Here is a 115,343-nt window from a genome sequence, read left to right as displayed (position 1 = left end):
AAAATAATCTCCTTACTTCCGTCTGCTACCGAAATAATATGTGCCCTGGGGCTCGAAGATAACCTGGTGGGCCGCTCACATGAGTGTGACTATCCCGAATCGGTAAAACAATTGCCGGTTTGCACCGAAGCGAATTTTCCTGATGGTTTAAGCAGCGCCGATATTGATGTGAAGGTAAAGGAGATTCTTGCCGATGCCCTATCGGTTTACACGGTAAAACGCGAACAGATCAAACAACTGGCACCCGATGTGGTGATTACGCAGGATCAGTGCGAGGTTTGCGCGGTATCATTAACGGATGTGGAGCTGGCTCTGGATAACTATCTTGATAAAAAAGCCCGTATCATTTCATTGCGACCAAATAGCGTAGAAGATATCTTTAATGATATAATCACCATAGCCAACGCGTTGAATGTACCCCAGGCAGGTGCCGACCTGGTGGAATTACTTAATGAACGGGTTGATATCATTAAGCACAAGTTGAAATTTGCAGATAGCAAACCAACCGTAGCCTGTATAGAATGGCTGGAGCCAATGATGATATCAGGCAACTGGGTGCCCGGATTGGTAAGCATAGCCGGCGGTACAGCTGTCCTGGCCCAGGACGGCAAACATTCACCCTATGTAAGCTGGGATGAGATTCGTGCGCAAAATCCTGAAATCATCATAGTAATGCCCTGTGGCTTTTCTATAGAGCGCAGCTTAAAGGAAATAGATATTTTAATGCAGCTTCCGGGCTTTGCTGATATGAAGGCCGTGAAAAATAATCAGCTATATATTGCTGATGGCAACCAATACTTTAACCGCCCCGGTCCGCGTATTGTTGATTCTATCGAGATCCTGGCCGAGATCATCCGCCCTAAGCAGTTTGCCTTTGGGTACGAGGGTGAGGGCTGGATAAAGTTCGGGGTGTAAGGTCTGTATTTCTCCCCATGTCATTGCGGGAATCCATCAGGGATAAACCTGAAAAAAATGTGATGACGTATTGCAAGCGCGGCTTTTCGTAGAGACGCATATTTGCGTCTCCAGCTATACAGAGCGGATTTGCATTTCCGATTTGCACGCGGGAGACGCAAATATGCGTCTCTACAAAAAATAATATTGGTAATCAATAACTTGCGTGGATATTTGCGATTGCCACGCTACGCTCGCAATGACATTTAAAATCAGTAATTAAATAAAATTTCCACTTATTAAAATTATTTAAAAAGTTGTATATATTTACGTGTCCAATAAAATTAAACACTAAGATTATATGCGTAAAATTTTTACTACGATGCTTATCGCGGCATTTTTTATGAGTTCTGCTTTTAAAACTAAGGATGCTATAAAATTTAATGCTGCCGATTTGCGCATTAGCTGGGAGGTAATGGATAATAACTACCAGGGTAAAAATGAAGCGTTGACCGCGCTGGTAATTACCAATAGCGGTAAAGAAGTATTGCCGGCAGGTGGATGGAAGTTCTACTTCAACTCGGGACGTGGCTTTACCGAGAATGCGGTAAGTGGCAACGCCAAAATAAACCAGGTAAACGGCGACCTGTACAGTATTACGCCAACTGCAGGTTTTAAAGAACTGAAACCGGGTGAATCTGCCCGCATCGAATATGTAAATGACGATCCGGTAGTAAACGTTACCGATGCCCCCGAAGGTATTTACCTGGTTTGGGATGCCCAGGCCGAAAAGGGCTACAGCATTGGTTCGTTTGATATCAAGCCCTATAAGCCTACCTACGCGGGTTTAATTACTCCCGAAATTGTTTACGACAGGAATAAAACGGTAACAGATATTCCGGCAGATCAATTGCCGAAAATTTTGCCTACGCCGGTAAGTTATAAGGAAACCGGGAGCGCTTTTACATTAACAGCCAACATACATGTTTCATCGGCTGATAAAAGGTTCGATAAGGAATTAGCGATATTAAACAATGACATGAAAGCCTTATTCGGCAAAAGGGCGACCAATAAGTATGCTGATAATGTTATTTCGCTTGAATATAAAGAGGGTTTAAATGCAGAAGGGTATGAGCTAAGCGTTAAGCCATCTGCAATAACTATCCGTGCAACAACTGCGGCGGGTATGTTTTATGGTATACAATCGTTTAAAACGCTTATCCCGGTAACAGCATTAGCTAAGCCAGCGTCATCTATACAAATTTCTTGTGTTGAAGTTGCCGATGCTCCCCGTTTCCCGCACCGCGCAGTCATGCTGGATGTAGCCCGTAACTTTCAACCCCAAAAGCAGGTAATCAAATTGCTGGAGGCTATGAGTCTTTATAAACTGAACGTTTTGCACCTGCACTTAACCGATGATGAAGGCTGGAGAATAGAGATCCCATCTTTGCCTGAACTTACTTCCGTTGGCTCAAAACGTGGGCATACTTTGGATAGTAAAAACCATTTGCCGGCATCCCATGGTTCGGGCCCGGATGTGAACAATCCTTATGGTACGGGCTTTTATACCAAAGCTGAATACATCGAAATTTTGAAATATGCTACTGATCGCCATATCACGGTAATCCCCGAAATAGAAACTCCCGGCCATGCCCGTGCTTCTATCAAAGCAATGGATGCCCGGTATGATCGCCTGATGGCCGAAGGTAAAAAGGATGAAGCCACTAAATATCTACTCCGCGATCTTGATGACAAATCCGAGTATCGTTCCGTACAGTACTGGAATGATAACGTGATCAATGTATCGGTGCCATCAACCTATACTTTTGTGGAAAGGGTTGTTGATGACCTGATCGGCATTTATAAAGAAGCTGGCGCACCATTACCAAACATCCATTTTGGTGGCGATGAAGTGCCACCGCATGTATGGGAAAAATCTCCCGCTTATATCGCTTTAAAGACCACCCACCCGGAGATTCAAAACACCGGCGACCTGTGGTATTATTTTTACGGCCGCGTTAACCAGATATTGAAAGCTAAAGGCATTCACTTATCTGGCTGGGAGGAAATGGCCCTGCGCAAAACCAGGCTTGATGGCAACGATACTTATGTGCCTAATCCTGATTTTACAGGCGAGCACCTGCAGGCAGATGTATGGAACAATGTTTTGGGCGGCGGACAGGAGGATCTGGCTTACAAGCTGGCCAATGGCGGTTATAAGGTAGTGCTTACCTGCGTTACCAATTTATACTTTGATATGGCCAACTACAAGTCATTTGATGAGCCAGGTTACTATTGGGGAGCGTTTTTAGGGATAGATAAATTTTATTCCTTTATTCCTTACGACTATTTTAAAAATGCCGATGTAGATAAAAATGGTGCACCAATAAATAGGAGCATATTTTTAGGTAAGCAACGCCTTACTGATTATGGCAAAAACAATATAATAGGCTTACAGGGAGCGCTATGGGCCGAAACGGTAAAAGGTCCCGAGCGTATGGATTATATGATTTTCCCGCGCCTGTTTGGCCTGGCCGAACGTGCATGGGCGCAAGACCCAGCCTGGGCTACAGAAAAAGATCCTATAAAAGCACAGCAGGAATACCAGCAATCATGGTCGGTATTTTTGAATGTGCTGGGGAAAAGAGAAATGCCACGTTTGAGCTATTACAATGGCGGTTATAACTACCGTGTGCCAAAACCGGGTATCAGTCTGCAGGATGGCAAATATTCAAGCAACATAGAGTTCCCCGGTTTAACTATACGCTATACCACCAACGGGAAAGATCCGGATGCAGGCAGCAAAGTTTATACCGGCCCCGTTGATTATAAAAGCGGTGTGATTAAGTTCCGTGCTTTTGATCCAAAGGGCAGGGGAGGTAATGTAGCTACCGGTGGTGAGGCTGCAGAAGGAAAGAAACAGGGATCGACTTTGTAAGTAGATAAGAACGTTAAAAATATCCGTTATTGCTGTAAGTGATGAAGCAATCCCCAGCTATGCAGAGCCGCTCTGTACTTGGGGGATTGCTTCGTTCCTACCTACGAGGTTTTGTAAAAACGGTTGGCATCCTGAACGCAGTGAAGGATCTTCTTCACTATAAAAGTCGGTGATGTGCAGGGCGAAAAAGATCCTTCGTTCCTCAGGATGACAAACTTTTCAAATGTCATTTTCCTTTCAGTGTTCCCCGGATAGTAAAACTTGCAATGACGTTTTAAGGGTGTTAGTTGACTAATAATTTAAGCCGTAGGATATCTTCTCCTTAAAAGAGCGTAGAACTTTTCGGCAGTTGCGGCTTTGCTGTCCCAATTGTTTTTGGCAACATAATTTGTTTTCAAAAAGCGTTCGGCTTCTTCAAAAGTGTTAAAACGGTTCACTATTTCAATGGCTTCGCTGTAGGCCAGGCTGTAGCCGTTAAACAGATCTTTAATATAAAGCAGTTTATCATTCAGGTTAATGGCCGATTTAAGATCATTAACAGGCAATGCGTTTACCTGTGCCGACAAGCCATTTTCCCTTTCGGCTTTTTGGGCCGACATTTTTTGATTGAAGGTAAGTACCTGGTCGCCTTCTGTTTTTGCTGGCTCCGGCTTAGTCACCATTGGTTTAAATAGTTCTGGCTGGGCTATAGGTATTGGTTTCTCAGCTACAGGCGGTTGTACGGCTACAGGTAGTTCAATTATTGCTACTGGTTCGGCTATCTTTTCTTTCTCTTCGGTTACTATTGGTTCATCCAATACCAACTCGTGGTTGAGAATTATGGGTTCACTATTTTCAAAAGTATATGAATCTGCAGTGCTTTCTAATCCGGAATCAATTACCACTGGTGCGGGTTCCTCTTTAATCGGGGCAGGCTCAGCTATTTCGGGTTTAACAGGATTATAAGCTGCTGGAGCCGGAATAACTGCCTCATTGCTCAGTTCGAGTTTAGCTTCAACAACTGGTTTTTGTTGTACTACCGGCTCAAAAAAGCGGCGTTCATATATCGGCTCTTGTTTTTGTAACGGAGTGGTTGCCGGTTTTGGAGTTTCTATAACTGACTCTGGTTTTGCAACAACTTCGGGCGCATCGGCAGGTTGCACTTTGCGCTCGTGAATTTTACGTAATATTTCGGCGTGGTCTTTTAAAAAATGTGCGTTGGCTACAAAAAGCTCCAGTTCAAGTTCATTCAGATCGCTGCTGTCAGCTTTAAGGTAATCATATTGGTCATTAAGCTCTTGTAAAATGCCGCCGATCTTTTTAAATACATCCATTTGCTTCATGGCTTCAATGTTAGGAAAATGCTTACCAAAAATAGGATAAAATTCTGATATTTGGGCCCCACAATAGTTAAGTATGGTATATCACGAGGATGTTTTTAGGCGTAAGAGTGAATTTGGCGGCAGTATTGAACTGGTCTGCGGATCTATGTTTTCGGGCAAGACCGAGGAACTGATCAGGAGGCTTAATCGTGCGCGCATTGCCAAATTAAAGATAGAGATCTTCAGCCCTAAATCTGATACCCGTTATGGCGAGGACGCCATCATTTCACATAACGCCAATAAGTTTTCTTCAACTCCTGTTGATAGTGCTTCGGCTATATTGCTGCTGGCTAATGATGCTCATGTAATTGGTATTGATGAGGCGCAGTTTTTTGATGATCAACTACCCGAGGTTTGCACCATACTGGCCAACAGGGGTGTGCGGGTTATTGTGGCTGGGCTTGATATGGACTTTAAGGGCCGCCCGTTTGGCCCGATGCCGGCAATTATGGCAATTGCCGAATCTGTTACCAAGCTGCACGCCGTATGTGTTCAATGCGGTAATCCGGCTTTATACTCTTATCGCCTGGTGCCTGATGAATCTAGAATATTATTGGGCGAAAAGGAAAGTTACGAACCACGCTGCCGTATTTGCTATAACAGCTAACAATTTAATTTTTCTGTAATATTTCCTTCATAAAGCGTACCTGCTAAAACAAAAGGTGAGCCTTTATTTGTTATGCTTGTGATTGGGTATGATAATCAGTTGTGAATTATAGGTAAATTTTATAATTTTCAATTAATATTTATTATATTCGATCCTAACTATGAGGACTTTATGGCGAAGAAAATTTTAGTGATCGAAGATGATAAAGACATTCGCGACACCATTGTTTATGTTCTGGAAGAAGAAAAATACGAAGTTATAGCTTCTGATAATGCCCGTATACTAAAAAGGCTGGTGGAGATAGATCCCGACCTGATTTTGCTGGATAACTGGCTTACCGATTGGAAGAGTGATGCCAATGGGCAGCAATTGAGTAAAGGCTTAAAAAGCGATCCGGCTACAAGCGGTATCCCGGTGATCATCGTTTCGGCGGTTAATAATATTGAAGAAGTTTCAAAGGCTGGCGAGGCCGATGGCTTTTTAAAGAAACCTTTTGATCTTACCGAACTGTTACATATTGTAAAAAAGCACGTTAAATAACAGGCTTAGCCTGAAATGAAAATGGCCTCCTGGTATTATCTGGAGGCCATTTTTCGTTAAATCTTAATTCCGAAACCAATGTTAAAAGTCCGGCCGTCCGCAGGCAAAATACCGGGACCCGGGTACATATTAATACGGCGGGTAAAATATTGAGCGTTAAACAGGTTATTCACGTTGGCACTGACGTGGTAGTTTTTAAGGAAGCTGTAATTAAAAGCCCAGTCAACCACATGGTAGGCAGGTACAACGCCGGTTGCCCCTGTTGGGTTAAATACGGTGTTATTGGCATCGCTAAAGCTTTTGCTGGTATAGCTCAATTGCAGGGTGCTGCTAAAGTCACCGCTTAAAAATGTTAAACCAGTACGGTTTATCCATTCGGGTACATTCTCCAGGTGATTGTTCGCCAGGCTTATATTTTTACCCGATGCGTTAATGGATCCGCTGGTGTAGCGGCCATGGGTGTATGCCAATGAGTTAAACAAACGGATATCACTACCGGCATGCTTATTAAATGAACGTAATAATGATACCTCGGTATAGGCCTCAATGCCTTTGGCCACGCCGTTACCAACATTAGTTAAAAATAAATGGTTTACATTTTGCGCGTCGGTTTGGGTTAATGTACCTGCACGGTTGCCGTAGTAAACGTAAAAACCGTTAACATCATAATTAAATATGGTGCCGATATGCCCGCGATAGCCCAGATCGATATCATAACCACGGCTATCCTTAATATTAGGATCAATAATTGTCAGCTGATCGGCAGGGGTAACAGCGGCGTACAGGTAAGGGCGGTAAGCCTGCGAAATGTTGCCATATAGCTGGCTGCCATTGCTAAACTGGTATTGTAGCCCTGTACCAAACAACGGAAAATTCCGGTTGCCTTTATACCCAATAGGGAAGGTGGCATTATTAATAACACCCGATGTGGTGCTTTTGATCACCTCGTATCTCATACCTGGAGTTATCGTAAACTCGGGTGTTACCTGGAAAATATTTTCGGCAAAGGCAGCATAATTGAGTGAGTGCAATCTCAGGTCGATACCATAAGGTTTAACCAAAGTCAGATCGAAATCGGATGCGATGGTACCTGTCCCTTTTTGCTTGCGCTTTGTAGTTTCCTCAAAAAACCTTACCCCGGTGGTAAATGTACTGTTCAGGTTGCCAAGTTTGTAGGTATGCAGTAAGCGGGTCTCGGTAGTAAAGCCGGCATAGTAATCCCTGTCAACCTGGCGCGGATTAAAGGTTTTTAAGCTGGCATTAACCGTATCCTTAATGTTGGGTGTGTTGATGAACTGTACGCTGTTACGTTGCCCAAACAATACATGCGATGTAACCTCCAGTTTTGTATTACTGCTAAACGCGTAGTTAAATAACAGGGCGGGAATATTAATCTCCGGGTTAAAGAAATTCCTGGCCCGGAACGACTGCCGGTTGTCAGCTTCAAACTGCGCGTCTGTTAAGCCTCCCGCAATCTGCTGCACATAATCCGACCGGGAAAACTGCAGGGCTATACTGCCTTTGCTGCTAAACTGGTATTTGAGATTGGCATAATAGGCGTGATAATTAAAGGCAGCGTTTGGTCGCCAGCCATCGCCTCTGCGGGTGGAGTAAAAGGCGTAATAGCTCACCTTGCCTACCTTGCCCCCAATAGCATTATACGAATTGAAGAAGTTGTTTGAGCCCGCGGTTTGTTCGCTTTCGATACCGAAAACCTTAGTGCTGTCGCCTTCTTTTATTTTGTAGTTGACCATGCCGCCAAACTGCGGCCCAAATTGCAAAGCAGCCGAGCCACGCACAAACTGGATTTCGCTGATGGCCTGGAACGGTACATTGTAATGATTTTCGGGATAGCCAAGCGCGTCCGAATTGGTATTATACCCATTTTGGCGCATATTCATTTCAATTGACCGGTGTGGATCGGTACCGCGTGTGCCAATATTTAGCTGCAGACCGGCTCCATCCATTTCCCAGGAGTTAACACCCGGAACTTTGGCAAAGACCATCCGTGCAGTATTGTTGGCCAGATTTACCTTCCCCGCATCAGGGTATATTAAATGTGTGTTTTTACCGGCGAAAATATAGGTACCAACGATGTTGGGCAGATATTTAGAGCGACTTTCTTTAATAATTACACTATCGAGGTGTAAGGTATCTTTGACGCTCTTTTGTGCCAGCGCAGAACCAGACGCTGTAATGAACAGAACCGAAAAAAGTATTTTATAAAAATTAGTCATGAATCGTTTTATTTTGATAGATATGGCCGATAATTAGCTGTAAGGCAATAAATAGCCATGCATTGCTACGGCCATCTGTTGCTGTAGGGAGTAAAAAATGATAAGAGCTGCTTAGGCAATGTTTTCTGGCGGGCGGCCATCTATCAGAATCAGAGGTTGATTGATATCAATAAAAATAAAAGTGTTTAGTTTTTTGATTGCCGATACCCTTGATGTAAATGTGTATGCTGTTATAGGATAGTTGTATTTATTATCCACTCCCGTTTTTTTTCCGGATGACTCATGCGCCTTTTTGCTTATCGGGATATCGTTGAGTTGTTTGGCATATATCACATTGTCGGTTAGCAATTTGGTGGTTTCGTAATTTGGAATGCACTGTACAAATACTGTATCGCGGGTTACCTTAAGTTTTACATAGTTATAGGCAATGCCGGCAAACTGTACCTGGCCAGATACACATACAAATGATTTCCAATCGTGTATTTGGGGCATGTGTTGAGGAATCTTTATTTCGATAAGGTTGGTAGTATCGTATTTTCCCTTGCTAATTTGTTCGGCTGCAAATTTATCAGATTGATAGACCAGGTATTGGCTCAACACCATATATCCGCCTATATTGAAAAGGTGGGCTATAAGCAATATGGTGGCGAAGAACTTTTTCAAGAATGATTCTAAATAAGCACAATGCTAAGTATAATTTTTCTTGGTTTACTATTTTATTTAAAAATAGTGGGAGGGTGACGAGGGGTGACTGTACCGGCTGTAATTAATTAGGCAAGTTTGTGGGGCGATTTGCGAAGTTTTACGCCACGTACTTCCTTTGTCTTTACTTTTCTTTACGCACATCTTAAAGCTTGCTTCTTAAAATTGGATTCTATACATTTGTAAATGTCTGATTTTCAAACTATAACTTCCTGAACAAATACCAGGGAGATTTTATTTTGAGTATTCGGGTACTTAAATAAAAAATTCAGACTACTTTTATAGAACCAATTTTATAAACAGGTAATATATGATAATCAAAAACTTTTACTTTTTGCTGGTCGGCTTGCTGCTGATCAGTTTTACTGCATGCAAAAAAACATCTCCTTCTAAGGGCGGTTCCGGGAACGTTCCCGGAGATACGGTAGTGACTGGTGGAAAGGAATTACCGGCCGGCGCGGTAGATGGAGTTACCTATATAAACTCAGGTAAATCAGTCATTTTAAACTTATATGCTCCGTCAAAAACATCAGTAAGTGTTATAGGCGATTTTAATAGCTGGATAGCTGATGCTAAATACGCGATGAACCACACCCCAGATGGCAAGCGCTGGTGGATACAGATAGATAACCTGGATGCGAATACAGAATATGCTTACCAGTATTTAATTGATGGCAGCCTTAAAGTGGCCGACCCATATACCGAAAAGGTGCTTGATCCGGACAATGATAAAAATATAACGGCCGATACATATCCGGGTTTAAAGGCTTACCCAACCGGCAAAACAACCGGTAATGTAAGTGTTTTGCAGGCCAATCAACCTGCCTACAGTTGGAAAAACGCCACCTTCGCTCGGCCCGAGAAAAAGAAACTGGTTATTTATGAACTCCTTGTGCGCGATTTTACCGATAATCACAATTATCAAACCCTGAAAGATACGCTTAACTATTTGGCTAATCTTGGTGTAAATGCCATTGAGCTAATGCCCATTAATGAGTTTGAGGGTAACCAGTCATGGGGATATAACCCTTCATTTTACTTTGCGCCCGATAAATATTACGGTACTAAAAATGCTTTAAAAGCATTTATTGATGAGTGCCATTCGCGCGGTATTGCGGTTATCCAGGATATGGTTCTTAACCATTCGTTCGGGCAATCGCCAATGGTGCAAATGTATTTTAACACAGCCGCGGGCAAACCTGCTGCCAATAATCCTTGGTATAATGTTGATCCTACACACCCTTATAATGTAGGGTACCAGTTTAACCATGAGAGTGCAGCTACCAAATATTTTGTAAAAAATGTATTGAAATTCTGGATGCAGGAATATAAAATTGATGGTTTTAGGTTTGATCTTTCCAAGGGCTTTACACAAGTTAACTATGGTACCGGCGACGCAGCCGTTGGGCCGTGGGGGCAATATGATGCCAGTCGGGTTGCTATCTGGAAAGAGTATAACAACTATATTAAAAGCATCGATAATAATAACTTCTATGTAATACTGGAGCACTTTGCCGCCAACCAGGAAGAGAAAGAACTGGCCGGAGAAGGTATGATGTTGTGGAATAATTTAAATTATAATGCCAATGAGGCTACCATGGGCTGGCTAACTAATTCAAATTTCCAGGGACTGTTTTATGATCAGCATACATTTACCCTGCCATACCAGTTGGTAGGCTATTTTGAAAGTCATGACGAGGAACGCCTGATGTTTAAGAACGAGACTTATGGAAACGTATCCGGCAGTTACAGTACAAAAGATATACCCACAGGCTTAAAACGCGAGGAGATGGCTGCCGCGTTCCTGCTATCGGTACCGGGTCCTAAAATGATATGGCAGTTTGGCGAGCTGGGTTATGATAAATCCATTGATCTTTTTGGGCGCACCAATAATAAACCTATACTGTGGAATTACAATGCTGATCCGCAGCGCAGGCATTTATACAGCATATATTCGCAATTGATAAACCTGCATAAAAAGAACGCGGTGTTTGCTACTACAAATTATGTTTACAACCTTTCAGGAGGAATTAAAACAATCCAGTTGAAGGATGCCAGCGCCAATGTTGAAGTGGTAGGTAATTTTGATGTGGCATCGCAAACGGCCAATATCACCTTCCCAACTACTGGTACTTATACCGATGTCTTAACCGGCGCCAGCATAAATGTGGTTTCATTAACCTATTCCATAACACTTGCACCGGGCGAATACCATGTTTACGGCAGTACTGCTTTGACTCGTTAGCAGCGGGGCTAACATGCTAATAATAAAGGCTCCGGGCGTATTGCGGAGCCTTTATTATTATTTAAATTTCAATTAAAAACTTAATTGCCTTATTTATAATAGATTGTTGATTAATTAACTGTACATTTGCTTAATTAAATAAAAATATAATGCAAGGAACAGTAAAATTTTTCAATGAAAGCAAAGGTTTCGGATTTATTACACCTACAAATGGTGGTGCCGAAGTTTTTGTACATGCCTCAGGCCTTATCGATACTATCCGTGAAAACGACAGTGTTACCTACGATGTAGAACAAGGTAAAAAAGGCTTAAACGCGGTAAATGTAAAAGTAGGTTAAGACTTAACTATTATATAAAGAATCGTACAAGCATCTGCTCCACAATGGGCAGATGCTTTTTTTTGTGGGTAAATTTTATTTAACCCGTTATTATTTCCACGCGTTGTTTGTTCGCTTCTACTATGACTTTTTTTGAAAAGCTTTTGTCATCCTGAACGATAGTGAAGGATCTATTCGCAGACTTTACAGGGCGAAGAAGCATAGCGCATAATAGATCCTTCACTATCGTTCAGGATGACAAACACTTCAAAACATTATTTCCCTCTTTATCTCCTCTGGGATTTTATTCCTTGCAATGAAATCCCAGAGCACAAAAAAAACGCGGATGATTTTCACCATTCGCGTTTCAAATATGTGTTCGGATGCATCTGCATCCCGCTAATCTCTTAGTTCAAGTATGATTGTAAAAGATTTGATTTTGAGTTGTGGCGTAAACGCATCAACGCTTTATCTTTTAACTGACGTACACGCTCGCGGGTAAGGTTAAATTTCTCACCAATTTCTTCTAAAGAATGGGCAGCATAACCACCTAAGCCAAAAAACAGGATGATAACCTCGCGGTCACGTTCGGCAAGGATACCTAATGAACGTTTGATCTCTTGTGATAATGAATCCATCATCAGTTCGGTATCAGTTGCGGCATCGGTGCTTTGCAAAACATCAAGCAAAGTATTTTCTTCACCTTGTATAAATGGAGCATCCATTGATACTTGTCTGCCAGCGTTGCTTAATGAATCGGCAATTTTATCAACAGATATTTCCAAATCATCCGCCAGTTCTTCTGGTGTTGGTTGTCTTTCAAATTCTTGCTCTAATTTAGATGCCGCTTTGTGAATTTTACTTAATGAACCAATCTGGTTCAAAGGTAAACGTACAATACGTGATTGCTCGGCAACGGCAGATAGGATAGATTGACGGATCCACCATACAGCGTACGAAATAAATTTAAAGCCTTTGGTTTCATCAAAACGTTTTGCAGCCTTAATCAAACCTAAGTTTCCTTCGTTTATAAGGTCACCTAAGGTAAGGCCCTGGTTTTGGTATTGCTTTGCAACCGAAACCACGAAACGCAGGTTGGTTTTTGTTAACCGTTCTAATGCAGCTTGATCACCCTCACGAATCTTCTGCGCCAGGATCACTTCTTCCTGTGCGGTTATTAAATCTACTTTACCTATCTCGTGAAGATATTTTTCAAGTGATTGAGATTCACGATTGGTAATGGATTGGGATATTTTGAGTTGTCTCATTTTTTTGAATAGATTTTTTTCAGCTAATTATTAGTCCGATAAGATTTTACACGGTTGGTTTAACCTGCAGTATAAATATATGATGAATTAAACGGTGCTCCTATGAATTTTTCTAAACCCGGAATATTTATAAAACGTGGGTTGGCTTTTGACATTATAGCATTAGGATGCGCGGTATTTACAATATTGAAATATAGTGCAGTGACCGGTAAAAGTTTAATCAAATGTGATATCTCTTAAATGGATGCACAAAGATACGCATTAAATTGCTATTATTGTGTCAAAAATACAAGTATTTGAATGCTAAAAATGAGGCATATATAAGGATTTATTGTAACTATTTTGTGCCATTTTCTTCCGGACCTTTTTCATCCTTGTCTTTTTTGTCTTTATCGTCTTTTTTATCCCTGTTTTTGTTCCACTTTATTTTTATTTTCCCGTCTTCGCCATCAGCGGCCAGTATATGAAGCACAATACCTTTCATACGTTTTTTATTGCGTTGGGTTACATCAATAATAGCGGTATCGCCTTTAGGATTACGTAAAGGAATATCCATAGCAATGTTGGTGCCCTTTGATAAGGAATAAACGCCGGCAACATCCATATTTATAGCGCTTGAATTGATTTGCATAGGGTCAATATTGATCTTATCTCCATCAATATTAAACTTCATATCCAAATTAGCAAACCTGATATTTTTAAGATCCCTAAAAGGGAAAGCAAATTTACCTACACTTGTAATAGGTGTAAAGTTAAGCAGCGCCCCTTTTTTTAGGTTAACGGTAACCAATCCTTTCAATGATCGTGGAACTAAATTACCCTGGCTATTTATACCACCGGTTAAATGAGCCTGCGCGGATAATAAACCGCTAAGGTTTTTTGATGTGAAATTTTGCATACCAAAATTATTAAACGAGTAAAAGAAGTTGCTGGTATTCACATCATCAATTTTAGTGTTGATAGTGAAGTTATTAGTGGCTCCGTTTTGCACAAAGCTGCCATTTAGTTTTAATGAACCACCTGCGTTTTTAACACTTACATTATTTATTTTGATGACATTATCAGCCATTAAAAAATTTGCAGTGGCATCTGTAGCTAAAAAGTTTTTATAATATACTTTATCAACCCTGAGGTGTATTTCGGCCTTGCCTTTTTCAAAAGCAGTGCTCAGTGCACTATTGATATTGGTTTTTTTACCAGACGATTTAATCTCCCCGATAGACTGGCGACTGTTTAAAAATCCCAAAAACTCTGCCAGGTGCAATTGCGGACTGCGCACCTGCCAGTTAAGCACTATTTTTTCCGGAGCTGTATAATACAAGTTAAGAAAATTGTTTACCCGGCCTTCCATAAACACAATGCTGTTGCCCGATTGCATGCGAATATTGTTCAGCAATAAATTATTGCCCGAAAATTTGATGGTGATAGCCGTGTTTTTAAAATTCAGGTTACGCGGCACATAACTTACATTGGCGTTTTTAATGTTGATAGTGCCGGCAAGTTTAGGCTTGGTGATTCTATAATTAACCAGGTCGGCTTTATAGGCCAGCTTCAAATCGGCATAACCTTTGGTGAATTTAAGATCATCATCGCCAACGGCCCGGTTAAGCTTCGCGATATCAAAATGCGATTTAAAGATGCCGCTCGCAATGGGCGTATTTAAATTGTTGATGAAGGCTGTATCAATAGTAAAGGGAATCTTTTGGTAGGTGCCATTAAAGTGATAAAGTTTTATCACCGAGTTTTCATCACTCAAGCCCTTTCCGTTGATGTAATTATTGGAGAATACACCGTTGAAACTACAGTTTTCAATCTTAACGCCGGGTATGGTCACCACATTATCTTTTACTTTGGCAGTAACAAAAATGGACGGATCGCCGCCTCCGCCAAAAGCGCCTGCAATATCACAGGCAACGGCGATAGGATTGTTAATATTAAACATGCTGAGGCTTTTTGTAATGTTGGGAGCCAATAGCTGGGCTGCGCGTGTCCATAAAATTTCGTCATTCTTAATATTAAGTACAAATTCCACATTGGGTTTGGCCACATTAAATTTACCTCCAATGGTAAAATCATCGTCGCCAATGTTCAATACATTAGGTGCTACAGTTATCAGCTTTGCTGGTTCATTGTAAGTTATGTCAAATATGCCATCCAGCAGTTTGTTTTTCATAAAGCTGCCCCTTTTGGTATTGAAAGAAAAGTTTTTAACCAATGTTTGCAGTTTGATATAGGCATGCCAGCCGGTTGCAGGGTATTGCATCTGCCCGTTTACATCATTTACCTGAAACTTAAATAGCTTAAAGGCTTTACGGTCATCAACCACAAAATTAACGTTGCTAAGGTTAAAGCGTTTTGTCTGGGTTGAAGATCCGTTTTTATCTGTCGGAGCGTTTTTTTCTTTAGGTTTACCCTTAAAAACGGCTGTATTGCTGTAACCAGTGCTATCGGTAAACAAATCGATATTCGCCTCACTAATGGATACCTTGTTTATCTCCACGCTGCCTTTTAACAGCGCCGCTGCATTTACAGAAACATCAAAGTTTTTGGCATCCAATAAAGTATGATGATGTGCGGGCCATCGCTGATCTTTAATAACCACATCTTTTAAACTAACAGAAATTCCCGGAAATCCTTTAAAAAATGTAGGATCAAGCTGGCCGATAGTGAGTGTACCATCCAGGTTTTTATTTAATTCGGTGGTGATCATTTTGAGCACCTTTTCCTTGTTGAAAATAATATACATAGAAATGCCGGCAAAGGCAATTATTATAATCCCTATTACAGCCCCCAATATTTTCAACAATGTTTTTATCCACTTCGGCATTACAACTATTTTATTATAAAAGATTTAATAAGTTTAATTGTTTGATTTATACAGATATAAACACATTGGTTATAAAATGCTAAGCCGAGGCGTATTTATTTGCAGTCGTTATTATGTTGTTAGGAGAGCTATAATTATAATATTACAATTATTAAAAAATAGGTTGCTGTATAGCTGAATCTGCATCCGGGAGACGCAAATATGCGTCTCTACAGAGAATTAGGAATAACCTGTTGTTATAATAAATCATTTTTAAACGGCTTTGCTTTTTACCATTTGTTAAGTGGGTTTGCTTTTATCATGTTGAATTTTGTGCCAACAAAAATTAAAGAATATGAAAAGTGAAACACTTGCCGGTAAAAGGGTAGTATTATTAGGGGCCAGCACAGGCCTGGGATTGGCCACCGCCAAAGCGGCTGCCGCCGAAGGGGCTAAAGTGGTTATTGTATCCAGCAATCAGCAACGTATTGATAAAGCGCTTGAGGAACTTCCAGAAGGGAGCGAAGGGTATGCCGTTGATCTGGGTAAAGAAGAAAACATTAAGGCTTTTTTTGAAAAAATAGGCAGTTTTGATCACCTCGTGTATACTGCCGGGGAAAATTTAAGTCTGAAAAACATTAGTGATACAGTTGTTGAAGAAGCAATAGGCTTTTTTAACCTGCGCTTTTGGAGTGCCTTTACCGCGGTAAAATACGGCGCACCTCATATTAACCCAGGTGGTTCTATATCGCTTACCAGTGGTACGGCCAGTGAAAGGCCTGGCGCGGGCTGGTCTGTTGCCTCTGCCATTTGCGGGGCTATGGACGGTTTTGTAAGGGCTATGGCCGTTGAGCTGGCGCCAATTCGTGTTAACTGTGTTGTGCCGGGTGTTATTAAAACAAACCTGTGGGATGCTATGACCGAAGAGCAACGCAACGGCATGTACAATTATCTGGAAGGTAGTTTGCTGCTTAAGCGGGTAGGCGAGGCAGAGGATGTTGCTTTAGGCTTTTTATACCTTATGAAACAGCAATATGGTACAGGCCGCAGCTTAATTATTGATGGTGGTACGGTGTTGGTATAACCGTGTTAAATAATGAAAAGGACGGGAGATAAAGGTTAGCTTCTTTTATCTCCTGTCCTTTTTTTAATTCCGGGAAAATATTTCTTAAAAATTCCGGGTGTTTTATTTACTGGTTTCCTTACGAATAATTGGAGCCACCTTGGTGCTGCCAATAATTCCTGTACCCGTTTGTGGGCGTTTACAGCTTTGCCGGCAGTTCCATCAGGGTGTACTTCGCCAAATGTGCTTATTCCTAATTCCATAAGTAAAATTAAGAAGTTTAAACATGTAATTTAGATAAGGGAAGGGAAATTGACAGGAAGGTGATAAGAACTGATTAAATACAATTGTTATCTTGCAGGTAGAATTATACAAATGAAAAATATATTTGACGCATTTATTAAGGAAAAAGGATTTGTTGTTCTTGATGGTGCAATGGCTACCGAGTTAGAGGCAAGAGGGGCTAATCTTAATCATACATTATGGTCGGCCAAATTATTAAAGGAAAATCCTGAATTAATTAAGCAGGTACATTACGATTATTTGCTTGCCGGCGCTGATGTTATTACAACAGCGAGTTACCAGGCCAGTTTTGAAGGATTTGCAAAAAATGGATACACCCAACAGGAAGCTGTTGAACTGATGCAGTTAAGTGTGCAATTGGCTTTCCAGGCACGCGAAGATGCGATGAAAGTTATATCCCGAAAAGAAAAGCCGTTGATAGCAGCGTCTGTTGGGCCTTATGGGGCATCTTTAGCCGATGGTTCAGAGTATCGTGGTAATTATGGCGTAAGTATTGAAGACCTTAAGTTATTTCATCGCAGCAGAATTAAATTGCTGATTGAAACCGGTACAGATTTGCTGGCTTGCGAAACAATACCTTGTTTGGATGAAGCTATCGCGTTAAAAGAGTTGTTATTGGAGTTTCCGGATGTGCAGGCCTGGATTACTTTTAGCTGTAAAAACGATACTCAAATTAGCAGTGGTGAAGAATTTTCTGATGCTGTAAAATTAATCAGTCAATCAAATCAGTTCATAGCTGTTGGGGTTAATTGTACCGCACCGCAGCACATAACATCGCTTGTAAAAATAGCGGCAATAAATACCGGTAAGCTTATACTGGTTTACCCTAATAAAGGGGAAATTTGGGATGCGGTTAATAAATGCTGGTTGTCTTCGCCTGCAAGCCACTCACATTTTCTTGATGATGCAAAAGACTGGTTTACAGCAGGTGCAAAAATTATAGGGGGCTGTTGCAGAACAACTCCGGAGGATATAAAGCAATTACAACTGTTGGTGGATTAAAACTTATTTCTTCTCCACGCTCTTTTTTACCCTAAATTTCACAATCCGGGTGATCAACGCTAAGGGCATGGGCTTATCAATCGGAAATTGAACCGAACCCTTTGCTCCCTTGTATGCCGAGAGTTCTTCTTTAAATTCCTCGATGCCGTTGGGGGTTGGGTATAGCCCTATATGATTTTTGAAAGCTGCAAAGTGAATTAAGTTACCCTTAAGCGTGAAAGTAGGCATTCCGTAACTTATTTTTTCTCCTGCCCCGGGGGCCGCTTCTTTAATAGTTGCACGAATTTGCTGCAGGATTTGCTGAACATCAGCTGGGAAATCTGCTATATACTCGTCAATAGTGGTGGCTTTGGCTGTTATCATCTTTTTACATAGAGTTTGGGCTATCTGCCTGGTTTATAATATATAAATATACAAAACCTGCCAAATGCAAAAAAAATATTTGCCAATTAATTCCTGATCCGCAAAAGGGGACTCATTAAAATACCCTTCGCGGATCTATAAAACAAGGTTTGGGTTTATGGCCATGCAAAAATAAATAATAGCTGTCTTTTAGTTCCCTGGGTTGCGTACAAGCACTTTGGCAGGTATTTTATTGCTAAAGAAATTTCTGATGATGGTTATTTTCCCGCTGCGGATAAGATAGCTGATGAATAAGGCGATTAACATAATTTATTATTTAACGATACCTGCAAAACGTTGATAAAAGGCAGTAGGGCTGTCGGCATTTTTGGGCTCATACTTGCCTGCAATAATGGGGATATAAATTACCCTTCTGCGGCTTTCTTCGCCAATTACAGATGACTGGGCTACACGGTGCCATAAGCGGCCGTCATGTATGGTGAGGTCGCCGGCAGTAGGAGTAATGGCAACTTCATTTTCATCCGTGTCATGATCCAAGAAATATTTTTTACGGAAAAGCATCTGGTATAAATTCTGTTGATGAGTTCCGGGTAAAATCCGTAATCCTCCGTTCTCCGGTTTCAGCGTGCTCAGGTGGATACCCACATTAAGCATTGGGTTTAATTTTTGGCCATGGAAAATATCACGCAAGCCATCTGTGTGCCAACCCATTTTGGTAAAGCTGCTTTCGGGGCCGTTTACGTAGTGATTAAAAACCATTCCGTCCTTTTCATCGGTACCCAGGCGGGCGCCTTCGCCAATAAGGTTCAGCAATACCTGGAACCGGGGATCTTTGGAAAATTCATCTAACGCCGCATGGTGTTTGTTAATAAAAGCGAAGCGTTGTACAATAGGCGAGCCATCAACATCTTTACCATATTTAATGGGTACACCGTTTACCTTTTCTACTTTATTAGTAATCCAGTTTTGCTGAACCTGTTCTGATGCCTGAATGATATTAGCTACTGTTTCGGGTTTAATAAAATTTGTAAAGTGTATAAAACCGTGCTGGTTAAAAAAAGCTTGTTGTTCGGGCGTAATTGCTGAGCCTAAAGTGAATTTTTGATATGAGCCTGCCATGAAAAAGAAGAATTAAAATGCTTGGAAATGAGTGCGAAAAACCAGGAACTGCTTTAAACAGTTTTTAAAATAAGGAGATGATCCTTGGGGAAATTAACAACAACAGCTGCACATGACCCTTTGGGAGAAGGGCATTCGCATGGAGCATGCAAACGGTATGTGTTGTTGATTAATCAATGTATATAATGTCTATGTATTTAATAGACTATACAAAAGTATGTAATTTGTTGAACCAAACAAATTTTTATGAAAATATTTTTTTAACGTTTGTACAGGCCGGCGGTAACACGCTCAATAATCCCTTTTGGGCTGTGCCTTGCAGCCGCAGCCGATAGCATATTTAAAAAGCCCGGAACAATCTCGGCCTTTTTACTGAACATGCCACTGATGCCTATGGCGGCAACATCATCGGGTGTCATATTGAATTTGGCTGCCAGATCGGCCAGCGCGTCCATACCTGCACGATGGGCAAAGCCTGTATCGGTAGGGCCAGGGCACAGGCAGCTTACCGATACAGCAGTATCTTTTAACTCATAGCGTAAAGCCCGGCTAAATGATAGTACAAACGATTTTGACGCCGCATAAACCGCCAGCGTAGGCACCCCCTGGTAGGCCGCAGTGCTGGCAACATTTAATATATAAGCTTGCTTTTGCGCTTTTAAAACCGGGAGTAAATGATAACATAACTCAACCACTGCATCTATATTAACCTTTATCATGCTCATCTGCCCGGCCAGGGCCAATTCATCAAAGTTACCCCAAAGACCATAGCCGGCATTATTTATAAGTATGGATATAGGTACCGATAAGCTCCTGCTCCACTCCGTTATCCGGGTAGCAGCACCGGCGGCTGATAGATCGGCTAAAAAATAAGATACTTCCACATGATACTGCGCTTTGATATGAATCGATAAATCTTCCAATTCGTTTGCTGATCGGGCCACCAGCAATAAGTTATAGCCCTTTTTGGCCAGTAATAAAGCTATTGATTTGCCTATGCCTTTACTTGCACCTGTTATTAAAGCGTATTCTTTCATCTAAACAATGTCATATCAAACTAAAAAATCAGATCGATGTTGCAAGTTTAATAAATACTCTACTAAATTTGTAGACTATTTAAAATGTTATTACGTTTGTGCCATATATGAAAAAGGCTTTTCATGATTTTTACCTGGCTGGCTATAATAATTGCCCAAATTATTGTTGTTGTGGATAAACAAATTCCATGTACTGTTTGCTATTCATTTACGTTATAACATTAACCAGATAAAAACCATTTTTCATGATAACTCGTCGTATAACCCCATATTTTAAGGCGTTTATAATCATAAGTTACCTATTATATTGTTTACCCGCTCATGCCCAATTATCAGCAGCGGTGCGTTATAAATTAAAACCGGGCGATACCACAGCCAAAGACTTTTTTGAAAACGATTTTAATATTCCTGTTTTATCGGATGTAAGCAAAGCACCGGCTGCCGCCAATAAAGCGCGAATTAATAACGAAGCTGATGTAAACCTCATTGAAGGTATGGAAACCCATTTAAGTAACCGCCAGGAAAGAAAAAAACTGATGGGCTACTTAAAAGAGCTTTCGGCGAATAACAATGAGGTAAATTATAATCAATCAAAAGTTAAAGTATATTACAGGCTGGCCAATGTATTTGCAAGGTTGCGTTTGTATCCTTTGGCTATGAAATGTTTTTTTAAAACAATGCAATATGCAAAGGGCAAACAGGCAAATAATAACCCGGCGCCATTGCAGTATTCAGCTGATTCGCTGGCAGCCGATAGTGTGAGTAAAGATTCTACCTTAAATACCAATTATTTATCCATCAACACAAAGGATGATTCTGTATTTATCAATGCACCCGGCCCCGTTGGTTTAAAAGATAAAACCGAAGAAAAGAGCAAAGCGATAACTTATGACCGCATCATCAATACATTTAACGATGGCAAAAAGGCTGCCGCATATGCATTGCTTTTCCATGTAAAGCAACCGATACCGGGCAAGCCCAAAGTATTTGCTTTTACCAATACGGGGCATACTTTTATTACGCTTATTAAGTACAATACCGATTCAACGTCGGTTTCCATCTCTTTTGGATTTTATCCACAAAAAGACAACCTGTTTTCGGCGACTCCATTGGATCCTTCCTGCTCTGGAACGTTTAAAAATGATTGCGGGCACAGGTGGGATGAAGTGATGGGTAAATTTATTTCCAAAAAGAGATTTGAAAAGATCCTGCTGCTCACCAAACGTTATGATGGCCTGGAGTATCATCTATCCAAAAACAACTGTACCGATTTTGCTATTAAAGCAGCCTCCTACGCCGGGTTTGGCGTATCAAACAGCAAAGGCAGCTGGCCTTTGGGGCATGGCAATAACCCCGCTGTTACAGGCCAGAGCATTATAGCAGGAGGTGTTTATGACGACGACAGCAAGGCCGATTTATTCATTAATTTTGACGAGGTACTAAATAAAAGCAAATAAGTTGCAGCAATGATATTTACCTTGTCAATTTGGGGGGCACCTACGGAGCAAGCTTGTTTTTGTTAAAAATTGCTACAAACAGGTAGCTCCTGACGGAACATATTTACTTGCAATACATTGTGTGCTTTTGGGAGTGAGTTAAGACGAATTGAAAATACGGTAATTTAAGGGATGAGTATTATTTTACCGTTACTCTTCCTGCTTTCTAAAAAGGTATGTGCCTGTTTGCCATCAGCGAGTTTAAAAACTGTTGGTGGCGAGATAGTAATTTCATTATTGCTAATCCAGTTAAATAGCTGGCTGGCCCTCTTTATTCTTTCCTTTTTTGACGTTAGGTAGCTCCAAAGGTCGCCGCCAGTGAGTGTTTTTGAGGTATCCATCAGCATCCTTGGATCTACAAATGCCGGGTCGCCGCCGGCCATGCCAAAAAATACTACCTGCCCGCAGTTTCTTACTACCTCAAAGCTATCCTGTAAAGTGCTGCCAATGCTATCGTAAACCACGTCAACGCCATTGCTGCAAAATGATAAAACTTCTGTTTTCCAATCATCCTGGTACAAAAACACTTTGTCAACGCCGTTTTGTAAGGCTATTGCTGCCTTTTCTGCAGATGAGGTTAGCCCTATTGTTTTTGCGCCCAAAAGTTTACTTATCTGGGTTAGCAATTGCCCCACACCGCCGGCACAGGCATGGATAAGCACAATATCCCCCGTTTTGGTTTGGTGGCTATCTGTAGCCAGGTACTGCGCGGTAAGGCCCTGCAATAAAACCGATGCAGCAGTTTCAAAACTTATGTTTGCCGGTAAAGGAATGGCATGATCAACAGGAACGGCTACCATTTTGGCATTTGCAAAAGGCACATCGGCAAAGCCAATTCTATCGCCAATTTTAAAATCGGGGTTGTTGTTGGCGTTGATTACCACACCAGCACCCTCATACCCCGCTATAAAAGGAGGGGTACCCTTTAGATGATAATTGCCTTTTCGGCGATAAACATCTGCAAAATTTAAGCCGATGGCTTTCATTTCAACCAGTAACTCTCCGGGTTGTAATACGGGTGTTGGAATGTCAATGTATTCAAGTACTTCCGGGCCGCCAAAAGTTGAAAATGTTAAAGCTTTCATTTATTGCAGATAATTTTAAGATTTGGTAAAAGTAGGAAATCAACCGGGAACCTGTGTTTCCCTGGAATCAGGGTGATGTAAAAATCATGATCCTATAAAAGCTGGGCCCTTTAAATAAACAAAGCGGCAGGTAATTTACCCGCCGCTTTGTTATCATATAAATTAAACCTGCTTAAGTTGATTATTTATAATCAGGATTTTGAACCAATACGCCACCACTTTTATCAATTTCTGTTTGTGGCAGTGGCCATTTGTAAAATTTATTTTCAAAATGGTAAGGGATCAGGCTATCCTTTACTTTATTTAACACATCATCCGCAATGTGCCACCTCATTAAATCATAATGACGTAAGCCTTCAAAAGCGAGCTCAACGCGGCGCTCATGTCTTATCCTTTCGCGCATTTGCTCTTTGGTATATCCGGCCGGGTAAGCGGGCATAGTTACACGGGCACGCAAATCTGTCATCGCTTTATAAACGGTTGCATCCGGACCGGCAATTTCGTTTTGCGCTTCGGCATACATCAGCATCACTTCTCCTAAACGTAATACAATGGCATCCTGGCCGCTAAGTGTCGAAAACCCGAATGGAAGATTGGCTGGGTCAAGAAATTTTAGCACGCCATAGCCTGTAGGACGAGGGTTTGACGGGTTATGTACTTTACCTCCGCCAAAATCAGGATGATCAACATATACTGTTTTGGCTAATCTTGGGTCGCGGTTGTTAAAGGGCTTTTTTGTATCGGTAAGAGGCGAAGTACCATAAGGTAAACCATCGGTACACTCAAACGTATTAACAAAGTTAGGCAGCGGGCTTGCTGAGCACCAGTCGCCATAATCCCTGTCCCAGTAGGCTAAATTGTTAGGCGCCAAAAAATTAATAGAGAAAATGGTTTCTGTATTGTTTTTCTGTGTGGCATCCCTGAAATTGTCCTCAAAGTTTTTAGTTAAGGTGTATTGCGACATAATATCCTTACAAAGATCCCTTACCTGCGTTAGCGTTGCCACATCAGGCGTACCTGTAGTGCCATAAGCCGCAAATAAAAGTACGCGGGCTTTTAATGCCTTGGCCGATGATGAAGCCGCATGCCCTCCGTTTGAAAAATATGGAGCGGTATTAAGGTTTGCAATACTGTAATCAAGATCTGTTGTTATTTGAGTCAGTATCTTAGCTGCAGCTACTTTAGGCTGTTTTTGGGTAGCCAGGGTAAGCGGCTCTAAAACCAGGGGAACATCACCATAAATGGTGTATAACTGGTAGTAAAAAAATGCTCTTATAAACCTTACTTCGCCCTCATAGGCCTTTCTGTCGGCATCTGCAATATCAGATCCTTTGTAGTTAGCCAGGTTTTGTATAAATAAATTTACCCTTCCAATACCAACATAGCTGTCTTTGTAAATACCGGTTTCATAGCCGCCGGTGGTAGGATTTAAGTTACCCTGATCAACATCATTAACGCTGCCCGAGTTAAACTGCGCATAACCATTATCGGTAAGGCAATCACGAATGGGAAGTTCCTCGGCAAATTCATTGTTTTGCAGAGACGCGTAAACTGCGGCAAGGGCTTTGTCAAAGTCGCTTTTTGATTTATAAAAGGTAGATGTGGATATCTGGTCCAGCGGATTCAGATCCAGTGTTTTTTTACATGCACCTAAAAACAGTGATGTAATTAATATAGTTGCTATAATTCGATTTTTCATGTGGACTGATTAAAAGGAAACGTTTACACCAAAAGAGTATATTTTATTTTGCGGGTACTGCACTAAATCACCGCTTCCATAACGTTCAGGATCAAGACCCTTAAATTTGGTTATGGTAAATAAGTTATCGCCGGCAAAGTAAACCCTTAACCTGTCAATACCTATGCTCTTGGTCAGCTTAGATGGCAGTGTATAGCCAAATACTAAATTTTTAAGCCTTAAGTATGATGCATCCTGTAAAAAGAAAGTTGATGGGCGGGTGAGTTTTTGCGGAGCGCTCCATCCCCAGTAAATACGAGGCATAGTGGTTGATGGGTGTTCAGGAGTCCATCTGTTCAACCAGTCGGTTGTTGGTGGCGTGCCTTGTACAAACGGAATTACGCCCCAGTTAGATACGTATGATTTACTACCGTAAACACCTTGCATCATAGCCGAAAAGTCAAATCCTTTAAAGCTTGCCGATAGGTTAAACGAGTAATTTAATTTAGGGTATACGCCGCTTATAATGGTTCTGTCATCACTGTTGATCTTGCCATCGCCATTAACATCTTTATATTTCAAGTCGCCCGGTAAGGTGCTATCGTTAAATTGTTTAGGCGAACTGTTTACCTCGGCAGTTGACTGAAAAATTCCTGCAACCTGCAGCATATAAAAAGAGCTTATAGGCTGTCCGTTTTTATTAGTGGTATAATCAAAAATGTCTTGCTGACCGTATTTTACCAGTTTGTTATTAAAGTGATCTAAATTAACTCCTAAGCCATAGGTGAAGCCGCTTAATGATCCTTCATGAATCATGTTGCTGTAGTTTAAGCCAAGCTCAACTCCGGTATTATCAACAACACCATCGTTAATAGTTGGTGCGCTTAAGCCCACAATGGCGGTAACCTGTGATTGCCTTAAGATATCAATTGTTCTTTTCTTGTACCAATCAAAAGTTACATTGAAGTTTTTGAAAAGTGCCAGATCCAGGCCAATATCTGTCATGGTAGTAGTTTCCCACTTAATATCGGGATTGTTTAATGATTGTTGGGCTACGCCGGTTGTTAAGGCGGAGTTATCAAAAGAGTAATTCCCAGTCAGGTTTAATAATGCCTGGTATGGGTAATTTACTGTATACCCACCTATTACAATGTTTTGGTTACCCAGCTTTCCCCATGAACCTCTTAACTTAAAGTTATCCAACCAGGTTAAATTCATGGCCTTTACAAAAGGCTCTTCTGATGCGCGCCAGCCTCCGGAAAATGATGGGAATACACCCCATTTGTTATTACCGGCAAATTTTGAGCTGCCATCATAACGGATATTGCCTTCTAACAAATAACGCTCTTTGTAGTTATAATTTACACGACCAAAGTATGACATTAGCGCCCATTGGTTTGCTGTACCGCTGGCTCTTTGAATGTCCTGTCCGCCGGCGTTCAGTTCCCTTAAATCCTCATCAGGGAAATTCTGACGGTAACCCTGCAGGTATGAATATTTACTTTGCTCAACACTGTAACCAGCCTGCGCTTTAATGCTGTGCCCGTTAAAGTTATGGTTGTAATTCAAGTAACTGTACAAGTTTGAGTAAACAGTTTGTTCGTCTTGGTCGGTTAACCCCTTACCTAAGTCTAAAGATGTAGAGAGCGTGTTGGTTTTGAAATTATATAGATCAAGGGTTGATTTATAATCCTTGTACTTATCCATATTAACATTTACAGCTCCCTTAGTATACCATGAAAAATCCTTGGTGAACTGTACTTCAAACCAGCCTTGAGCATTAACGGCGTAATCGTTTGTATTGTGGGTGAAGCTATTGTCAAGTACAGCTATAGGGTTTTTGTTGTTGTATTCATAATCATAAGCCTTATAGGTAAAGTGCCCGCTTCCATCGGTAAGGTATGGTCCGTAGGTAGGCGCTTGTGACATGGCTGAAAGGAATAAATCTTTTGAGCCACCTGCAGCAGATTCTGTGGTGCCGGATTTTAATAAAATATTAGTTCCGAATTTGATATGATCGTTAATTTTTGAGGTTAGATTGATACGACCAGTATATTTTTTATAATTGAAACCCCTGATAATACCATTCTGATCAACATAACCTAATGATATGTTATAGGTGGTTTTTTCATTTCCACCACTAAAGGTTAGGTTATGATTTTGTGTTGGAGCCGTTTTAAAAATAAGACTTAACCAATCGGTATTAGGATAATGAACACGATCTGAACTGTTACGGTAAAGATCTATCTGATCCTGCGGATAAAGACCATATAGTTTGGTTGGATCGTTAGGGTCATTTAAACCAGTATTGATACGGGCCTCATTATACAATTCCATGTATTGAGCAGAGTTGGTTATCAGTTTAAAAAGCTTGGTTGGCTTGTATATGCCAACATTGCCATCGTACTGAACTTTCATTTGGCCTGCTTTGCCTTGTTTGGTGGTAATTAATACTACCCCGTTTGCAGCCCTTGAACCATATATTGATGCGGAAGCCGCATCTTTAAGAACGGATACATTATCAATATCCGTAGGATTAATATCACTAAAACTACCCGGAACACCATCTACTAAAACCAACGGTGCTGATCCGGCGCCACTAAAGGTTCCGTTTCCCCTGATCTGTATGGATACACTTTCGTTACCCGGTTCGCCCGAGCCCTGGCTCACCTGTACGCCGGGTATAGTTCCCTGCAACATCGAAGCCGGATTTATAACCGGACGTTTATTAAGATCTTCGCCGCTTACTGTAGAAACAGCACCGGTTAAGTTCACCTTTTTTTGCGTACCGTAACCCACAACAACCACCTCATTAAGTGCAGATGTTTGTTCCTTTAATACCACATCAATTTTAGCCCGGTTGCCAACGGTTATTTCCTGGTTAACAAAACCAATAAAACTAAATACCAAAACGGCTTTACTATCAGGTACACTAAGAGAATATTTACCATCAAGGCCTGTTTGAGTGCCAATCTCAGAGCCTTTTATTTTAATGGTAACACCAGGCAGGGGTAACCCCTTGTTGTCTTTAACCTGGCCTGTAACCGTGATAGCCTGAACAGGGGTTGTTTCCTGTATCTTAGGTGTAACTACGATGGTTGTATTATTGATTACATAAGTAAACGGTTGGTCCTGGAAACATTGTTTTAATGCTTCCTCCAATTCAACGTTTTGTAAATGCACGTTTACAGGCACTGCCAACTTTAGCATTTTGGCATTGTAAAGCACACTAAATCCACTCTGCTTGTGGATCTCTTTTAGTGCTGCAGCCAGGGATGCATTATTTTTGTTCATGCTGATTTTTTGTGCATAGGTAGTGGAGGCACTAACCTGCAGTATGGAAATCAAGCATAAAAAGAACGTCAATTTCATAATCAGAAATAATTTAGATTGGATACGGGGAAGCTCCCTGCATCTAATTGCAGTAGAAATTTTATACATTTGAATGTTAGGTTAAATAATTGGTTATGAGAAAAATGATCATTGGTTTTTACCTGGCAGCTTCACAGCTTAATACCAGGGGCGGTGCGAACGCTCCTGGTTATTATAACAGGTTAACATTATTGGGCAGATATAACTACTTCATAATGATTACCCTCCTTCCTTCAATTTTATAGTGAATAGTACGGGTTAATTGCATATTGTTTAATAACTCATTAATGTTTTTGTACCTGGATATGGTACCACCAAACTCGTTCTGTTGCACATTGTCGCGATACTCAATATCAACATCATACCACCTGCTTACCTGTTTCATCACATTTACAATGCTTTCGTCATGAAATACAAAGAAGCCATTGATCCAAGCCATGTTTTCTTCGGTATCGGCCTTGCTAACTTTAATGGCCGAGCCGTTTTCGCCCGCAGATCCCTGTTGGCCGGGAACCAGCATTACTGCCGAGCTTGCATTTGACATTCTTACAGATCCTTCTAAAAGAGTGGTGGTTATGTTGTTATTATCGCTGTAGGCATTTACGTTAAAATGAGTACCCAATACCTGCACCTGAGTACCGTTAGCTTTTACAATAAATGGTTTTTCTTTATTTTTTGCCACTTCAAAATAAGCTTCGCCGGTTAGTTCAACCTGTCTGTCGGTACCGGTAAATGCCTGCGGAAACCTTAATGATGATGCGGCATTTAACCAAACTTTAGTGCCATCTACCAGCTCAACCTTGTATTGCCCGCCGCGTGGCGTAGTTATGGTATTAAACTCTGGCGCGGCGCTTGCGACAGCTTCGGGGCTGGTTTTTGTAAAATGATATACAAGTACGCCATTAGCTGTTTTACTTACCTTGATCCCGGTTTTAGCGGCAATTTCACCGTTTTTAGCATCATCCAAAATAATATTTGCGCCATTGGCCAGGGTGAGGTAGGCTTTGTTACTGCCCGGTACAATTTGTTGTTGCTTGTTTTTTGCTAAGCCGGTAACTGCCTGTTGTTTTGGTTTTTCACCTTTTATAAAAAACAAGCCCGCAAATAAAGCTATCAGTAAAACAGCTGCTGCCGCCATCCAACGGTAATTGGCTTTTTTACGTGGGGTAATTTCAACAACTTTGCGACTGTCATTTAGTTTTTGCCAAATTCTGTTGCGTACATCCTGTTCATCAACTAAATCATCAGTCCAGTCATCACCCTGCAATTTCATTTCATCGCTGTAACTATCAAGCAATTCCTTTTCTATAGGGGAGCATTGCCCGTTAATGTACTTTTGGTACAAAGCCAGAAACTCGTTTTTGGTTATCATCAGGAATATATATTACAGGTTTATACATTATATGTGTAGGTAACATTTAATCACACACATACTTTTTGTAAATTTTTATTTGCAAAAAGTAAAACATTGAAATATTTCAGGTCTTTTCATACTTTTACCCTACCAATTATGTCTAATTCCCCGCTTAGTGACGCTGAACTTTGGGCTGCTATCCGCCGCAATGACGAAGCAGCTTTTACCGCTCTTTTTGACCGGTACTGGGTAAGGCTTTACAAAACCGCGCTGGTGTACGTTAAAGATCGGGAGGAGAGTGAAGAAATTGTGCACGATGTTTTCCTGAATATCTGGAACCGCAGAAACCTGCTGGAAATTGAGTCATTCCCCAATTTTTTACTTACGGCTATCAGGTACCAGGTATATAACAGGATGAGATCGGCAAAGTCACCCGTTATTTTGGCTCCCGAGGGACTCGAATTAGCGGAGCAGGTAGATAGTAACGCTGGCGAGCGGCATATTATGGTTCAGGAGTTTGAGCAGGAGCTGGATAAATACCTGGTGCAGTTACCCAAACGTTGCCAGGAAATATTTTATATGAGCAGGGTGAGGCAACTCTCCAACCAGGAAATTGCCGGTCAGCTGGGTATCTCAAAACGTACAGTTGAAAACCAGATAACAGTTGCACTTAAGCACCTCAGGATTTGCTTTAAACACATTTCGTCGTTTATTTTAATGATCTACCTGCTTAAATAAATTCAGCCGCTTATCGGCTTTAGCACAGGGCCGCTCTCCGATACATTATTTGCTTTTTTACTATATTCGTTTTTTTTACAATCATCCCTGTATGTAAACAAAGGTATATTAAGGTTTTTTCCCGTAGCGGCTTTAATCATGCCTTGCCTTATGTAATTTAAGGGTAATAAAAGCAATATTTTTTAATGGAGGTTAAATTCAGATTAGGTGAATATAAGGTTCTTATATTCAGGATTTTATTAGGTTATTTTTTTTATTTCATAGGCAGGGTGCTGTTTTTTGCATTTAATGCAAATCTTTTCGCTGTTGATCACCTTTCCTCTATATTAAAACTGTGTTATTACGGAATGGCTTTTGATACAGCCGCGCTATTATATATTAACAGTTTGTTTATTGTATTAAGTATTTTGCCCTTAGCCATTAATACACGGCCCGGTTTCCAAAAAGGGTTAACAATTTTATATTTCATTACAAACCTGCTGGCTTACGCTACCAATTTTGTTGATATTATTTACTACCGTTTTAGCCAGGTTAGATCAACAAAGGCTACGCTTGATGTGCTTGCCGATGAAAATAACAAGAAAGCATTATTTAAACACTTTTCCGGAGCATACTGGTATGTAATTATCATTTTTATATTATGCAGCCTTTGCTGGATATGGTTATATAGTCGCGTAAAAATTAAACCCAACCCGGGGAGAAAACCGGCATCCTATTTTTATTCATCAGTAGCTGCATTCTTAATTGTTCTGGCTTTAGTTATTGGTGGCATACGGGGCGATTTTAGTCACAGCACCAGGCCTATAAACATGATTGATGCCTACAAACACGTAATCATCCCCAACCAGGGCGATATTGTATTAAACACACCTTTTGCCATTTTCAGAACGCTTAGCGCCAACAATTTTAAACTTGAACACTGGACAGACCAAAACTATATTAACGCGAATATTAAGCCTGTAAAACAATACAACAACACCCCCGCTGTAAAGCCTAATGTTGTAGTTATTATATTGGAAAGCATGGCAAGGGAGTATTGGGGAAGTATGAACAGGGGCGCCAATATACCCGATTTTAAATCCTACACTCCTTTTTTAGATTCATTGTCTGATAACAGCTTGATATTCACCAATGCTTACGCCAACGGGCGGCAATCTATTCACGCTATGTCGTCTATTTTGGCTGGTATTCCATCGTTTCAAACCGCCTTTACTTCATCGCCTTATGCAAAGCAACAAATCCAGTCTTTGGTATCTGTTTGCGATACAATGGGCTATCAAACATCGTTTTTTCATGGGGCGGCAAATGGTTCGATGGGTTTCCAGGGTTTCGGCAATATTTTAGGATTTAAAAACTATTACGGCAGAACGGAATATAACAACGATAGAGATTTTGATGGCATTTGGGGTATTTGGGATGAGCCATTTTTCCAGTTCATGGGTAAAACGCTTAGCACCCAGAAACAGCCATTTATGGCTACACTGTTTACCCTATCATCGCATGATCCCGATCAGATTCCGGAAAAATACAAAGCGAGGTTTAAAGGTGGTCCGCTTACTATTGATAAATGTGTACAATATACAGATAACTCGCTGCGGCTGTTTTTTAACTATGCAAAAACGCAGCCCTGGTTCAATAACACCATTTTTGTAATAACTGCCGATCATACCAGTCAAACTTATTATCCTGAATATAGTAAGGCTATTAACCGGTTTGCTGTTCCCATATTGTTTTACAGCGCTAATAAGGCTTATGCTTTAAAAGGTGTGAGGACAGACCTGGCTTCGCAAATGGATATATATCCTTCCATAGTTGATATGATAGGTTATAATAAGCCTTTCAGATCATGGGGCAGAAGCCTGATCACCAATTCCCCGGCCGAAACACCAAGGGTAATCAATTCGCCGGGTAATATATACCAGTTTATGCAGGGTAATTATATTTACTTGTTTGATGGAAAAGTATTTACGGGGATTTTCGCGGCTGCCGATAAAGGGCTCGAAAAGAATTTAATGGGCGGGAAAATTGATTCAGAAATGGATAAGGCAATGCTTGATTGTAAGGCCCTGATCCAGGATTATACAGATCGCATTGTAAATGGAAAGTTGAAGCGGTAAACTACTTCTTCGCCCTGTTTTGCGGGGAGCCATCTAAACGTTATTGATATTATGCTGGTGCTTTCGTTAAAAGTAACAGTAACAAGGGATTAACAAAACCGCGGTTTTGGTGTTGTAGCTTATTATAAAGCTGCCTGTAGGTTGCTTAAAACTAAAATAAGAGCAATTATTATGGCGGTTTCGTTTTTAAAGCACAGGTGGCAAAAAATTGTATTGATCAGTTTGGCGGCGGTGGGTTTATTGGTGCTTGTTGTAGCATTATTCCTGAATAGTTTTTTAACCAGCAAGCTTACCGCAAAATTAAAGGATGCGGTTTTAAAAGGCTCCGATAGTTTATACCATGTAGATTTTAGTAAAGCCGAGCTGCATATTTTTGCGGGGAAGGCCACTTTGTATGATATTACCTTCGGTCCGGATACTGCTGTTTACCATAAGATGCAGGAAAGTGGCGATGCCCCCAATCATCTTTATGAACTGCGCGTAAAGCGACTGGAAATTTCAGGAGCGCACCCGCTGCAAACCTGGTTTAAAAAGAAAATGGATATTGGCCGGATTACGCTGGATAGGCCGGAAATATATATCAGTAAAAACACAGATAAGCCGCACAAAAAGGAGCGGAAGGATAAACGAACCCTCTACCAGAAAATTTCCAACAGTTTTAAAATGATTTATGTAGGTCAAATTAGCCTGGATGCAATCACCTTTACCTATAGAGATAAGAGTGTCCCCAAGCCTTCGGTTTCTGTACTGAAGGAGATGAACCTGCAAGCTACCGACCTGCTGATAGATTCGACAACGCAAACAGATACCTCGAGAACATTATATTGCAGGGACATCGTTACAGAGCTGAAGCATTATACCCAAACTTCTGCCGGGGGCCTGTATAAATATAGAGTGGGATCGATAAAACTATCCACCCGCGAAGCCCGGTTGGATATTGCAGGGATAGACATACAGCCACTAAGCGTAAAGGCATTTTTTGCCAAAAGTAAAAGCGACCGCTTTACCCTGCACCTTGATAAGGTTACCTTTCATCATTTTGATTACCGCAGCTATCGTAGAGCGCAGGACCTCCTGGTATCAAAAATTACTGTTGATAGGGGGGATTTCGAGGTTTTTGCCAACCCCAATGGCCGGCTTCAAACTACCGATAGGCTGGTTACGTTCCCCAACTGGGCTATCCGCCAGGTAAAAGCGGGGCTCAACGTGGATACGCTCGACATTAAAAAGATAGATGTTAGCTACCGCGAGTATAAAGAAAGCTCCGGGAAAGCCGGGGCGGTAAAGTTTGATAATACTACAGGCAGGTTTCTCAACCTCACTAATAAAAAAACTATCCTCAGTCAGCATCCTGTTTGTACGGTTAACCTCAGTACTTATTTTATGGGCAAAGGCAAGCTCGATCTGGCCTTTGGTTTTAATTTAAGCGATGCTGCTTATAGCTACAGTTATAAAGGGCACCTGGGCTCTATGGATATGTTGGCAGCCAACCCGGCGGTTATGCCGCTGGGCCTGGTAAAAATAACATCGGGAAGGGTAAATAGTCTCGACTTTAATATTCACGGCAACAAAAAAAATGCTGCCGGTAAGGTCACATTCCTCTACAACAGCCTAAAGGTGGATTTACTAAAACGCGATGAGGAAAAAGGTTACGCGAAAAAATCGTTGATGTCTCTGCTGGCCAATGCCGTAATACTTAAACAGGATAACCCCGATGAGGGAAAGCCTGTACCGAGGTCGGCCAACTTGGTTTTTATCCGACCGGCAAATTTTCCCTTCTTTAAAACAATATGGCTTACGTTGCTCGATGGACTCAAGTCATGCGTAGGGGTAGGCAAATCGCAGGAAAAAGAAGCCGGTAAGCCAGTTACTGAAAAGGATAAAAAGGAGCGGGAGAAGGCTTTAAAAAAAGCAAGGGAGAAGAAAGAAAAAGAGGAAAAAAAATTCAGGGAGCAGCTTGAAAAAAAGAAGAATTAGAAAATTATACCCAGCGGATATAGCAGTTGGATCTGCATCTGGGAGATGCAAAATATGCGTTTTTACACCTACACGTATTGAAACTTGATCCTGTCATTAGGGAACTCATTACTGTGCTGTATTTTCAATTGCTTTAGTTTATCATCAAAATATTTATAGATCTTTTTCGAGTTTTTTTCGGCTTTCTGTTGATTCTCAAATTCTTTTTCCAGGTACCTGGAAAGGGCAAACAGGGTTCTTGGAAATTCATAAATGGTTATGGTGCCATCGTCTTCCTTTTTTGCCCGTACCCAGTAAGGGTCATTTTTTGTTGATTCACGAATATACACTACATCACTTTGTGCTTCTACCATATTGCAGTATTTAACCAAAGCGTTTAGGGTGCCCGGTATGCCTACCTTAACGTTAACCTTGCCTGGAGGGTAAGCTACAAGATTAGCATCCGGGAAAGAAAAACTAATATCGGCCTTGCCTTTTAAAAGTTTAGCCAGCCTGCCGGTAAAATTCATAAAATAACCCATCGCCAGTATTTCGGCCAGCGACCTTCTGTAATTACGCTTGTTTTCGGCATGGAAAATTATTGCTAGTATTACAGATACTACAAATCCAGACCCAAAAGCCATCCATTTATTGGGGAACGTAATAATGCCATCAAGGAAGCCGCCATAGGTACCAATAGTTGGTATAATGGAAAATATAAAATCCTTAAACGGGAAAAATCTGAAAGTAAAGGTCATGACTATCAGGTTATTAGTTAATAGTAATAATAATGATTAATTAAGTGGTATGCAAAAAATGTTGGAATTTGTTTGAATTACCACAGGCATTTTGTTGAGGAACACCTCATTCACGGCAGTGATGCGGAGCGTAAGGATAATAGCGTACAGGATGCCTGGTTATTAACCTTTTAAAAAAGAAAAGCCCTTCTTTTTTAGGGAAGGGCTCTGGAGCGAAAGACGAGATTCGAACTCGCGACCCCGACCTTGGCAAGGTCGTGCTCTACCAACTGAGCTACTTTCGCGTTGGTGTTTCCTGTTTCGAGTTGCGTTGCGGTTAACCGTGTGCCTATCTCGTTTTCGGGAGCGCAAATATAAAAAGAATTGAATACTCTGCAAGTGAAAAATACACTAACCATCTGCTTAATTTAAATTATAGGCCGGAAAGCGAATAATAAGGCTCTTATTTAAGTATCACCTTGGCTCAATTTGCGGCGCGTTGGGTGAAATTATTGGGAAGATATTTAAATGACAAATAAATTATATAAAGTCTATGTGTTTAGTAGAATATATTATATATTTGCTGACGAAATAAGTTCTTTAATTTTAATTATCAAGAAAGACTGAGGGAAAGGCCCTATGATGTCTTAGCAACCTGTAAGCCCATTGTTATAAAGGTGCTAATTCCTGTCCGCTATAAAAGGTGGAGAAGATAATATTCGCAAAATTATTGCACAGCCCATGGCTGATCATTATCTCCCTTTCTCTCTGAAATCCTGTTTAATTAAAATACTTAAAAATTTATGCCTGCTAAAAGCAGCATTAAAATTGACAACTATGAATATTAAACATTTACTCATTACCTGTTCGTTTCTGATAAGCGCCATGTTTGCCGGCGCGCAAACTGCAAAACCAACTGATCCTGCATCTATTGATCGTGGCTATATTGTAAAAGTTGGCGACCAGGCACCTGCAGATTTTGAACTGCAACTTGCCGATGGCACCAAAACCTCCTTAAAAGAGCTGCGCGGCAAAGTTGTTATTTTGCAATTTACAGCCAGCTGGTGCAGTGTATGCCGCGAAGAAATGCCCCACCTTGAAAAGGACGTATGGCAGGCTTATAAAGACAAAGGCCTGATTCTGATAGGCGTAGATCGCGATGAACCCCTTGAAAAGGTAAAGAAATTTCACCAGGAAATGAATATCAGCTATCCGCTGGCGCTTGATCCCGGAGCCGATATTTTTGGCCGGTTCGCCAACAAAAAAAGCGGCGTAACGCGTAATGTTATTATTGATAAGGATGGTAAAATAGTTTACCTCACCCGTTTGTATGATACCCAGGAATTTGCATCGATGCTAAAAGCTGTAGATGCGCTGGTTAATAATAAAACTGCATCTGTTAATTAAAAATACCGGGCAATTACGGAGTAAGTTGCTTGCAATTATTTATCCCGGTTGCTTTTTCTATAAGTCAATATCTTAATGTTATGAAAACAACAGCTACCTTTTTTCACGCCAACTATTCTTCTGATGCTACGCTGTTTACCTGCAATTCTTTCCATGGCTGTATGCAAAGCATGCGTTGTTGATGCTAACCCAACCGCAATGGTTATTTAATGAGTGTGCTTGCTGCAGCTTGTTATCTTTTAAATAACCACAAAGCAAAAATTAATTCTTTACAGGTACTATAAAGCATATCAGCGGGTATTTCATGCCAAAAAAGCTGTTAGCCAATGCTTTCATTCAGCTGTATTGATATTCAAAAACTATTCACAATCTATTTATCATGCTTAAAAATTACAAACTGTTACTGGCAATCCTGTTGCCATTTTTTCTCATCCAAACAGTTGCGGCGCAATCTGTTAAAATAAGCGGGGTGGTAACCGCAAAATCCGATGGCCTGCCATTGCCCGGTGTTAATATCTCTGTAAAAGGAACTTCCAATGGTGCTCAAACCAGTGCAGATGGCAAATTCTCCCTCAGCGCCAACGTTAACGATATATTAAAGGTTACTTATATAGGTTTCGCAGCGCAGGAGATCACCGTTAAGCAAGCTGAAAATAATTTGCAGATCATATTACAGGAGGCTGCCAATTCCCTTAACGAAGTGGTAATCACGGCCCTCAATATATCTAAAGATAAAAAATCATTGGGCTATGCTGTTCAGGGGTTAAAGTCGAAGGATATCTCCGAGGCTAAAGAAACCAACCTGGTGAATGCGCTGGCCGGTAAAATTGCCGGGGTGCAGGTAACCAACAGCCAGGGTGATATGGGTTCGTCCCGTATCATCATCCGTGGCGAAACCTCTATCGCGGGTAACAACCAGCCGCTGTTTGTGGTGGATGGTGTTATAGTTGATAACTCCCAGTTTTTGGGTACAAACGGATCAAGGGATTTTGCCAATGCCATCGCCGATCTTAACTCCGAGGATATTGAATCTGTAAGTGTACTTAAAGGCCCCAATGCGGCGGCCCTTTATGGTTACCGTGCAGCGGCCGGTGTTATCCTCATTAAAACTAAAACAGGTAAAGGCGCAAAAGGCTTGGGTATCAATATTAATTCAAATACCAGCTTCTCAAACGTACAGCTTTTGCCAAATTATCAAAATCAGTATGGCCAGGGCTCAAACGGTAAATTTAGCTATGTTGATGGTAAAGGCGCCGGTGTTAATGATGGTGTTGACGAAAGCTGGGGGCCGGCTTTGGATGGTTCGTTGATTCCGCAGTTTAATTCAAACGGCGTTGCTGTGCCTTTTATAGCGCACCCGGATAACGTTAAAAATTTCTTTAAAACAGGAGTAACCCTTAACAATGGTGTAGCATTATCAGGCGGTAGCGATAAAGCGGATTATCGCTTATCCTACAACAACCTGCACCAAACTGGTATTATCCCGAATACATCACAGGGAAGAAATTCATTTTTACTGAATTCTACCTTCAGGCTTAGTCCTAAATTAACGGTAACCACCATTGCCAACTATATTAAAGACGATGCCGATAACCTGCCGGGTGCAGGTGGCAAGCGCGCTACCAGTACCATGCTGCAATTTACCTGGTTTGGTCGCCAGGTTGATATAAGCCAGTTAAAAAACTATAAAGACGCCAATGGAAATACCTTTAACTGGAATAACAGCTACTACAGTAACCCGTACTGGCTGGCTTATGAAAATACGGTTGGGCAACATAAAAACCGTATTATAGGTAGTGTGGAATTGAACTACAAGATCATCGAAGGATTATCTGCCAATTTCCGTACCGGTACCGATTATTATAACGACAGGCGCAAGATCAAAGTAGCTTATGGTACCAATGGTACACCATTTGGCTCTTACGAGGAGGATGCCTATAGTGTGAACGAAAACAATACTGAAGCCCGTTTGCAATACACCAAAAAACTAAATAATGATTTCTCATTAGATGTTTTGGGTGGTGGTAACATTAGCACCATAGTAAACGAGCAAAACGACCAGGTAGCGCCAAAGCTGGCTGTTGCAGGTTTGTATACGCTAAGCAACTCCCGCGATCCGTTGGTATCTTCCAATTTATATGGCAAGCTTAAAACCTATAGCTACTTTGCATCAGCTCAAATAGGGTTCAGAAACTACGCGTTTATTAACCTTACGGGCCGTAATGACTGGTCGTCAACCTTGCCCGCTGCTAACCTATCCTATTTTTACCCATCAGTGAATGGTAGTTTGATATTATCAGAGGCGCTGGATATTAAAAGCGATGTGTTAACCTATGCAAAATTAAGAGGTGGATGGTCAAAAGTGGGTAAGGCTACAACGCCATATCAACTCATCAATACATACGATTTTACCGCTCCTTTAGGTACAAACCCCCAACAAAATGCAAACAGCGTTGATTTAAATCCGAACCTTAAACCGGAAACAACGACATCTGCCGAAGCTGGTTTTGAGCTTGGATTTTTCCAGGACAGGGTTCATTTTGATGTGAGCGTGTATAATACCAATAGTGTAAACCAAATATTAAAAGTCGATGTTAGCCCATCTACAGGGTATAGCCAGAAGCTTATCAATGGTGGTAAAATCAACAATAAAGGTTTAGAAGTTCAGTTGGGCATAACTCCTATAAAATCGAAAGAGTTTACCTGGGATATCAATACCAATTATTCCCTTAACCGCAGCAAAGTGGTTTCGCTTGATGCGGAAGGCCGCTTGCAGAGCTATATACTGGGTACAGACCGTACCGTACAGGTGTTGGCCGCTATTGGACAACCTTACGGCACCTTGTTTGGCAACGCTTATCTGCGCAATGCATCGGGACAAATCATTGTTGGTGCAGATGGTACGCCAACCATCAATCCAACCAAACAATACCTTGGCAAGTTTACCCCAAAATGGCTGGGTAGCATCAATAACAGTTTTACTTACAAGGGAATAAACTTAAGCTTTTTGGTTGATGCCCGCATTGGAGGTTCTATTTATTCAAATACAAACCGCACCGGTACCTATACAGGAGTACTGGCCTCAACATTGCCGGGCCGCGGAGCAGCAAACGGCGGCTTAAGCTATTATTATCCGGGTAATAACACCAAGCTTGCAGCTGTACAGGTGAGCGGTACTGCGCCAGCGGGAGCAACGGTTTATCAGGATGGTGTTATTTTTAAAGGTGTAAAGGCCGATGGTACGCCAAACACAACAATACTGCCTGCACAATCATACTACAAAGGTTTTACCAATGTTGATGAGGCTTTTGTTTATGATGCTTCATACATTAAACTGCGCGAGGTTAAGCTGGGCTATACCTTCCCGTCAAGGTGGGTAAAAAGCGTAGGCCTGCAGGCTGCAACGCTATCAATTGTGGGACGTAACCTTTGGATCATCCATAAAAATGTGCCAAATGTAGATCCCGAAACAGCCTTCAATAATGGCAACGGACAAGGGTTAGAAGATCTTACCCTGCCTACTGTTCGTAACATTGGTTTTAACATCAACCTTAAATTCTAAAAATCATGAAACTTAAATATACATCGTTGCTATTATCAGGTGCGTTTTTGCTATCTGTAACATCGTGCAAAAAAACCTTGGTTGATATTAACCAGAATCCAAATGCCGCCCAGGTTGCACAACCAGACTACCTGCTTACCGCAGCTACCAAAACTACTGCCGATACCTATTGGGGAACAGCCAATAATATGGATGCCAGCCTGCTTTTTGTACAATACTGGTCTAAAATTCAATATACCGACCCAGACAGGTATATATATACCAACAGTGCCTTCCAGGAACTTTGGACGGTAGGTTATTCCAAAAGCATTGTAAACCTTAACCAGATCATCAAGTTGGGAGATGCACAGGCTAATACTAATTATAAGGGGGTAGCACTGGTGCTGCGCTCATGGGTGTTTAGTTTGTTAACAGATGCTTATGGCAATGTTCCTTACAAGCAGTCTGCCAATATCGACCAATACTTAACCCCGGCCTATGACACGCAAAAGGATGTGTACTATGCCTTACTGGATGATTTGAAAGCAGCCCAGACCGCGCTTGACCCGGCAGGTAAGGCTATTTTAGGCGATGTGATCTATGGTAACGATATTGCCAAATGGAAAAAGTTTGCTAATTCACTACGTTTGCGTATTGCGCTGCGCATTGCAGATCGTGATGCAGCAAAGGCCAAACAGGTATTGGATGATATTAAGGCTGAGGGCGGGGCATATATCAGCTCGAACTCAGATATAGCCCAGTTTGTTTATTACAACTCGCCTAATCAAAACCCGATAAGCAACCTGTTTGATACCAGGGACGATTACCGCATCAGTAAAACTATTGTTGATAAGCTATTTGCGCTGAACGATCCGCGCCTGCCTATCTACGCCAGTAAAACCAAAGATGCTACACCGCAAACTTATGTTGGCTTACCAAACGGTTTGCTGGTTGGCGATGCCAGTAGCCTTGGCTTTACCAAAACATCAAAACCAGGTACTTATTTTTTAGCACCAAACGCGCCGGCTGTGATCATCAGCTACGCCGAGGTTTTGTTTGACCGGGCCGAGGCTGCCGCACGTGGGTTCACTACAGAAAACGCAGCCGATCTGTATAAGCAGGCGGTTACAGCATCCTTAAATCAATATAATATTGGAGGCACCGCCGCAGATAATTATGTGGCACAACCTGCTGTGCAATATGATGCAAGCAACTACAAAAAATCAATTGGCGAGCAAAAATGGATAGCCTTGTTTGGGCAGGGTCTGGAAGCCTTTGCCGAATGGCGCAGGCTTGATTATCCGCAGCTGCAACCCGCAGTTGCCGGTACTCTGAATGGTAAAATACCGGTAAGGTTTATTTATCCCGGTACTGAGCAGTCACTTAATGGGGCAAGCTATAAAGCGGCCGTGGCTAACCAGGGCTCGGATGTGCTGACTACCAAATTATGGTTTGACGTGAATTAATCTTTTGTAAGCGGTCATACTTATTTTAAGTATGGCCGCTTATTGTTAAAAGGCGGAGTGGCCGAGTGGTTTAGGCGAGGGTCTGCAAAACCTTTTACGGTGGTTCGAATCCACCCTCACGCCTCATTGTTAAAATACTAAAAATATAACATTTGAAAAAGCTGGCTGTACTGTTATTAATCATAACATTTTATTTTACCGGTGATGGGCTGCAGGAAACGATGGCACAAATTACAACCCATGGCCCGCGTGTGTTAGTGGTAATGGCTCATCCTGATGATGAAAGCACATTTTCTGTTACGCTATATAAAATTGCTAAGGAACAGCATGGCATTGTTGATCTGTTTGTGATCACCAACGGTGAGGCTGGGTACAAATATTCGACACTGGCCGAAAACTACTATGGCCTTGAACTTACAGACGAAAAAACAGCAAGGGCAAATTTACCCGCTATCCGCAAAAAGGAATTGGTTAACGCGGGCCATATTTTAGGTGTGAATGGGTATTATTTTATAGATCAGAAAGATGCTCATTACACGTTAAATGAAAAGGAGCCGCTGGATACCAGTTGGAATGTTCCTGTGATAAAAAGGCGGCTAAATCAAATTCTGACAAGTAACCAATACGATTTCGTATTTACTTTATTGCCAGAAAACACGACTCATGGGCAGCACAAGGCGGCAACACTTTTAGCGCTGAATGCCATAGCTGCTTTACCTGTTGATAACAGGCCCATTATTTTAGGGGCCGTTACCCTGAACAAAACAGATTCAGTAACCCGGTTTTCCAAATATGCCCAATACCCGTTAACCCGTACTTTAACCGATACAGCCCTGTTCAGAATTGACCGTAGTGCTTCATTCAGCTATAAAAACAGGGTAAACTATAAAGTTATAGCCAACTGGGAAATAGCCGAACATAAATCACAAGGCCTTACCCAGATGACCATGAATGATGGCGACCTGGAGGAGTTTTGGTATTTCTCCATTAACGGCACTCCTGGAATTAACACCTGCAAAGCACTATTTAACAGGCTTAGTTATACACCTTATGCACCCAAAACTTACCTGGATGCGCAGCCTGTATATTCTAAATCAAAATAAATTAACTATCGGGCTTACATTTTCATGCCCTTATCTGTATCTCCATTTTTAAAAATGGCTTCACTGTTTAGTAAATACACACCGTTGGTAACTATCACGTCACCGGCATTTAACCCGGCAATAACAGGGACGTAAGTTTGGTTTCCCGGGCCTGGTTTAATACTTCTTGACGAAAAACTTCCATCTTTATCTTTAACCCATACCTTGCTGCCCCGGCCATCAGTTAAAATGGCGGATGTGGGTACAGCCAACGCGCGTTTGCTACCATTGTCAATAGATATATAGGCCAGCATCCCCGGCCTGATAAGCCCCTGCGTATTGGCTACACTAATTCTCACCAAATCAACTTTAGAGGCATCTGATAATTCAGGATTGATAAACTCAACTTTGCCGTTAATCACCTGTCCGCCCAGGTCGGGGAATGATACTTTAACACGGTCGGCCACTTTGTAATTTCCGGCTTCACCAGCATATAGCTGCGCTTCGATCCATAAACTGTTTAAGGCTTGTGTTTTTAAAATTGTCATTCCTTCCGTTACATAGTCGCCCTCATGTACAGCTATGTCACTAACCGTCCCTTCAGCTTTGCTTAATATGGTTGTTGTGGCCGATGCTTTTCCGGTGGCTGCCAGGCTCCTGATCTGTGCTGGTGATAATCCCCATAGCTGCAGTTTGCTTTCCGCGGCGGCAATCAATTGCTTATAGTCAACATCCGGGTTATGCAAAACCTTTTGCTGTTGCCGGGCCAGCAGGTATTCCTTCTCTGCCTCCTGCAAATCTTCGCTGTAAATAGCGTAAACCGGCTGACCGACAGCTATTTTTTCGCCAACGGTTCTGATATATAATTGTTGTATCCGGCCGGTTATCCTTGCACTCAGTTCTTCGGCTTTATTTTCATCAATAGTTACAGTTCCGGTGATTGTTTTTTCAGTACCGGTATTTTCCTCCCTTACGGTATCTGTTACGATACCGGCCAGCTGAATTTGCGTTGCAGTCAGCGTTATTTTATCGGGGGCAGTGCCGCCAGTACCGGTAAGCTCCACTTTGATGAGTTTCATGCCACAAATAGGGCAATTACCCGGATGCTCTTCATGTACCTGCGGATGCATAGAGCAGGTATAATAAGCTTTGTTTGATGCTTTAGCTATTGGCTGTTTGGGCTTTTGCTGGCATGCGGTAAACAGCGCAGCAATCAGCATTACAAAGAATAGGATCCCGGCTGATTTTAACGCAGCAGGGTGTTTTTTTATATTATTCATTGCCTTGTGTTTTGATAAAGCTTTCGCTATCTGTTAAATATTGGGCATTTGATGCCAGGCTGTCTGTTAAGGATAAGCCTTTTATAATTTGTATATCATTGTTGTTTGTGGCACCCGTAAAAACCTGGTGAGCATGGTAGGAAGCACCTTTTTTTAGCCAGACAACTTTTGTGAATCCTAAATCAACCAATGCCGATTTTGGTATCCATAATCCGCTGGCTGTGCCGGTTTGTATGGTGGCTTTAACCACGTTATTTACTTTTAATGCATGGTCCATGTTGTTTATGTATACACGGATGCTGGTGCTTTTATCGGCTTCGCGTAAAACGGGTTCAATAAAATTGACCTTCCCATTTATTGTTTTGCCCGGTAAATCCGGTAAATTAATTTTTACCTGTTGGTTTAACTTTAAGCCAGAAACGGTCGAGGGGGCAATCTTAATAATTGCCCATAGTTGGTGAGGATTAACCACATTAAATAACGTTTGCCCTTTTTGAACATACATGCCTTCCCTGATAGATAGCGGAACATTAGCCGCAAAGTTTTGTGATGACTGTTCGTTTATAGTACCGCCCATTTGACTGTGCTGCACATCATGAACATGACCTTCGTAAGCGCTATAGACGGGCAAGCTGTAAAATGATTTACCTGTTTTGATAACCTGGTTTATTTGCGCTGATGTTAAACCAAGCAGCGATAATTTTTGCCGGGCGGCATTAATCAGCCCCGTTTCCTGCGGCGAATTTTTGCTGAGATAGATGAGATCCTGCTGAGCGGTCACTATATCGGGGCTGTAAATATCAAAAATGTGCTGGCCGCTATGTATTGCCTGGAAAGCATATTTGATGTATAGTTTTTCTATCCGTCCAGAAAATCGCGCTGAAATATTATTGAATGTGCGGCTGTCAAAATCCAGGTATCCATCGCCATGTATTTCTGTAGCTGTTTCAATTTGCTTTGGTGTAATTGCCTCCACCGATGAAATAACATTACTATTAACCGGCTGCAAAACCGTGTTAAGGCTAATGCCCGCACCCTCACTGGCCTGTCCGGATTTTTTTACCAGCGCCATGCCACAAATTGGGCAGCTACCGGGATGATCTTCCATGATCTGCGGGTGCATAGGGCAGGTATATTTTACAACGCTTTGTGCCCGTGCTGTAACCGGCGGCTTTTTTTTATCAGAACAAGCACTAAGCAATAGGGTGCTTAACAGCAGGCTTGTGCATATTATCTTAATACTTTTCATATTCCCTTTCATAAGCTACCTGTAATTGTAATACTTCCTGTAAGCGGTCCAATGCCTCCATCCTGGCCGTTTGTAAACCTTTAATGCTATCCAACACCGTGGGGAGGTCGCCGGTATTTTGTTCATAAGCCAGTAAGGATGTTTTATAGGTGTTTTGCAACGCCGGGATGATGTTTTGCTGATAATTCTTCAACTGCCTTTTTTTACTGCCCATATCTGTTTTTAAACCAATAAGCTGCCCTTCGGCCTGGTTGAGTATAGCTGATTTTTTTCGTTGCAATCCCTCCACTTCATAACGGATACCTTTTAAGTTGGCCTTGTATTCTTTAGATGCCCAGGGAACGATGGGTATGGTAATGGATCCCATTAAAATATATTGATTGGCATACCCTCCATAACTCAGCATGTGCGCGGCCTGGATCCCAAAATCGGGTTTGCGTTTGCTGTATTCCATTTTGGCGTTCAATTGCTGTAATTCAATATTCTGGCTTATTCCTTTAATATCGCTGCGGTTTGTTGCCAGGGCCGCGGTATCGGTAATGGCCGATTCATAATCTTTCCAAACGGTATTTGTATCCACCGTAAATACAGTTTGCTGGTCCCTGTTCATGAGGGTGTTCAGCATAATATTTCTTTGGCTTATATCATTATTCAATTGTTCGCGGGTATTGTTCAGCGCATAAAGCTCTGCTTTGGCTTTGTAAATATTGCTCAGCTTTTCTTTACCATAAGTTAGCCGGATGTTGGCATCCTTAAGCATATACTCCAATAAGTTTTGTGTATTCTGTAATAAAGCAAGCTTCTTTTCCAGCACCACCCGTTCATAGTAATATTGTTTTGCCTGGGCAATGAGTTGGTTTTTTAGGTAGTTCTTGTCTTCCGCGGTTACTTTCGACATTCCTTTCATATAGGCCTCCTTAGCGCGCAGCTTGGCCGGGTTAGTGAAAGTTTGTTCTGCTTGGATCATAAAAGAACCCACATTGGGGTTAACCTGGTAAGGCGTTTGATACTGGCCTGCGCTTATCTTTGGCGCATCAAGGCTTTTTGCTCCTGTTGCATAAGCATCCTGCGAGTTGATCCTGGCATCATAAGCCTGCAGGGCCGGGTTAGCAGCAATTCGTGCTACAACACTGTCTAACGGTAATCGTTGTGCTTTTGCTGTTATGCCGGTAAGGCAGATCAATAGGGTATATATAATTTGATATTTCGTTTTCATGATATTATTCCTTTACCTCCAATACTTCCAGTTTGCCATGTTTTTTTAGTTCGTACTCCTTTACCATCAAAAATATAAGCGGGGTAACCAGTAAAATATGCGTGGAAGAAGTTAATACACCCCCAATCATTGGCAGTACAATAGGCAGCATCACATCGCTGCCGGTGCCGGTTGCCCAAAGTACAGGTACCAAACCAAACAGGGCTACGCAAACGGTCATGAGCTTGGGTCTTAACCGTTTTACCGCGCCATTCATTACATAAACGCGCAGGTCTTCGCGGGTGATGGTTTCGCTGGAATTACCCTTTAAGGCAACCAGCTGCTGCATGGCATCATTGAGATAAATGACCATGACGATACCCGTTTCTACAGCGATACCGAACAGGGCAATAAAGCCTACCGCTACAGCGACTGATAAATGCACCCCAAAAAAATAAACCATATAGGCCCCGCCGATGAGTGCAAACGGAATACTGATGAGGCTAAAAAATGCTTCCCGAATAGAATGAAATGCAAAGTACAGGCAGGCAAATATGATGACAAGCACAATGGGTAAAATCAGCTTGAGGGTATGCTCCGCACGGATCAGGTTTTCGTACTGGCCACTCCATTCAATAAAATAACCTTTGGGTAGCGATTTAACCATCGTGTTTAACCTATTTTGGGCCTCCTGTACGGTGCTGCCCAAATCCCGTTCACGAACATTAAACAATACCGTGCCGCGCAACAAAGCATTTTCCGACTGGATCATGGCGGGGCCATCACTAATCCTGATATCGGCAACAGATGATAAGGGAACAGGACCGTAGGAGGGTGTTTGAACCAGGATACGCCTGATCTCATCCAGGTTAATGCGGTAATCCTGTGCCAGGCGCAGGTTTACGCTGAAACGTCTTCGCCCTTCAATGGTTGGTGTAAGGTTCATACCGCCGAGGGCGCTTTCTACAACCTGGTTCACATCATCTACACTTAGTCCATAGCGGCCAATGGCATCTTTATTCACCTGTATATCCAGGTACTTGCCGCCGGTAATGGGGTCAACATATAAATCTTTTACGCCGTTAATACCCTGCAAAGCCTGTTTCATTTGGTTGGATAAGGCATAAATAGTATCCAGGTTTTGTCCATATACTTTCAACCCAACATCAGTACGGATCCCTGTAGAAAGCATATTGATGCGGTTAATGATGGGCTGTGTCCATCCGTTTACAACACCGGGGATCTGCAGTTTGGCGTTTAGCTCATTAATAATATCTTCCTTTTTAATTCCCTTGCGCCATTCGCTGGCAGGTTTTAGCAGGATGATGGTTTCCACCATACTAATGGGCGAATTATCAGTAGCTGTATTGGCACGCCCGGCTTTGCCCAGTACATTTTTAACTTCGGGGATACTTTTAATGATCCTGTCTTGTACCTGTAAAAGCTGCTTAGCTTCCGAGTTGGAAATATCCGGCAAGGTAACCGGCATAAACAGGATGGTACCTTCATCAAGCGGCGGCATAAATTCGCTGCCCAAACTCAATAACAGCGGTATGCTGATGAGTAATGCGATGATGTTAATGCCTATGGTTGTTTTGCGCCAGGTAACGCACCAGTTTAACAGGGGCCGGTAAAGCTTTTCCAGTCCGCGGTTTAGTGGGTTATGTTCGTCTGTTTTTAATTTTCCTTTCAGGAAAAAGGAGATTAGCACCGGGGCCAGTGTTACGGCAAGTATAGCGTCAATAGCCAGGATAAAAGTCTTTGTCCAGGCCAGTGGGCCAAACAGTTTACCTTCCTGGCCTTCCAGCAAAAATACAGGGAGGAAAGAGGCGACGATGATCAGCGTAGAAAAAAATACGCCACGGCCAACCTGTTTGCAGGATGCTTCTATAATTTTAATTCGTTCTGCTGTGGTCATGATCTTTCTTTTTCTTGTGCGATGGATAAATTCCGGTGCGAGTTTTCAACCATTACAATGCCGTTATCTACTATCACTCCAATAGCTAAAGCGATGCCCGTTAATGACATGATATTGGAGCTGATGCCAAAAGCGTTAAGCAGGATAAAACTGGCAGCTATGGTGATAGGAATTTGAATAATGATACTCAGAGCGCTCCGCCAGCTGAACAGGAACAGGATAACGATAATTGATACCGTGATCATTTCCTCAATCAGCGTATGTTTTACCGAGCCAATGGCATTCTCAATCAGCTCACTTCGGTCATAAGCGATCTTGAATTTTACTCCCGAAGGCAGGCCCCGCTGAATATCGTTCATCTTGTTTTTGACGGCATGGATTACCTTATCGGCATTTTCGCCGTAGCGCATCACTACTATGCCGCCAACAGCTTCGCCTTGTCCGTTTTGGTCAAATATGCCCAGTCGTTCGTCACCACCCATTTGCACGGTGGCAACATCTTTTACCTTCACCGATACAGATTTGATGGTTGCAATGGAGATATTTTCAACGTCGGGCAAACTCTTAATATAACCCAGGCCACGAACAATGTAGGCGGTGCCGTTCATTTCAAACTTACGGCCGCCAACATCATTGTTATTGCTTTTTACTGCCTTGAGTACCTGCGATAAAGGGATATTGTAATAGTTGAGTTTATGTGGATCGATATTGATCTGGTATTGCTTTTGAAAGCCGCCGAATGAAGCTACTTCGCTAACCCCTGATACGGTTTGCAGCCCAAGTTTTATGTACCAGTCCTGTAATGCCCGCTGTTCGCCAAGGTCGATACCTTTGGCATCCAGCGTGTACCACAAAATATGGCCAACGCCGGTTCCATCGGGCCCTAATGTTGGTGTAATACCTTCGGGGAGTAAACGCTGGGCATAGTTCAAACGCTCCAGTACCCGGCTTCGCGCCCAATACACATCGGCTTTATCTTCAAAAACAATATAAACAAAGCTCATCCCAAACATGGATGTAGCACGGATGGCCTTTACTTTAGGAATGCCCTGTAAATTGCTCACCAGCGGATAGGTTACCTGGTCTTCCATAATCTGCGGACTGCGGCCCTGCCACTCGGTAAATACGATCACCTGGTTATCTGACAGGTCGGGGATGGCATCAATAGGGTTCTCGCTAACGGCATAAGCACCCCATGCAAAAAGAATGGTCGCGATGAGCAGAACGATATACCTGTTTTTTAAGGACAGAGTAATAAGTTGATTAATCATCTTAATGGTTTTGATAATCCCGGTGTATGAGCACCGGGATTAAATGAATTACATTTTCATTGATGTAGCTTTCTTTTTAGCAGGCTCCTTTTTTACCAGGGCCATACCGCATTTAGGGCATTTTCCTGGTTTATCGCTCAATACTTCGGGGTGCATGGTGCAGGTGTATTGTACTTTAACAGGTTTAACCTTTTTGGTTTTAGTGGTGTCTGAAACCGCGGTAGTTGAGTGAGATGCAAAAACGCTTGCTGCTGAAAACAAGATTGCAATGGCCATCAGGGTTACTTTTTTCATGAAAATAAAAATTAAAAAAATGGAGAAATGGCATAAGACTATAGCAAGTCCTATACGTTGATTATAAATTAAGATGATTGATTTTAATTTAAAGCGTAGCCGGTTTACAGGTAGTAAAGGCTAAATAGAAAAGGTACAGGTCAAATCCTGTAGGTACAGTTGCGGGTATAGATAGGTATATCGGGGCTTGCCGGGGGGGCGTTGCTTTGATAACCAATACTGGCATCGTAATCTTTAATAATAACTGTTGAATTCCAGGTATTGAAAGAGGGCAGAATTACCGGTGATAACGTACCCAAAACAAAAGAATCGGCACTTACATGGGTATCCTTGATCTTAAAACTTTGTTTTTCGTTTTTGCAGCAGTCATTGTTGTTTTTAGCCGCTTTGCCCGTATTATCGGTTGACCCGTAGATTAAGGTGACTGAGGCCAGTTTACCGCAGCAATAAAAACGGTTTACCCCAATACCCACACAGGATAAAAGGTAAACGACTGTTAATATAATGAGTGCGCTGCGTTTCACAATTCGAAGATACTTAATAATTTAAATTTTATACAAATCAGGTTATATAATGCCGCGATTTTACTTTTTGCAGACGGGCATCCGCAGCCACAATAATGTTGTTAAATCATTGCCGTTGACTTTAGACAACGGATAATAAGTGAAAGACAAGGGGCTTAGCCAAACTACCGCTTGAATAATTGGGCTGAAGCCCGCAATGAATAATCTTTGTTTTAAACAGCATCTTAGATATTTACATGTAATGCTTTAATATGTGTATCATTTGAGGGTAGTTCAAACCTCACCTTTGTTATGTCAAAACAAACAAGACAAAAACAAACAACATAACAAAGGAAATCATGAAAACGCTATCAGAAAAAGTAATCTTAGTAACCGGCGCCTCTAAAGGTATCGGAGCAGCAGTAGCTCATCAACTGGCTAATGCCGGCGCCAAAGTAATCATCAACTATGCAAGCGGTAAAGAAGCCGCCGATGAAACCGTTAACCTCATTAAACAAAACGGCGGTGATGCCATCGCTATACAGGCTGATGTAAGTAAATCAGCCGAAGTAGCGGCTATGTTTGATGCAGCCATCGCTCACTATGGTAAAATTGATGTGTTGGTAAACAACGCCGGTATTATGATCACCAAACTGCTAAAAGATACTACCGACGACGATTTTACCCGCCAGTTTGATATTAACGTACGCGGTACATTCAACACCATGCGGGAAGCCGCCACAAAACTGGCCGATAAGGGTAGTATCATTAACTTCTCTACCTCTGTTAACCGCATCATGCTGCCCACTTACAGTACTTACGTGGCTACCAAAGCAGCGGTTGAGCAATTAACCCGGGTATTTAGCAAAGAAGTTGGTGCAAGGGGTATCAATGTAAATTCTGTTTCTCCTGGTCCTACCAATACAGAACTGTTCACCAAAGGCAAACCACAGGAAGTAATTGACCGCCTGGCATCACTATCTGCCTTCAACCGCATCGGCGAGCCTGAAGATATCGCCCGGGTTGTTGTATTCCTGGCTGGCGATGACGCCAAATGGATCAGCGCACAAAATATTGGTGTAAACGGTGGAATGGCTTAGCCCCCTAACCCCCTAAAGGGGGAATAAAAGAGTCAAGAAGTTAGAATCAAGAATTAAGACAGTAAAAAACATTGATTCCATTTCAAATCAATCGGTGAAATCAATAATCAGTGTAATCACAATTTTTAAAAAGTAAAGTCATGAACTCATTAAATAATAAAGTAGCATTAATAACAGGATCAGCACGCGGTTTAGGTAAGGCAATAGCAGAACGCTACGCCGCATTAGGCGCGGATATCGTGATCAATTATTCACGCGATAAGGCATCAGCAGATGAAGTAGTAAGCAACATCGAGGCTATGGGCGTGAGGGTAATAGCCGTACAAGCCGATGTAAGTAAAGTTGCCGATATTGAACGCTTATTTGCGGAGGCAAAAAAAGCATTTGGCAAAATAGATATCGTAGTGGCCAATGCTGGCATCGAGCTGGTAGAAACTCCTGTAGTTGATTTTACCGAGGAACAGTTTGATCGTGTTTTCGGGATCAACACCAAAGGCACTTACTTCACCATGCAGCAGGCTGCAAAAAATGTGGAAAACAATGGCCGTATCATTTACATCGCATCCAGCACCACATCATTCCCTGTACCCGGAATGGCAGTGTACGGCGGCAGCAAAACCACTCCGCGTTACCTGGTTGATATCCTTTCTAAAGAGATAGGTCATAAAGGCATAACTGTAAACTCTATTATCCCCTTTGCGGTTGATCATTCGGGCATTTTTGCTGAGGCAGGCAGCTATCCCGAATTAAGGAAACAATTATTAGACAGCTGCCCGATGGGCAGACTGGCCGAAGTGGAAGACGTGGCCAATGCCGCCGAATTTTTTGCCAGCGACCTATCGTCATTTGTAAACGGTCAACACTTACTGATCAATGGCGGCGCCACTAATTAATCAATAATTTAAATTTGGGCAACTGACAGGTTTGGTGCTAAGTATTCAGCTGAAATAGAAGTAAAATAGATTGCTGAATAAATTAAAAAAGAAGGTGCTCCAGGTAAAATGGAAGCACCTTTCTTTTTTTTCTAGTAACATCAGGTTGGTAAAGCCTACAATGGATAAGCCGTGTCGCTTTTGGTTTCTGATAAAACAAAAAAGCTTTGTACGGTGGTGATATTGGGAAGGGTTGCCAGTTTATTTCTGTAAAAATGGTGGTAGGCCTCCATATCACTTGTAGCAATGCGCAGGATAAAATCAAATGCGCCGGTCATCTGAAAGCATTCCATTACTTCAGGAAACTTGGCTACTTCCAGTTCAAAATTATTTAAGGTATTGGCCGTATGGTCATTTAAAAGCACATGGCTAAAAGCGATCAGGTTTCTGTTGATCTTCTTTCGGTCGAGTATAGCTACAACCCTTTTTATATAGCCCTGTTCTTTTAACCTTCTGATTCTTTCATGAATGGTAGCGATAGATTTATGAAGCTTATAAGAAATTTCCTTATTGGTTAATGAGGCATTTTGCTGTAAAAGCTTTAAAATTTCCAGGTCGGTTAGGTCTAAATCTGTCATTAATAAAAAGATTAAAAAAACAAGCATTGAAAAAACACACAATGATAAGAACTAATGTTCTGCGAAACTGAAAAATAACACTATAAAATATGATTAAAGCATAAAATTTATGGATTTTATGGAAACCATTGTTCTTATTATAGGATATAGGGACATTTATACCATAAATTTTAAGGTATGGTAGGGGCAGCAGTATTGGATTTAGATATAGAACTGGAAAAAAGGTTTCAAAACTTATGGCACCTGGTAGGTAACACGCCAATGTTAAAGTTACAGTACACCTATAATGGCAGCGCTGGAGAAATTTATGTAAAATGTGAGCATTATAACCTTACAGGCAGTGTAAAGGATAGAATGGCGCTCTACATTTTACACCAGGCTTATAAAAACGGCAATATAAACCCCTGCGATACCATTATTGAGGCCACCAGCGGTAATACAGGTATTGCCTTTGCCGCGATTGGAAAAGCGTTGGGGCATGAAGTAAAGATCATTATGCCCAACTGGTTAAGCAAAGAGCGGATAGATATTATCAGGAGCATGGGGGCCGAAGTGTTATTGATCAGTAAAGAGCAAGGCGGCTTTTTGGGCAGTATAAAACTTAGTGAAGAGCTTGCAGCACAGGGAGGTGTATTTTTACCACAGCAGTTTGAAAACAACCACAACGCCGAGGCTCATGAAATGACCACCGGGCCAGAAATATGGAGGCAATTGGCTAATATCGGTCTTAAACCTGATGCATTTGTGGCGGGCGTAGGTACCGGCGGTACCGTAATGGGAACAGGCAAATATCTGAAAGCCATGAATCCGCAAATTAAGATTCACCCTTTGGAGCCGGCCGAGTCACCTACATTAACAACAGGTTATAAGGTTGGCAGCCACCGTATCCAGGGAATTTCTGACGAGTTTATACCGGCTATTGTAAAGCTTGATCAAATGGATCAGGTTGTTCAGGCAAATGATGGCGATGCTATTATTATGGCACAAAAGCTATCCAGGCAATTGGGACTGGCCGTTGGTATTTCATCGGGCGCCAACGTGATAGGAGCCATTAAGTTGAAAGAACAATTAGGAAAGGATGCCGTGGTGGTTACCCTGCTATGCGATAGCAATAAAAAATACCTGAGCACAGACCTGGTAAAAGAAGAAATTATTAAAGAAGGCTATCTATCTACCAATACCGATTTTACCGGTTATCAGCCTATCTCCCGCTTAAACGAATTTATTATTCCATAAAAACAATCAAAAACCTCATGAAAAAAATCACAATTGTTGCAATAGTCCTGGTTCTGTTTGCGATACAAAGCAAAGCGCAAATACTACAACCCGTACGTTGGAGCTATGCCGCAAAAAAAACCAGCACCACCGAAGCGGTAGTATTTATTAAAGCTACTATTGACGAAGGCTGGCATGTATATTCCCAGTTTGTTAAAGACGGCGGCCCTGTAAAAACCACCATCGATTTTACGCCATCAAAAGCTTTTACACTGGTAGGTAAAACTATCGAGCCTCAGCCCATAACCCGCATGGAAAAAGTTTTCGGGATGGAAGTTGGCTTCTTTGAAAAGAGCGTGATTTTTCAGCAAAAGATCAGGCTGAAAGCCAAGCAAACTACGGTAAGCGGCAAACTGGAATACATGACCTGTAACGATCAAAAGTGCCTGCCACCAGATGATATCGAGTTCAGCATCCCGGTAAAATAAACCAATATCCATTCAAATTAAAATGAATTTGGGGGAATACCCCAAGGCTACGCCTTTGCCTTAATTTTTGGCGCGATACAGTATCCATGTTGTCCTGAATATTATTTATCCCGGTAGTAAAAGGATTACAGGTTTTAAAGAACAAAATTAATGAAGCAGACCATATTACTTATTTTACTCACAGCCGGTATCCTGTTCACCCCAAATTTGGCAAAGGCGCAGGATACCGCCTCAACAGCAGGTATTGAATTTACAGAAATAAATACGCCCCCGGCTGCAAAAACCACCGGGACAGACAAAGACGGCAGCCGGGAAAAGGTGATTAGCAAAAAAGTTGTAAAGGCACCCGCAAAAGGAGCAAATAAGGATCAAAATAAACAAACACTGCTGACCATCTTTTTAGCCGGTTTGGCAGGCGGGTTTGCAGCATTGCTCATGCCCTGCATTTTTCCGATGTTGCCTTTAACGGTAAGTTATTTCACCAAATCGGGCGATAAAAAAGGTAGTCCGGCTGGTAAAGCGGCAGTTTATGGTATCAGCATTATAGCTATATATGTGGTAATGGGGCTTGTGGTAACAATTGTTTTTGGAGCCGATGCCTTGAATAGTTTGTCCACAAACGGGATCTTTAATTTTGGTTTCTTCCTGCTCATCGTTGTATTTGCGGCATCTTTCCTGGGCGCATTTGAAATTACCCTGCCATCAAGCTGGGTAAATAAAATGGATCAAAATTCAGATAAAGGCGGGTTGATGGGATTGTTTTTCATGGCTGCTACACTGGCCCTGGTATCTTTTAGTTGTACCGGTCCTATTATTGGTACCCTGTTGGTACAGGCAGCCACAACGGGCGCGTTGCTTGGCCCGGCTATAGGGATGTTTGGATTCGCGCTGGCGCTGGCCATTCCTTTTGTGCTGTTTGCCATGTTTCCCAGCTGGCTGCAATCGTTGCCTAAATCGGGCGGTTGGCTCAATAGTGTTAAAGTAACATTGGGCTTCCTGGAGCTTGCACTTTCTTTTAAATTTTTAAGTAATGTTGATCTGGCCTATCACTGGCACTGGTTTGATCGGGAAATATTCCTGGTATTGTGGATAGTGATTTTTGCGCTGATGGGTTTTTACCTGTTAGGTAAGCTCAAATTCAGTCACGACAGCGAGTTGAAATCCATTTCGGTGCCGAGACTTTTCCTGGCCATTATTGTACTATCATTCACCATGTACATGGTGCCTGGTTTATGGGGAGCGCCGCTTAAATCTATCAGCGCTTTTTTGCCGCCACAATCAACCCAGGATTTTGACCTGTCTGCCCCCTGTATTACTAATAACAAGGGTAACGAGGCAGCTACCGGCCCGCATAAATATGCCGATCTGTTTGATAAGCCCAAAGGCTTCGATCCGTATTTTGATTACGAGGAGGGAATAGCCTACGCCAAAAAGATGCACAAACCGGTGATGATTGATTTTACGGGTCATGCCTGTGTTAACTGCCGCAAAATGGAAGCTAATGTATGGCCGGATAAACAGGTATATCAACGTATCACGCAAGATTATGTACTTATCCAGCTGTATGTTGATGACAAAACAGATTTAGCAAAAGAGGAGCAGGCAACCACTCCCGAGGGCCGGAAAATTCAAACCATAGGCAATAAATGGAGCTACCTGCAAACCTCCAAATTTGTATCCAATTCGCAGCCATTTTATGTGCTGCTTAATCCGGATACACAGGAGCCTTTGGTAACGCCGGGCGGGGCAGATTATGATCCGCTTAGTTATTTAAAATACCTTGATGCCGGGTTAAAAGCTTATGCGATACAATGAGTTGTATGAGTTGGATGGGTTACTATAAAAAGTCTTCGTTCGTTCTTTAAGCAGTTAATAGTTAATTAAAAGCATTCTCAGAAGCGGATGCTTTTTTTGTATTAAATCACCTTAGTACAGCTTTTGGGATGATGACCGTACAATCAGTTCGGTCTCCATCCGTTCTGTGGTGAACTCTTCAACCGGCCACTTGCTTTCGATGGTTTTTATGAGCATTTCTGTAGCCTTTTGTCCTATCTGGAACGCTGGCTGGCGTACTACGGTTAGTGGCGGATCAAATAGTTCAACCACATCAGAGTTGGTGAAGCCCGCCAATGCGATATCCCCCGGTATTTTGACCCCCAGTTTTTTTAATATAGATACACAACTGATGGTAAGCCGGTCGGCGGCTATAAAAATAGCTTCGGGACTGTCGTCCATAGCTAACAGAGCTTTTACGGCGAATTCTATTTCATCATAAATCATACCCCCGTGCTCACAATGTTTCAAATAACCGGGGTTAAATGCCAGGCCATGTTTGTCCATTGCGGCTTTAAAGCCATCAAATCTTTCGTGGCTTATTGATAAATTATTTGAACTGGTAAGATGTGCTATTTTTTTAAAGCCCGAATTTATTAAAAGTTCCGTAGCGTCAAATGCCCCCTTAAAGTTATTTGCAACTACCCTGTGGGTATTAATATCGGTAGCTACCCTGTCAAAAAATACAATAGGAAAACCTTTTTCGTGCAAATACTTGTATTGTGAAGTATCGGTTGTTTGAGTAGATAGGGAAACCAGTAAGCCATCAACATGCCTTGAAAGTAAGTGCTGCACGTTTACTGTTTCCCGGTCAAAAGATTCATGAGTTTGGGTGATAATGACATGGTAGCCAAGATTATAGGCAATTGACTCGATGCCATTAATAGCCTGTGAAAAATAATCATTAGCTACCTCGCATACCACAACACCAATGGAATGGCTTTTTTGGTCCTTAAGGCTTAATGCTATGGGGTTTGGGCGGTAGTTTACCTTTTCGGCAAACTCCTGAACCAGTCTTTTAGTTTCGGCGCCTATTTCATAGCTACCCTTTAAAGCTCTTGATACAGTTGATGTTGATACACCCAAAGCCTTTGCTATGTCCTTAATGGTATAAGATTCAAACATAATTTGGTCCTTTGAGCCTGCAAAGTACGGTTAACACCAAACAGTTTCAAATATTAGGGATTTTTGTTACATGACTGTTTTTTGTAAAAAGCTGGTGTGAGCATGCTTTTGTAAACAGCTTTTAAAACTGTGCAAACGTTCCCGGAAACGTTTGCGCAGTTTTAGTTGGCCAGATACTTTTTTTTGTACTCAAGAGCGATTAATCTTGCTTAGGAATTTTAAGCCTGCATGCTATCAGCATGGCCAAAATTAATATCCATTACCAATTACAAGGAGTTGTCAAATTATCCGTAAAAAAAATGTCGGTAAAAGCATCATTTCAAAACAATGATTAATTAAAAAATACCCCAATAAAAACAATATGATCTTATCAAAATATAACCTAAAAAGAATAAACGTACCAGGGCTTGAAATACCCGGTGAGCAAATATTTGAACTGCCAGAAAAAGTGCTGCAATTTGGTACCGGAGTGCTGTTAAGGGGCCTGCCCGATTACTTTATTGATAAAGCCAACCGTATAGGGATTTTTAACGGCAGGGTGGTTGTTGTAAAATCAACAGATACAGGCACAGTTGATGATTTTGATAAGCAGGATAATTTGTACACCATTTATTCAAAGGGCATTGTAAATGGGGAGGAAGTAAGCACACAGATTATCTCATCGGCAATAAGCCGGGTTTTATCTGCCGCTAATGAATGGGAGGCAATTTTAGAGGTGGCTAAAAGCCCTGAGTTGCAGGTTGTGATATCCAACACTACAGAAGTTGGCATTAAACTGGTTAAAGAGGATGTACGCAAGCACCCACCGGCTTCATTCCCAGGTAAGCTACTGGCTGTTTTATATGAGCGATACCAGGCTTTTAATGGCAGTACGGATAGCGGCCTGGTTATTATCCCTACAGAACTTATTGTTGATAACGGTAAAAAGCTGGAAGCCATTGTATTGGAACTGGCCCATCTTAACAAGCTGGAACCCGCCTTTATGGACTGGCTGGAAAATAGCAATAGCTTCTGTAATTCATTGGTGGATAGGATTGTACCAGGGCGACCGGATAAGGCTTCGGGTGAGGAATTGGAGGCAAAAAATGGTTACACCGATAACCTTGGCATCATGGCCGAAACCTATAGTTTATGGGCTATTGAAGGTGATGATAAAATAAAAGATGTGTTATCATTTTGGCAGGCAGATGAAGGCGTAGTGATAACGCCCGATATTGAATTGTTCAGGGAGTTGAAATTGCGCCTGCTTAACGGTACGCATACGCTTTGTTGCGCTTTTGCCTACTTATCGGGATTTAAAACCGTTAAAGAGGCGATGGATGATGAAATGTTTACAAAGTTTATCACGCAGTTAATGTTTGAGGAGATCAGGCCTGCCATTCCTTATAAAATTGATGATGTAGTTGCTGCCGATTTTGCAAACAAAGTATTGGATCGGTTCCGCAATCCGTATATCAGGCATGAGTGGTTAAGTATCTCGGTACAGTACTCCACTAAAATTAAAATGAGGGTTATTCCGTTATTATTAAACTATTATAAATTAAACAATACAGTACCGCTATGTATCGCAACGGGTTTTGCTGCCTTTATCCGTTTTATGCATGTTAAGGCAGGGGATGATGGGCAATATACCGGTACTATTAACGGAGAGGAATATAAAGTTACAGATAGCCAGGCGGCCTATTTCGCAAAGGTTTGGGAAAACGGGGATGGTAATGTTGTAATTGAAAATATATTAAAAAATAAAGACCTGTGGGATGCAGACCTAAGTACTTTGCCTGGCTTTACAGCAGCCGTGATTGAGCAATTTAATCAGATCAATAAGAGTTAAACGGATCGCTACACTATCAAAATTAAAACAATGAAACAACGAATTATAAAAGTACATCCTGCCGATAATGTACTGGTGGCCCTGGTTGATTTGCCGGCCGGTGAGGCTGTTGAATATAAGGGAGGTAGTTATACATTAACTGATTTTATCCCCGCCAAACATAAATTTGCCATTGCCGATATTCCAGAAGGTGGCGAGATCATTATGTACGGCGTTTTGGTAGGTAAGGCAAAAAGCCCTATCCCGGTTGGTGGTTTGCTCTCCACCGGCAATGTAGTGCATGCGGCCAATAGCTTTTTAACCGGCAACAGCCATACCGACTGGCACAAGCCCGATGTAAGTAAATGGCAGAGCCAAACCTTTAACGGCTATCACCGCGAAGATGGCAGTGTGGGTACGGCCAATTACTGGCTGGTGATTCCGATGGTATTTTGCGAGAACCGCAATATTGAAGTATTGCAGGAAGCGCTGGTAAAACCTTTGGGCTATGGACGAAAGAAAACCTACGAGATAAAGGCCCAGCAACTGATAGGTATGATTAAAGCAGGCGGAGAGATCAATGAAGTATTATATACCGAAATTGATGACGATACTGCTCAAAGTACCGGTAGTAAATTGTTTGCTAATGTAGATGGCATTAAGTTTTTATCGCATACCGGCGGTTGCGGTGGCACACGGCAGGACTCAACCACCTTATGCGGTTTACTGGCAGGTTATATTACGCATCCCAATGTGGCGGGCGCTACCGTATTAAGTTTAGGATGCCAAAATGCAGAAGTAAGGACCTTGCAGGAGGAGATCAATAAACGCTCGCCTGAATTTAATAAGCCGCTGTATATCCTGGATCAGCAGAAAACCGGCAAAGAAGCTGACCTGATGGAGTTGGCCATACGGCAAACCCTGGCCGGGTTAATGCAGGCTAACAAAATTACTCGTAAACCAGCGCCATTAAGTAAGCTTGTTATTGGCCTGGAGTGCGGTGGCTCTGATGGCTTTTCCGGAATTTCGGCGAACCCTGCTATCGGTTATACTTCGGATCTGTTGGTGACTCTTGGCGGTTCGGTTATTTTGTCTGAATTTCCTGAATTGTGCGGCGTTGAACAAAACCTGATAGACCGTTGCCTGGATAAAGACAATGCCGAACGTTTTGCCAGCCTGGTGAGCAGTTATAGCCAGCGTGCCGAAGAAGCGGGATCTGGCTTTTATATGAACCCATCGCCGGGTAATATAAAAGATGGTTTAATAACAGATGCCATTAAATCAGCGGGTGCTGCAAAAAAAGGTGGGACATCACCGGTGGCCGATGTGCTTGACTATCCTGAAAAAGTTACCAAACCAGGTTTGAATTTGCTGTGTACACCCGGTAATGATGTGGAATCAACCACGGCCGAAGTTGGATCTGGCGCCAATGTGGTTTTGTTTACAACAGGTTTGGGTACGCCAACCGGTAACCCGATAGTCCCGGTTGTGAAGATTGCCACAAACACAACCTTGTTTAACAAGATGAGCGATATTATTGACATTAATACCGGTACCATAGTTGAAGGTGACGAAACTATTGAACAGGCAGGAGAAAGGATACTGGACTATGTTATTAAAGTTGCCAGCGGCGAAATTGAAGTAAGCGCCGTACGGCACGGCCAGGACGATTTTATCCCGTGGAAACGCGGGGTATCCTTATAAATAGATTTACAATTACTAAGAATCAAGAATCAAGAGTCAAGAGCCAAGACAGAAGATGGGCGCAAAAAGAACAATACAAAGTTTTCAAGCCTTTACCTTATTGAGTTTGGAATAGGGAGTAGCCATTGGCGCTTTTTCTCTTGATTCTTGACTCTTGATTCTTGATTCTCATTTAAAATAACATAATGAAAATACTTACCTGTATAACTCCCGGTCAACTGGAATATGGTGTTGCCGATGTTCCTGAACTTAAACCTGGCAATGCTTTGCTTAAAATAAAACGAATAGGCATCTGCGGAACCGATCTGCATGCGTTTGAAGGCACGCAGCCTTTTTTCAGCTATCCGCGCGTGTTGGGTCACGAGCTTGCCGCCGAATTGCTTGATGCAGGGGGCGAGGATGGGTTTGAAAAAGGAGAAGCCGTAACATTTATACCCTATTTTAATTGCGGGCACTGCATAGCCTGCCGCTCTGGTAAGCCTAATTGCTGTGTTAGCATACAGGTTTGCGGGGTACATACCGATGGCGGCATGGTCGAATACCTGCAGGTACCCTCCCGTTTACTGGTGCATGGCGAAGGGCTTAGCTTTGATGAGCTGGCACTGGTTGAACCATTGGCTATAGGTGCGCATGGCGTACGGCGGGCCGCAGTACAACCCGGAGAGTTTGTACTGGTTATTGGCGCGGGGCCAATTGGTTTGGGTATTATGGAGTTTGCGCGTATAGCAGGGGCAACGGTAATAGCTGCCGATGTAAACGCGCAGCGTTTGGCTTTTTGCAAGGATAACCTGAAAATTGCCCATACCATAAACGTAAAGGACGAAGATACCCTGGCACGATTAAATGAAATTACCAACGGCGATATGCCTACCGTGGTAATTGATGCAACCGGTAACCAAAACGCCATAAATGGCGCCTTTCAATACCTTGCACATGGTGGCAGGTATGTACTGGTAGGTTTGCAGCGGGGCGATATTATAGTTAGCCACCCGGAGTTTCATAAACGCGAGGCCACCCTGATGAGCAGCCGGAACGCTACCCGGCAGGATTTTGAGCACGTGATCAGGTCTATGAAAAGCGGGCAGGTTAATCCACAAACTTATATTACGCACCGGGTATCATTTGATGAAGTAAAAGATCAGTTTAAAAGCTGGCTAAACCCGGCCAACGGAGTTATTAAAGCCATGGTTGAAGTATAGGCAATGATGAGAAGATTTACAAAATGCAATTAGAGGTATGGCACAAAAAAGCTACTTAGCGTTAACTTAACTAAGAAGCTTTTTTGTGTTAGCCGGAGGATTTATTAATCACGTTTAGTCCTTCGGCATTTGTTTCACCGGGTCAAACGGTTGTGCTCCTTTATCAATTACAACATTTTCCGCGGCATCCATTAGCCATTTTCCGTTTTGTTTCACATATACAATGGTTGCCAGGCCATCAGTCGGACCGGGGCTTTTTCCGTCAGGCAACGGAACGGGGTGAGGGTCAGAAAAATGCCAAAATAGGTGGGCTATAGCCACATCATTTGTTACAAAGCGAATGGCAACAGACGTTTTCTCGCATACCGCTGTTTTAAAAATTGTATTATGATATACCTGGTGTGCATATTGTGACTGCTTTCGTCCTTTCCACCACATGCCTACCACATTTACCCAATCGGTATTTTCTGTAGTATAATTTTTCAAATCATCATAATTATGATTGTTCCAACTATATATCATCGCATCAACCTGCTTGTTGATGGCTGTTTCATCTTTGGTGCGATCCTGAGCAAATATGAGCCCACTTATCAATAAGCAGACTATTGTTGTAAGTGCTTTTTTCATAACTAAGTATTTTTCTATAAAAGTATCTCCAGAAGAAGGGAAATACATAGTACAAAAACGACGTCTTAGCAGAAGAGCCGGTTAAAAAATTTGGTGGGTGATTTTAAAAGATCCGCTTCAATTGATGAGGGGTTGACGCCTGCAAATTCATGAAAATCGCGTATGAGGTGCATCTGATCAAAATATCCGCATTCATTCGCAATGTTTATCCAGCTAATACCTGGCTGTTGTTCTTTAATGATCCAGGCCTGGGCAAATCTTACCAAACGGGAGAAATGTTTGGGCGATAAGCCTATCCGTTGTTGAAATACCCTTTCAAATTGCCGGGTGCTTAAGCAGGCCTGGGATGCCAGCTGGTCTATTTTAAGTAATCCGCGTTCTTTTATAATCCGCGGAAATACACGATCAATGGGCAAGATCTGTTTTAGTTTTCCTGCACGTTTTAGCAGAAAACCTTCAACAATCATTTTCATTTCGGAAAAAGAACCAGCCTCCCATAATCTTTCATTTATTTCGTACATTTCATTTCCCAGCAGATCCAGCGCATCAAATGCATCATTGCATAAAAGCTCATTCATTGGAATACCTAAAAAACGGTACAAGCCACCGGGCTGGAATCCCACCTTTACCATCAAATGATGCCCTCCCGGGATGATAATTTGTCTGTTAACCTGGGGGCCGGTTATGATGGAAGATGAAAGCGTTTCCCTTTTTTTTGTGGGTACGCACTCCGCCTCCACACTATCCCTTACATAAAAGAACAAGCAGTTTTCGGGAAGCGGTGGAATAGAAAAAGTGGGCGCTTTTTTTGCCGCCTCAAACTTTACCTCATGAATCATGATGTTGTTTACAAACTCTTTTAAGGCCGGATGCGGCTCGTAGAATTGTTGAAACATAACGCTCGCAGGTTATTTACAGTTGGCAAATGACAATTCCCTAATCGCTAACGATTTATTATTGGAGTAAGGCGTGATATAATATCCAGCCGATACAGAAGCTAAATTAATGAATTATTTGCTGACTTTTATTCCCTGCTATCGATAATTAAAGTCGATAAGATGTATTAAGTGATTGAATATTAGAATTTTATTGTTTGATTTCTTAAAAAATACTGGTGTTTGGAGTTTCCAATAATACTTAACGGTATAAAAAAAACTCTTAGAATTAACCAAGAAGCTTTTGAAGGTGTGGTGACTCCCGTACAAATTTCGAACCATTTCCTGCATAATTTGCGCTTAATAGCAGATTTAGACTTATAAATTTTTTGGTTCAAGTTATTTAGATTTATCCAAGCCCCTTATTTTAGCGCACGATGCGCTGAGATATGAATATAACGCCCGTAAAGGTTGCCTTTAGATGTTTCCACATAAGGCACAATTAATTGTAAATCCAATATATTTACATGGTGATCCCAACGTACAACATATCCGATTTTCCTTCATTTCAAGCAATTGATAATCAGTTCATGTTAGAGCGTTTTGAAAGCTTGCAACGCCCGCCCAAATTACAGTGGCCCCATAAACACAGTTTTTATGAATTGATGTGGCTCACTTCGGGCACCTCGACCAATGTGATCGACTACCATCAGGTGACCATTGAACCGAATATGCTGTTTTTTATCTCACCCGGTCAATTGCACTTAATGAATAAGGCGGAATCTGTAACGGGTTTTTCTATCACTTTTACGGAGCAGTTCCTTTTGCTGAATACCCCTAATAAAGATGCCATCAAAGAGTTTGGGTTCCTGGATAACAGTTACGCCAGTCCATCATTTAAGTTGGACAATGATGCGATAAGTGAACTATTACCGGTGCTTGATCTGATGCTCGATGAGATCATCCGCCCCGAAAAGTCATCGTTTATTATCTCCAATTTATTGTTTGTGTTCCTGACCAGAACACAGCGCCTAATTCACGAAAAAAGCGCGTTCAGCTACGATCTAACAAATATAGTCCGCTATAAACAACTCAAAAAATTGATCGAAGACAATTTCGATAAAGAAAGTCAGATCGGTTTTTATGCCGATAAATTAAGCCTCACCTCACACAGGGTTAACGAGATATGTAAACAGGTTACCGGGAAAGCCATTGGGGAAGTAATCCGTGACCGGATCATGCTGGAAGCAAAAAGATTGTTGTTACACAGTGATCGTCCTATCGGGCAGATTGGTGATGACCTGGGCTTTAGCGATTTTTCTTATTTCTCCCGGCAATTCAAAAGGCAAGCTGGCCTAACCCCGGCAGAGTATCGCAAGCAGATGTACGAAAAGTACCAATACTCGTCCTGAACATGCTAACTTAAATTTAATTACGGCCGTAATTTTGTTCCATAATATTTAATTATGGAAAATCCAACATTAAAAGATAAGATCGCTTTAGTAACCGGTGCATCTAAAGGCTTGGGAAAAGCTATCGCCCTCAGCCTGGCGAAAGCAGGCGCTATTGTGATCGTGAATTATAATAACAGTAAAACCGAAGCGGAAGACATCGTTAAACAAATAGAGACAGAAGGCGGAAAGGCTTTTGCCACACAAGCAGATGTATCAAAAGAAGATGCGGTTAAAAAGCTATTTGAAAAGATCAATCAAGTTGCCGGTAATGTAGATATTCTGGTTAATAATGCCGGGATCAATCCAACCAAAACTTTGGTTGATGTAACGCTTGCCGATTTTCAGCAATCATTGAATATTAATTTAACATCGGCTTTTCTAACAACACAATCAGCTATTCCCGGAATGATCGGGAAAAATTTTGGCAGGATCATTAATCTGTCATCTGTTGCTGCGCAATTAGGTGGTGTTATCGGTCCGCATTACGCAGCTGCTAAGGCCGGCCTGATCGGGTTAACGCATTCTTACGCTGCCATGCTGGCTAAACATGGTGGCATTACCGCTAACGCTGTTGCACCTGCGTTAATCGAAACGGATATGATTAAGGATAATCCAAATATCAAACCAACCCTAATACCCATAGGCCGTTTCGGTCAGCCAAACGAGGTTGCCGATGTGGTATTGCTATTAGCTACTAATGGCTACATCAACGGCCAAACTATTAATGTAAATGGCGGTTGGTATATGACGTCATAATTTCACTTCTGATATAATTCAACATGCATAATAAAATAGTAGCACTGATCGTAGGCGGAAACGGTATCGTTGGCCGTAACATGGCAAAATACTTGCAAACCCGGGATATTTGGGATGAAATTATCATAACCTCATATCGCGAGCCGGACTTTGAAACAACTGCAAAGTTTGTTAGGATGGATTTGACAGATTCCAACGCAGTTGAAAACAATGCAGCGGCTTTGGCAAATGTGAGCCACGTTTTCTATGCCGCTTACATGGAGAAGAAAACCCTTGCAGAGCAAACAGCAACGAATATATTACTGCTTCAGAACTTGGTATTAGGCCTGGAGAAAGTAGCATTAGGCTTTAAACACCTGACTTTTATACAAGGAGGGAAAGCTTACGGGGCGCATTTGGGTAAATACAAAACTCCGGCACTAGAAACCGATTCGCGCCATTTCCCGCCAAACTTTTATTACAGCCAGCAGGACTTCCTGACCAAACAATCCGAGGGAAAAGCCTGGAGCTGGACAGCAGTGAGACCTGATATTATGGTGGGCTTTGCGGTGGGTAACCCAATGAATATGGCTAACCTGATAGCGGTGTATGCAACACTATGTAAAGAGCTCAATGTACCCTTCCGTTTTCCGGGTTCTGAGATGGCTTATAAAGTACTGGTAAATATTACCGACAGTGAGATTCTGGCCAAAGGCATGGAATATGCCGCATTACACGAAGCTTGTTATGGGCAGATCTACAATGTAACCAATGGCGATATTTTTCGCTGGGAACAGATCTGGCCGAAAATTGCTGCCTATTTTGGCGTTAGTATGGATAGTTCGATCACATTTTCACTTGCGGATTACATGGCCGATAAGGAAGATCTTTGGGCGGGTATCATTAATAAATATGGATTGAAATCTCATACAATTAAAGAACTCGCTAACTGGCCGTTTGGTGACTTTATTTTTAATGTTGAAGCAGATGCTTTTTTCGACGTCAATAAGCTTCGTCGCGCGGGTTTTCATGAGATGCAGGTCGAAAGCTTTGAATCGTTTAAAAATACTTTTGATGAATTGAAAGCCCACAAAATTATACCGGCTTAGTTATGGATCAATCACAAAACACTTCAAAAGAATTATTTTGGTGCTGCTGCTTTATGATGTTAAAAGTATGCCTGCTGGTTGTTTGTTTCACATCAGGCACTACAGATTTATCCGGTGATTACCATCAGGTTATTTATTCGGCATGTAATCATTCCTTGATTCCCTAATGATATGTTAAAACGCATCATCCCCTCATCCGGTAAAGAACTGCCTGTAATAGGCATGGGAACCTGGCAAACGTTTAACGCTGCTAATACCAAGGCATACCCTGCATTGGAAAATGTTCTGCGCACGATGCACAATGCTGGTGGTACCCTGATGGACAGCTCGCCGATGTATGGCCGTTCTGAACAGGTGATCGGTGACATCACCTCGCAAATGGAGATTAGTAATGATTTCTTTTATGCTACCAAAGTATGGACACGTGGTTTACAGGAAGGCATTTGGCAAATGGAAAATTCCATACTTAGAATGAAACGTAAAAACCTCGACCTGATCCAAATTCATAACCTTACTGACTGGCAAACACATTTGCCGATATTACAACTTTGGAAAGAAACGGGCAGGATCAGGTATATTGGTATTACTCATTATACAGATTCCAGTCACGAAGAACTGGAAAAGATTCTGCGAATCCAAAATGTGGACTTTGTACAGTTCAACTTTTCCATTAGTGAGCGCCATGCAGAAAAGCGGTTACTTGATGCTGCTGCCGATCTGGGTGTAGCTACCTTGATCAATCGGCCATTTGGCTCGGGTAATCTTTTTAACAAGGTTAAAGGCAAAGCCTTGCCGGCATGGGTTAAGGAATTACAGATCGAAAGCTGGAGCGCCTATTTTCTAAAATACATTATTTCCCACCCTGCGGTTACCTGCGTAATCCCAGCTACCGCGGATGTTGCGCATGCCGCTGATAATTTTAAAGCCGGAATCGGTGAATTACCAAATCAGGCAACCCGTGAAAAAATGGTTGCCTACTTAAATCAACTGTAATGAACAAAATGAAAGAGATAGAGGAAATTAAACAGTCAAAATCAAGATACTTCTCGTGTCTGGATGCGAAAAACTGGTCGGGGTTGGCAGCTTGCCTAACAGATGATGTAACTTTCGATTATCCACCGGGGCAAATCCATGTGAGAGGTAGCAAAGAACTCATCGCCAATTTTTCGAAGAGACATGCAACAACAGTTACGGCACATACCGGATCTATGCCTGATATTGAACTGAAAGATGCTTACCATGCCGAGGGGAATTGGTTCATGACGGATTACATTATTGGGGTTGACGATGGCAAACAAACCATTACCAAGGGATTTGGCCGTTACTTTGAATCTTACGTAAGAGAAAATGGAAGATGGCTCATCAAAAGCATTTTGTTGGAGCGCTGTATCATTATTAATCCACAAGTAAATATCATATTGCCTAAATAAAAGATTATGCCTGAAGAAAAACATTTTACAGTTGAAGAATCCCGGCACATCGGCAATCAATTGGGAATAGATTGGAATAAAACAAGCTTAGCTGAATTTCAGACAGGCCTGGATATTGAGATGGAACATGGACTGAATGACCCTTACACCGACGTAACCGGGAATGATCCATTATTAACAGGTAAGATCGCTTGGGCTCACCTGAATGAATTTCCTGACTACTACACCCGATTAATTAAATGCTTTAGCGAAAAAATTTAACTCAATGCAATCAGCAAACAATATCAGCCTTACAGCAGAGATCAATATCCTGCCCGACTTTGAAAAAGAAGTAATGGCGGCGGCAGAGATGGTCTGGATCGCTACGCGCAAAGAGAGCGGCTGTGAAGCCTTTCTGTTTAATACCAAAAAAGAAGAACCACACATGATCGTTTTTTTTGAGGTCTTTAAATCACAAGCGGATTTTGACGCGCATGTAGGCTTCGATCATACCGTTACCTTTATCAATTTCTTAAAAGGAAAAGTAGTTGGGGGTGGACCGGTTTTAACATTTTTAAATCAATACAAAGGCTAATTCACAACTATGGAATACAGACAATTAGGAAACTCGGGACTTAGAGTGCCGGTTTTAAGTTTCGGAACTGCAACTTTTGGCGGCGGCAATGAATTTTTTAAAGCCTGGGGCAGCACCCAGGTAGATGAGGCTACACTTTTAGTTAATTTATGCCTTGATGCTGGCGTAAACCTGTTCGATACTTCCAATGTTTACTCGGGCGGTATTGCAGAAGAGATATTGGGCAAAGCACTAACCGGCCTTCGTGACAAAGTATTGATCTCTACCAAAGCCACTTTTCCAATGGGCGAAGGCGCGAACGACTTCGGTTCATCACGCATCAATCTCATCAAAGCGTGCGATGATAGTTTAAAGCGATTAGGTACTGATCACATCGATATTTACCACATGCATGGTTTTGATGCCAACACACCGATCTATGAAACTTTAAAAGCTTTAGAAACACTGGTTGAGAGCGGCAAGGTGCGCTATATCGCCTGCTCTAACTTTTCAGGCTGGCATTTAATGAAATCATTGTCTGTTTCAGAGCGTCATGGCTGGTCAAAGTATATCGCTCATCAGGCGTATTACTCGCTGCTTAACCGGGACTTTGAATGGGAACTGATGCCATTGGGGATCGAAGAAAACATCGGCACCATTGTTTGGAGCCCGCTGGCCGCTGGGAAATTAAGCGGCAAATACAGAAGAGGTCAACCTGTGCCACAAGATGGGCGTGTAGCCCAAGGAGGTAGCCCGGTAATGAATACTGACGCGGATGAACAACGCTTATATAATATTGTAGATGTACTGGATGAACTTGTGGAAGAAACCGGTAAAACTGCTGCGCAAATATCTTTGAACTGGTTATTACAGCGCCCAACCATTGCTAATATCATTATTGGTGCGAGAAACGAGGAACAGCTTAAACAAAACCTGGAAGCAGTAGGTTGGAACTTGACAGTTGAACAAGTTAAACGTTTAGATAAAGCCAGCGATACACAAGCCGCTTATCCTTACTGGCATCAAAGGCAATTTCCGATGTTAAATGCCGCACCAAAACTTTATCATCACTAAGAAAGTAAGAGGCTGTCTTCAAAAGTGACACAGCCTCTTTTAATTTTAGTTTACCGAGTAAGATCCCTAAAATGGGATTACTTAATGCGATCACGGAGCCATCCGGGATCATTTACTGACAAAATTTTATGTAATGAAAACTAAAAAGCCCACTTATAAAAATAAGCGGGCCTAATTCTGTAATTCTCGGCAGTACCGAAATTTTGTGGTATCAACTGGGATCGAACCAGTGACACAAGGTTAAATAAGGAATTTTTATTTGACACGCTTGTATATTTCTACAGATTGGCCATTTGTTGCACTATTAATCACCTGGGTATATTCGTCATGACCATTCATCGTGACTTTAACAGTAAATTTATTACCCTGAAGAAGCCGGTAATTTGATATTTGCTCTTCTTCCCTAAGCGTATCATTACTAAAAGTAAATACCCCAGTACCAAATCCATTTTTAAAGATGTTTTTTTCCTTATTCTGAAGGAACCTGTGTATGAAAATAAAATGTCCTCCCCAGAATATTTTATACTGCGTTACATCAGTTGGGATCGTGTCCTTGCCTTTTATTGTATAGGTTCTTTCCATTTTCCACAAACCATCAAGCACTGAGCTATCCGCTGGCGGGAATTTTTTATAATCTTCTTTCAATGCGTATTTTACACCTTTTACTGTGGCAAAGTCGGGAATGACTTGGGTATAACCACCAGGTTTTCTTGTAATCTCAAGATTATAGGTTAGGGATGAGTCAAGCGCTCTGCTGGTATAAATACTATGTTCCTTAAGTCGGTTAGCCGAGTCAAGTGTATAAGTGCCAACACCAAACCCAACAGATGAATCAGGAACTATACTGGCGTATACATAGTTACGATCTGTATAGATTTTAACTTGAGTTCGTTTAATAGTAGAGTCTTTGCCTCCTCGATCGAGCACTTGTTTTTCAAGTTCATACGCACCCGACAGGCTTGCCTCAGGAGACTTCTCTTTTTTCTTACATCCCAAAATCAATAAGCTAAATAAAGCTGCAAAAATTAAAATCTTGTTCATAATGTTTAAGTTTTAATATGATATAGAAATTTATTTCGTCTGGTGGAGGTTCTTTTTGGCGGTTGATAACTTAATTATTTAATAAAAAAGCCAAGTAAGGACAAAATAAATGCCTAAAATTTTACCACCATAAATAATACAATTGATTACATAAACTTACAAATAATATATATGATAAGCAATTTGTTAGTAAATCATTAAAAGCTTGTTAATGATTTATTTAAAGAGAAAAAATCATCTAATTAGATACGGGGCGATGTGAATTTTCGGACTGATCTCAAAAAAGTCGTTGCATGTCAGGAAAGGCGGTTAAACGCAAAAAATCCCCTTAGCGTTAACTAAGAGGATTTCTGTTTCTGTGGTATCAGCTGGGATCGAACCAGCGACACAAGGATTTTCAGTCCTTTGCTCTACCTACTGAGCTATGATACCTTCTTTTCGGGAGTGCAAATGTAGTTTTCTTTTTCGAGTTTGGAAATTATTTTTTGAAAAAATTTTGAATTTATAGTGCTATAATCGCATATTTTGAACAATCTTTCAATAAATCAGGTACTTAGCTTTTGTTATTTTTTTTCACTTTAAAAACATTTCTGTGTATCAACAATTGAATTTAACTTTGAAAAGCTACCATGCAGGCATCATGATTGCACAGGCTTTATTCATTGCCCTTTTTGGAGGTGGATATCCGTGATCAGGTGGCCGGGGCAGGTGTTGGCTTATTTAGGCAAGGAAAGTGGGCTGTGGGGGAATTAATGTTTTGTGTGGTGTTTTGCCTGTCGGGAAGGAATGGTGAGCTTGTATCGCCTGTAATGCCTGCGCAGAGATCTGTTCAGTAAATGTGAGCTTGTCGGAGCTCTAATAAGGTTTGGGATGGTGCTGCCCTCTGGAATGGCTTAATGGGGGCAGAGAATGATTAAATGATTGTTTTAATAAAAAAGATATGTTACAGGATACCGCAGCAATTGAATCAAAGTATCAATTATTTATAGAAAGAGTAGCAGCCACAAAATTGGTGTGGGCGCTAATGAGCAAAACGGGATGGGCAAATTCGCATTCGCATGATAATGAAGAAGTTACTGTGGTGCCATTTTGGTCGGAAAGGGCTTATGCTAAAATTTGTGCCAGGGACGATTGGCGTAGTTACGTTCCGACAGAAATTCCATTGGCAGAATTTTTAGAAAGCTGGTGTGTGGGTATGGCCGAGAATGAAACTTTGGCCGGCATTAACTGGGATGCAAATATGCTTGGAAAAGAAATTGATGCTTTACAGGTAGCGCTTGATATTCTTAACCGGTTAAGCGTTATTAATTCGGCCATCGCGTTTAAAAACTACAGTAGTATAAGTGAATTTATAGGCGAGATCAGCGAATCGCCTGAATAAATTATTAAGCATTGCTTAATATTGGCGACCTCCGGTGGGGGCCAATGGTTTATGAACCTTTTATCTTAAAATAATTTAGGGCGTTTTTTAGGCTATCTAAACGTACCGGGCTCATGTTCTTTACCGGCAATTCTAAAGTGGTTGCCATGGAGTCAATATCACCCTTGGGGTCTTCATAGGTTTGTACAATAATATCATCGTTTATTGTACTTAATTTGAGGGTTCCTGTTGTGTCATTTCCCTGGTATTCAACGTTGTTGAGCCGGTGCAAATTGAATGAAAAATACTCCTGCCGGCCATGTGGATAAGTTTTTCTTAAGCGCAAAAAGTAATCGTTAGTAAGGGTGATCTCCCACTTTTTTAGCTGGATATCAGGTGCAGGGTTGTATGATTCAACAAGGCATTTATTGCTCCAGCTTAGCCATTCCAGTTCATCAATGCCCGGTTTAAACCCGTAAATGAAGCCGCTGAAGGCCAATATTGCTATAATTACCGTGTTTTTTTTAATTGGTGGCAAGATTGATGTTTTCATGACAACAAAATGTAACCCGAAGTTAATAAATTGATATTTTTGCAAATGGAATTTTCTCAACAATCAAGAGTTTGGATATACCAGGCCGATAAAAAATTAACCGACCAGGAAGTACTTCTGATCCAGCAGGAGCTTGATAAATTTGCTACCGGTTGGACGGCTCACAACAATCAGTTGAAAGCCAAAGGCGAGGTGCGGTACAATCGTTTTTTGATTTTGATTGTAGACGAAAGCCAGGCTGGCGCCAGCGGATGCTCAATTGATAAATCGGTTCATTTTATGAAGCAGATAGAGCAGCATTTTAACATCAATTTATTTGATCGTTTTAACCTGGCCTATCGCGATGGTGAGGAGATTTTATCATTGCCGCGCCATGCGTTTGAAGATATGCTGAAACAGGGCAAAATAAATACCGAAACCATTGTTTACAACAATATGGTACAAAACTTAACCGAGCTGGAAAGCAAATGGGAAGTGCCTTTTAAAAACAGCTGGCATATCCAGTTATTCAGAGATCTGGTTATTCAATAACGACTGCCTGCCTAAAATCATAATCTATTTGTTTTTGTCAAGCCGTGTTGGTTTTTCATTGGGGAAGCTAAACAACATGTACATTTTGCCTCCTGCTGTTTTAAAGGTAATATCAGCCCTTTCATTCTCCTGCATAAAAAACGAATCCTTTGCATACTGAGCAAATTCTATAGGTAATTGATCATTCTGCTTAAAGTAAAGTTTATTACCCTCCAGGTATAGTTTAAATTTATCCCTGGCGTTATCGGTTATGGTATAATCGCCGGTATATTGTTCAAGCTCTTTTGCCGTCACTGTAATCGGTTTGTGTTTTTTACAATAGGCAAAGGCTATAGCGTTTTGCATTACCTGTGCCAACGCCGCACCATGACCCGCGTTAGGGGTTATCGCCGTTGCAATTTCAAGACTTTTACAGTTCTGCTTTTCCATGTAGCTTTTAAATAGCTCAATGTTTTGGGCTGTTTCGTGCTCGTAGGATCCTACGCCGGCAAACACCTTGCAGTTAAGGTCCTTATTACTGGCAAAATATTTTTGTGCCGATGGTATCAACTCGCTGCCGCTATTCCCCGGTGCGCCTATGAACACCATGTTAAATAAGCCTGGATGTTGAAACAGCACCATAGTAGTGAACATGCCGCCAAAGGAGTAGCCATATAAAGCTTTATTATCATTTACCCGGTATTTACTTTGCACAAAAGGGATCACTTCCTGCTCAATAAATGATAAAAAATTTGGCCCGCCGGTTTTTGGGTCAAGGTCGCGGTTTCGTTTGTTTGGCCTGCTGCCGTAACCTATGCCTATAATAAGGGCTTCGGTGGTTTCATAATCCTGCCTCAGCATGTTAAAGCAGTTCATGGCAACGGTCATGTTCCAGTCGCCATCGGTCATGTACAATACCGGATATTTTGTTTTGGTTGTATCATATCCGGGAGGGAAATGTACATATATCGTATAATCTTCTCCAATCACTTTTGAGCTGTAATCCCATGAAATCATGTCTTTATCAGTAAAAGGATTGGGCGATGTGCTTTTTACCTGGCAGTAACAAGGCTGTAACAGTAATACCATGATTAATGTGCCCAGGGATAGTTTCAATGATGTTGATAACATAGCTTGATATTGATTTGCGTACTGTTAATCTGTTCTTCCATAACCTTAGACGCATGGTGTATTATTTTGGTTGCACATCTGCTTGAAATTAAGTCATTTGTTATTAAATTTATTTTATGGAACAATATGATAACAGGGTAGATGCTTACATTGAAAAGTCGCCCGAATTTGCAAAGCCAATACTTACTTATTTGCGGCAGTTAGTTCATGAAACTTCTCCATTATTAACCGAAGCGATTAAATGGGGTTTTCCATTTTTTGATTACAAAGGCGTGGTTTGTCAAATGGTAGCTTTCAAAGAACATTGCGCCTTCGGTTTTTGGAAAGCAACATTATTAAATGACCCTTATAATGCATTAAGCATTGGCGATGGTTCTGCCGGCAGCTTTGGCCGCATCACCAAAATAGAAGACCTGCCTTCAAAAGAGATTCTGCAGGATTTTATACTGCAGGCCATTGCCTTTAATGAAAGCGGTAAAAAAACTCCCGAAGCTGTAAAAAAGGCTTCGGCCCCTAAAAGCGAATTGGTTATCCCTGAATATTTCACGAAATTTTTAACGGCTTACCCCAATGCCAGCCTTAATTTTGACAGATCGAGCTATTCGCATAAAAAAGAATATGTGGAGTGGATAATTGATGCCAAAAGCGAAGCCACACGCCAAAAACGTATGGAAACAGCCGCCGGGTGGCTTGCCGAAGGTAAATCAAGACACTGGAAGTATAAATAATGAGGAAAAGAAGATAAGCAGCCTTGTTGGTAGTCGCCTTTGTATAACATCATTGGCATAAAACAAATGATATTGCTTGTTGTTATTTTGCATATATTGCTATCGTGAAGGCTCCCTTTCTTTTTAAGTATCTCCTTGTAATTGTTTTTTTTATGATGCTTGCGTCTTCCTCAAGAGGATTTTCAATCCTGGCGCATGAGGCTATAGTTGATGCGGAATGGATGGGCAAAATACAGCCGTTGCTATTAAAACGATACCCTAATTCAAGTATCGCTGATTTAAAAAAAGCCCATGCTTTTGCTTATGGAGGTTGCCTGGTGGCAGATATGGGGTACATGCCATTTGGTGATCCTTATTTTACAGATCTGCTTCATTATGTGCGCAGTGGTGATTTTATAACTACGTTAATTGACGAATCACAAAACCTGGATGAATATGCCTTTGCACTTGGCGCGTTATCACATTATATGGCCGATCAATATGGCCATTCGCTTGCTACTAATCGTTCGGTTCCTTTAGGTAATCCAGCTCTTAAGCAAAAATTTGGCGCAGTAGTTACCTATAATGATGACCATACTTCACATAGCAGAATGGAATTGGCATATGATGCCATACAAACAGCCAAAGGGCATTATGCGTCAATAGCTTATCATGACTTTATTGGCTTCTCTATGTCGAAACCGGTACTTGAAAGGGCTTTCCTGAAAGTTTACGGCCAAAATCTTAATGAGCTGTTCCCAAGCTTTGAATCCAGCGTTGCTACATTCAGATGGGGGGTGCGCAATTTATTCCCGGCGATAATTCATAATGCCTGGCAATCTAAAAAAGGAGAGATATTGAAAGTCGATCCGCTGGTAAAACGCGGCAGTTTCAGGTACAGAATGCCCCGGAAAATGTTCAACAATGAGTTTGGTAGTAATTACGCCCGTCCGGATTTTAAAGCCCGTGCGGTCGCCTTTATGATAAAAATATTACCTAAGGTAGGGCCACTTAAAAAATTCAAATTTAAATACCCGGGAGTGGCCAGCGAAAATTTATTTATAACAAGTATGGATAGTATTTTGACTAACTATTCTATTGCCTTAACAAGGGTAGGTAACCATAAATTGCAACTCAGTAATATTGATTTTGATACAGGGAAGCAGACTAAACCTGATGAGTACCCACTTGCTGATAAAACCTATAACCAATGGTTGCTGAAACTGCAGGATGGCAAGTTTGCATGCATAACCCCCGATATGCAGCAAAATATCCTCACTTTTTATAGCGCCGCCGATAGTATAAAATTTGAGCAGAACGATCCGGGGAATAATAAAAAAGCACTGCAGGCGCTGCAACAACTTAAACTTTTGGCAGTAAACACCAATCGTTAGGATCTCAAAAAAAGGATAAAACTGTAATTGTTCTTTATTTTAAAAATCCAAAGGCCCCAGTCTTTTCATGTTTTTCATGATGAGGTATTGCCTGTGTTTTAAATAACGGGTAGGGTTAGTTGCCGACCATTTAAGCGGACTTGGAAAAATAACAGCTATGGCCGCAGCCTCATGTTTGGTAAGATCAGATGCAGGTTTATGGAAGTAGGCCTGTGATGCCGCCTCAATGCCGTAAATGCCATCGCCCATTTCAATCTCGTTGAGGTAAACTTCCATGATGCGTTTTTTGCTCCAGAAAACTTCTATTAGCACCGTAAAGTAGGCTTCAACGCCTTTGCGCAATAAGGAGCGGCCTTCCCATAGAAAAACATTTTTGGCTACCTGTTGTGATATTGTACTGCCACCTATCAGTTTTTTGCTGTGCTGGTTTTTTTCAATCGCTTTTTCAATCGCATAGAAATCAAAACCATGGTGTTCTAAAAATGACTGGTCTTCGGCGGCTACGGCGGCGCGTTTCATGTTATCAGATATTTCGTCGAAGCTTTTCCATTGCTTATCAATCTTCCAATCCTTACCGCGGGCTTTTTGTTGAAAGCCCCGCTCAATCATAAGCCAGGTAAAGGGTGGGTGCACAAAGCGGAATAATAGTACACCAAACAAGCTAAGGCCAAAAAATAGTATAAATGCCAGCTTAACTACCCTAAAAATGAGCTTAAATATACCACCGAACTTGCTTTTTGATTTTGAAGTTCGGGTGCCTGGTTTTGAATTTGTTTTTCGGGGAGAGTTGTAATTACGTTGCACTATTTATAGTAAGTTTCTATTAAATGAAAAAAGGTGCTTTGCAAAGCAAAACACCTTTTAAAAATCTAAAATTAAACTCAAAATCCGAAATAGAAATCAGGATTTCGAAATATAAATTATTCAGCTACTACTGAGAAAGGAACCTGTACCTTAACTTCTTTGTGCAGGTTTACGTTTGCGATATAATCACCAACAAACTTTGGTTCCTGATCAAAAGTGATACGGCGACGGTCAACCTCAAAGCCTTCTTTTTTCAATGCATCAGCAATTTGAATAGTGTTGATAGCACCAAATATTTTTCCGCTTTCACCGGCTTTAGCGCCAATGTTAAGTTTAACACCTTCTAAACGGGCAGCAATCGCATCAGCATCCTTACGGATTTTCTCTTGTTTAAACTGAGCTTGTTTCAAGTTTTCAGCTAAAACTTTGCGAGCGCTTACGGTAGCTAATATGGCGTAGCCTTTAGGTAAAAGGTAGTTACGGCCATAACCTGGTTTAACGTTTACAACATCGTCTTTATCACCCAGGTTTTTTACATCTTGTTTTAAAATAACTTCCATTTCTTAAATCTCCTATTATTTTAATGAATCTGTAACGTAAGGTAATAAACCAATGTGACGGGCACGTTTAACAGCCTGGGCCACTTTACGCTGAAATTTCAATGAAGTGCCAGTTAAACGACGTGGTAATACTTTACCCTGATCGTTAATGAACTTTAATAAAAAGTTAGCGTCTTTGTAGTCGATATACTTAATACCATTCTTTTTAAAACGGCAGTATTTTTTACGGTTATCCTCCACCTTAGGAGCGGTAACGTATTTAATTTGATCGTTTGCCATTAGTTTGAAGCCTCCTCTGTTGTTTTAGGTTTCTTGTTAAAGGCACCGCTACGTTTTTTGTCATTGTAAGCAATGGCATGTTTGTCTAACGCTATGGTCAGGAAACGCAAAACACGCTCATCGCGCCTTAATTCAATCTCCAATTTGTTAATTAAATCACCCGGAGCCTTAAATTCAGTTAAGTGATAGTACCCTGTAGTCTTTTTTTGAATAGGGTACGCTAATTTTCTCAAACCCCAATTATCCTCCTGGACAATTTCGGCTCCGCCATCAGTTAAGATTTTGCTAAATTTGGCAATGCCTTCTTTAGCTGTTTCTTCTGATAACAACGGGGTTAGAACGATCACGATTTCGTACTGTTGCATTATTATACTTTGATTTTTAATTAATTACCCGCTATTACGGGGCTGCAAATGTAGTGATAATTATTAAAAAATCAATACATTCCTATTAATATTATTGCGGTGGCGTAGCATACCCAAATGCTGCAATTCCATTTACTCCAGGCACTTATATAGTCGCTGTGATTTTTTTGCTTTTTCGTTAAGTTTTTTTCAAAACATTTACACAAGGTTGTTGTTACGAAATCGGCAAGCTGATGAAATATGAAAAAAAAGTATTTAAAGCTTGCCAATTTTGTAACAATTTTTGCGTTTTAGTACAAAAATAACATTAGTATATGCTGTGCTTAATTATCTAAAAACGAAAGAGATATGAAGAAAACATTGATTTTAACGACAATATTGCTCGTTCATTTAGTTGTAAATGCACAGGTAAAGGATGTTCATGCAAGTCTGGAAGTGCAGGGTGTCGAAACTACCAACGATGTTGTGCCATTCTGGCTAAGGTCAAATCAATTCGGCAGTATTCCGCTTTCAGGCACATCTGGTAGTCTTATAGGCAAAATCCGCAAGGATTATGATACCACCAAAAGGTTTGGTTGGGGAGCTTCATTTGAAGGCAGAGGGAATATAGGCCAGGGTAGCCAGTTTATACTTGTTGAGGGATTAGTGAAAGCTCATGCGGGTATTTTTGAGTTAAAGGCCGGGCGATCAAAAGATATTGTTGGGCTGGTAGATTCTTTATCTTCCGGTTCGTTTCCGGTATCAGGTAATGCGCTTGGGATACCGCAAATTAGTTTGAGTATACCAAATTACTATAGTATACCTATTTTGGGAAAGTTATTTGCGGTTAAGGGTGCATTTGCAAACGGATATGTAGGTGATGTACATGTAAATAGTGGAAGGAGATCCGGGAAAAATAGAAATTATTTTTTATCAAATAGTGTTTACGTAAGAGTAGGCCAACCGTCATGGCGGTTTAAATTTCTGGCAGGTTATAACCATGAGGCATTATGGGGAGATGAAAAGCATGTTTTTCCCAGGTTTGATTTATCCGGATGGGAAACGTACAAGTATGTGGTTACCGGCAAGGTATACCAGGGATCAAAAGTTGGTAATCATTTAGGCTCGTTGGATCTTGGGGCCGAATATAAGTTTGATGCCCTTACTTTATTAATATATAAGCAAAGCTTTTTTGATAAAGGGGGCTTAGGGTCGTTGGCTAACATACAAGATGGTTTAAATGGTATTAGCTTAATTAATAATGAAAAAAACAATACAGGTAATTTTTATTGGAAAAAAGCGGTATTTGAATTATTCTACAGCGTTAATCAGGCAGGCGCATTAGATGCAAAAAGCACAAAATCAGGCGCAGAAGATTATTACAATAATTATGAATATTTACAGGGGTGGTCATATAAAAATTTAGCCCTGGGTAATCCTTTTATTACCACAACACTTGATGCCCGTAGTAATCTTGTCAGGTCCGACAATCAATTTTTTGTAAATAACAGGGTAAAAGCATTTTATGGAGCAGCACAATTTTATGCTTTTAAATGGTTTTATACCGGAAAGCTTTCTTATTCAGTAAATTATGGCACGTACGCAACAGGTTCGGAACCCTATCGTGGCGTTGGTGGAATAAAACAACCGTCGCCAATTGCTTTTGGGAAGATAAATCAGGTTTCTGCTTACCTTGAGGGCTTAAGACCATTAAAAAACGGATATAATATTGGTTATGACATTGGATATGACAAGGGAGGCCTGCTTTATAATTCATTTGGTGTTATATTAAAGGCATCAAAAACTTTTTTATAGGAGAAAAGAATTAAATATTTAACGAGTTTTACAAACCCTGCAAGGTTATTAAGCGTACCACTACTAAATATTGATTATGCAGCTTACAGAAAGTGAGATTTTAATTGGCGATTTTTTTTTGAATAAAACAGTTATGTTGTCTCCCGGTGGTAGTGACCGGGCTATTGAGGGAGACTGGGATGATGAAGATGATGAGGATTTTGACGATCGGCTTGACGCCGAGAATGACCTGCATGAGATAAGGGTGGGGAATAACACTTATGAACCCGATCCGGAGGATGATGATCACCTGCCGGATGATGATCTCCAGTAACCAATAAGCAATATCTTAACATTCATGTTTTGGTGCTTTAACTTAAAGCATTTTCTTGTTAACTTCGTGCTGTGGATAATTTCATTGTTTCGGCCCGTAAATATCGCCCGGCTACTTTTGAAACCGTTGTTGGTCAGCAACATATAACCAATACGCTCAAAAATGCCATTAAAAATAACCAGTTGGCGCAGGCATTTTTGTTCTGCGGTCCGCGTGGGGTGGGCAAAACCACCTGTGCGCGTATATTGGCCAAAACCATTAACTGTACCAATTTACAGCCCAATGGAGAGGCCTGTGGCGAATGTCCCTCATGCAAAGCTTTTGAAAACGGTAATTCTTTTAACGTACATGAGCTTGATGCGGCATCCAATAACTCGGTTGATGATATTCGTAGTTTAATTGAGCAGGTGCGCATACCGCCACAGGCTGCCCGGTACAAGGTGTATATTATTGATGAGGTACACATGCTATCGCAGGCGGCATTTAACGCGTTCCTGAAAACGCTGGAAGAGCCACCTCATTACGCCATATTTATATTAGCCACTACCGAGAAGCATAAAATACTGCCCACTATACTTTCGCGTTGCCAGATATTTGATTTTAACCGCATCAGGGTTGATGATATGGCCGGCCACCTGGCATCCATTGCCGGTAAAGAAAACATCAGCTATGAAACCGATGGCTTGCACATTATAGCCCAAAAGGCCGATGGTGGCTTAAGAGATGCCTTATCGATGTTTGATCAGATTGTTAGTTTTTCGGGCGGTAAGGTAACCTACCGTTCTGTTATTGATAACCTGAACATACTTGATTATGACTATTACTTCAACATAACCGAAAGCCTGCTTAAAGAGGATACGGCAAAGGTGTTGTTGTTTTTTGATGAGATCTTGTCACGTGGTTTTGATGGGGCGCATTTTATTGCCGGTTTAAGCGAACATTTCCGTAACCTGCTGGTAAGCAAGGATCAATCCACATTAAAATTACTGGAAGTAAGCGAGGGCATCAAGAATAAATACCTGCAGCAATCACAGGCAGGTTCGGTGTCATTCCTGCTCTCTGCCATGAATATCGCCAACCAATGCGATGTTAGTTATAAGCTAAGTAAAAATCAGCGATTGCAGGTTGAGCTAGCCTTGCTCAAGATGTGCCATTTGCCATCAGCCTTTAATATGGCTACCACGCCGCTAAACGCAACGCCCTTCGCAGAAGGGTCATTAAAAAAAAAACCTGATACCACAGCAATAGCACCGGCGCAGGAGTCTAAGATTATTCATGAAACGGGTGTATTAAACGATGCACCCCCGGTTTATAATAAAACTGCACAGCCTTCGGTTAATAAGCCCGAGCCTGTAACTTCTTCAGCACCGGTAAAGGAAGCTGCTCCTGTTATAACCGAAAAGCCTAAAATATTTATCCCAAGTCCCAGTTTAGGTTCTTTATCTATCCCCTCTTTAACAGACACCGGCAAAACCGAGGAGGAATTGCTTGAAGAGGAAGATCCCTACCTAAAGGGCGATGCCCGGGAGGATTTTACCATGGATAGTTTTTTGCGATACTGGAGCGATTTTGCCGCTAAAGTAAAGGCCGATGGTAAGAAAAACCTGGTTACCATTTTTACCTCAAACGCTCCACGCATGATAAAACCGTATGAGTTTGAGATTTTGGTAGGCAATAAGGTGCAGGAAAACATATTTAAAGAGGAGCGGCCCGAAATGCATAATTTTTTACGGGCCAAGCTAAACAACTTCACTATTGAGGTAAATGCGCGGGTTGATGAACAGAAGGTTGTACGCAAGCCTTATACAACGAGCGAAAAATTTCAGCACATGGTATCACGCAATCCGCAGTTGATGGACTTGCGTAATCGTTTCAATCTTGATCTGGATTGATTTTTATACGCAGTAATAAGAAAACTGAAAATTGTACAAAACAGAACAGACTTTACCTGTTTCTGAATAAAAGGCACAAAAAGTGACTGTTTTTGTACTCAGAAAGTAGTCTCTTTTTATTTAAAAAAGGTATCATTCTTAGGGTAGCCTTCTTCATCCAGATCATCCCTGTCATCTTCTGGCGTATGAGCCAGCGCAGCGTCTACAGGGTCAACTTCTGTAATATTGCCATTGTCAATGTGCATAGCCAAATCATCTACATCTGTTTCTATTGATCTTTTTTCAGAGTATTCGCCATCGGCAGTATCGTAAGGATTCGCTTCATCATAAGTGGAGTTCATATCCTCGCCGTTTTTTACTGATGTTTTGTATGGATCGGGATGGTAGTAATCGGGGTCGTCGCTTTTTACATCATATTCAAAGCTATCCTCGTCGGCGTTATAGCTCAGGTCTTCCTCTTCCACTGTAGTTTCATCCAGGTCATCTTTCAATGTCCTGTCCCCGTCATTGCTGTTATCAGTTAATGCATCGTCATCATCTTCGTAGCCGGGATCAATATTCAAGTTATTCATAAGCTTTGAATTTTATATTAAATATACAGAAAAAACCTTGCCAAAAAATCAACAGAATGCCACTAAAATAAAAATAAAATAAGCCTGTGGTTAATAATGAATTTGTTTACGATAGGACGTTACTCCGCCAATTGCAAATTTTACACCTATGGTTAGTTGCGCGTAAGCATCTTTATTGGAAGCCTGCGTGCTGTAGCCATCCAGGTTGTCACTAAATACAAAATTATACTGATACCCAATATCAATTTTAACGCTGGGCTGGTTATAATCATTATAAATCTTAAACTCATAACCAAGCCTTGCAGGTATAAATAATGCTTGTGCATTATTATCGCCAACTGCATAAGCAGGGTTTCGTTTGTCAAGACTTTTGGCTACTATATGGTTGGCAATGTAGCCTACACCGGTAGATACATACCAGTTTTTCATCACATTCATAAAAGGGCTTGCGGAGTAATCTATAAATTCGCCGGCCTGTAACTGTGCCCTGAATAAAAAAGATGTAAAATGATTTTCAAACTGCCTGCCCGATGAGGATTTAACAGAATCCCCACCCTCTAAACGGCCAACCTGCAGTTCCAATACATAGTTAACATACGGAGATTGGTTGTAATTGAAATTAAAGTGGATGGAGGGTGCAATTCTAAGTGTATTTACATCGGCCATAACAGCAGTATTAAGACCAACAGCTGTACCAATGTCATACTGGGCGTAATCATACCCGATTTGCGCTTTTGCCAAAAATGAAGTTGTACACAGGGATAATATCAGGGTGATCTTTGCTATTAGTTTTACCATAATGAAGCAACCGGGCTTTGGTTTAGCAACCGGCTTGGGTTATTAACGTTTAATTTTATAAAAATAGCATCATTGTTTATAAAAACAATAAACTGTGTTAATAAATCGTCAGGATTATCAAATCAATTATTTTCATATGCTATTTAGTTAATTTGATAAACTCAAATTAATATATTTGAAGCCATTTAAATAAAACAACAACATCAGATATGTCAAAAATTAAAGTAGAAAATCCGGTAGTTGAGCTGGATGGCGATGAAATGACCCGGATAATCTGGAAATTCATCAAAGACAAATTAATTACCCCTTACCTTGATCTGGATATAAAATACTATGACCTTGGTATTGAGTATCGCGATGAAACCAACGATCAGGTTACCGTTGATGCCGCAAATGCTATTTTAAAATATGGCGTAGGTATAAAATGCGCAACCATTACTCCCGATGAGCAGCGTGTTGAAGAGTTTGGCTTAAAACAAATGTGGCGTTCGCCAAACGGAACTATCCGTAATATATTGGATGGTACTGTTTTCCGTGAGCCAATTGTTATGGCAAATGTTCCGCGTTTGGTACCAAACTGGACAGCTCCAATTTGTATTGGCCGTCATGCTTTTGGCGATCAGTACCGTGCTACAGATTTTGTAACCAAAGGCAAAGGTAAATTAACCATTACCTTCACCCCGGAAGATGGAGCTGCAGAGCAATCATTTGAAGTGTATAATTTTAAAGGCGATGGTGTAGCTTTGGCTATGTACAACACCGATGAATCAATAAAGGGTTTTGCACATGCGTGCTTTAACCAGGCATTGATGAAAGGCTGGCCTTTATACTTATCAACCAAAAATACTATCCTTAAAAAATACGACGGTAGGTTTAAAGATATCTTTGAAGCCATTTACCAGGAAGATTATAAACAAAAGTTTGCTGATGCGGGCATCACGTATGAGCACCGTTTAATTGATGACATGGTTGCATCGGCCTTAAAATGGAACGGTAACTTTGTTTGGGCTTGTAAAAACTATGATGGCGACGTACAATCAGATACTGTAGCACAAGGCTTTGGTTCATTAGGATTAATGACTTCAACCCTGGTTACACCAGATGGTACAGTAATGGAAGCTGAAGCTGCCCATGGTACCGTTACACGTCACTATCGTGAGCACCAGGCAGGTAAACCAACCTCAACAAATCCAATTGCATCAATTTTTGCTTGGACAAGAGGTTTGGAATTCCGTGGCTTACTGGATAACAACCAGGAACTGATTGACTTTTGCAAAGCGTTGGAAGAAGTTTGTATTGAAACTGTTGAAAGCGGTAAAATGACAAAAGATTTGGCCATCACTATTAAACCAAAAGTTGAGCATGGTACAGATTATTTATATACCGAAGAGTTTTTAGCTGCAATTGATGAAAATCTGAAAGCAAAGCTTGGTAAGTAATCATATTTAACCAAAAATGAAAGAAGCTGTCTCCAAAAGGGCAGCTTCTTTTGTTTTTGGGATGTTTTATAATTGGAAAATGCCGGGGATGGATATAATCTCATGTGATCCATATAAAAAAAGAAGCCGCCTCATTGATTTATGAGGCGGCTTCTTTTTTGTAATAGATAAATCTACTCTGCAATTATCAGGAAGTAGTTCTTTTTGCCTTTTTGTGCAACAAGAAACTTTCCGTTAATTAATGAGTCTGTATGGTAAGTGTCATCTGCCGAAGCAATTTTTACTTTATTAATGGCTGTTCCGCCGCCCGCTATCATTTTTTTGGCTTCACCCTTTGACGGGAAAACCGAAGTTTTCGCAGCCAGCAGATCGGTAACATTTATACCTTCCTGTAATTCGGCTGCCGAAATAGTGTAATTAGGTACACCGGCAAACAGGCCCAGTACTTCGGCATCATTCAATTCGTTTAAAAATTCAATGCCGATGTTGCCAAACAAAAACTCCGACGATTTTATCGCTTTTTCGTATTCTGCTTCGCCATGTACACGGATGGTGATATCTTTTGCCAGGGCTTTTTGAAGAATGCGGGTATGTGGGGCTGCATCATGCTCAACTTCCCAGGCTTCAATAACCTCACGATCAAACAATGTAAATATGCGGATGTAGGCTTTGGCATCAACATCAGTGGTGTTTAACCAAAACTGGTAAAACTGGTATGGTGATGTACGCTCGGCATCCAGCCAAACCGCGCCGCTTTCTGTTTTTCCAAACTTGGTGCCATCAGCTTTCTTGATCAATTGGGTTGTTAAAGCAAATGCTTCGCCCGCATCTTTACGGCGGATGAGCTCGGTGCCGGTAACAATATTACCCCACTGATCGCTGCCGCCCATTTGCAGGGCACAGTTATGGTGTTTCCACAGGTAGTAAAAATCATATCCCTGTACCAATTGATAAGTAAACTCGGTGAATGACATACCGGTATCGCCTTCCAGGCGTTTCTTTACCGATTCTTTAGCCATCATATAGTTTACAGTGATGTGCTTGCCAACATCCCTTATAAAATCAAGAAAAGTAAAGCTCTTAAACCAATCATAATTGTTCACCATTTCGGCACTGTTGGCGCCGGTGTTAAAGTCAAGGAAACGGGTCAATTGTACTTTTACCGATTCCAGGTTATGATTCAGGATATCCTCTGATAATAAATTACGCTCCTGCGATTTGCCCGATGGATCGCCCACCATGCCTGTTGCACCGCCTACCAAAGCATAAGGCTTGTGGCCCGCGCGCTGAAAGTGGATCAGGGTCATAATTTGGGTTAAATGGCCTACGTGCAATGAATCGGCAGTAGGGTCAAATCCAATATATCCCGAAGTCATGCCTTTATTTAACATTTCTTCGGTACCCGGCATAATGGTATGCAGCATACCGCGCCAGGTTAGTTCTTCAACAAAATTCATATCAAGTGTTGTTTCAAAAGCTGCAAAGATATAAAGCTGAGCAAATTATTCACCATTGATGTATCATGAATAATTGTGTTAATGGTTAACTACAGGTAAATTCTATTTCAAATAATTACTTAATGTTTGTATATTGAGCAAAACGGGGTATTTTGCAACGTAGCGCTTATGAATTTTTTATCGCATTATTATTTCGACAAGCATACCAGTAATTGTTACCATGTATTGGGAACGGTGCTGCCCGACTTGTTGAAAAATGCCGATAAGCACATCATTCTGCACCCCGAAAAACTGCATCATGGTAATAATGAGGTTAATTCCATCATAACCGGCTGGAATAAACACCTGGCGGTTGACCGTTATTTTCACTCATCCGATTTTTTTTTAACTCACTCGCATGAATTAAAAAAGGCATTGCTGCCAGCTATTGAAGGCTCGCCGGTGAAGCCATTCTTTTTGGGGCACATCGCTTTGGAGCTCATCATTGATAATTTATTGCTAACTACCGGCAAAATAAGCGTTGATGATTTTTACGCGCAGTTATCTGGCTGTAAGCCCGGGATCATTGAGGAGTTTTTGACCTTCTCTGGCCTGGCAGACACCAGTGTTTTTTTTAAATTTTATGAAGGTTTTAAAAAAAGCCAGTACCTGCATACCTATGCCGAAACCCACCAGATAGCTTATGCCCTTAAACGCATCTGTATGCGGGTTTGGAAAGATCCCTTTACCCCGGAGCATGAAGCGCAGATGAACGGTGTTTTGGGCAATTACAGGGATTATCTTTTAGATAGTTTTATGGATATTTTTGAGGAGATAGAGGACAAATTGAATAATCTGTAACTCCCTTTTTACTTACCGTTGTTTATAATCTTCTTTAAGGCCTCAAAATCTTCATTTAATAATAGCTGATAAAGTTCTTCTACCTCCTGCCAGTTTGCAGCCTTGTAAGATAGTTCGGTATTTTCCACAACGCATATCATTTGCAGCCACTTATTGGTTTCCAGTATAATTTCCTCTTCTTCTGTGCCCACCCAAAATGCACCATGCTCATCATCCATTTGTTGAGTTTCGGCAATGGCGGTAATTATATCAGGCATACCAACATTATCTATGCTGTCGCCCCAGGCTTTTTGCAGGTATTTGATCATTTAATTAAGCATTAATTTATTGTTCCGGAAATTGTGTTGTATCAAAACAGGCATACTAAATTAGCGTATTTTGCTTTACCAGCACCTATTCTCCTCAAAAAGCCTTAAATATCAGTAATTAACATTAAAATATTCTTTTTTAAATAAAATTATGTCTGTACCTTTGCAGTCCCAATTAACAAATTGGGAAAAGGAGATAAATTATTTAATGGCAAAAAAACAAGAAGCAGAAAAAGAATTAAAAGCGAAAGAAGCTGAACTGGGTACAGTTACGGCGTCTGGCGAAAAAGAAACTATTGAATCAGAAGCTGATTCAATCTCTATCGAAGAGATCAAATCAAAAATTGCAGCTACACCAAGCGAAGATTTCGACTGGGATGCAGATGACAAAAAATTTGGTAACTACAGCGATAGCGACCGTGAGAAATTCGAGAAAATGTATGATGGAACTTTTAGCTCTATCACCAAAGGCGAAATCATCACTGGTACTGTTGTTAACGTTAACAACAAAGATGTAGTGCTGAACGTAGGATTTAAATCAGACGGTTTAGTTTCAGTATCGGAATTCCGTGATACACCTGATCTGAAGATCGGTGACACAGTTGATGTATTTGTAGAGTCGCAGGAAGATGCTAACGGTCAGTTAGTACTTTCACGCAAACGTGCAAAAACTCAAAAATCATGGGAACGCATTAATTCAGCACTTGATAATGATGAGATCATCACTGGTTTTGTTAAGAGCAGAACTAAAGGTGGTTTAATTGTTGATATTATGGGCGTTGAAGCCTTCTTACCAGGTTCACAAATCGATATTAAACCTATCAGGGATTACGATGTGTACGTAGGTAAAACAATGGAATTCAAAGTTGTTAAGATTAACCACGAGTTTAAAAACGTTGTGGTATCGCACAAAGTGCTTATCGAAGACGATTTGGAAAACCAAAAAACAGAAATTGTTGCTAAACTTGAAAAAGGACAAGTACTTGAGGGTACTGTTAAAAACATTACCGACTTTGGTGTATTTATTGACCTTGGTGGTGTTGATGGTTTATTGCACATTACTGATATTTCTTGGGGCCGTATTGAGCATCCACGTGAAATTCTTGCATTGGATCAAAAGATCAACGTTGTTGTTCTTGACTTTGATGACGAGAAAAAACGTATTGCTTTGGGCTTAAAACAATTAACTCCTCATCCTTGGCAGAGCCTTGACGAAGGTATCGTTATCGGTTCTAAAGTTAAAGGACGTATTGTTACTGTTGCTGATTACGGTGCATTCCTTGAAATCATCCCTGGTGTTGAAGGTTTGATCCACGTATCAGAAATGTCATGGTCACAAAACTTACGCAACCCTCAGGAATTCCTGAAAGTTGGTGATGAGATTGAAGCACAAGTGTTAACACTTGACCGCGACGAACGCAAAATGAGCTTAGGTGTTAAACAATTAACTCCTGATCCATGGCAAAATGCTGGTGAGAAATATGCTATTGGCACAACTCACATTGCTACAGTTAAAAACATGACCAACTTTGGTGTGTTTGTTGAACTGGAAGACGGCATCGACGGCTTAATTCACATTTCTGACTTATCATGGTCTAAAAAAGTAAATCACCCTAATGAATTCACTAAAGTTGGTGAAAAATTAAACGTGGTTGTTTTAGAACTTGATATCGATAACCGTAAATTAAGCTTAGGCCACAAACAGCTTGAAGAAAACCCTTGGGATACTTTTGAAACCATCTTCACTATTGATTCAATACATGAAGGTACCGTGTTAAAAGTAACAGACAAAGGTGCTATCGTAGCTTTACCTTACGGTGTTGAAGGCTTTGCGCCAACCAAACACCTGGTTAAAGAAGACGGCAAAAGCGTTAAAGCTGAAGAAGCTGCTGAATTCAAGATCATTGAATTTAACAAAGAAAACAAACGTATAGTTATTTCACACTCACGTATATGGGAAGAAGCTCGCGCTGATGCTCGTGTACAGGAATTTGAAAACCGCAAAAAAGAAGCAAAATCTGCAAGCAACGCGGTTAAAAAAGTGAAAGAATCAGTTGAGAAATCAACTTTAGGTGACCTTAGCGTATTAGCTCAGTTAAAAGAGCAAATGGAAGGTGCTGAAAACAAAGCCCGCAAGGCTGCGCCAGCCCCTGCTGCTCCAGCTCCGGCTAAAACAGCTGAACCTGAAGAAGAAGCATAAGCTTTAACTGAAGCATAATTTTACAAGCCCTTCCGAGAAATCGGAGGGGCTTTTTTTATGGAGCCTTAAGTTTGCTATTGATAATTGCTATATTTATTTCATCGAAATATGGAACAATCGTTAAGTAGAAATCAATTAGTAATTAACTGGTGGGCAAAAAGACGTTTCAAGTATAATAAGGGCTTAGTAATAGCGGGTATTAGTGCATTTGTTTTGTATGCTATATTGGCCTCCCTTTTAATAGAACCATATGACGAGGATTTTGAGATAACCTTGTTTACTATTGCTTTTCAAGGAATGGGTTACCTATTTATGATAGGGATAGCAAACCTGTTCTATTACCTCGGGCCGCTAATAGATTTGCTTATAAATAAAAGTGATGGTGATAAATTTAGAAGTGATTTATATAGATTGGGTTATTGGTTTTCTTTTGGATTGCCTTTTCTAATTCCCATTAGTATAGTTGTGCAGTACTTTGTTTTGTACGCAGGTAAATAATTTCCATCATAAATGTCACGAAATTTCATGCCCGGAGAAACCAACCTCAACACTTTATTAAAAAACATGACACCTGTTTTAAATGACGGTGATTATGTTTATTGTGCCATTTCAGATGTCGGTACTATAGATATCAAAGAGATCATCGGTTTATTTAAGGAAGGGGAGGCGACAACCGTTATTCTCAAAAAAAAAATCGCCGATCAACTCTATTTAAAATACGAATACATTGCCGCCTGGATAACCCTTACCATTCACTCCTCATTAGCAGCAACCGGTTTAACGGCTGCATTTGCCAATGCGTTGGCAGCAGAAGGGATTAGCTGTAATGTGGTTGCTGCATACTATCATGACCATATTTTTGTTGCCAAAGAAGATGCGGTGCGGGCGATGGAGTCTTTGAAGAAGTTGGCTGAAAGGTAATTTGTATAGTTCGCGATTGCTACGTAGCAATCTATGATAAGTTTGTTATTAAACGTATATGCATTTTAAAAAGGCCTGTCACCCTGAGCTTGTCGAAGGGTCGTGCGCAGAGGCCTTTGCCCACATGCTTCGACAGGCTCAGCAGGACAGCCCTTTTTTTAACGTCAGGTCATCTTTCAGAGTTTCACTAAATTTTATGGCAACCTATGATGTATTCGCAAAAAAACTTTTGTCATGCTGAACGCAGTGAAGCATCTATTATTCGCCATGCTTCTTCGCCGCGTAAAGTCTGAGAATAGATCCTTCGTCCCTCAGGATGACAAACTTTTTTTTAACACTTTAATGATATTCGTCAAAACAAGCATATCTTGATCTACTGTGAGTAACGGCCCCTTTTAAAACTCATCACCCAAAACTCAAAACTATTTGTTATTTTTGCCCAAATCCACCCATACGATGCAAAATCTTACACTGCTCGACGGTCAAAAATTTCAGATAACCATACAACGTTTATGTCACCAGTTAATTGAAAATCATAATGATTTTTCAAGTTCGGTATTGATTGGTATACAGCCCCGTGGCATTTATTTAGCCCGCCGCGTTGCCGAAGAATTACGTAAAATACTTCCCGGTAAAACAATAATGCAGGGCGATCTGGACATCACCTTTTACCGCGACGATTTCCGCAGACAAGGGTCACCACTGGTGCCCAATCAAACAAAAATAGATTTTATTATCGAAGGCAAAAAAGTGATCATGATGGATGATGTGCTCTGGACAGGGCGTACCATTCGCGCGGCCATGGATGCCATGCAAGCCTTCGGCCGGCCCGAGAAGATTGAGCTATTGGCATTAGTTGATCGCCGTTACTCACGTCATATCCCGGTAGCTGCAGATTATGTAGGAATTGAAGTAGATTCTATTGCGTCGCAAAAAGTAGTGGTATCATGGAAAGATACGGACGGTGAAGATAAGATAGTATTAATATCAGAGGGGCAAGATTAATAGGATATTAAATATGTCATTGCGAGGAACGAAGCAATCGCGACCTGTGCAGATTTACTCTGTATAGTATAGAGATTGCTTCGTGCCTCGCAATGACGGACATAAGATAATACGGAAATAGAAAATCCGAAATCAAAAAGAAATGGCAGGACTAAGCACAAGGCACTTATTAGGAATAAAAGATTTAAACCGGGCAGATATCGAGTTGATATTTGAAACGGCTGATACTTTTAAATCAGTTTTAAACCGACCGATCAAGAAGGTGCCGTCTTTGCGCGATGTAACCATTGCCAATATATTTTTTGAAAACTCTACCCGTACCCGTTTATCGTTTGAGCTGGCAGAGAAAAGATTATCGGCCGATGTGGTAAACTTTGCAGCTTCTTCCTCATCGGTAAGCAAGGGCGAAACACTGATAGATACCGTAAACAACATCCTGGCCATGAAGGTGGATATGGTGGTGATGCGGCATCCTTACGCAGGTGCCGGTATCTTCCTATCTAAGCACGTAAAAGCCCAGATTGTTAATGCAGGTGATGGCGCGCACGAGCACCCCACACAGGCTTTGCTTGACGCTTTTTCTATCCGCGAAAAATATGGGGATGTTGCCGGTAAAAAGGTAGTGATAGTAGGGGATATACTGCACTCACGTGTGGCCCTCTCAAACATCCTTTGCCTGAAACAATTAGGCGCCGAAGTAATGGTTTGCGGTCCGACTACGCTCATCCCTAAATACATCGGTTCCTTAGGCGTTAAGGTAGAGCATAACCTCATCAAAGCCCTTAACTGGTGCGATGTAGCCAATATGCTGCGCATCCAGCTGGAGCGACAGGATATTAAGTATTTCCCTTCGTTAAGAGAATACACCATGCTGTTCGGGTTGAATAAAACCATATTAGATTCGTTAGATAAGGAGATCACCGTTATGCACCCGGGCCCGATCAATCGTGGCGTGGAGATCACCAGCGACGTAGCCGACAGTAAACAATCAATCATATTAGACCAGGTGGAGAACGGTGTAGCTGTGAGGATGGCAGTGCTGTACCTGCTGGCCGGGCAAACACCGTAAAATATTGTACTATATTTTAACTGAACTCGTTTTCAGTGGTAAATAGTTGAACTATGCAGATGAAATTTAAATACTTCCGCCGCTTAAGTATTGTCGTTTTCTTTTTCTGGATAAGTTCAACCCCCGCTATGGCCCAAAGCCTTCAACAACGTAAAACCGATTCGGTATTTGCCTTGGTTAAAACCTATTTTAATCATAAGCGGGCCGATTCATTATACTCATTGGCCGGCGAAAGTTTCAGGAAGCAATTAAGCGAAGATGCTTTTCGTACGGTTGCCAATCAGCAATTGATCCCCCTGGGAGAAATGAAGGGATCGTCCTTAATCAGCTTTGTAAATAATAAGGTAGCTACCTATAAGGTAATCTTCAGCAGCGTTACCTTGCAGCTTCTGCTGAGCATCGATCAGGAAGACAAGATGGATATGCTGCTTTTTCAGCCATTTAAAGAGACCACAGCCCAAAGGATAGCGAAAGCCGCCACATCCAATAAAATGCTCACGCCTATGGATAAAAAGGTTGATTCGGCCGCAAGGGCTTACGTTGACCAGGAAAATACAGCGGGCCTGAGCATTGGTGTTTTAAAAGATGGCAAGATCAATACTTATGGCTATGGTGAAACCACTAAGGGCAACGGTAAATTACCGGATGCCAATACTCTTTTCGAGATTGGCTCCATCTCCAAAACATTCACTTCAACTATCCTGGCGTATGATGTAAACGAGGGAAAAGTAAAACTAACAGATCCCATTACCAAATACCTGCCCGATTCTGTTGCCGCCAATCCGGCACTTAAAGCGGTTACTTTACTCACTTTAAGTAACCATACTTCGGGCCTTGCGCGGATGCCGGATAATTTGAATCCGGCTACGGATCCATTGAATCCCTATAAGTTGTATGATAAAAAGCTGCTTTTCGCTTATCTGAAAACCTGTAAGCTCAATAGCGTACCCGGTGAGCAATATGCTTATTCAAACTTAGCGGTTGGTTTATTAGGAGAAATTTTAATGCAGATCAGCGGTAAAACCTATGATCAGTTGGTGGCAGATATTATCTGTAAGCCGCTCGGCATGAAAAGCACTGCTCAGCATTTAAACCCCGCGTTGCAGGCCCGTTTTGCCACCGTTTATAACGGCGAAGGTAATTTAACCCCGGCCTGGGATTTTGATGCCCTTGCACCCTGTGGCGCGCTGCATTCCTCATTAAACGATTTGATGATTTATGCAAAAGCCAATATGACGCCTCCCGGCAACAAGCCTGGCAAAGCACTGGAACTAACCCATCAAATAACCTTTAAAAAAGATGCCAAGCTGGGCCTTGCCTGGCATATCATCACGGTGAATGGGGTTGAATACATTTTTCATAATGGCGGTACCTTTGGCAGCAGTACATTTTTAGCTTTTAATAAAGAGAAAAACCTAGCCGTTGTAGTGCTCTCTAATTGCGGCGAAACGGTGGACGCTGTAGGCGTAAATATTTTGAAAATGCTGCAGTAAGAGATCCGTCCGAGTAAAAAGATGTGTACACAAAGCAAAAGTCCGTATAAAAATAAATAAATCCTTGTTGCGAGGTACCAATCAAGCCCAAACTTACAGCATATACGATTTTGTTATTTTAAAAAATCATCCAGGTAACCTATTATTATTTTCGTCTGCATCATTAGGCTGACATGCCCCTGCGAAGGAACAACGGCCAAATGCGATTTTGGCATCGGCGCCATATCGGCAGCTATTCCACCTCCCAGTAATTGGTAGGTTTTCATCAACTCCACTTTGTCCAGGCCATCATTGTCGCCCGATATAAGCAATACCGGTGAAGTAATTTTCGCAATATTGGCATCACCCACGTTAAAAGGTTCCCCGGCAAAAACAATCATTTTTTCTACGAACTTTGTCCATTTTGTTTTGTCGGGTGCTACTGCGTCATAGGCCACTTGCAGAGGAGTATTGTTAAAAAATTCAGGCTTAAAACCTTTAAACCCATTATTTACAACGGGCAGCCAGCCACCGGTTTTGTAGGTAGAAGAAATGATCACTAATTTTTTTACCCGTTTAGGGCTTTTTACTACCAACTGGTAGGCCACCGAGCCACCCATGCTATATCCTGCAACATCGGCGCTGTCAACTTTTAAGTGGTTCATTACTCCTTCCACATCACTTGCCAGGGTAGCAATGTCTAATTTTCTGTCCGAAAACGGGGTGTGCCCATGTCCCTGCAATTCAATAGCAATCACCTTTCTTGTTTTTGACAATTCGGGTATTAATTGTCCCCAATTCATCTCAATGGTCATAAAAGCACCATGCAGCAAAACGAGGGGCTTACCCTCGCCATATACCTCATAGTAAACTTTGATGCCATTAACAGGCGCATAGCCACTGTTTGCAGGTTTAAGCTGTTGGCCTTTAGACTGAAATACCGTAAAAAATAGAGTAGCGATTAATAGTCCCGGTTTGAGGACATTAAACCCTTTAATTGCTCTTTTCATAATGCGTTATTTAAATTGTTTTGATTTTATTGACAATACAAATATCGAAGGAATAAGAGGATTATAGGCGGTGTAAAAACGACATTTTGGAGGCGGATTATGACAGTAAACTGAAGCGGAAGTCATCCCGAATTTGTTTCGGGATCCCACAGGACAGGTGATCCGCATGAAGTACACTTAGCATGTGGGGTGCCGAAACAAGTTCGGCATGACATTGGGGATTAAATCGATGGCATTCCCCCTTCAGAATCAGCTTCTAAGATATAGGCAAAGTAATAATAATCCTGGAAATACTCATAAAAAAAAGGACCGCTTGTTTAAGCAGTCCTTTTATAATTAAAAACGAATAGTATCTTTTAGTCAACCTTATTTACTCTTCCAGATCCTGCGTAGTGTGTAGTTCCGGTTGTAGCATTGCCAGAATATTGTACGCTGCCCGAACCGGAAATGCTGGCTGAAACGGTTTTATCAGCAATTATATTTACACTGCCGGAGCCTGAAATTCTGGCTTCAACTGTTTGTGTTTTCAAATCTTTCCCGTTCACCTCGCCCGAGCCTGCGATATGTATATCAGCCGAGCTGGCGCTGCCTTTAATATCAATTGAACCCGATCCGCTGAGGCTTAAATCAAGCGTGCTGGATTTAACCGCTGTTTTGATATTGCCCGATCCGCTTAAGGCTACCCTGGCGTTTTGAGCGCTCATTACACCATCAACCGTAGTATTGCCCGATCCGCTGTTGCCCAGGTACGCTAATGTTTTTGCAGTAATATAGATATTGGCCCTTTGAATATTACGGTGATTTCTCCAGTGATCTTTAAACTCCACCTTCAACACACCGTTTTCTACTTCTGTTTTAATATCGTTTACCACATTGGCGTCTACATCAAGCTTAATGCTTTCAGTACCATCTATCTTTATAAATACATTAAACGGGCCGCCACAACTAACGCCGGTATATCCCGAAACATTTCTTGTAACTGTTTGTGCCGATGAATTAAAAGCCATGGACACAGTAAGCAGCAATGCCATTCCAGAGAAGATAAGTTTTTTCATGATCGCCTTTTTTCTTTATAAGACGCAGCTGCTCATAAAACGTTGCAGGCTATATCATTTTCCCTTTTCTTCACCAGTCCATCAACACTATTTATCTTTTACCGTTGATCCGTCCCTGATCTCGTCGCTGGCTACTTTTACCAGTTTTTCATCCGGACTAAGGTTGCCGTAGATCTCTATCATATCGCCAGAGGTAAATCCTTTTTTTACATCAACCCATTGCGCCTTGTGGTTTACCACCTTCACTACAAACACCTTTTCGGTAGAGGTTACTACAGCTGTTTTAGGTACCACAAAAGTACTATCGCCGGCTGGCAGGGGTACATTAACCTCGGCAAACATGTGTGGCAACAGTTTTTTATCTTTATTGTAAACGTCCATTTCCAAACGTTCAGCTCTTAGTTTTTCGTCAAGCGCGCCGGCCATACGTTTTACCTGGGCGGTAAATTTTTGGTTAGGCAACGCTTTTACTGTAAAGTTTACTTCACTTTTATTGCTTAAAAAGCCGGTAGAGTTTTCTGGGATAGATACTACTAAACGGAGTCTTTTTTGATCCTGTAAGGTAAACAATGGGTCAGATCCTTTACCTCCCGGGCCAACATAAGCACCCAGGTTTACATTGCGGCTGGTGATCACGCCATCAAAAGGCGCCCTGATTTCCAGGTAAGCCAAATTAGCCGAAACTTCTTTCAATGCTGATTTAGCCGATTCCACATTTGCCATATCGGCATTTTTCTTCGCTTCGGCCTGTTCCAGGTCGTTCAGTGAAATGGTACCGGGGGTTTTGCTGGTATTTACCAACCGGTCATAAGTGGCTTTACTGGCATAATAAACAGCCTCATATTGCTTGATGCGTGATTGTGCACCGGCTAACTGCGAGTTGATCTCCGGGGCTTCCAATACTACCAGCAATTGCCCGGCATGTACTTCTGAACCGATATCAACAAGCAATTTTTTTACGTAGCTGTTAACCTTTGCATACAGGTCAACCTGCTGGTAAGGAATCAGTTCGCCCGGAATGGCAATACTGTTGCTCAGCTTGCCTTTGGTTACAGGTACAAGATCAACCGTTGGTGTTTCAACCGCCTGTTCTTGTTGTTCCTCTTCGGAGGGCTGCTCTTTTTCTTTAGCGCCCGACTGGCATGAGCTCAAGGAGCTGATGGTTATGGCTAACCCTGCAAGGATTAGTAATGATGTATTTTTAAATTTGTTCATGATGATGCAAAGGGACATAAAATTTACTTTCTTTATCTTCAGGGTCTAACGAAACAGATTGGGTGGTGGCATTGCCCTGTACCCAGGCAAAAACCAAAGGTAGTATTAACAAAGCCGCAAACGTAGAGGCTACTAAACCGCCAATAACCGCGCGACCAAGTGGCGATGTCTGGTCTCCGCCTTCGCCTAAACCTGATGCCATCGGGATCATTCCCACAATCATGGCCAAGCTGGTCATTAATATTGGGCGTATACGTAAAGCAACTGCTTCGCGGGCTGATTTTAAGGCGTCGCCATTGTGCTTGCGTAACTCTTCGGCATTGGTTATCAGCAATACCGCGTTTGATATAGACACACCTACCGACATGATCATACCCATGTATGATTGTAGGTTGAGCGTAGCGCCTGTAATTTTAACCAATAACAACGATCCAAACAATACAGCCGGAACAGTTGATAATACAACTAACGACATTTTGAACGATTGGAAGTTGGCCGCCAGCATCAGGAAGATCACCAAAATGGCTACCATTAATCCCGATTGCAGGCTATCAAGCGTATCGGTTAAGGTTTGGCTCATGCCGCGCATCTCTACAGTTAAACCACGGGGTGGCTTACCTAATGAGTTAATTGCTTTTTGCACGTCGGTTGTGGCGGTACCCAAATCCTTGTTAAACAGGTTGGCTGTTACTGATAACGTAGGTATAGCGCCTATATTATCATTTTCGCCATTGGTTACACCGGTTTTAATATCGGCCACATCACTTAACACCGGGCGGGCCTGGTTGTTTAATACCGGGATCTCGCGCACATCATTCAGGCTCGACATTTGGTACTCCGGTATCTGTACCTGTACCTGGTAGCTTAAGCCTATCTTTTGATCAAGCCACACATTCTTCTCGGTAAACCTTGATGATGAAGTAGAGGCCACAAGTGAGCGGGAAATATCACTTAACCCAACACCCAACTGCGCCGCCCGTTGCCTGTCTATATTAATATCTATAGATGGGTAATTGAACGACTGGGCAATCTGCGCATCACGTAAATAATGGATGTCTTTTAATTTATCCAGTATTTTAAAGGCATACTCCTGGTTTTGTTTTTTGTTTTTGCCTGATAGGGCAATTTCAATAGGCGTTGGCGATCCCTGGCTTAATATTTTATCGGTAAGCTCAATAGGCTCAAAAGAAAGCTTGATGCCGGGTATTTCTTTGTGAATCGCGATCCTGAATCTTTCTTTCAGATTATCAAGGTTGGGTACTTTATAATCTTCTGTTAAGCTTATCTGCATTACAGCCTCCTGTGGCCCCGCCATAAACAAATAAATAGGGTTAGTTGAAAACGACGAAGGGTGCGAGCCTACAAAGGTAGAGGTTATGGCAATGTGGTTTTTACCCACCAGGTTGGCCAATATATGCTCGGCTTTAATTGCAATTACTTCTGTACGTTCTAAACGGGTACCATCCGGGGCGCGTAAACGTACCTGGAAAGTGCCGGAGTTAACCTTAGGCAATACATCGCGGCCAATAATGTTGAATAGGAAAAAGGCAAGTCCGAATGCTGTAATAACATATAGGGTTACCAGTAATTTGCGGTTAGGCAGCATCTTATCCATCAGGCGCATAAAGCTGTCTCTGAATTTATCAAAGCGGGTTGCTTTTTCGCCCGGATGTTCAAGGGCTATTTTCATAGCCTTTTCTTTCTGCTCCCATGGTTCGCCTTCATCCTCCAGTGCAAATCCATTCGGATGGCTGTGATCTTCATGCTTGTTCACCATGATCCAGTTGGCCATGATGGGCACAAAGGTTTGGGCCAAAAAGTATGATATGATCATGGAGAAACCAATAGCCAAAGCCAGCGGCAGGAATAATGCACCCGGTATACCTGTCATGGTGAAAGCTGGCGCAAATACCGCCAGGATACAGAACAGGATAAGTAATTTAGGGAACGCTATCTCTTTACAGGCATCCCATATAGCCAGTGCTTTGGGTTTGCCCATATCAAAGTGCTGGTGAATATTCTCGATGGTTACTGTTGATTCATCTACCAGGATACCAATAGCCAGCGAAAGACCGCTCAGCGTCATGATGTTGATGGTTTGATGAAACAAGGCCAGGAAGAATATGGCAGATATGATACAGGTTGGGATAGTTAATATTACAATTAACGCGCCGCGCTTATCGCCCAGGAACAATAATACCATTAAACCGGTAAGTACCGCACCTATAGCGCCTTCTTCGGCCAAACTTTTTACCGCGTTAATTACATATACCGATTGATCAAACACAAACGACAGCTTAACATCAGGAGGGAGCAAAGCCTGGAAACGCGGAAGCGCTTTTTTTAGATTTTGAACTACTTCCCAGGTAGATGCCGTTGCCGATTTGGTGATAGGCAGGTAAACCGAACGTTTGCCATTAATAAGCGCGTAACCGTTGGTAATGTCCGCGCCATCTTCAACGTTGGCTACATCACGCATAAATACGGTTTGGATGCCGTTTTTATACAGTGGGATATCACCAAAATCCTTAATCTCTTTAATGGTGGTGTTGGATGGGGTAAGGTAATTAATATCGCCTATGCGCACGTTACCGGCCGGGGTGTTCAGGTTGTTTTCGCGCAGGGCGGCCACAATCTGGTCGGGCGTTAAATTATGCGAGCGTAACAAACCGGGATCAACCTTGATCACTACAGACCGCTGGTTACCGCCAAATGGGGCAGGGGCAACCAAACCGGGTATAGATGTAAAGGACGACCGCACATATACCAGGGCATAATCAAGCAGCTCATTATTGCTCCGTTTGGGGCTGCTCAATACCAGCTGCCCAACAGGCAGGGTAGAAGCATCAAACCTTAAGATAAACGGTGGCTGCGACCCTGGCGGAAAGCTGGCCTGGGCCCGGTTGGTATAACTCGTGACCTCGGCCGCGGCCTGCGCCATGTTGGTTCCCTCGTAAAAAGTAACTTTTATTAATGTTAAACCCTGTATGTTTTTTGTTTCGATGCTTTTAACGCCCGAAACAAACAACAGCAGGTTAACATATTGCTTACCAAAGTAAGCCTCCATCTGGTTTGGGGTAAAACCGCCGTAAGGATGGGATACATAGATAACCGGCAGGTTAAGATCAGGAAAAATGTCGATCTTAATGGTACGTACCGCATTTATCCCGAAAAAAAACAACCCGGCTACTATAACCAATATGGTAATTGGTTTTTGAAGCGCCCCTTTTATCATTCCCATTATATATGTGTATCTGTTATTAAAAATTATTTATAAATAAGCCAAAGTCGCCGGTAGCAGCAGCTTTGTAAAGCAGCGCCTGCCATACATTGTTTGATGCTATGTACTTGTCAATTTCGGCGCGGTTAAGCGTATAAAGGGCCTGCGTAAAATCAACAATGTTTGATAGCCCGTTTTTATACAAGGCATACTTTTGGGTATAGGCATCGCTGGCGGCTCTAACTTCAACAGGTACTTCCTGGTAATTTTTAAGCGCGTTGCCGATGCGGGTTTCTGCTAATACCTGCTGGGCCTGCAATTGCTGGGCAACCAGGTCGTAGTCATTTCTGTATTGTGCCGAAGTGTATTTTTGTGATTGCACCTGGTAATGCGTTCTGAATATGGTGGTTAAATTCCAGGCCATAGCCACACCTACGAGGTAATTGTAACGGGTTGGGTTGGCCCCGGCGCCGTAGCTGCTGCTGAAACTTGACTGATCAGTGCCGTAATCAGAATTAAAGCCCGATCCCCTACCCTGGTAAACACCAAAAAGGCTAAAGGTTGGCAGTGCAAAGGTTTTTAAATATTTAACCTGCTCATCGCTCACCCCCAGGCGGTTCTGGAAATAACGCAATGACGGATGATCTGTAATAGCAACCGCGCTTTGCGCGGCCAGGTTTGCCGGTGCTTTGGTAATAAAAGCGCTATCGAGTACAAACTCCTGGGCGGGTATGCCCAGGTAGATAGACAGCTGGTTACTTTGTTCCTGCTCGGTTTGCTGGGTATTGGTTAACGCTATCTTCGCGTTGGATACCTCGGCGTTAGCTAAAGATGAATCAACGCCTGCGTTCAGTCCATTTTTTACTCGGGCAACAACAACCGTTTGCAGATCAATTGCCCGCTTAAGGTTATCCTGCTGTGCTTTTGCCAGTTGCTGAGCTGCCAATAAGTTAAGATAGGTGCTTGCTACACGTATTTGATGCTGAAATTGCTCCTGCGATAAATCGCTTTCTTCGCGGGTTACTACAGAGCGCTGTACTTTCACTTTCTCTTTGGCTTTACCAAAACTGAAAAAATCCCAGCTTACGTTGCTGAGGTAAAGTGAGCCGAAAGCCGAGTTCCAGTTCTGCTTAGGTAGTGCAGGGCCTGATGAGGCAACTGATAAACCATGGTAACCAAACAGCGGACCATTTTGTCCGTTTGCGGTTCCGTAGTCTTGTTGGGCCGAGATGCTTACATCTGGTAGATATTCTGTACGTGTTTCTTTTAAGTATGCCTTCGCAGCGTTTAGCTGGTTTGCCTTCGACTTAATGGTACCGTAATTAGCGAGTGCCATTTGTTCAGCGTCTTTAATATTGAGAACCTTTTGCTGAGCCTGAGCGTGTATGACATAAAAAACACCTAAAAACAGAAGTAGTTGTTTTGAAGGTATCTGTAACATTGTGGTGTAATTTGTACACCGCAAATGTAGATGTATAGCATATATTAGAAAAATGAATTAATTTTGTCATAATCATTAGAAAAACTAATATATGAATATTGCGCTACATCATTTTCGTTTGGTTGATACCATTTCGAAGGAGGGATCGCTCACCAAAGCGGCCGCAACTTTGCATCTTACACAGTCGGCATTGAGCCATCAATTGAAAGAATTGGAGCGCGAAATGGACATCGAAGTTTTTCATCGGCAGGGGAAAAAACTGCACCTTTCTGAGCACGGTTATCGCTTCCTGAGAAGTGCCGAAAAGATCCTCGCCGAGATCAATTCTTTGGAAGAAGATATCCAGAATTACAAGAACGGGAAGACCGGAAAACTGACCATCAGCATGCAATGTTACACCGCTTATCATTGGCTGCCCGGCATCATCAAATATTACAAAAACCGCTGGCCTGATATCAATATCCACATTTTATCGGATGCAACGCGCCGTCCGCTGGAGTATTTGATGCGCGGAGAATTAGATATTGGCATCGTGCGCACGCAGATGATCAACCCCAAAATAACTTACGAACACATCTTCGAAGATCACCTGGTAGCCATCATTTGTAAGGACCATCCGTTGGCAAAAAAGGACGTAATAAACGTGGCAGATTTTCAGGGTGAAGAGCTTATTTTGCCCCTCTATGATCCCTCTTACCAGGACACCCCGGTGATAGAATCATTGATCCAGGCGCAGCAGGTAAAGCCCAAAACTTTGCACCGGATCCATTACACCGACGCCACCATTGAGATGGTAAATGCCGGCCTTGGAATCAGCGTTATGGCCGACTGGATTGTGAAACCATACCTCAATGGTCGTAATATTGTTACAAAACCATTGCATCACAGCGTTGCAAAACGGGCGTGGTACGCCGCAACTATTAAGCAAACACCCGCCATTCAAAACTTTTTAGAGTGTTTGAAAATGCATTTTTCTATCAATGGCATGATAGGGAAAGATGAAAAAGCTTTTTCGCCAATGGCAGAAGTGGTGTAAAGCAACGGAAGGTTTTATCAACGTTTTTTTTTATTCCCTCCCAACGGGAGGGGTGCGGCTGAAATGCGCGTAATGGCAGGGAGGGGTTTCGCCGACATGCCATCTGCAGCGGTATTTAAATGCCTGATCTAACCCCTTCCTCCTCCTTCCCCGAGGAAGGAATCGCACATTGCCCCCTTTTTTTATCAACGTTTTTTTTAATTCCCTCCCAACGGGAGGGGTGCGGCTGAAATGCGCACAATGGCAGGGAGGGGTTTCGCCGACATGCCATTTGCAACGGTATTTGAATGCGTGATCTAACCCCTACCTCCTCCTTCCCCGAGGAAGGAATCGCACATTGCCGCTTTTTTTTATATCAACGTTTTTTTAATTCCCTCCCAACGGGAGGGATGCGGCTGTAATGCGCGCAATGGCAGGGAGGGGTTTCGCCGACATCCCATCTGAGGCACAGCAAGTCTTAAGTGGGCTATTGAGTATTGCCCCAGGTTTTACTATACAGATATTTATGCGTTCTTCACAGGCTCCAATCCGTGATGTTTCATAATGGCTAAAATCCTTGTAATGTCTGGCGGACCGCCGGCATTGATCACATCGGCAATTTCACGAAAATAGGCCGGGCCTATGGAAGCTGGTGATAATGCGCAAAGGACACGCGCGGTTTCGGTATGCGGGTTGCTAAAGCCATGCACGGTGCCCCGTTTTATAAACAATTTATCACCTGCCTTTAGTTTAAGGGTTTCTGTACCGTAAAGCTGGGTCAGGGTACCTTCCATAATGTAGAGGGTTTCATCCACTTCCACGTGAAAGTGCGGCGCTGGTATTTTGGCCTGTGGGGGAACCAACATTTCAAATAATACAAGTGTTCCATCGGTATCCTCACCGTCGACCAGGAAATTCAGTTGTAAACTACCTATAGTGATCTTTTCTTTAAATGAAGGAAACATAGTTTATCAGGTTTAACAGGCCAGGGACAGCCATGCACGTTTAAAATTAAAAAATTTCAGCGGCATCTAACAAACCGCTGGCTCACCTTATTTTTTCAATCCTGCCAGCTTCGCTATCTTTAAAAGATCGTTCAACATCATTACATAAAATGTTTTATCGCCGGTTGTTTTCTTTTGTATTATAAAACGCAGATCCCCCTTTGCAAAAAGCGTTTTTCCCGACTCGGGGCTTGTAGCTTCGCCTGGCGTAAATCCCATATCCTTAATTATTTTTAAAGCCTGCGTATAATCATCTTCGTTGTAGGTAATAATTCCCGACCCGGCCACGCTGCCTGTTATAACTGTTAATAAATAACTATTCTTCAACTTATACTTATACAAATCCATGGTATAAGTAGCTTGTGGTATGCTTTGCTTGCTCAACAAAGTGTAACCCTGATCTGTAAAATATTTGCCTGCTTCGTCGGCGGTGAGGTTGTTTAATCCGGATAGGCGGGTTATTAAATTAGTTTCATCAATCTTGTTTTGTGCATTTGCGCCGATTTTTAAAACAAGGCAAAAAAGCAAAATGAGGCCCACGTGTGTAATTATTTTCATTTGGGAATGCTTATAAAAGTGTTTAAGGTTTGTCGAGGTAATATAGCGAATATCCAAATAATTTAGTCTGCATAAATAAACTTTGCCTGGCATTTATTTAGCACGGGCGATTGCTGTAATTTTTTTTTGAAAATCATTTATGGAATGTTTTTAATCCCTGCATCCTACAGGAAATAAGCAGTCCATGAAAAAACTAAATTCATTCCTTTTATCGTTAATTATACTCTTCACGTTACAGGTATCAACCACCTTCGCCCAAACGCCGCAGCTTACTGTAGATGGTAAAAGCAATAATGGCGTGAAGCTGCAGCAGCTAAAAATTGATGTTGCTATTTACGGTAATATCAGCCGTACTACCTGGCAAATGACTTTCTTTAATTCTACTTCGCGTATTTTGGAAGGGACGCTCACTTTTCCGCTTAAGGATGGTGTAAGCATCAGTCGGTATGCTTTAGATATTAACGGCAAAATGCGCGAGGCCGTTCCGGTTGACAGGGGGAAGGGTACCGTAGTTTTTGAAGCTATTGAACGCCGGCGGGTTGATCCTGGTTTGCTTGAAAAAGTAGAGGGTAATACCTTTCGTACCCGCATCTATCCCATTAATCCGCACAGTACCCGTACGGTAATTATTGGTTACGAAGAAGAGATGACACTGGCAGATAATGGCAATCTTAAATTTACCTTACCGCTCAACGTAAAAGATACGGTAGATAAGTTTTCGCTGAATGCTGCCGTAATTCAAAGCATAACTGCCCCGGTTGCCGATAATTCCAATGATGATAACCTTCAGTTTGATAACCATCAAAATACCTACACGGCTTCTATAGAGAAAACTAATTACACTCCAAACCATCCCGTTTCATTTTTGATCCCCAAACCATCGGATGCAAACGAGGTGATGATACAGGCACAGGGTAATAAGTATTATTATTTCATCAATACTACCCTGCAATCGCAAAGCATAAATAAACCTGCTCCCCACCGTATAGGTTTATTGTGGGATGCATCCTTAAGTGGTGCCAATCGCGACAGCAAAAAAGAATTTGCGTTGCTGGATGCCTATTTCAGAAAGATAAACAATGCCGAAATTACCCTGGTAACCTTTAGTAATACCATTTTAAGTACAAAGGCATATACCATAAGCAATGGTGACTGGGCGGCACTTAAAAATCAACTGGAGCATACCACCTATGATGGGGCTACCAATTTAGGGAACATCAATTTAGCGCAATACCCCGCGGATGAGTTTTTACTAATGAGCGATGGGCATCAAACCTTTGGCGAAAAGACCATTAAATTAAGTAACAAACCTGTTTATTGTATCAATTCATCAGCAGCGGCCGATTATAGTAACCTGAAACTGATTGCCCTGAAAACCCATGGCGAACTGATTGACCTTACCGGGGACGATAATGCCAAATCGTTAAAAAGTTTAACTACGCAACCCCTGCATTTTTTAGGGATAAAGGCCGGGGCTTCGGTCGAAGAGAATTACCCTTCCTTACCGGTTGCAGTTAGCGGCACATTTTCAATAGCGGGGATTACCCGCAATCCTAACCAAAGCATTACTTTACAATATGGCTATGGCGATAAGGTAAGTTATGAAAAAGTGATTGCGCTTGACCTGGCAAAAAATACGGTTGATGATGTTAATGTGGCCAAACTATGGGCGCAAAAAAAGATAAGCGAACTGGATATTAACTATAACGCCAACCGGCAGGACATTGAATCATTGGGCAAACGTTTTGGTATAGTTACCCGTAACACCTCCCTCATTGTTTTAGAAACCGTGTACGATTACATCCAATATGATATTGAACCACCGGCCGAATTGCGCGAACAGTACGATGCCATTATGAAACAAAGGGCACCCAATAATGTGCAAGCCCGACAAAAAGACCTCAGCATGGCAGAAACCACACTCAAGGAATTAACCCAGTGGTGGAATGCCGATATCAAGCTTGCTGTTAAACCCAAACCTAAGAGCAAGCAAAGAGTTCATCAAAGTGCACCTGCCGTGGTTGCATCTTTACAAATAGCTGAACCGGTAGGAAACTCAGACGTAAGGCTGGTAGCCTCAGACGATGCAGTAGAATATAAGGCAAACGCGGCTTCGTCAAATTCTAGTCAGCTTAATGAAGTTGTTGTAGTGGGGTATGGAGCACAAAGAAAAACTGCGGTTACAGGGTCTGCGTCAACTGTACAACCGGGTTTTTTACAAGGACGGGCAGCGGGGCTTAGTGTTGGAAACTCAGGTGCTCCCGGCGCAAATGCAGAAGTACGTATCCGTGGGGCAGCAACAATGGGTAACACCCAACCATTATACCTTGTAGATGGGGTAGCAAGCAGCAGTCCACCAAATATAGATCCTAACTATATTTCATCGATAAATGTAGTAAAGAATGCCAATACAACTGCTATTTACGGAGCCAGGGCAAGTAATGGTGTCATTGTAGTAACTACAAAAAAGGGTAGAGCAGCCCATGCGGATTCTGTGATTAACCGTGCAGATAAAAATGGAGGGATTAATATAGCCTATAACCCTGCCGCCGCCGATTACTTAAAAACTATCCAAAAAACAGACAAAGCTGGCCAATACCAGAAATACCTGGAGTTAAGGCAAGCTTTTAGCGGAAACCCGGTTTACTATTTTGATGTGGCCGGCTATTTTATGAACGCCGGGAACAAGGAACTGGGCGAGCGCATATTAAGCAATTTGGCCGAGTTGGACCTGGGGAGCTATGAGCTTTATAAAATGCTGGGTTATAAATTGAAGCAACTGGGTGATGTGGAGGGTGAGCTATTCGCGTTTAAAAAAGTTATGGAATTACGCCCATTAGATCCGCAAAGTTACCGCGACTATGGGCTGGCCTTAGAAGATGCCGGCGAACATCAAAAAGCTTTAGATGTACTTTATGCCGCCATGAAAAGGACCTATACCCCCGAAGCAGAACGCCTTTACAATGGTATAGAGGAAGTATTTTTGCCAGAAATAAACAGAATTATTGCCTTAAATAAATCGGGCCTTAAGCTTTCTGCTGTTTCTAAAACGGTTATAAAATCATTACCGGCAGATATCCGCATTGTAATGGACTGGAACATGAACAACACCGATATTGACCTGTGGGTAACCGACCCTAATAACGAAAAATGTTATTACGGCCATAACCGCACCGAAATTGGCGGGCGCATCTCGCAGGATATGACCCAAGGTTTTGGTCCCGAGCAGTTCCTGTTGAAAAAGGCGATCAAAGGAACTTACAAAATTGAGATCAATTACTATGGCGACAGGCAGGCAACCATTGCCGGCCCTACAACTATCATGGCCGAGCTGTTTACCCATTATGGAACCCCACAGGAAAAAAAGGAACTCATTGTATTGCAAATGAAAAAAGACGCCAAAGGGGCGGTATATATTGGGGACCTGGATTTTAAATAAATGAGTTTTGCTTTTCGTGGGGCGCTTTTTTTCACCGCAAGTGTTCAGAAGATGACTATTCGTTAAAATAACGAATAGTCATGCTGAATTTATTTCAGCATCTTATCAGCAAGGTTGACGCTTTACAGGCCATCATGCCGATGCAGATCGGCATGATGGCCTTTTTTAATTTTTTAGAACACATCAATATTATGCTTTTAAATAAACCAGTGGCGTAGCCACGGCTATATTGTAACAACGGATTTTAATCCGTTGAAAAGAAGCAGCCTATAAAAAGAGCCATAGGTTCGGCCCCATATACCCGGTTAACTGTTATTTAGCATCCCCTAAATGAAAATGTCGGTATCCTCTTAAAGCAAGATACGCCGTGCCTACGGCACTCATTTTTCGTTTTGGTTTATGATCAACGGATTAAAATCCGTTGCTATAATATGTTCGAGCCTATGGCTCTATAAAAAAATGACAATTAGCCTGACCCTTCAAATCGAGTATTGACCTAATGAAAAGGACTGTCCACAAGGCAGGCGCTCAATCGCCCGGTAGTTATTCATAATGACAAATGAATGTTTTTAATATAAATATATATTATTGAATCTAAATAGCTGTTTATTTGATATTTACATTTGCAGTTTAGTCTTTTTGTATATAGCTTTAGTTAATAAATAAGCCAGGCCTCTACCATCTTAACAATTATTGCGTGAACCCATTTGAAATTAGATTATCCAACAAGATGATAATAACCAGGATATAAATATTGCTGTGCCATCCCTTGCCGTAGCACTGTGCCCCCTTACAGTCCCAATTAGCAGGCCGGAAAGTACAATATCGAAATATCCTGCGTGATGTGGCTAAGCTGAACTTGATTTAAAAAGGTATTAAATAGCTGTTTTAAGTACGATAAAATGGCAACTGTTAATTTTATTATAAAACAATTAACACGGATACTAATAACAACAAGCTTTAAACTTTGCATCCTATGGAACAACAAGTAATTGACATCCACTGTCATCCGGCTTTAAAAACCTGGCTGTTTCCCTCGCACCATGTTTATGACGAAGTGAATCCCACAAATTATGAGTTTAGTGAAAATTGTTTTGTAAACATTGATCAGATGCAGCGGGGCAATGTGGGTATAGCGGTATCTGTTTATTACCTGCCCGAAGCCGAGCTGGAATCAGATCAAATGCGAAACGTGCTGTTTACGTTGCTGCGCGGTTTATTGCGGATTGTATGCAGCAGGCTGCCACAAATTATAGAAGATAAATCAACTCCTACGGCTTCGTTTGAGCAAATGAAATCCTATATCAACATGTTTGCGGAGGATATTAATGTTGCTATCAGGAGCGGTAAAAATGTAGCCATTGCAACCAGCTATAGTGATATACTGAATAAAATAAATAATGGGACAACTCTTTTTCTGCATAGTATTGAGGGGGCACATTGTTTAGGTAATAACCCAATTGCCTATGTTACTGTTGAAAAAAACCTGGAATATTTTTTTAACATAGGCGTTTGCCAGATTACATTAGGGCATTTTTTTGAAAATATACTGGTATCCTCATCAGGTGGGGTACCGCCAAAGCTGGCCTTCGAGCTGGATTATGAACCCGATAAGTATAATACCTACCCGCTAGGGTATAACGGTGATTTAGCGATTGGTATTATTGACAAAATGCTGGAACTGGGGATTATTATTGACCTGGTGCATTGCCACCCTAAAGCCAAGCAAATGATTTACGACAGAAATAATTTACGGCTTGATAAAAAGCGGCCATTGGTATTTGCGCATACGGGGGTTAGGGAAGTAGCAAAAAAACATAATCCGGATATGCCCGATAATTATGCTGCATTTCTGCCCGATGCAAGCGATATCAGGGCCATAAAAGATTGCGGGGGTGTTTTGGGCGTAATTTTTATGGATTACTGGCTTACCGGCGATGACGATTTCAGGCCTGGTATACAAGCAGTAATTGAAACCATGGTATTTATACGCGATGTGCCCGATAGTAATGGCGTTAAAGGCACCTATGATCATATTGCTATTGGGTCCGATCTGGATGGATTCACCACCATTCCGAGTGACCTTGGCGGGGCAAGAATGATGAAGGACCTGGTAAATGCCATTAGTCGTATCCCCGGTATTAGCCGCGATGATATCGACAAAATTGGCTGGGCAAATTATATGAGGGTATTAAAGAACGGCTGGGGTAAAAAATAATTAATATAACCACAGGCCCTTAACGGCATATATAAAAATGGAACTGAACTAAGGAAATTGCGTAGCCGGTATTACTTCCTTTTACAACCTGGCTGTCCATATATAACGGTGATACGTAAAGCACATTAATATGAGAGATAAAAACGAACTTTTAGGGTTAAGCGGTACAACACCGCTGGCCAATAATTTGCGGTCTATCAAGGAAAGCGTTGTAAAGGCGCCGCCGGCATACAACATGGATGGACTTATAGCAGAAAATAAATGGGCGTGGATAAAAAAGAATGTTAGCAGCATTGGCAAAAACAAGTTTAAGCCCTATCCCTATTACCATGATCCCCAAAATAATAATGGCATCTTTAAAATTCAAAAGCCCTCTGCAGATCCAGTTACCGTTGCACTGCTGAGCGATTGGGCCGCAGATACCGCCGAAGCGCAGCTGATTGCACAGCAGGCGGGCATCCAGGATTATAGCATCCACCTGGGAGATACGTATTATGTAGGCAACGAAAAGGAGATTGCCGAAAATTTTAATACCGATGAGGGCGGTACCTGGCCTTATGGCACCCTGGGCAGTTTTGCTATGGTTGGTAATCATGAAATGTACTCAAACGGGCAAAGTTATTTTACCCAGTTGCTGCCCTATATGGGCACCTATGTAGAAAACCAGGATTTGCCGGTGCAGGTACAGCAAGCGAGTTTCTTTTGCCTTGAAAATGACCATTGGCGCATTATAGGGCTTGATACAGGTTATGATTCACTAACCGGGTTCCTGGGCCTTAGCCCAAATAAAAAGCTTGATCTTACTCCGGAACAGAAGGATTGGCTGCAGAATACTGTTAAACTTAACGAGGATAAAAGAGGGATCATCATCCTATCTCATCACCAGTGTTTTTCGGCATTTGAGGATGAATTTCCAAATCCGGCTAAATTTATTTCGTCCCTGATGTCGCCCGGCCGGGATATTCTGTGGTTGTGGGGGCATGAACACTGGTTTTCGGTATATGGCCCCAACAAGCTTGATAACGGATCAAACATTTTTGCCCGCTGTATAGGCAACGGTGGTATGCCGGTTGAACTCTTTAATCCAGATGGGGGCATCAAAAAACCACGGAATAACGTTCCAGCCAGTCACGAAAACCGAAACCTGGTTCTTTATGATCAGCGTAAGCGCCAGGTAGTTAAAGGCAATATCGCTTTGGGGCACAATGGTTATGTCATCCTAACCCTACAGGCCAACCAATTAACCATCGGCTATTTTGATGACAACGGGGGCAGTGGCGCCGGCCGAAAAGTACTTGACGAAACCTGGACAATAGATACCACCACCGGAATACTAAAAGGAACCAGCATTACAGATCATACCATCAACGGCAATCAACCGGCAGCATTGCAGTTGTCTCTTTTTGGCGCATGGCTAAAGGATGCCATTGGTGGTTGATAATGGAGGTTTGTGCTTGGTATGTTAACTGTTTTTTAATGCCGATAAGTCGCATTGAAGGTTTTTGTCCCAGTTGCCGGTTTTGGCTGCCGCGTCATAAGTGGACTGCATAAATTTCAGCAATGTTTCTTCTGGTTTGGCAGATCGCTGTACAGATTCATAGGTTAATAAAAATTCACCCATTTCGGCGCTATAAAATGCTTCTGGAGGTGCTATCTGCTGGCTTTTAAAATCATCAGGAGTAGGATAGCAGTATGCATAAAACACAGCATGAGGAAATTCGGCCGAGCCGGGCCAAAAGCCACATGAGCTTACTTCCTGCGAGTAAGCTTCCTGCATAACAGCCTTGGGTATATTGGGCATTCCTCCGGGATGTTGAGGAGCCGGTCTGCCAGAAAACCGGGTAACGGCCAGGTCAAACGCGCCCCAAAAAAAGTGTACCGGGCTGTTCTTCCCCTGAAATCCGGCCCTGAAATCAGTAAACACATTATGGATCCTGACCAGCGCCTGCCAAAAATTATGCATTAAGGCAGCATTGTAACCGCAGGGTGTATGATTTTCTGCAAAAGGCACGGCAGGATCGACTTCATTAGGTACGGGGTAAATAGCTACGTTCACGCCGGCTTTTTGTATATTATCCATCAGTTGTCCATAAAAGCCGGCTACCGTCTGGGTGCCAAGTGCAAAATGGAGTTTGATTCCCGTACTGGTGATGATTTGCACCTCATGACTGATAAAATCCAGATCAATCTGGAAAACGCCGCCATCGTATGGCATACTACCCGTAGTTAAACCTGTGGGGCTTACATACAGCGTTACCTGCCACGAATGGTTTATCCAGGGCATCTTCTGCAGCCTTATTTTGCCAACTATTTGAGTATACATGTGTACCGTAGCAATGGTGTCTTTAATGGCATGAAAATCCAAAGCTGGCCAGGTTGAGGTGGTATGATCTGTCATGAGAAATAGTTTAAAGGTAAACAGTGAGATGGGGTATTATGTTTTTGTCTTTTGGCTTGTGTTTCATGGTGTTGTGGCTGCGTTTGTTAAATAAAAGTATTTATTAACACCCTTGCAAATATCCACCAAAAACCTATATTTTGGTACATATATTACATGATCAGTGTAGGAGGTTTTTATGAATAAAATTTTTACTAACTTTTTACTGTTTTTAGTTAATATAATTTTCTTCTTTGATACCTATGCGCAGTCACCAGATAAAAATTACATGTATTTACAAAGCTACAGTGTTAATAATAAAGCCCAATTATCGCCTAAAATAAATGCTGCGATAGCCAGTATTAAAGGCAATGCATTACCAACTGTTTTGGCCCCCGACATTAAATATCAAAGTCCCCAGGCTTATGTTATTAATAACCCCATTGTACCTTTGCTGCCTGTAAATACTGGTGGCCCGGTGCTGCCCGGAGTTTATGGACAGGTAAGCACATTTGCAGGTGGGGGGGCGCCTGTTACTCATGATGCTCAGGGCTTGGATGCCGGTTTTAATTTACCATCGGGAATTGGCGCCGACGCGGCAGGGTATATCTATGTTTCAGATTATGGCAGCGGAGCTATCAGGCAAATTTCGCAGGGGGCTGTTGTACATACCATTTCGCACACCCGTAACCCATCGGCATTAATAGTTGATGACCAGGGGTATATTTACGTTTCTGATTTCGCCAGTAATGATATTCTCAAAATTACTCCGGCTGGAGTGGTATCGGTTTTTGCAGGTAGCGGCACTGCGGGTAATACGGATGGTACTGGCACAGCGGCTTCATTTAATTCGCCGGGCGGCCTGGTAATTGATAAGTCCGGGAATATTTATGTTGCCGATCAGCTAAATAACAGCATCCGTATGATCACTCCTGCGGGCGTGGTTAAAACAGTTGCGGGCAGCGGCATTGCCGGGTCAAATAACGGGCCAGGCATGACAGCCAGCTTTAATAACCCTGATGGTTTGACAATTGATAAGCAGGGCAATGGGTATATAGCCGATACCAAAAACAACCTGATCAGAAAAGTAGCCCCCGATGGTACTGTTACAACATTTGCGGGCAGTGGTGCGGCAGGTAAAAGTGATGGTTTTAAAACAGCTGCAAGCTTTAATTACCCCACAGGCATAGCGATTGATGCAACCGATAATTTGTTTGTAGTCGATAATAAAAATCATTCCATAAGAAAAATTACCCCGGCCGGCGATGTAACAACTTTTGCAGGTACCGGAAGCCCAGGCTATGCAGACGGAATAGGTACTGCGGCAAGCTTTAATTTTCCAGTAGGATTGACTTTTGATGTAAACGGGAATTTATTTATAACAGATTACGCCAATTATCAAATCAGAAAAATAACTTTAACGGGGTATAGCATTGGTAAGCCGCTGCCCGCCGGCTTAGTATTTAACCCCCAAACAGGAGCTATCACCGGCACGCCTACTGCAATATCACCGGCTACCGATTATACCATTACCGCGCATAATGCAGGGGGTAGCAGCAGCACTGTGGTAAATATACAGGTAAGTTTAACCACGCTTAAGCCATCAATAATTACTTTTCCTCCGC

The 115,343-nt window shown here is 41.8% G+C and carries 97 protein-coding genes, 3 tRNA genes and 1 riboswitch (2 of these 101 running past the window's edge); of the genes, 54 read left to right on the top strand and 46 right to left on the bottom strand.

Annotation, left to right across the window (positions count from 1 at the left end):
* Both AC1D0K_RS23680 and AC1D0K_RS23675 read left to right on the top strand, forming a co-directional pair.
* Window positions 1-915: the 3' portion of a cobalamin-binding protein gene (locus tag AC1D0K_RS23680; protein WP_477396231.1), read on the top strand. 12 nt of this gene lie to the left of the window's left edge; the window shows 915 of its 927 coding nt (coding positions 13-927); the start codon falls outside the window, past its left edge; the stop codon is at window positions 913-915.
* 340 nt (window positions 916-1,255) lie between these two features.
* Window positions 1,256-3,832 carry a family 20 glycosylhydrolase gene (locus AC1D0K_RS23675; protein WP_477396229.1) on the top strand — a complete coding sequence of 859 codons (2,577 nt, stop codon included), beginning with the start codon at window positions 1,256-1,258 and terminating at the stop codon, window positions 3,830-3,832.
* 299 nt (window positions 3,833-4,131) lie between these two features.
* Here the strand turns inward: AC1D0K_RS23675 and AC1D0K_RS23670 are convergent, their stop codons facing one another.
* Window positions 4,132-5,154 carry a hypothetical protein gene (locus AC1D0K_RS23670; RefSeq protein ID WP_477396227.1) on the bottom strand — a complete coding sequence of 341 codons (1,023 nt, stop codon included), beginning with the start codon at window positions 5,152-5,154 and terminating at the stop codon, window positions 4,132-4,134.
* Between the two features lie 73 nt (window positions 5,155-5,227).
* On the opposite strand from AC1D0K_RS23670, the gene AC1D0K_RS23665 reads away from it, so the two are divergent.
* On the top strand, window positions 5,228-5,800 hold the full coding sequence (locus tag AC1D0K_RS23665; RefSeq protein ID WP_477396225.1) for a thymidine kinase: 573 nt from the start codon (window positions 5,228-5,230) through the stop codon (window positions 5,798-5,800).
* Between the two features lie 171 nt (window positions 5,801-5,971).
* Window positions 5,972-6,340 carry a response regulator gene (locus AC1D0K_RS23660; protein ID WP_295721614.1) on the top strand — a complete coding sequence of 123 codons (369 nt, stop codon included), beginning with the start codon at window positions 5,972-5,974 and terminating at the stop codon, window positions 6,338-6,340.
* A 56-nt stretch (window positions 6,341-6,396) separates the two neighbouring features.
* Here AC1D0K_RS23660 and AC1D0K_RS23655 read toward each other — a convergent pair whose 3' ends face one another.
* Entirely contained in the window at window positions 6,397-8,577 is a 2,181-nt protein-coding gene (locus AC1D0K_RS23655; protein ID WP_477396223.1) for a TonB-dependent receptor family protein, read from the bottom strand.
* 111 nt (window positions 8,578-8,688) lie between these two features.
* A complete protein-coding gene (locus AC1D0K_RS23650; protein WP_477396221.1) occupies window positions 8,689-9,240 on the bottom strand; it encodes a hypothetical protein in 552 nt (183 codons plus the stop codon).
* 349 nt (window positions 9,241-9,589) lie between these two features.
* On the opposite strand from AC1D0K_RS23650, the gene AC1D0K_RS23645 reads away from it, so the two are divergent.
* The gene (locus AC1D0K_RS23645; RefSeq protein WP_477396218.1) at window positions 9,590-11,524 is read left to right on the top strand and encodes an alpha-amylase family glycosyl hydrolase; all 1,935 of its coding nucleotides are present in this window, start codon (window positions 9,590-9,592) and stop codon (window positions 11,522-11,524) included.
* A 146-nt stretch (window positions 11,525-11,670) separates the two neighbouring features.
* Window positions 11,671-11,862: a cold-shock protein gene (locus AC1D0K_RS23640; protein WP_091145844.1), complete on the top strand. Its 192-nt coding sequence runs from the start codon at window positions 11,671-11,673 to the stop codon at window positions 11,860-11,862.
* Window positions 11,863-12,248: 386 nt separating this feature from the next.
* Here AC1D0K_RS23640 and AC1D0K_RS23635 read toward each other — a convergent pair whose 3' ends face one another.
* Together AC1D0K_RS23635 and AC1D0K_RS23630 are read right to left on the bottom strand one after the other, a co-directional pair.
* Window positions 12,249-13,109: a sigma-70 family RNA polymerase sigma factor gene (locus tag AC1D0K_RS23635; RefSeq protein WP_295721622.1), complete on the bottom strand. Its 861-nt coding sequence runs from the start codon at window positions 13,107-13,109 to the stop codon at window positions 12,249-12,251.
* 337 nt (window positions 13,110-13,446) lie between these two features.
* Complete coding sequence (locus AC1D0K_RS23630; protein ID WP_477442825.1) at window positions 13,447-15,936, bottom strand: AsmA family protein; 2,490 nt, start codon at window positions 15,934-15,936, stop codon at window positions 13,447-13,449.
* Window positions 15,937-16,270: 334 nt separating this feature from the next.
* Here AC1D0K_RS23630 and AC1D0K_RS23625 point away from each other — a divergent pair, with 334 nt between their 5' ends.
* Entirely contained in the window at window positions 16,271-16,999 is a 729-nt protein-coding gene (locus tag AC1D0K_RS23625) for an SDR family oxidoreductase (protein ID WP_477398553.1), read from the top strand.
* Between the two features lie 35 nt (window positions 17,000-17,034).
* On the opposite strand, the gene AC1D0K_RS23620 is transcribed toward AC1D0K_RS23625, so the two are convergent.
* Window positions 17,035-17,241, bottom strand: coding sequence for a hypothetical protein (locus AC1D0K_RS23620; RefSeq protein WP_477398551.1), 207 nt, complete (start codon window positions 17,239-17,241; stop codon window positions 17,035-17,037).
* Between the two features lie 112 nt (window positions 17,242-17,353).
* Between AC1D0K_RS23620 and mmuM the strand changes: the two genes are divergently transcribed.
* Window positions 17,354-18,283, top strand: a complete 930-nt coding sequence (gene mmuM, locus AC1D0K_RS23615) for a homocysteine S-methyltransferase (RefSeq protein WP_477398549.1) — start codon at window positions 17,354-17,356, stop codon at window positions 18,281-18,283.
* 3 nt (window positions 18,284-18,286) lie between these two features.
* On the opposite strand, the gene AC1D0K_RS23610 is transcribed toward mmuM, so the two are convergent.
* The 3 genes from AC1D0K_RS23610 to AC1D0K_RS23600 form a co-directional block, all read right to left on the bottom strand.
* Window positions 18,287-18,646 carry an iron chaperone gene (locus AC1D0K_RS23610; protein WP_477398547.1) on the bottom strand — a complete coding sequence of 120 codons (360 nt, stop codon included), beginning with the start codon at window positions 18,644-18,646 and terminating at the stop codon, window positions 18,287-18,289.
* Between the two features lie 312 nt (window positions 18,647-18,958).
* Entirely contained in the window at window positions 18,959-19,765 is an 807-nt protein-coding gene (locus AC1D0K_RS23605; protein ID WP_477398545.1) for a phytanoyl-CoA dioxygenase family protein, read from the bottom strand.
* A gap of 260 nt (window positions 19,766-20,025) precedes the next feature.
* Window positions 20,026-20,802 (bottom strand): SDR family NAD(P)-dependent oxidoreductase, encoded by a 777-nt coding sequence (locus AC1D0K_RS23600; protein ID WP_477398543.1) that lies wholly within the window; start codon window positions 20,800-20,802, stop codon window positions 20,026-20,028.
* 245 nt (window positions 20,803-21,047) lie between these two features.
* On the opposite strand from AC1D0K_RS23600, the gene AC1D0K_RS23595 reads away from it, so the two are divergent.
* Window positions 21,048-22,259: a hypothetical protein gene (locus AC1D0K_RS23595; protein ID WP_477398541.1), complete on the top strand. Its 1,212-nt coding sequence runs from the start codon at window positions 21,048-21,050 to the stop codon at window positions 22,257-22,259.
* A gap of 164 nt (window positions 22,260-22,423) precedes the next feature.
* On the opposite strand, the gene AC1D0K_RS23590 is transcribed toward AC1D0K_RS23595, so the two are convergent.
* From AC1D0K_RS23590 to AC1D0K_RS23575, 4 genes are all read right to left on the bottom strand, one after another.
* Complete coding sequence (locus AC1D0K_RS23590; RefSeq protein ID WP_477398539.1) at window positions 22,424-23,383, bottom strand: quinone oxidoreductase family protein; 960 nt, start codon at window positions 23,381-23,383, stop codon at window positions 22,424-22,426.
* 181 nt (window positions 23,384-23,564) lie between these two features.
* Window positions 23,565-25,082 carry a RagB/SusD family nutrient uptake outer membrane protein gene (locus AC1D0K_RS23585; protein ID WP_477442692.1) on the bottom strand — a complete coding sequence of 506 codons (1,518 nt, stop codon included), beginning with the start codon at window positions 25,080-25,082 and terminating at the stop codon, window positions 23,565-23,567.
* A gap of 9 nt (window positions 25,083-25,091) precedes the next feature.
* Window positions 25,092-28,355, bottom strand: a complete 3,264-nt coding sequence (locus tag AC1D0K_RS23580) for a TonB-dependent receptor (protein ID WP_477442690.1) — start codon at window positions 28,353-28,355, stop codon at window positions 25,092-25,094.
* A gap of 283 nt (window positions 28,356-28,638) precedes the next feature.
* Window positions 28,639-29,805, bottom strand: a complete 1,167-nt coding sequence (locus AC1D0K_RS23575; RefSeq protein ID WP_477397939.1) for a FecR family protein — start codon at window positions 29,803-29,805, stop codon at window positions 28,639-28,641.
* Between the two features lie 138 nt (window positions 29,806-29,943).
* Between AC1D0K_RS23575 and AC1D0K_RS23570 the strand changes: the two genes are divergently transcribed.
* From AC1D0K_RS23570 to AC1D0K_RS23560, 3 genes are all read left to right on the top strand, one after another.
* The gene (locus tag AC1D0K_RS23570) at window positions 29,944-30,525 is read left to right on the top strand and encodes an RNA polymerase sigma factor (protein WP_477397941.1); all 582 of its coding nucleotides are present in this window, start codon (window positions 29,944-29,946) and stop codon (window positions 30,523-30,525) included.
* Between the two features lie 347 nt (window positions 30,526-30,872).
* On the top strand, window positions 30,873-32,642 hold the full coding sequence (locus AC1D0K_RS23565) for an LTA synthase family protein (RefSeq protein WP_477397943.1): 1,770 nt from the start codon (window positions 30,873-30,875) through the stop codon (window positions 32,640-32,642).
* Between the two features lie 171 nt (window positions 32,643-32,813).
* Complete coding sequence (locus AC1D0K_RS23560; protein ID WP_477397945.1) at window positions 32,814-34,619, top strand: AsmA family protein; 1,806 nt, start codon at window positions 32,814-32,816, stop codon at window positions 34,617-34,619.
* A 68-nt stretch (window positions 34,620-34,687) separates the two neighbouring features.
* Here AC1D0K_RS23560 and AC1D0K_RS23555 read toward each other — a convergent pair whose 3' ends face one another.
* Together AC1D0K_RS23555 and AC1D0K_RS23550 are read right to left on the bottom strand one after the other, a co-directional pair.
* Window positions 34,688-35,356 (bottom strand): STING domain-containing protein, encoded by a 669-nt coding sequence (locus AC1D0K_RS23555; protein WP_477397947.1) that lies wholly within the window; start codon window positions 35,354-35,356, stop codon window positions 34,688-34,690.
* 208 nt (window positions 35,357-35,564) lie between these two features.
* Window positions 35,565-35,640: transfer RNA gene (locus AC1D0K_RS23550), tRNA-Gly, on the bottom strand.
* A gap of 302 nt (window positions 35,641-35,942) precedes the next feature.
* Window positions 35,943-36,054, top strand: a riboswitch (SAM riboswitch).
* A gap of 118 nt (window positions 36,055-36,172) precedes the next feature.
* Between AC1D0K_RS23550 and AC1D0K_RS23545 the strand changes: the two genes are divergently transcribed.
* The 5 genes from AC1D0K_RS23545 to AC1D0K_RS23525 all read left to right on the top strand — a co-directional run bounded on the left by AC1D0K_RS23545 (window position 36,173) and on the right by AC1D0K_RS23525 (window position 42,852).
* On the top strand, window positions 36,173-36,742 hold the full coding sequence (locus AC1D0K_RS23545; protein ID WP_477397949.1) for a TlpA family protein disulfide reductase: 570 nt from the start codon (window positions 36,173-36,175) through the stop codon (window positions 36,740-36,742).
* A gap of 379 nt (window positions 36,743-37,121) precedes the next feature.
* Entirely contained in the window at window positions 37,122-40,304 is a 3,183-nt protein-coding gene (locus AC1D0K_RS23540) for a SusC/RagA family TonB-linked outer membrane protein (RefSeq protein ID WP_477397951.1), read from the top strand.
* A 5-nt stretch (window positions 40,305-40,309) separates the two neighbouring features.
* Window positions 40,310-41,749 carry a SusD/RagB family nutrient-binding outer membrane lipoprotein gene (locus AC1D0K_RS23535; protein WP_477397953.1) on the top strand — a complete coding sequence of 480 codons (1,440 nt, stop codon included), beginning with the start codon at window positions 40,310-40,312 and terminating at the stop codon, window positions 41,747-41,749.
* 51 nt (window positions 41,750-41,800) lie between these two features.
* Window positions 41,801-41,873: transfer RNA gene (locus AC1D0K_RS23530), tRNA-Cys, on the top strand.
* Window positions 41,874-41,901: 28 nt separating this feature from the next.
* A complete protein-coding gene (locus AC1D0K_RS23525; RefSeq protein ID WP_477397955.1) occupies window positions 41,902-42,852 on the top strand; it encodes a PIG-L family deacetylase in 951 nt (316 codons plus the stop codon).
* Between the two features lie 14 nt (window positions 42,853-42,866).
* Here the strand turns inward: AC1D0K_RS23525 and AC1D0K_RS23520 are convergent, their stop codons facing one another.
* From AC1D0K_RS23520 to AC1D0K_RS23490, 7 genes are all read right to left on the bottom strand, one after another.
* Window positions 42,867-44,111: an efflux RND transporter periplasmic adaptor subunit gene (locus AC1D0K_RS23520; protein WP_477442686.1), complete on the bottom strand. Its 1,245-nt coding sequence runs from the start codon at window positions 44,109-44,111 to the stop codon at window positions 42,867-42,869.
* Window positions 44,104-45,360: a heavy metal-binding domain-containing protein gene (locus AC1D0K_RS23515; RefSeq protein ID WP_477399796.1), complete on the bottom strand. Its 1,257-nt coding sequence runs from the start codon at window positions 45,358-45,360 to the stop codon at window positions 44,104-44,106. The genes AC1D0K_RS23520 and AC1D0K_RS23515 overlap by 8 nt, the downstream gene beginning before the upstream one ends.
* Window positions 45,347-46,576 carry a TolC family protein gene (locus AC1D0K_RS23510; protein WP_477399794.1) on the bottom strand — a complete coding sequence of 410 codons (1,230 nt, stop codon included), beginning with the start codon at window positions 46,574-46,576 and terminating at the stop codon, window positions 45,347-45,349. The genes AC1D0K_RS23515 and AC1D0K_RS23510 overlap by 14 nt, the downstream gene beginning before the upstream one ends.
* 4 nt (window positions 46,577-46,580) lie before the next feature.
* Entirely contained in the window at window positions 46,581-48,473 is a 1,893-nt protein-coding gene (locus tag AC1D0K_RS23505; protein ID WP_477442684.1) for an efflux RND transporter permease subunit, read from the bottom strand.
* Complete coding sequence (locus tag AC1D0K_RS23500) at window positions 48,470-49,744, bottom strand: efflux RND transporter permease subunit (protein WP_477392236.1); 1,275 nt, start codon at window positions 49,742-49,744, stop codon at window positions 48,470-48,472. Before AC1D0K_RS23500 ends, AC1D0K_RS23505 begins: the two co-directional genes overlap by 4 nt.
* Before the next feature lie 48 nt (window positions 49,745-49,792).
* The gene (locus AC1D0K_RS23495; RefSeq protein WP_477392235.1) at window positions 49,793-50,038 is read right to left on the bottom strand and encodes a heavy metal-binding domain-containing protein; all 246 of its coding nucleotides are present in this window, start codon (window positions 50,036-50,038) and stop codon (window positions 49,793-49,795) included.
* A 140-nt stretch (window positions 50,039-50,178) separates the two neighbouring features.
* Window positions 50,179-50,562, bottom strand: coding sequence for an HYC_CC_PP family protein (locus tag AC1D0K_RS23490; protein ID WP_477392234.1), 384 nt, complete (start codon window positions 50,560-50,562; stop codon window positions 50,179-50,181).
* Between the two features lie 338 nt (window positions 50,563-50,900).
* Here AC1D0K_RS23490 and AC1D0K_RS23485 point away from each other — a divergent pair, with 338 nt between their 5' ends.
* Together AC1D0K_RS23485 and AC1D0K_RS23480 are read left to right on the top strand one after the other, a co-directional pair.
* Window positions 50,901-51,641, top strand: coding sequence for an SDR family oxidoreductase (locus AC1D0K_RS23485; protein ID WP_477392233.1), 741 nt, complete (start codon window positions 50,901-50,903; stop codon window positions 51,639-51,641).
* 140 nt (window positions 51,642-51,781) lie between these two features.
* Window positions 51,782-52,534, top strand: a complete 753-nt coding sequence (locus AC1D0K_RS23480; RefSeq protein ID WP_477436563.1) for an SDR family oxidoreductase — start codon at window positions 51,782-51,784, stop codon at window positions 52,532-52,534.
* A gap of 155 nt (window positions 52,535-52,689) precedes the next feature.
* Here the strand turns inward: AC1D0K_RS23480 and AC1D0K_RS23475 are convergent, their stop codons facing one another.
* Window positions 52,690-53,151, bottom strand: coding sequence for an Lrp/AsnC family transcriptional regulator (locus tag AC1D0K_RS23475; protein ID WP_295721686.1), 462 nt, complete (start codon window positions 53,149-53,151; stop codon window positions 52,690-52,692).
* A 177-nt stretch (window positions 53,152-53,328) separates the two neighbouring features.
* Between AC1D0K_RS23475 and AC1D0K_RS23470 the strand changes: the two genes are divergently transcribed.
* The 3 genes from AC1D0K_RS23470 (at window position 53,329) to AC1D0K_RS23460 (ending at window position 56,669) form a co-directional block, all read left to right on the top strand.
* Complete coding sequence (locus AC1D0K_RS23470; RefSeq protein ID WP_477392231.1) at window positions 53,329-54,387, top strand: PLP-dependent cysteine synthase family protein; 1,059 nt, start codon at window positions 53,329-53,331, stop codon at window positions 54,385-54,387.
* Window positions 54,388-54,404: 17 nt separating this feature from the next.
* Complete coding sequence (locus AC1D0K_RS23465; protein WP_477392230.1) at window positions 54,405-54,854, top strand: protein-disulfide reductase DsbD domain-containing protein; 450 nt, start codon at window positions 54,405-54,407, stop codon at window positions 54,852-54,854.
* A 150-nt stretch (window positions 54,855-55,004) separates the two neighbouring features.
* On the top strand, window positions 55,005-56,669 hold the full coding sequence (locus AC1D0K_RS23460) for a protein-disulfide reductase DsbD family protein (protein ID WP_477392229.1): 1,665 nt from the start codon (window positions 55,005-55,007) through the stop codon (window positions 56,667-56,669).
* A gap of 111 nt (window positions 56,670-56,780) precedes the next feature.
* Here AC1D0K_RS23460 and AC1D0K_RS23455 read toward each other — a convergent pair whose 3' ends face one another.
* Window positions 56,781-57,812 (bottom strand): LacI family DNA-binding transcriptional regulator, encoded by a 1,032-nt coding sequence (locus tag AC1D0K_RS23455; protein ID WP_295721694.1) that lies wholly within the window; start codon window positions 57,810-57,812, stop codon window positions 56,781-56,783.
* 361 nt (window positions 57,813-58,173) lie between these two features.
* On the opposite strand from AC1D0K_RS23455, the gene AC1D0K_RS23450 reads away from it, so the two are divergent.
* From AC1D0K_RS23450 to AC1D0K_RS23440, 3 genes are all read left to right on the top strand, one after another.
* On the top strand, window positions 58,174-59,643 hold the full coding sequence (locus AC1D0K_RS23450) for a tagaturonate reductase (protein WP_477392228.1): 1,470 nt from the start codon (window positions 58,174-58,176) through the stop codon (window positions 59,641-59,643).
* A 30-nt stretch (window positions 59,644-59,673) separates the two neighbouring features.
* Window positions 59,674-61,326, top strand: coding sequence for a UxaA family hydrolase (locus tag AC1D0K_RS23445; protein WP_477392227.1), 1,653 nt, complete (start codon window positions 59,674-59,676; stop codon window positions 61,324-61,326).
* Window positions 61,327-61,511: 185 nt separating this feature from the next.
* On the top strand, window positions 61,512-62,525 hold the full coding sequence (locus AC1D0K_RS23440) for a zinc-binding alcohol dehydrogenase family protein (RefSeq protein ID WP_477392226.1): 1,014 nt from the start codon (window positions 61,512-61,514) through the stop codon (window positions 62,523-62,525).
* 114 nt (window positions 62,526-62,639) lie between these two features.
* Here AC1D0K_RS23440 and AC1D0K_RS23435 read toward each other — a convergent pair whose 3' ends face one another.
* Window positions 62,640-63,152, bottom strand: a complete 513-nt coding sequence (locus AC1D0K_RS23435) for an SgcJ/EcaC family oxidoreductase (protein WP_477392225.1) — start codon at window positions 63,150-63,152, stop codon at window positions 62,640-62,642.
* Between the two features lie 65 nt (window positions 63,153-63,217).
* Window positions 63,218-64,048 (bottom strand): helix-turn-helix domain-containing protein, encoded by an 831-nt coding sequence (locus tag AC1D0K_RS23430; protein WP_477392224.1) that lies wholly within the window; start codon window positions 64,046-64,048, stop codon window positions 63,218-63,220.
* Window positions 64,049-64,554: 506 nt separating this feature from the next.
* Here AC1D0K_RS23430 and AC1D0K_RS23425 point away from each other — a divergent pair.
* The 8 genes from AC1D0K_RS23425 to AC1D0K_RS23390 all read left to right on the top strand — a co-directional run bounded on the left by AC1D0K_RS23425 (window position 64,555) and on the right by AC1D0K_RS23390 (window position 70,382).
* Complete coding sequence (locus AC1D0K_RS23425; protein ID WP_477442151.1) at window positions 64,555-65,439, top strand: helix-turn-helix domain-containing protein; 885 nt, start codon at window positions 64,555-64,557, stop codon at window positions 65,437-65,439.
* A 54-nt stretch (window positions 65,440-65,493) separates the two neighbouring features.
* Window positions 65,494-66,237, top strand: a complete 744-nt coding sequence (locus AC1D0K_RS23420) for a 3-oxoacyl-ACP reductase family protein (protein ID WP_477392222.1) — start codon at window positions 65,494-65,496, stop codon at window positions 66,235-66,237.
* Between the two features lie 23 nt (window positions 66,238-66,260).
* Window positions 66,261-67,325 (top strand): SDR family oxidoreductase, encoded by a 1,065-nt coding sequence (locus AC1D0K_RS23415; RefSeq protein ID WP_477392221.1) that lies wholly within the window; start codon window positions 66,261-66,263, stop codon window positions 67,323-67,325.
* 171 nt (window positions 67,326-67,496) lie between these two features.
* On the top strand, window positions 67,497-68,318 hold the full coding sequence (locus tag AC1D0K_RS23410) for an aldo/keto reductase (protein ID WP_477392220.1): 822 nt from the start codon (window positions 67,497-67,499) through the stop codon (window positions 68,316-68,318).
* A complete protein-coding gene (locus AC1D0K_RS23405) occupies window positions 68,318-68,755 on the top strand; it encodes a nuclear transport factor 2 family protein (protein WP_477392219.1) in 438 nt (145 codons plus the stop codon). The genes AC1D0K_RS23410 and AC1D0K_RS23405 overlap by 1 nt, the downstream gene beginning before the upstream one ends.
* A gap of 6 nt (window positions 68,756-68,761) precedes the next feature.
* Complete coding sequence (locus AC1D0K_RS23400) at window positions 68,762-69,016, top strand: DUF5661 family protein (protein ID WP_477392218.1); 255 nt, start codon at window positions 68,762-68,764, stop codon at window positions 69,014-69,016.
* Window positions 69,017-69,020: 4 nt separating this feature from the next.
* Window positions 69,021-69,329, top strand: coding sequence for a putative quinol monooxygenase (locus AC1D0K_RS23395; RefSeq protein WP_477392217.1), 309 nt, complete (start codon window positions 69,021-69,023; stop codon window positions 69,327-69,329).
* 9 nt (window positions 69,330-69,338) lie between these two features.
* A complete protein-coding gene (locus AC1D0K_RS23390; protein ID WP_477442149.1) occupies window positions 69,339-70,382 on the top strand; it encodes an aldo/keto reductase in 1,044 nt (347 codons plus the stop codon).
* A 255-nt stretch (window positions 70,383-70,637) separates the two neighbouring features.
* Here the strand turns inward: AC1D0K_RS23390 and AC1D0K_RS23385 are convergent, their stop codons facing one another.
* Together AC1D0K_RS23385 and AC1D0K_RS23380 are read right to left on the bottom strand one after the other, a co-directional pair.
* Entirely contained in the window at window positions 70,638-71,423 is a 786-nt protein-coding gene (locus AC1D0K_RS23385) for a hypothetical protein (RefSeq protein ID WP_295721712.1), read from the bottom strand.
* A gap of 359 nt (window positions 71,424-71,782) precedes the next feature.
* Window positions 71,783-71,855 (bottom strand) — tRNA-Phe (locus tag AC1D0K_RS23380).
* A gap of 508 nt (window positions 71,856-72,363) precedes the next feature.
* Here AC1D0K_RS23380 and AC1D0K_RS23375 point away from each other — a divergent pair.
* Window positions 72,364-72,804 (top strand): DUF2750 domain-containing protein, encoded by a 441-nt coding sequence (locus AC1D0K_RS23375; RefSeq protein WP_295714301.1) that lies wholly within the window; start codon window positions 72,364-72,366, stop codon window positions 72,802-72,804.
* Between the two features lie 49 nt (window positions 72,805-72,853).
* Here AC1D0K_RS23375 and AC1D0K_RS23370 read toward each other — a convergent pair whose 3' ends face one another.
* Window positions 72,854-73,336 (bottom strand): hypothetical protein, encoded by a 483-nt coding sequence (locus tag AC1D0K_RS23370; RefSeq protein ID WP_477392215.1) that lies wholly within the window; start codon window positions 73,334-73,336, stop codon window positions 72,854-72,856.
* Between the two features lie 45 nt (window positions 73,337-73,381).
* Here AC1D0K_RS23370 and AC1D0K_RS23365 point away from each other — a divergent pair, with 45 nt between their 5' ends.
* Window positions 73,382-73,867 (top strand): ABC transporter ATPase, encoded by a 486-nt coding sequence (locus AC1D0K_RS23365; RefSeq protein ID WP_477392214.1) that lies wholly within the window; start codon window positions 73,382-73,384, stop codon window positions 73,865-73,867.
* Between the two features lie 24 nt (window positions 73,868-73,891).
* Here AC1D0K_RS23365 and AC1D0K_RS23360 read toward each other — a convergent pair whose 3' ends face one another.
* Window positions 73,892-74,977, bottom strand: coding sequence for an alpha/beta hydrolase-fold protein (locus AC1D0K_RS23360; RefSeq protein ID WP_477392213.1), 1,086 nt, complete (start codon window positions 74,975-74,977; stop codon window positions 73,892-73,894).
* A 116-nt stretch (window positions 74,978-75,093) separates the two neighbouring features.
* Here AC1D0K_RS23360 and AC1D0K_RS23355 point away from each other — a divergent pair, with 116 nt between their 5' ends.
* Window positions 75,094-75,705, top strand: a complete 612-nt coding sequence (locus AC1D0K_RS23355; RefSeq protein ID WP_477392212.1) for a YdeI/OmpD-associated family protein — start codon at window positions 75,094-75,096, stop codon at window positions 75,703-75,705.
* Window positions 75,706-75,857: 152 nt separating this feature from the next.
* Complete coding sequence (locus AC1D0K_RS23350; protein WP_477392211.1) at window positions 75,858-77,078, top strand: zinc dependent phospholipase C family protein; 1,221 nt, start codon at window positions 75,858-75,860, stop codon at window positions 77,076-77,078.
* A 39-nt stretch (window positions 77,079-77,117) separates the two neighbouring features.
* On the opposite strand, the gene mtgA is transcribed toward AC1D0K_RS23350, so the two are convergent.
* The 4 genes from mtgA to rpsF all read right to left on the bottom strand — a co-directional run bounded on the left by mtgA (window position 77,118) and on the right by rpsF (window position 79,086).
* The gene (gene mtgA / locus AC1D0K_RS23345) at window positions 77,118-77,882 is read right to left on the bottom strand and encodes a monofunctional biosynthetic peptidoglycan transglycosylase (RefSeq protein ID WP_477392210.1); all 765 of its coding nucleotides are present in this window, start codon (window positions 77,880-77,882) and stop codon (window positions 77,118-77,120) included.
* Between the two features lie 116 nt (window positions 77,883-77,998).
* A complete protein-coding gene (gene rplI, locus AC1D0K_RS23340; RefSeq protein WP_076377921.1) occupies window positions 77,999-78,442 on the bottom strand; it encodes a 50S ribosomal protein L9 in 444 nt (147 codons plus the stop codon).
* Between the two features lie 15 nt (window positions 78,443-78,457).
* Complete coding sequence (gene rpsR / locus AC1D0K_RS23335) at window positions 78,458-78,721, bottom strand: 30S ribosomal protein S18 (RefSeq protein ID WP_067054791.1); 264 nt, start codon at window positions 78,719-78,721, stop codon at window positions 78,458-78,460.
* Window positions 78,721-79,086 (bottom strand): 30S ribosomal protein S6, encoded by a 366-nt coding sequence (gene rpsF, locus AC1D0K_RS23330; RefSeq protein ID WP_295714278.1) that lies wholly within the window; start codon window positions 79,084-79,086, stop codon window positions 78,721-78,723. Before rpsF ends, rpsR begins: the two co-directional genes overlap by 1 nt.
* A 348-nt stretch (window positions 79,087-79,434) precedes the next feature.
* Here rpsF and AC1D0K_RS23325 point away from each other — a divergent pair, with 348 nt between their 5' ends.
* From AC1D0K_RS23325 to AC1D0K_RS23315, 3 genes are all read left to right on the top strand, one after another.
* Entirely contained in the window at window positions 79,435-80,880 is a 1,446-nt protein-coding gene (locus tag AC1D0K_RS23325) for a capsule assembly Wzi family protein (protein ID WP_477392209.1), read from the top strand.
* A gap of 76 nt (window positions 80,881-80,956) precedes the next feature.
* The gene (locus tag AC1D0K_RS23320; RefSeq protein ID WP_477392208.1) at window positions 80,957-81,193 is read left to right on the top strand and encodes a hypothetical protein; all 237 of its coding nucleotides are present in this window, start codon (window positions 80,957-80,959) and stop codon (window positions 81,191-81,193) included.
* Window positions 81,194-81,264: 71 nt separating this feature from the next.
* Window positions 81,265-83,085 (top strand): DNA polymerase III subunit gamma/tau, encoded by a 1,821-nt coding sequence (locus AC1D0K_RS23315; RefSeq protein WP_477442147.1) that lies wholly within the window; start codon window positions 81,265-81,267, stop codon window positions 83,083-83,085.
* Window positions 83,086-83,201: 116 nt separating this feature from the next.
* Here AC1D0K_RS23315 and AC1D0K_RS23310 read toward each other — a convergent pair whose 3' ends face one another.
* Window positions 83,202-83,657, bottom strand: a complete 456-nt coding sequence (locus AC1D0K_RS23310) for a hypothetical protein (RefSeq protein WP_295714266.1) — start codon at window positions 83,655-83,657, stop codon at window positions 83,202-83,204.
* Between the two features lie 90 nt (window positions 83,658-83,747).
* The gene (locus AC1D0K_RS23305) at window positions 83,748-84,455 is read right to left on the bottom strand and encodes a hypothetical protein (protein ID WP_477392206.1); all 708 of its coding nucleotides are present in this window, start codon (window positions 84,453-84,455) and stop codon (window positions 83,748-83,750) included.
* A 209-nt stretch (window positions 84,456-84,664) separates the two neighbouring features.
* Between AC1D0K_RS23305 and AC1D0K_RS23300 the strand changes: the two genes are divergently transcribed.
* Entirely contained in the window at window positions 84,665-85,894 is a 1,230-nt protein-coding gene (locus AC1D0K_RS23300; protein ID WP_295714259.1) for an NADP-dependent isocitrate dehydrogenase, read from the top strand.
* 173 nt (window positions 85,895-86,067) lie between these two features.
* Here AC1D0K_RS23300 and tyrS read toward each other — a convergent pair whose 3' ends face one another.
* Window positions 86,068-87,351 (bottom strand): tyrosine--tRNA ligase, encoded by a 1,284-nt coding sequence (gene tyrS / locus AC1D0K_RS23295; RefSeq protein ID WP_295714257.1) that lies wholly within the window; start codon window positions 87,349-87,351, stop codon window positions 86,068-86,070.
* A gap of 168 nt (window positions 87,352-87,519) precedes the next feature.
* On the opposite strand from tyrS, the gene AC1D0K_RS23290 reads away from it, so the two are divergent.
* Complete coding sequence (locus tag AC1D0K_RS23290) at window positions 87,520-88,191, top strand: ACP phosphodiesterase (RefSeq protein WP_477392204.1); 672 nt, start codon at window positions 87,520-87,522, stop codon at window positions 88,189-88,191.
* Between the two features lie 8 nt (window positions 88,192-88,199).
* Here AC1D0K_RS23290 and AC1D0K_RS23285 read toward each other — a convergent pair whose 3' ends face one another.
* On the bottom strand, window positions 88,200-88,499 hold the full coding sequence (locus tag AC1D0K_RS23285) for a hypothetical protein (RefSeq protein ID WP_477392203.1): 300 nt from the start codon (window positions 88,497-88,499) through the stop codon (window positions 88,200-88,202).
* A 208-nt stretch (window positions 88,500-88,707) separates the two neighbouring features.
* On the opposite strand from AC1D0K_RS23285, the gene rpsA reads away from it, so the two are divergent.
* From rpsA to AC1D0K_RS23255, 6 genes are all read left to right on the top strand, one after another.
* Entirely contained in the window at window positions 88,708-90,699 is a 1,992-nt protein-coding gene (rpsA, locus tag AC1D0K_RS23280; protein WP_295714306.1) for a 30S ribosomal protein S1, read from the top strand.
* A gap of 108 nt (window positions 90,700-90,807) precedes the next feature.
* A complete protein-coding gene (locus tag AC1D0K_RS23275) occupies window positions 90,808-91,197 on the top strand; it encodes a hypothetical protein (RefSeq protein WP_477392202.1) in 390 nt (129 codons plus the stop codon).
* A gap of 27 nt (window positions 91,198-91,224) precedes the next feature.
* Window positions 91,225-91,620: an ACT domain-containing protein gene (locus AC1D0K_RS23270; protein WP_477392201.1), complete on the top strand. Its 396-nt coding sequence runs from the start codon at window positions 91,225-91,227 to the stop codon at window positions 91,618-91,620.
* A gap of 456 nt (window positions 91,621-92,076) precedes the next feature.
* Window positions 92,077-92,625 carry a bifunctional pyr operon transcriptional regulator/uracil phosphoribosyltransferase PyrR gene (gene pyrR, locus AC1D0K_RS23265; RefSeq protein WP_295714248.1) on the top strand — a complete coding sequence of 183 codons (549 nt, stop codon included), beginning with the start codon at window positions 92,077-92,079 and terminating at the stop codon, window positions 92,623-92,625.
* A 142-nt stretch (window positions 92,626-92,767) separates the two neighbouring features.
* Window positions 92,768-93,694, top strand: coding sequence for an aspartate carbamoyltransferase catalytic subunit (locus tag AC1D0K_RS23260; RefSeq protein WP_090467170.1), 927 nt, complete (start codon window positions 92,768-92,770; stop codon window positions 93,692-93,694).
* A gap of 53 nt (window positions 93,695-93,747) precedes the next feature.
* On the top strand, window positions 93,748-95,187 hold the full coding sequence (locus AC1D0K_RS23255; RefSeq protein ID WP_477442145.1) for a serine hydrolase domain-containing protein: 1,440 nt from the start codon (window positions 93,748-93,750) through the stop codon (window positions 95,185-95,187).
* Between the two features lie 113 nt (window positions 95,188-95,300).
* On the opposite strand, the gene AC1D0K_RS23250 is transcribed toward AC1D0K_RS23255, so the two are convergent.
* The 5 genes from AC1D0K_RS23250 to AC1D0K_RS23230 form a co-directional block, all read right to left on the bottom strand.
* Window positions 95,301-96,176 carry an alpha/beta fold hydrolase gene (locus tag AC1D0K_RS23250; RefSeq protein ID WP_477392199.1) on the bottom strand — a complete coding sequence of 292 codons (876 nt, stop codon included), beginning with the start codon at window positions 96,174-96,176 and terminating at the stop codon, window positions 95,301-95,303.
* Between the two features lie 356 nt (window positions 96,177-96,532).
* Complete coding sequence (locus AC1D0K_RS23245) at window positions 96,533-97,231, bottom strand: head GIN domain-containing protein (RefSeq protein WP_477392198.1); 699 nt, start codon at window positions 97,229-97,231, stop codon at window positions 96,533-96,535.
* An 87-nt stretch (window positions 97,232-97,318) separates the two neighbouring features.
* Complete coding sequence (locus AC1D0K_RS23240) at window positions 97,319-98,446, bottom strand: efflux RND transporter periplasmic adaptor subunit (RefSeq protein WP_295714232.1); 1,128 nt, start codon at window positions 98,444-98,446, stop codon at window positions 97,319-97,321.
* On the bottom strand, window positions 98,433-101,687 hold the full coding sequence (locus AC1D0K_RS23235) for an efflux RND transporter permease subunit (protein ID WP_477392197.1): 3,255 nt from the start codon (window positions 101,685-101,687) through the stop codon (window positions 98,433-98,435). The genes AC1D0K_RS23240 and AC1D0K_RS23235 overlap by 14 nt, the downstream gene beginning before the upstream one ends.
* Before the next feature lie 19 nt (window positions 101,688-101,706).
* Window positions 101,707-103,107, bottom strand: coding sequence for a TolC family protein (locus tag AC1D0K_RS23230; protein WP_477442143.1), 1,401 nt, complete (start codon window positions 103,105-103,107; stop codon window positions 101,707-101,709).
* Between the two features lie 91 nt (window positions 103,108-103,198).
* On the opposite strand from AC1D0K_RS23230, the gene AC1D0K_RS23225 reads away from it, so the two are divergent.
* A complete protein-coding gene (locus AC1D0K_RS23225) occupies window positions 103,199-104,143 on the top strand; it encodes a LysR family transcriptional regulator (RefSeq protein ID WP_477392195.1) in 945 nt (314 codons plus the stop codon).
* A gap of 503 nt (window positions 104,144-104,646) precedes the next feature.
* On the opposite strand, the gene AC1D0K_RS23220 is transcribed toward AC1D0K_RS23225, so the two are convergent.
* Together AC1D0K_RS23220 and AC1D0K_RS23215 are read right to left on the bottom strand one after the other, a co-directional pair.
* Window positions 104,647-105,087, bottom strand: coding sequence for a cupin domain-containing protein (locus AC1D0K_RS23220; protein WP_477392470.1), 441 nt, complete (start codon window positions 105,085-105,087; stop codon window positions 104,647-104,649).
* A gap of 87 nt (window positions 105,088-105,174) precedes the next feature.
* On the bottom strand, window positions 105,175-105,684 hold the full coding sequence (locus AC1D0K_RS23215) for a hypothetical protein (protein WP_477392472.1): 510 nt from the start codon (window positions 105,682-105,684) through the stop codon (window positions 105,175-105,177).
* A 184-nt stretch (window positions 105,685-105,868) separates the two neighbouring features.
* Between AC1D0K_RS23215 and AC1D0K_RS23210 the strand changes: the two genes are divergently transcribed.
* The 4 genes from AC1D0K_RS23210 to AC1D0K_RS23195 all read left to right on the top strand — a co-directional run bounded on the left by AC1D0K_RS23210 (window position 105,869) and on the right by AC1D0K_RS23195 (window position 112,779).
* Window positions 105,869-109,123, top strand: coding sequence for a VIT domain-containing protein (locus tag AC1D0K_RS23210; RefSeq protein WP_477392474.1), 3,255 nt, complete (start codon window positions 105,869-105,871; stop codon window positions 109,121-109,123).
* Between the two features lie 80 nt (window positions 109,124-109,203).
* Window positions 109,204-109,341, top strand: coding sequence for a hypothetical protein (locus tag AC1D0K_RS23205; protein WP_477392476.1), 138 nt, complete (start codon window positions 109,204-109,206; stop codon window positions 109,339-109,341).
* A gap of 758 nt (window positions 109,342-110,099) precedes the next feature.
* A complete protein-coding gene (locus tag AC1D0K_RS23200; RefSeq protein ID WP_477392478.1) occupies window positions 110,100-111,341 on the top strand; it encodes a dipeptidase in 1,242 nt (413 codons plus the stop codon).
* A 130-nt stretch (window positions 111,342-111,471) separates the two neighbouring features.
* Window positions 111,472-112,779, top strand: a complete 1,308-nt coding sequence (locus AC1D0K_RS23195; RefSeq protein WP_477443557.1) for a metallophosphoesterase family protein — start codon at window positions 111,472-111,474, stop codon at window positions 112,777-112,779.
* A 24-nt stretch (window positions 112,780-112,803) separates the two neighbouring features.
* Here AC1D0K_RS23195 and AC1D0K_RS23190 read toward each other — a convergent pair whose 3' ends face one another.
* Entirely contained in the window at window positions 112,804-113,739 is a 936-nt protein-coding gene (locus tag AC1D0K_RS23190) for a DUF5996 family protein (protein WP_477392482.1), read from the bottom strand.
* 268 nt (window positions 113,740-114,007) lie between these two features.
* On the opposite strand from AC1D0K_RS23190, the gene AC1D0K_RS23185 reads away from it, so the two are divergent.
* A protein-coding gene (locus tag AC1D0K_RS23185) for a T9SS type B sorting domain-containing protein (protein ID WP_477463108.1) crosses the window boundary here: on the top strand, window positions 114,008-115,343 show its 5' portion. The gene runs 1,496 nt beyond the window's last position; the window shows 1,336 of its 2,832 coding nt (coding positions 1-1,336); it begins with the start codon at window positions 114,008-114,010; the stop codon falls past the right edge of the window.

This window comes from Mucilaginibacter sp. P1_A3, from assembly GCF_056406855.1.
Note: the sequence above shows the minus strand (reverse complement) of the source record. Positions and strands in the feature narration are given on the sequence as shown.

Bases quoted from the DNA above. Each gene is read 5' to 3' on its own strand.
- AC1D0K_RS23675 (WP_477396229.1), top strand. From the start codon at position 1,256: ATGCGTAAAATTTTTACTACGATGCTTATCGCGGCATTTTTTATGAGT.
- AC1D0K_RS23670 (WP_477396227.1), bottom strand. From the start codon at position 5,154: ATGAAGCAAATGGATGTATTTAAAAAGATCGGCGGCATTTTACAAGAG.
- AC1D0K_RS23665 (WP_477396225.1), top strand. From the start codon at position 5,228: ATGGTATATCACGAGGATGTTTTTAGGCGTAAGAGTGAATTTGGCGGC.
- AC1D0K_RS23660 (WP_295721614.1), top strand. From the start codon at position 5,972: ATGGCGAAGAAAATTTTAGTGATCGAAGATGATAAAGACATTCGCGAC.
- AC1D0K_RS23655 (WP_477396223.1), bottom strand. From the start codon at position 8,577: ATGACTAATTTTTATAAAATACTTTTTTCGGTTCTGTTCATTACAGCG.
- AC1D0K_RS23645 (WP_477396218.1), top strand. From the start codon at position 9,590: ATGATAATCAAAAACTTTTACTTTTTGCTGGTCGGCTTGCTGCTGATC.
- AC1D0K_RS23635 (WP_295721622.1), bottom strand. From the start codon at position 13,109: ATGAGACAACTCAAAATATCCCAATCCATTACCAATCGTGAATCTCAA.
- AC1D0K_RS23630 (WP_477442825.1), bottom strand. From the start codon at position 15,936: ATGCCGAAGTGGATAAAAACATTGTTGAAAATATTGGGGGCTGTAATA.
- AC1D0K_RS23625 (WP_477398553.1), top strand. From the start codon at position 16,271: ATGAAAAGTGAAACACTTGCCGGTAAAAGGGTAGTATTATTAGGGGCC.
- AC1D0K_RS23620 (WP_477398551.1), bottom strand. From the start codon at position 17,241: ATGGAATTAGGAATAAGCACATTTGGCGAAGTACACCCTGATGGAACT.
- mmuM (WP_477398549.1), top strand. From the start codon at position 17,354: ATGAAAAATATATTTGACGCATTTATTAAGGAAAAAGGATTTGTTGTT.
- AC1D0K_RS23610 (WP_477398547.1), bottom strand. From the start codon at position 18,646: ATGATAACAGCCAAAGCCACCACTATTGACGAGTATATAGCAGATTTC.
- AC1D0K_RS23605 (WP_477398545.1), bottom strand. From the start codon at position 19,765: ATGGCAGGCTCATATCAAAAATTCACTTTAGGCTCAGCAATTACGCCC.
- AC1D0K_RS23600 (WP_477398543.1), bottom strand. From the start codon at position 20,802: ATGAAAGAATACGCTTTAATAACAGGTGCAAGTAAAGGCATAGGCAAA.
- AC1D0K_RS23595 (WP_477398541.1), top strand. From the start codon at position 21,048: ATGATAACTCGTCGTATAACCCCATATTTTAAGGCGTTTATAATCATA.
- AC1D0K_RS23590 (WP_477398539.1), bottom strand. From the start codon at position 23,383: ATGAAAGCTTTAACATTTTCAACTTTTGGCGGCCCGGAAGTACTTGAA.
- AC1D0K_RS23585 (WP_477442692.1), bottom strand. From the start codon at position 25,082: ATGAAAAATCGAATTATAGCAACTATATTAATTACATCACTGTTTTTA.
- AC1D0K_RS23580 (WP_477442690.1), bottom strand. From the start codon at position 28,355: ATGAACAAAAATAATGCATCCCTGGCTGCAGCACTAAAAGAGATCCAC.
- AC1D0K_RS23575 (WP_477397939.1), bottom strand. From the start codon at position 29,805: ATGATAACCAAAAACGAGTTTCTGGCTTTGTACCAAAAGTACATTAAC.
- AC1D0K_RS23570 (WP_477397941.1), top strand. From the start codon at position 29,944: ATGTCTAATTCCCCGCTTAGTGACGCTGAACTTTGGGCTGCTATCCGC.
- AC1D0K_RS23565 (WP_477397943.1), top strand. From the start codon at position 30,873: ATGGCTTTTGATACAGCCGCGCTATTATATATTAACAGTTTGTTTATT.
- AC1D0K_RS23560 (WP_477397945.1), top strand. From the start codon at position 32,814: ATGGCGGTTTCGTTTTTAAAGCACAGGTGGCAAAAAATTGTATTGATC.
- AC1D0K_RS23555 (WP_477397947.1), bottom strand. From the start codon at position 35,356: ATGACCTTTACTTTCAGATTTTTCCCGTTTAAGGATTTTATATTTTCC.
- AC1D0K_RS23545 (WP_477397949.1), top strand. From the start codon at position 36,173: ATGAATATTAAACATTTACTCATTACCTGTTCGTTTCTGATAAGCGCC.
- AC1D0K_RS23540 (WP_477397951.1), top strand. From the start codon at position 37,122: ATGCTTAAAAATTACAAACTGTTACTGGCAATCCTGTTGCCATTTTTT.
- AC1D0K_RS23535 (WP_477397953.1), top strand. From the start codon at position 40,310: ATGAAACTTAAATATACATCGTTGCTATTATCAGGTGCGTTTTTGCTA.
- AC1D0K_RS23520 (WP_477442686.1), bottom strand. From the start codon at position 44,111: ATGAATAATATAAAAAAACACCCTGCTGCGTTAAAATCAGCCGGGATC.
- AC1D0K_RS23515 (WP_477399796.1), bottom strand. From the start codon at position 45,360: ATGAAAAGTATTAAGATAATATGCACAAGCCTGCTGTTAAGCACCCTA.
- AC1D0K_RS23510 (WP_477399794.1), bottom strand. From the start codon at position 46,576: ATGAAAACGAAATATCAAATTATATATACCCTATTGATCTGCCTTACC.
- AC1D0K_RS23505 (WP_477442684.1), bottom strand. From the start codon at position 48,473: ATGACCACAGCAGAACGAATTAAAATTATAGAAGCATCCTGCAAACAG.
- AC1D0K_RS23500 (WP_477392236.1), bottom strand. From the start codon at position 49,744: ATGATTAATCAACTTATTACTCTGTCCTTAAAAAACAGGTATATCGTT.
- AC1D0K_RS23495 (WP_477392235.1), bottom strand. From the start codon at position 50,038: ATGAAAAAAGTAACCCTGATGGCCATTGCAATCTTGTTTTCAGCAGCA.
- AC1D0K_RS23485 (WP_477392233.1), top strand. From the start codon at position 50,901: ATGAAAACGCTATCAGAAAAAGTAATCTTAGTAACCGGCGCCTCTAAA.
- AC1D0K_RS23480 (WP_477436563.1), top strand. From the start codon at position 51,782: ATGAACTCATTAAATAATAAAGTAGCATTAATAACAGGATCAGCACGC.
- AC1D0K_RS23475 (WP_295721686.1), bottom strand. From the start codon at position 53,151: ATGACAGATTTAGACCTAACCGACCTGGAAATTTTAAAGCTTTTACAG.
- AC1D0K_RS23470 (WP_477392231.1), top strand. From the start codon at position 53,329: ATGGTAGGGGCAGCAGTATTGGATTTAGATATAGAACTGGAAAAAAGG.
- AC1D0K_RS23465 (WP_477392230.1), top strand. From the start codon at position 54,405: ATGAAAAAAATCACAATTGTTGCAATAGTCCTGGTTCTGTTTGCGATA.
- AC1D0K_RS23460 (WP_477392229.1), top strand. From the start codon at position 55,005: ATGAAGCAGACCATATTACTTATTTTACTCACAGCCGGTATCCTGTTC.
- AC1D0K_RS23455 (WP_295721694.1), bottom strand. From the start codon at position 57,812: ATGTTTGAATCTTATACCATTAAGGACATAGCAAAGGCTTTGGGTGTA.
- AC1D0K_RS23450 (WP_477392228.1), top strand. From the start codon at position 58,174: ATGATCTTATCAAAATATAACCTAAAAAGAATAAACGTACCAGGGCTT.
- AC1D0K_RS23445 (WP_477392227.1), top strand. From the start codon at position 59,674: ATGAAACAACGAATTATAAAAGTACATCCTGCCGATAATGTACTGGTG.
- AC1D0K_RS23440 (WP_477392226.1), top strand. From the start codon at position 61,512: ATGAAAATACTTACCTGTATAACTCCCGGTCAACTGGAATATGGTGTT.
- AC1D0K_RS23435 (WP_477392225.1), bottom strand. From the start codon at position 63,152: ATGAAAAAAGCACTTACAACAATAGTCTGCTTATTGATAAGTGGGCTC.
- AC1D0K_RS23430 (WP_477392224.1), bottom strand. From the start codon at position 64,048: ATGTTTCAACAATTCTACGAGCCGCATCCGGCCTTAAAAGAGTTTGTA.
- AC1D0K_RS23425 (WP_477442151.1), top strand. From the start codon at position 64,555: ATGGTGATCCCAACGTACAACATATCCGATTTTCCTTCATTTCAAGCA.
- AC1D0K_RS23420 (WP_477392222.1), top strand. From the start codon at position 65,494: ATGGAAAATCCAACATTAAAAGATAAGATCGCTTTAGTAACCGGTGCA.
- AC1D0K_RS23415 (WP_477392221.1), top strand. From the start codon at position 66,261: ATGCATAATAAAATAGTAGCACTGATCGTAGGCGGAAACGGTATCGTT.
- AC1D0K_RS23410 (WP_477392220.1), top strand. From the start codon at position 67,497: ATGTTAAAACGCATCATCCCCTCATCCGGTAAAGAACTGCCTGTAATA.
- AC1D0K_RS23405 (WP_477392219.1), top strand. From the start codon at position 68,318: ATGAACAAAATGAAAGAGATAGAGGAAATTAAACAGTCAAAATCAAGA.
- AC1D0K_RS23400 (WP_477392218.1), top strand. From the start codon at position 68,762: ATGCCTGAAGAAAAACATTTTACAGTTGAAGAATCCCGGCACATCGGC.
- AC1D0K_RS23395 (WP_477392217.1), top strand. From the start codon at position 69,021: ATGCAATCAGCAAACAATATCAGCCTTACAGCAGAGATCAATATCCTG.
- AC1D0K_RS23390 (WP_477442149.1), top strand. From the start codon at position 69,339: ATGGAATACAGACAATTAGGAAACTCGGGACTTAGAGTGCCGGTTTTA.
- AC1D0K_RS23385 (WP_295721712.1), bottom strand. From the start codon at position 71,423: ATGAACAAGATTTTAATTTTTGCAGCTTTATTTAGCTTATTGATTTTG.
- AC1D0K_RS23375 (WP_295714301.1), top strand. From the start codon at position 72,364: ATGTTACAGGATACCGCAGCAATTGAATCAAAGTATCAATTATTTATA.
- AC1D0K_RS23370 (WP_477392215.1), bottom strand. From the start codon at position 73,336: ATGAAAACATCAATCTTGCCACCAATTAAAAAAAACACGGTAATTATA.
- AC1D0K_RS23365 (WP_477392214.1), top strand. From the start codon at position 73,382: ATGGAATTTTCTCAACAATCAAGAGTTTGGATATACCAGGCCGATAAA.
- AC1D0K_RS23360 (WP_477392213.1), bottom strand. From the start codon at position 74,977: ATGTTATCAACATCATTGAAACTATCCCTGGGCACATTAATCATGGTA.
- AC1D0K_RS23355 (WP_477392212.1), top strand. From the start codon at position 75,094: ATGGAACAATATGATAACAGGGTAGATGCTTACATTGAAAAGTCGCCC.
- AC1D0K_RS23350 (WP_477392211.1), top strand. From the start codon at position 75,858: ATGATGCTTGCGTCTTCCTCAAGAGGATTTTCAATCCTGGCGCATGAG.
- rplI (WP_076377921.1), bottom strand. From the start codon at position 78,442: ATGGAAGTTATTTTAAAACAAGATGTAAAAAACCTGGGTGATAAAGAC.
- rpsR (WP_067054791.1), bottom strand. From the start codon at position 78,721: ATGGCAAACGATCAAATTAAATACGTTACCGCTCCTAAGGTGGAGGAT.
- rpsF (WP_295714278.1), bottom strand. From the start codon at position 79,086: ATGCAACAGTACGAAATCGTGATCGTTCTAACCCCGTTGTTATCAGAA.
- AC1D0K_RS23325 (WP_477392209.1), top strand. From the start codon at position 79,435: ATGAAGAAAACATTGATTTTAACGACAATATTGCTCGTTCATTTAGTT.
- AC1D0K_RS23320 (WP_477392208.1), top strand. From the start codon at position 80,957: ATGCAGCTTACAGAAAGTGAGATTTTAATTGGCGATTTTTTTTTGAAT.
- AC1D0K_RS23310 (WP_295714266.1), bottom strand. From the start codon at position 83,657: ATGAATAACTTGAATATTGATCCCGGCTACGAAGATGATGACGATGCA.
- AC1D0K_RS23305 (WP_477392206.1), bottom strand. From the start codon at position 84,455: ATGGTAAAACTAATAGCAAAGATCACCCTGATATTATCCCTGTGTACA.
- AC1D0K_RS23300 (WP_295714259.1), top strand. From the start codon at position 84,665: ATGTCAAAAATTAAAGTAGAAAATCCGGTAGTTGAGCTGGATGGCGAT.
- tyrS (WP_295714257.1), bottom strand. From the start codon at position 87,351: ATGAATTTTGTTGAAGAACTAACCTGGCGCGGTATGCTGCATACCATT.
- AC1D0K_RS23290 (WP_477392204.1), top strand. From the start codon at position 87,520: ATGAATTTTTTATCGCATTATTATTTCGACAAGCATACCAGTAATTGT.
- AC1D0K_RS23285 (WP_477392203.1), bottom strand. From the start codon at position 88,499: ATGATCAAATACCTGCAAAAAGCCTGGGGCGACAGCATAGATAATGTT.
- rpsA (WP_295714306.1), top strand. From the start codon at position 88,708: ATGGCAAAAAAACAAGAAGCAGAAAAAGAATTAAAAGCGAAAGAAGCT.
- AC1D0K_RS23275 (WP_477392202.1), top strand. From the start codon at position 90,808: ATGGAACAATCGTTAAGTAGAAATCAATTAGTAATTAACTGGTGGGCA.
- AC1D0K_RS23270 (WP_477392201.1), top strand. From the start codon at position 91,225: ATGCCCGGAGAAACCAACCTCAACACTTTATTAAAAAACATGACACCT.
- pyrR (WP_295714248.1), top strand. From the start codon at position 92,077: ATGCAAAATCTTACACTGCTCGACGGTCAAAAATTTCAGATAACCATA.
- AC1D0K_RS23260 (WP_090467170.1), top strand. From the start codon at position 92,768: ATGGCAGGACTAAGCACAAGGCACTTATTAGGAATAAAAGATTTAAAC.
- AC1D0K_RS23255 (WP_477442145.1), top strand. From the start codon at position 93,748: ATGCAGATGAAATTTAAATACTTCCGCCGCTTAAGTATTGTCGTTTTC.
- AC1D0K_RS23250 (WP_477392199.1), bottom strand. From the start codon at position 96,176: ATGAAAAGAGCAATTAAAGGGTTTAATGTCCTCAAACCGGGACTATTA.
- AC1D0K_RS23245 (WP_477392198.1), bottom strand. From the start codon at position 97,231: ATGAAAAAACTTATCTTCTCTGGAATGGCATTGCTGCTTACTGTGTCC.
- AC1D0K_RS23240 (WP_295714232.1), bottom strand. From the start codon at position 98,446: ATGAACAAATTTAAAAATACATCATTACTAATCCTTGCAGGGTTAGCC.
- AC1D0K_RS23235 (WP_477392197.1), bottom strand. From the start codon at position 101,687: ATGGGAATGATAAAAGGGGCGCTTCAAAAACCAATTACCATATTGGTT.
- AC1D0K_RS23230 (WP_477442143.1), bottom strand. From the start codon at position 103,107: ATGTTACAGATACCTTCAAAACAACTACTTCTGTTTTTAGGTGTTTTT.
- AC1D0K_RS23225 (WP_477392195.1), top strand. From the start codon at position 103,199: ATGAATATTGCGCTACATCATTTTCGTTTGGTTGATACCATTTCGAAG.
- AC1D0K_RS23220 (WP_477392470.1), bottom strand. From the start codon at position 105,087: ATGTTTCCTTCATTTAAAGAAAAGATCACTATAGGTAGTTTACAACTG.
- AC1D0K_RS23215 (WP_477392472.1), bottom strand. From the start codon at position 105,684: ATGAAAATAATTACACACGTGGGCCTCATTTTGCTTTTTTGCCTTGTT.
- AC1D0K_RS23210 (WP_477392474.1), top strand. From the start codon at position 105,869: ATGAAAAAACTAAATTCATTCCTTTTATCGTTAATTATACTCTTCACG.
- AC1D0K_RS23205 (WP_477392476.1), top strand. From the start codon at position 109,204: ATGCTGAATTTATTTCAGCATCTTATCAGCAAGGTTGACGCTTTACAG.
- AC1D0K_RS23200 (WP_477392478.1), top strand. From the start codon at position 110,100: ATGGAACAACAAGTAATTGACATCCACTGTCATCCGGCTTTAAAAACC.
- AC1D0K_RS23195 (WP_477443557.1), top strand. From the start codon at position 111,472: ATGAGAGATAAAAACGAACTTTTAGGGTTAAGCGGTACAACACCGCTG.
- AC1D0K_RS23190 (WP_477392482.1), bottom strand. From the start codon at position 113,739: ATGACAGATCATACCACCTCAACCTGGCCAGCTTTGGATTTTCATGCC.